102 protein-coding genes and 2 pseudogenes (1 of these 104 cut by a window edge) are annotated in these 112600 nt (G+C 72.1%); 61 read left to right on the top strand and 43 right to left on the bottom strand.

From position 1 onward, the window contains the following. Positions 1 to 65 carry the 5' end (the start) of an ABC transporter ATP-binding protein gene (locus ACIRPU_RS20295; protein ID WP_355706821.1) on the bottom strand. 706 nt of this gene lie to the left of the window's left edge, so 65 of the gene's 771 nt are visible here — the first part of the coding sequence; the start codon lies at positions 63 to 65; its stop codon lies beyond the left edge, outside the window. A gap of 165 nt (positions 66 to 230) precedes the next feature. Continuing rightward, on the bottom strand, positions 231 to 893 hold the full coding sequence (locus ACIRPU_RS20290) for a bifunctional DNA primase/polymerase (RefSeq protein WP_384108790.1): 663 nt from the start codon (positions 891 to 893) through the stop codon (positions 231 to 233). Between the two features lie 335 nt (positions 894 to 1228). On the opposite strand from ACIRPU_RS20290, the gene ACIRPU_RS20285 reads away from it, so the two are divergent. Both ACIRPU_RS20285 and ACIRPU_RS20280 read left to right on the top strand, forming a co-directional pair. Further along, positions 1229 to 2614 (top strand): transcriptional regulator, encoded by a 1386-nt coding sequence (locus tag ACIRPU_RS20285; protein WP_384108792.1) that lies wholly within the window; start codon positions 1229 to 1231, stop codon positions 2612 to 2614. 212 nt (positions 2615 to 2826) lie between these two features. Then, positions 2827 to 4770, top strand: a complete 1944-nt coding sequence (locus tag ACIRPU_RS20280; protein WP_403868991.1) for a hypothetical protein — start codon at positions 2827 to 2829, stop codon at positions 4768 to 4770. Between the two features lie 60 nt (positions 4771 to 4830). Here the strand turns inward: ACIRPU_RS20280 and ACIRPU_RS20275 are convergent, their stop codons facing one another. Further along, positions 4831 to 6159 carry an ABC transporter substrate-binding protein gene (locus ACIRPU_RS20275; RefSeq protein WP_403868988.1) on the bottom strand — a complete coding sequence of 443 codons (1329 nt, stop codon included), beginning with the start codon at positions 6157 to 6159 and terminating at the stop codon, positions 4831 to 4833. A 118-nt stretch (positions 6160 to 6277) separates the two neighbouring features. Between ACIRPU_RS20275 and ACIRPU_RS20270 the strand changes: the two genes are divergently transcribed. Together ACIRPU_RS20270 and purU are read left to right on the top strand one after the other, a co-directional pair. After that, complete coding sequence (locus ACIRPU_RS20270) at positions 6278 to 6778, top strand: hypothetical protein (protein WP_385554269.1); 501 nt, start codon at positions 6278 to 6280, stop codon at positions 6776 to 6778. A gap of 94 nt (positions 6779 to 6872) precedes the next feature. Next, positions 6873 to 7757 (top strand): formyltetrahydrofolate deformylase, encoded by an 885-nt coding sequence (gene purU, locus ACIRPU_RS20265; protein ID WP_054243965.1) that lies wholly within the window; start codon positions 6873 to 6875, stop codon positions 7755 to 7757. Between the two features lie 133 nt (positions 7758 to 7890). On the opposite strand, the gene ACIRPU_RS20260 is transcribed toward purU, so the two are convergent. Then, positions 7891 to 9453 carry an anti-sigma factor family protein gene (locus tag ACIRPU_RS20260; RefSeq protein WP_403868985.1) on the bottom strand — a complete coding sequence of 521 codons (1563 nt, stop codon included), beginning with the start codon at positions 9451 to 9453 and terminating at the stop codon, positions 7891 to 7893. Next, positions 9450 to 10052, bottom strand: coding sequence for an RNA polymerase sigma factor (locus ACIRPU_RS20255; protein WP_403868982.1), 603 nt, complete (start codon positions 10050 to 10052; stop codon positions 9450 to 9452). The genes ACIRPU_RS20260 and ACIRPU_RS20255 overlap by 4 nt, the downstream gene beginning before the upstream one ends. Before the next feature lie 319 nt (positions 10053 to 10371). Between ACIRPU_RS20255 and ACIRPU_RS20250 the strand changes: the two genes are divergently transcribed. After that, entirely contained in the window at positions 10372 to 10752 is a 381-nt protein-coding gene (locus ACIRPU_RS20250) for an STAS domain-containing protein (RefSeq protein ID WP_384108804.1), read from the top strand. Positions 10753 to 10925: 173 nt separating this feature from the next. Beyond that, a complete protein-coding gene (locus ACIRPU_RS20245) occupies positions 10926 to 11438 on the top strand; it encodes an EF-hand domain-containing protein (protein WP_403868978.1) in 513 nt (170 codons plus the stop codon). A 153-nt stretch (positions 11439 to 11591) separates the two neighbouring features. Here the strand turns inward: ACIRPU_RS20245 and ACIRPU_RS20240 are convergent, their stop codons facing one another. Continuing rightward, complete coding sequence (locus tag ACIRPU_RS20240; RefSeq protein WP_403868975.1) at positions 11592 to 13106, bottom strand: class I adenylate-forming enzyme family protein; 1515 nt, start codon at positions 13104 to 13106, stop codon at positions 11592 to 11594. Between the two features lie 278 nt (positions 13107 to 13384). Between ACIRPU_RS20240 and ACIRPU_RS20235 the strand changes: the two genes are divergently transcribed. From ACIRPU_RS20235 to ACIRPU_RS20220, 4 genes are all read left to right on the top strand, one after another. Beyond that, positions 13385 to 14578, top strand: a complete 1194-nt coding sequence (locus ACIRPU_RS20235; RefSeq protein WP_403868972.1) for an amidohydrolase family protein — start codon at positions 13385 to 13387, stop codon at positions 14576 to 14578. 34 nt (positions 14579 to 14612) lie between these two features. Beyond that, positions 14613 to 15746, top strand: a complete 1134-nt coding sequence (locus ACIRPU_RS20230) for an acyl-CoA dehydrogenase family protein (protein ID WP_403868969.1) — start codon at positions 14613 to 14615, stop codon at positions 15744 to 15746. A gap of 10 nt (positions 15747 to 15756) precedes the next feature. Then, positions 15757 to 16641: an acyl-CoA dehydrogenase family protein gene (locus ACIRPU_RS20225; RefSeq protein ID WP_403868966.1), complete on the top strand. Its 885-nt coding sequence runs from the start codon at positions 15757 to 15759 to the stop codon at positions 16639 to 16641. Between the two features lie 551 nt (positions 16642 to 17192). Further along, positions 17193 to 17687: an ATP-binding protein gene (locus ACIRPU_RS20220; protein ID WP_403869497.1), complete on the top strand. Its 495-nt coding sequence runs from the start codon at positions 17193 to 17195 to the stop codon at positions 17685 to 17687. Between the two features lie 512 nt (positions 17688 to 18199). Here ACIRPU_RS20220 and ACIRPU_RS20215 read toward each other — a convergent pair. Continuing rightward, complete coding sequence (locus ACIRPU_RS20215) at positions 18200 to 19126, bottom strand: cyclase family protein (RefSeq protein ID WP_403868963.1); 927 nt, start codon at positions 19124 to 19126, stop codon at positions 18200 to 18202. A 102-nt stretch (positions 19127 to 19228) separates the two neighbouring features. On the opposite strand from ACIRPU_RS20215, the gene ACIRPU_RS20210 reads away from it, so the two are divergent. The 3 genes from ACIRPU_RS20210 to ACIRPU_RS20200 all read left to right on the top strand — a co-directional run bounded on the left by ACIRPU_RS20210 (position 19229) and on the right by ACIRPU_RS20200 (position 22466). Beyond that, the gene (locus tag ACIRPU_RS20210) at positions 19229 to 20143 is read left to right on the top strand and encodes an SDR family NAD(P)-dependent oxidoreductase (protein WP_403868960.1); all 915 of its coding nucleotides are present in this window, start codon (positions 19229 to 19231) and stop codon (positions 20141 to 20143) included. Between the two features lie 102 nt (positions 20144 to 20245). Further along, positions 20246 to 21394, top strand: coding sequence for an acyl-CoA dehydrogenase family protein (locus ACIRPU_RS20205; RefSeq protein WP_403868957.1), 1149 nt, complete (start codon positions 20246 to 20248; stop codon positions 21392 to 21394). Positions 21395 to 21416: 22 nt separating this feature from the next. Continuing rightward, positions 21417 to 22466 carry a Zn-dependent alcohol dehydrogenase gene (locus tag ACIRPU_RS20200; protein ID WP_403868954.1) on the top strand — a complete coding sequence of 350 codons (1050 nt, stop codon included), beginning with the start codon at positions 21417 to 21419 and terminating at the stop codon, positions 22464 to 22466. 1422 nt (positions 22467 to 23888) lie between these two features. Here the strand turns inward: ACIRPU_RS20200 and ACIRPU_RS20195 are convergent. Further along, positions 23889 to 24938 (bottom strand): GlxA family transcriptional regulator, encoded by a 1050-nt coding sequence (locus ACIRPU_RS20195; protein ID WP_403868951.1) that lies wholly within the window; start codon positions 24936 to 24938, stop codon positions 23889 to 23891. 71 nt (positions 24939 to 25009) lie between these two features. Between ACIRPU_RS20195 and ACIRPU_RS20190 the strand changes: the two genes are divergently transcribed. Together ACIRPU_RS20190 and ACIRPU_RS20185 are read left to right on the top strand one after the other, a co-directional pair. Beyond that, a complete protein-coding gene (locus tag ACIRPU_RS20190; protein ID WP_403868948.1) occupies positions 25010 to 26374 on the top strand; it encodes an MFS transporter in 1365 nt (454 codons plus the stop codon). 207 nt (positions 26375 to 26581) lie between these two features. Further along, positions 26582 to 28132: a multicopper oxidase family protein gene (locus ACIRPU_RS20185; protein WP_403868945.1), complete on the top strand. Its 1551-nt coding sequence runs from the start codon at positions 26582 to 26584 to the stop codon at positions 28130 to 28132. Between the two features lie 47 nt (positions 28133 to 28179). On the opposite strand, the gene ACIRPU_RS20180 is transcribed toward ACIRPU_RS20185, so the two are convergent. The 6 genes from ACIRPU_RS20180 to ACIRPU_RS20155 all read right to left on the bottom strand — a co-directional run bounded on the left by ACIRPU_RS20180 (position 28180) and on the right by ACIRPU_RS20155 (position 37015). Further along, positions 28180 to 28803 carry a flavin reductase family protein gene (locus ACIRPU_RS20180; protein WP_403869494.1) on the bottom strand — a complete coding sequence of 208 codons (624 nt, stop codon included), beginning with the start codon at positions 28801 to 28803 and terminating at the stop codon, positions 28180 to 28182. A gap of 61 nt (positions 28804 to 28864) precedes the next feature. After that, the gene (locus tag ACIRPU_RS20175; RefSeq protein ID WP_403868942.1) at positions 28865 to 29653 is read right to left on the bottom strand and encodes an enoyl-CoA hydratase/isomerase family protein; all 789 of its coding nucleotides are present in this window, start codon (positions 29651 to 29653) and stop codon (positions 28865 to 28867) included. Next, positions 29650 to 31875 carry an acetate--CoA ligase family protein gene (locus ACIRPU_RS20170; protein WP_403868939.1) on the bottom strand — a complete coding sequence of 742 codons (2226 nt, stop codon included), beginning with the start codon at positions 31873 to 31875 and terminating at the stop codon, positions 29650 to 29652. Before ACIRPU_RS20170 ends, ACIRPU_RS20175 begins: the two co-directional genes overlap by 4 nt. Positions 31876 to 32011: 136 nt before the next feature. Next, a complete protein-coding gene (locus ACIRPU_RS20165; protein ID WP_355706868.1) occupies positions 32012 to 33487 on the bottom strand; it encodes an FAD-dependent oxidoreductase in 1476 nt (491 codons plus the stop codon). A gap of 294 nt (positions 33488 to 33781) precedes the next feature. Continuing rightward, a complete protein-coding gene (locus tag ACIRPU_RS20160) occupies positions 33782 to 34972 on the bottom strand; it encodes a flavin-containing monooxygenase (RefSeq protein WP_403868936.1) in 1191 nt (396 codons plus the stop codon). A 381-nt stretch (positions 34973 to 35353) separates the two neighbouring features. Then, a complete protein-coding gene (locus ACIRPU_RS20155) occupies positions 35354 to 37015 on the bottom strand; it encodes a subtype B tannase (RefSeq protein ID WP_403868933.1) in 1662 nt (553 codons plus the stop codon). Positions 37016 to 37337: 322 nt separating this feature from the next. Here ACIRPU_RS20155 and ACIRPU_RS20150 point away from each other — a divergent pair, with 322 nt between their 5' ends. Together ACIRPU_RS20150 and ACIRPU_RS20145 are read left to right on the top strand one after the other, a co-directional pair. Further along, on the top strand, positions 37338 to 37733 hold the full coding sequence (locus ACIRPU_RS20150; RefSeq protein WP_403869492.1) for a Zn-ribbon domain-containing OB-fold protein: 396 nt from the start codon (positions 37338 to 37340) through the stop codon (positions 37731 to 37733). 25 nt (positions 37734 to 37758) lie between these two features. After that, positions 37759 to 38367: a GNAT family N-acetyltransferase gene (locus tag ACIRPU_RS20145; protein WP_403868930.1), complete on the top strand. Its 609-nt coding sequence runs from the start codon at positions 37759 to 37761 to the stop codon at positions 38365 to 38367. A gap of 79 nt (positions 38368 to 38446) precedes the next feature. On the opposite strand, the gene ACIRPU_RS20140 is transcribed toward ACIRPU_RS20145, so the two are convergent. The 3 genes from ACIRPU_RS20140 to ACIRPU_RS20130 form a co-directional block, all read right to left on the bottom strand. Next, positions 38447 to 39112: a pyridoxal 5'-phosphate synthase gene (locus tag ACIRPU_RS20140; protein WP_403868927.1), complete on the bottom strand. Its 666-nt coding sequence runs from the start codon at positions 39110 to 39112 to the stop codon at positions 38447 to 38449. A 17-nt stretch (positions 39113 to 39129) separates the two neighbouring features. Then, entirely contained in the window at positions 39130 to 40146 is a 1017-nt protein-coding gene (locus ACIRPU_RS20135) for an expansin EXLX1 family cellulose-binding protein (RefSeq protein WP_403868924.1), read from the bottom strand. Positions 40147 to 40278: 132 nt separating this feature from the next. After that, positions 40279 to 41478: a thiolase C-terminal domain-containing protein gene (locus ACIRPU_RS20130; RefSeq protein ID WP_403868921.1), complete on the bottom strand. Its 1200-nt coding sequence runs from the start codon at positions 41476 to 41478 to the stop codon at positions 40279 to 40281. A gap of 113 nt (positions 41479 to 41591) precedes the next feature. Between ACIRPU_RS20130 and ACIRPU_RS20125 the strand changes: the two genes are divergently transcribed. Beyond that, positions 41592 to 42845: an acyl-CoA dehydrogenase family protein gene (locus tag ACIRPU_RS20125; protein WP_403869489.1), complete on the top strand. Its 1254-nt coding sequence runs from the start codon at positions 41592 to 41594 to the stop codon at positions 42843 to 42845. Continuing rightward, positions 42842 to 43315 carry a nitroreductase family deazaflavin-dependent oxidoreductase gene (locus ACIRPU_RS20120; protein ID WP_403868918.1) on the top strand — a complete coding sequence of 158 codons (474 nt, stop codon included), beginning with the start codon at positions 42842 to 42844 and terminating at the stop codon, positions 43313 to 43315. The genes ACIRPU_RS20125 and ACIRPU_RS20120 overlap by 4 nt, the downstream gene beginning before the upstream one ends. Before the next feature lie 157 nt (positions 43316 to 43472). Here the strand turns inward: ACIRPU_RS20120 and ACIRPU_RS20115 are convergent, their stop codons facing one another. After that, positions 43473 to 44102 carry a LysE family translocator gene (locus ACIRPU_RS20115; RefSeq protein WP_403868915.1) on the bottom strand — a complete coding sequence of 210 codons (630 nt, stop codon included), beginning with the start codon at positions 44100 to 44102 and terminating at the stop codon, positions 43473 to 43475. 82 nt (positions 44103 to 44184) lie between these two features. Between ACIRPU_RS20115 and ACIRPU_RS20110 the strand changes: the two genes are divergently transcribed. Next, positions 44185 to 44637, top strand: coding sequence for an Lrp/AsnC family transcriptional regulator (locus ACIRPU_RS20110; RefSeq protein WP_403868912.1), 453 nt, complete (start codon positions 44185 to 44187; stop codon positions 44635 to 44637). 87 nt (positions 44638 to 44724) lie between these two features. On the opposite strand, the gene ACIRPU_RS20105 is transcribed toward ACIRPU_RS20110, so the two are convergent. Then, positions 44725 to 45360 carry a TetR family transcriptional regulator gene (locus ACIRPU_RS20105; protein ID WP_384109010.1) on the bottom strand — a complete coding sequence of 212 codons (636 nt, stop codon included), beginning with the start codon at positions 45358 to 45360 and terminating at the stop codon, positions 44725 to 44727. A 134-nt stretch (positions 45361 to 45494) separates the two neighbouring features. On the opposite strand from ACIRPU_RS20105, the gene ACIRPU_RS20100 reads away from it, so the two are divergent. The 3 genes from ACIRPU_RS20100 to ACIRPU_RS20090 all read left to right on the top strand — a co-directional run bounded on the left by ACIRPU_RS20100 (position 45495) and on the right by ACIRPU_RS20090 (position 49560). Beyond that, positions 45495 to 46217 carry a VOC family protein gene (locus ACIRPU_RS20100; RefSeq protein WP_355706788.1) on the top strand — a complete coding sequence of 241 codons (723 nt, stop codon included), beginning with the start codon at positions 45495 to 45497 and terminating at the stop codon, positions 46215 to 46217. A gap of 188 nt (positions 46218 to 46405) precedes the next feature. Then, positions 46406 to 48790 (top strand): PQQ-binding-like beta-propeller repeat protein, encoded by a 2385-nt coding sequence (locus ACIRPU_RS20095; RefSeq protein WP_403868909.1) that lies wholly within the window; start codon positions 46406 to 46408, stop codon positions 48788 to 48790. A gap of 638 nt (positions 48791 to 49428) precedes the next feature. Next, the gene (locus ACIRPU_RS20090; protein WP_403868906.1) at positions 49429 to 49560 is read left to right on the top strand and encodes a hypothetical protein; all 132 of its coding nucleotides are present in this window, start codon (positions 49429 to 49431) and stop codon (positions 49558 to 49560) included. 18 nt (positions 49561 to 49578) lie between these two features. Here ACIRPU_RS20090 and ACIRPU_RS20085 read toward each other — a convergent pair whose 3' ends face one another. Then, positions 49579 to 50136, bottom strand: coding sequence for a hypothetical protein (locus tag ACIRPU_RS20085; RefSeq protein ID WP_403869511.1), 558 nt, complete (start codon positions 50134 to 50136; stop codon positions 49579 to 49581). On the opposite strand from ACIRPU_RS20085, the pseudogene ACIRPU_RS20080 reads away from it, so the two are divergent. From ACIRPU_RS20080 to ACIRPU_RS20055, 6 genes and pseudogenes are all read left to right on the top strand, one after another. Further along, positions 50129 to 50290 (top strand): annotated as a pseudogene (locus tag ACIRPU_RS20080) (ATP-binding protein); the annotation flags it as partial. The gene ACIRPU_RS20085 and the pseudogene ACIRPU_RS20080 overlap by 8 nt on opposite strands. A 152-nt stretch (positions 50291 to 50442) precedes the next feature. After that, positions 50443 to 50703, top strand: a complete 261-nt coding sequence (gene tgmA, locus ACIRPU_RS20075; protein ID WP_403868903.1) for a putative ATP-grasp-modified RiPP — start codon at positions 50443 to 50445, stop codon at positions 50701 to 50703. 4 nt (positions 50704 to 50707) lie between these two features. Then, positions 50708 to 51670: an ATP-grasp ribosomal peptide maturase gene (gene tgmB / locus ACIRPU_RS20070; RefSeq protein WP_403868900.1), complete on the top strand. Its 963-nt coding sequence runs from the start codon at positions 50708 to 50710 to the stop codon at positions 51668 to 51670. Next, the gene (gene tgmC / locus ACIRPU_RS20065) at positions 51663 to 52826 is read left to right on the top strand and encodes an ATP-grasp peptide maturase system methyltransferase (RefSeq protein WP_403868897.1); all 1164 of its coding nucleotides are present in this window, start codon (positions 51663 to 51665) and stop codon (positions 52824 to 52826) included. The genes tgmB and tgmC overlap by 8 nt, the downstream gene beginning before the upstream one ends. Positions 52827 to 53210: 384 nt before the next feature. Next, on the top strand, positions 53211 to 54170 hold the full coding sequence (locus ACIRPU_RS20060) for a hypothetical protein (RefSeq protein WP_403868894.1): 960 nt from the start codon (positions 53211 to 53213) through the stop codon (positions 54168 to 54170). A gap of 94 nt (positions 54171 to 54264) precedes the next feature. Further along, complete coding sequence (locus ACIRPU_RS20055; protein WP_403868891.1) at positions 54265 to 54906, top strand: DUF433 domain-containing protein; 642 nt, start codon at positions 54265 to 54267, stop codon at positions 54904 to 54906. Positions 54907 to 54931: 25 nt separating this feature from the next. Here ACIRPU_RS20055 and ACIRPU_RS20050 read toward each other — a convergent pair whose 3' ends face one another. The 3 genes from ACIRPU_RS20050 to ACIRPU_RS20040 are packed head-to-tail and all read right to left on the bottom strand — an operon-like array spanning position 54932 to position 57315. Beyond that, positions 54932 to 55705, bottom strand: a complete 774-nt coding sequence (locus tag ACIRPU_RS20050; protein WP_403868888.1) for an enoyl-CoA hydratase/isomerase family protein — start codon at positions 55703 to 55705, stop codon at positions 54932 to 54934. Next, a complete protein-coding gene (locus ACIRPU_RS20045) occupies positions 55702 to 56118 on the bottom strand; it encodes a Zn-ribbon domain-containing OB-fold protein (RefSeq protein ID WP_403868885.1) in 417 nt (138 codons plus the stop codon). Before ACIRPU_RS20045 ends, ACIRPU_RS20050 begins: the two co-directional genes overlap by 4 nt. Before the next feature lie 39 nt (positions 56119 to 56157). Next, the gene (locus ACIRPU_RS20040; RefSeq protein ID WP_355708760.1) at positions 56158 to 57315 is read right to left on the bottom strand and encodes a lipid-transfer protein; all 1158 of its coding nucleotides are present in this window, start codon (positions 57313 to 57315) and stop codon (positions 56158 to 56160) included. Between the two features lie 108 nt (positions 57316 to 57423). Here ACIRPU_RS20040 and ACIRPU_RS20035 point away from each other — a divergent pair, with 108 nt between their 5' ends. Continuing rightward, positions 57424 to 59013 carry a FadD3 family acyl-CoA ligase gene (locus ACIRPU_RS20035; RefSeq protein WP_403868882.1) on the top strand — a complete coding sequence of 530 codons (1590 nt, stop codon included), beginning with the start codon at positions 57424 to 57426 and terminating at the stop codon, positions 59011 to 59013. 86 nt (positions 59014 to 59099) lie between these two features. Here the strand turns inward: ACIRPU_RS20035 and ACIRPU_RS20030 are convergent, their stop codons facing one another. Further along, positions 59100 to 59285, bottom strand: a complete 186-nt coding sequence (locus ACIRPU_RS20030) for a sigma-like protein (protein ID WP_403868879.1) — start codon at positions 59283 to 59285, stop codon at positions 59100 to 59102. A gap of 205 nt (positions 59286 to 59490) precedes the next feature. Beyond that, positions 59491 to 62472 carry an AfsR/SARP family transcriptional regulator gene (locus ACIRPU_RS20025; protein WP_403868877.1) on the bottom strand — a complete coding sequence of 994 codons (2982 nt, stop codon included), beginning with the start codon at positions 62470 to 62472 and terminating at the stop codon, positions 59491 to 59493. A 205-nt stretch (positions 62473 to 62677) separates the two neighbouring features. On the opposite strand from ACIRPU_RS20025, the gene ACIRPU_RS20020 reads away from it, so the two are divergent. The 3 genes from ACIRPU_RS20020 to ACIRPU_RS20010 all read left to right on the top strand — a co-directional run bounded on the left by ACIRPU_RS20020 (position 62678) and on the right by ACIRPU_RS20010 (position 65620). Then, entirely contained in the window at positions 62678 to 63940 is a 1263-nt protein-coding gene (locus ACIRPU_RS20020; protein ID WP_403869486.1) for an amidohydrolase family protein, read from the top strand. Next, positions 63937 to 64860, top strand: a complete 924-nt coding sequence (locus ACIRPU_RS20015; protein ID WP_403868874.1) for an LLM class F420-dependent oxidoreductase — start codon at positions 63937 to 63939, stop codon at positions 64858 to 64860. The genes ACIRPU_RS20020 and ACIRPU_RS20015 overlap by 4 nt, the downstream gene beginning before the upstream one ends. 76 nt (positions 64861 to 64936) lie before the next feature. After that, a complete protein-coding gene (locus ACIRPU_RS20010; RefSeq protein WP_403868871.1) occupies positions 64937 to 65620 on the top strand; it encodes a LuxR C-terminal-related transcriptional regulator in 684 nt (227 codons plus the stop codon). Positions 65621 to 65639: 19 nt separating this feature from the next. Here the strand turns inward: ACIRPU_RS20010 and ACIRPU_RS20005 are convergent, their stop codons facing one another. Further along, positions 65640 to 66434: a hypothetical protein gene (locus ACIRPU_RS20005; protein WP_403868868.1), complete on the bottom strand. Its 795-nt coding sequence runs from the start codon at positions 66432 to 66434 to the stop codon at positions 65640 to 65642. 66 nt (positions 66435 to 66500) lie between these two features. Then, positions 66501 to 67235, bottom strand: coding sequence for a hypothetical protein (locus tag ACIRPU_RS20000; RefSeq protein ID WP_403868865.1), 735 nt, complete (start codon positions 67233 to 67235; stop codon positions 66501 to 66503). A gap of 213 nt (positions 67236 to 67448) precedes the next feature. Here ACIRPU_RS20000 and ACIRPU_RS19995 point away from each other — a divergent pair, with 213 nt between their 5' ends. The 5 genes from ACIRPU_RS19995 to ACIRPU_RS19975 all read left to right on the top strand — a co-directional run bounded on the left by ACIRPU_RS19995 (position 67449) and on the right by ACIRPU_RS19975 (position 73602). Then, positions 67449 to 68219, top strand: coding sequence for an SDR family NAD(P)-dependent oxidoreductase (locus ACIRPU_RS19995; RefSeq protein WP_403869484.1), 771 nt, complete (start codon positions 67449 to 67451; stop codon positions 68217 to 68219). A 165-nt stretch (positions 68220 to 68384) separates the two neighbouring features. Next, positions 68385 to 69503, top strand: coding sequence for an LLM class flavin-dependent oxidoreductase (locus ACIRPU_RS19990; RefSeq protein ID WP_355708744.1), 1119 nt, complete (start codon positions 68385 to 68387; stop codon positions 69501 to 69503). Positions 69504 to 69651: 148 nt separating this feature from the next. Further along, positions 69652 to 71382 carry an amidohydrolase family protein gene (locus ACIRPU_RS19985; protein ID WP_403868862.1) on the top strand — a complete coding sequence of 577 codons (1731 nt, stop codon included), beginning with the start codon at positions 69652 to 69654 and terminating at the stop codon, positions 71380 to 71382. 26 nt (positions 71383 to 71408) lie between these two features. Beyond that, the gene (locus ACIRPU_RS19980; RefSeq protein ID WP_403869481.1) at positions 71409 to 72866 is read left to right on the top strand and encodes an aldehyde dehydrogenase family protein; all 1458 of its coding nucleotides are present in this window, start codon (positions 71409 to 71411) and stop codon (positions 72864 to 72866) included. Between the two features lie 184 nt (positions 72867 to 73050). Then, the gene (locus ACIRPU_RS19975) at positions 73051 to 73602 is read left to right on the top strand and encodes a DUF3455 domain-containing protein (protein ID WP_403868859.1); all 552 of its coding nucleotides are present in this window, start codon (positions 73051 to 73053) and stop codon (positions 73600 to 73602) included. Between the two features lie 60 nt (positions 73603 to 73662). Here ACIRPU_RS19975 and ACIRPU_RS19970 read toward each other — a convergent pair whose 3' ends face one another. Then, positions 73663 to 74058 carry a nitroreductase/quinone reductase family protein gene (locus tag ACIRPU_RS19970; protein ID WP_355708738.1) on the bottom strand — a complete coding sequence of 132 codons (396 nt, stop codon included), beginning with the start codon at positions 74056 to 74058 and terminating at the stop codon, positions 73663 to 73665. An 84-nt stretch (positions 74059 to 74142) separates the two neighbouring features. On the opposite strand from ACIRPU_RS19970, the gene ACIRPU_RS19965 reads away from it, so the two are divergent. From ACIRPU_RS19965 to ACIRPU_RS19955, 3 genes are all read left to right on the top strand, one after another. Further along, a complete protein-coding gene (locus ACIRPU_RS19965; protein ID WP_403868856.1) occupies positions 74143 to 74985 on the top strand; it encodes an endonuclease/exonuclease/phosphatase family protein in 843 nt (280 codons plus the stop codon). 260 nt (positions 74986 to 75245) lie between these two features. Then, a complete protein-coding gene (locus ACIRPU_RS19960; RefSeq protein ID WP_403868853.1) occupies positions 75246 to 75686 on the top strand; it encodes a hypothetical protein in 441 nt (146 codons plus the stop codon). Positions 75687 to 75926: 240 nt separating this feature from the next. Then, complete coding sequence (locus ACIRPU_RS19955) at positions 75927 to 76703, top strand: hypothetical protein (protein WP_403868850.1); 777 nt, start codon at positions 75927 to 75929, stop codon at positions 76701 to 76703. A 116-nt stretch (positions 76704 to 76819) separates the two neighbouring features. On the opposite strand, the gene ACIRPU_RS19950 is transcribed toward ACIRPU_RS19955, so the two are convergent. Beyond that, on the bottom strand, positions 76820 to 77281 hold the full coding sequence (locus ACIRPU_RS19950; protein ID WP_403868847.1) for a nuclear transport factor 2 family protein: 462 nt from the start codon (positions 77279 to 77281) through the stop codon (positions 76820 to 76822). A gap of 275 nt (positions 77282 to 77556) precedes the next feature. Here ACIRPU_RS19950 and ACIRPU_RS19945 point away from each other — a divergent pair, with 275 nt between their 5' ends. Then, positions 77557 to 78162, top strand: coding sequence for an ALF repeat-containing protein (locus ACIRPU_RS19945; protein ID WP_403868844.1), 606 nt, complete (start codon positions 77557 to 77559; stop codon positions 78160 to 78162). Positions 78163 to 78227: 65 nt separating this feature from the next. Here the strand turns inward: ACIRPU_RS19945 and ACIRPU_RS19940 are convergent, their stop codons facing one another. Continuing rightward, complete coding sequence (locus ACIRPU_RS19940) at positions 78228 to 78416, bottom strand: DUF397 domain-containing protein (RefSeq protein WP_403868841.1); 189 nt, start codon at positions 78414 to 78416, stop codon at positions 78228 to 78230. A 10-nt stretch (positions 78417 to 78426) separates the two neighbouring features. Further along, complete coding sequence (locus tag ACIRPU_RS19935; RefSeq protein WP_403868838.1) at positions 78427 to 79281, bottom strand: Scr1 family TA system antitoxin-like transcriptional regulator; 855 nt, start codon at positions 79279 to 79281, stop codon at positions 78427 to 78429. Positions 79282 to 79473: 192 nt separating this feature from the next. Between ACIRPU_RS19935 and ACIRPU_RS19930 the strand changes: the two genes are divergently transcribed. From ACIRPU_RS19930 to ACIRPU_RS19920, 3 genes are all read left to right on the top strand, one after another. Further along, on the top strand, positions 79474 to 79914 hold the full coding sequence (locus tag ACIRPU_RS19930) for an ATP-binding protein (RefSeq protein ID WP_403868835.1): 441 nt from the start codon (positions 79474 to 79476) through the stop codon (positions 79912 to 79914). A 74-nt stretch (positions 79915 to 79988) separates the two neighbouring features. After that, complete coding sequence (locus ACIRPU_RS19925) at positions 79989 to 80264, top strand: hypothetical protein (RefSeq protein ID WP_384108932.1); 276 nt, start codon at positions 79989 to 79991, stop codon at positions 80262 to 80264. Then, positions 80261 to 80542 (top strand): hypothetical protein, encoded by a 282-nt coding sequence (locus ACIRPU_RS19920; protein WP_403868832.1) that lies wholly within the window; start codon positions 80261 to 80263, stop codon positions 80540 to 80542. Before ACIRPU_RS19925 ends, ACIRPU_RS19920 begins: the two co-directional genes overlap by 4 nt. Before the next feature lie 16 nt (positions 80543 to 80558). Here ACIRPU_RS19920 and ACIRPU_RS19915 read toward each other — a convergent pair. Next, positions 80559 to 80789 (bottom strand): annotated as a pseudogene (locus tag ACIRPU_RS19915) (phosphoesterase); the annotation flags it as partial. A 222-nt stretch (positions 80790 to 81011) separates the two neighbouring features. On the opposite strand from ACIRPU_RS19915, the gene ACIRPU_RS19910 reads away from it, so the two are divergent. From ACIRPU_RS19910 to ACIRPU_RS19895, 4 genes are all read left to right on the top strand, one after another. Continuing rightward, a complete protein-coding gene (locus tag ACIRPU_RS19910; RefSeq protein ID WP_403868829.1) occupies positions 81012 to 81299 on the top strand; it encodes a hypothetical protein in 288 nt (95 codons plus the stop codon). Positions 81300 to 81323: 24 nt separating this feature from the next. Next, positions 81324 to 82190 carry an LLM class F420-dependent oxidoreductase gene (locus ACIRPU_RS19905; protein WP_403868826.1) on the top strand — a complete coding sequence of 289 codons (867 nt, stop codon included), beginning with the start codon at positions 81324 to 81326 and terminating at the stop codon, positions 82188 to 82190. A gap of 67 nt (positions 82191 to 82257) precedes the next feature. After that, positions 82258 to 84852, top strand: a complete 2595-nt coding sequence (locus ACIRPU_RS19900; protein ID WP_403868823.1) for a bifunctional FO biosynthesis protein CofGH — start codon at positions 82258 to 82260, stop codon at positions 84850 to 84852. 107 nt (positions 84853 to 84959) lie between these two features. Next, complete coding sequence (locus tag ACIRPU_RS19895) at positions 84960 to 85547, top strand: hypothetical protein (RefSeq protein WP_403868820.1); 588 nt, start codon at positions 84960 to 84962, stop codon at positions 85545 to 85547. A gap of 60 nt (positions 85548 to 85607) precedes the next feature. Here the strand turns inward: ACIRPU_RS19895 and ACIRPU_RS19890 are convergent, their stop codons facing one another. Continuing rightward, entirely contained in the window at positions 85608 to 86135 is a 528-nt protein-coding gene (locus ACIRPU_RS19890) for a DUF2165 domain-containing protein (protein ID WP_403868817.1), read from the bottom strand. A 127-nt stretch (positions 86136 to 86262) separates the two neighbouring features. On the opposite strand from ACIRPU_RS19890, the gene ACIRPU_RS19885 reads away from it, so the two are divergent. Next, a complete protein-coding gene (locus ACIRPU_RS19885; RefSeq protein WP_403868814.1) occupies positions 86263 to 87381 on the top strand; it encodes an ADP-ribosylglycohydrolase family protein in 1119 nt (372 codons plus the stop codon). Positions 87382 to 87428: 47 nt separating this feature from the next. Here the strand turns inward: ACIRPU_RS19885 and ACIRPU_RS19880 are convergent, their stop codons facing one another. Together ACIRPU_RS19880 and ACIRPU_RS19875 are read right to left on the bottom strand one after the other, a co-directional pair. Beyond that, positions 87429 to 88997 carry a sodium:solute symporter family protein gene (locus ACIRPU_RS19880; RefSeq protein ID WP_403868811.1) on the bottom strand — a complete coding sequence of 523 codons (1569 nt, stop codon included), beginning with the start codon at positions 88995 to 88997 and terminating at the stop codon, positions 87429 to 87431. Between the two features lie 137 nt (positions 88998 to 89134). After that, positions 89135 to 89920: an SDR family oxidoreductase gene (locus ACIRPU_RS19875; protein ID WP_403868808.1), complete on the bottom strand. Its 786-nt coding sequence runs from the start codon at positions 89918 to 89920 to the stop codon at positions 89135 to 89137. Positions 89921 to 90012: 92 nt separating this feature from the next. Between ACIRPU_RS19875 and ACIRPU_RS19870 the strand changes: the two genes are divergently transcribed. Continuing rightward, positions 90013 to 90852 (top strand): hypothetical protein, encoded by an 840-nt coding sequence (locus ACIRPU_RS19870; protein WP_403868805.1) that lies wholly within the window; start codon positions 90013 to 90015, stop codon positions 90850 to 90852. On the opposite strand, the gene ACIRPU_RS19865 is transcribed toward ACIRPU_RS19870, so the two are convergent. Both ACIRPU_RS19865 and ACIRPU_RS19860 read right to left on the bottom strand, forming a co-directional pair. Continuing rightward, on the bottom strand, positions 90853 to 92826 hold the full coding sequence (locus tag ACIRPU_RS19865) for an MFS transporter (RefSeq protein ID WP_403868803.1): 1974 nt from the start codon (positions 92824 to 92826) through the stop codon (positions 90853 to 90855). A gap of 169 nt (positions 92827 to 92995) precedes the next feature. Next, positions 92996 to 95437 carry a D-alanyl-D-alanine carboxypeptidase gene (locus tag ACIRPU_RS19860; protein ID WP_403868800.1) on the bottom strand — a complete coding sequence of 814 codons (2442 nt, stop codon included), beginning with the start codon at positions 95435 to 95437 and terminating at the stop codon, positions 92996 to 92998. Between the two features lie 364 nt (positions 95438 to 95801). Here ACIRPU_RS19860 and ACIRPU_RS19855 point away from each other — a divergent pair, with 364 nt between their 5' ends. From ACIRPU_RS19855 to ACIRPU_RS19845, 3 genes are all read left to right on the top strand, one after another. Continuing rightward, positions 95802 to 96557, top strand: a complete 756-nt coding sequence (locus ACIRPU_RS19855) for a GPP34 family phosphoprotein (RefSeq protein WP_351763262.1) — start codon at positions 95802 to 95804, stop codon at positions 96555 to 96557. 298 nt (positions 96558 to 96855) lie between these two features. Then, entirely contained in the window at positions 96856 to 97725 is an 870-nt protein-coding gene (locus tag ACIRPU_RS19850; RefSeq protein WP_171397859.1) for a helix-turn-helix transcriptional regulator, read from the top strand. A 211-nt stretch (positions 97726 to 97936) separates the two neighbouring features. Beyond that, positions 97937 to 98128, top strand: a complete 192-nt coding sequence (locus ACIRPU_RS19845; RefSeq protein ID WP_020131958.1) for a DUF397 domain-containing protein — start codon at positions 97937 to 97939, stop codon at positions 98126 to 98128. 170 nt (positions 98129 to 98298) lie between these two features. Here ACIRPU_RS19845 and ACIRPU_RS19840 read toward each other — a convergent pair whose 3' ends face one another. From ACIRPU_RS19840 to ACIRPU_RS19830, 3 genes are all read right to left on the bottom strand, one after another. Continuing rightward, positions 98299 to 99171: a MerR family transcriptional regulator gene (locus ACIRPU_RS19840; protein WP_403868795.1), complete on the bottom strand. Its 873-nt coding sequence runs from the start codon at positions 99169 to 99171 to the stop codon at positions 98299 to 98301. Positions 99172 to 99341: 170 nt separating this feature from the next. After that, a complete protein-coding gene (locus ACIRPU_RS19835) occupies positions 99342 to 99845 on the bottom strand; it encodes a glutathione peroxidase (protein WP_355708707.1) in 504 nt (167 codons plus the stop codon). Positions 99846 to 99955: 110 nt separating this feature from the next. Next, positions 99956 to 100927 carry an ArsR family transcriptional regulator gene (locus ACIRPU_RS19830; RefSeq protein ID WP_384108969.1) on the bottom strand — a complete coding sequence of 324 codons (972 nt, stop codon included), beginning with the start codon at positions 100925 to 100927 and terminating at the stop codon, positions 99956 to 99958. Between the two features lie 146 nt (positions 100928 to 101073). Between ACIRPU_RS19830 and ACIRPU_RS19825 the strand changes: the two genes are divergently transcribed. Beyond that, positions 101074 to 102264 carry an MFS transporter gene (locus ACIRPU_RS19825; RefSeq protein ID WP_403868791.1) on the top strand — a complete coding sequence of 397 codons (1191 nt, stop codon included), beginning with the start codon at positions 101074 to 101076 and terminating at the stop codon, positions 102262 to 102264. A 62-nt stretch (positions 102265 to 102326) separates the two neighbouring features. Here ACIRPU_RS19825 and ACIRPU_RS19820 read toward each other — a convergent pair whose 3' ends face one another. Next, positions 102327 to 102761: a MarR family winged helix-turn-helix transcriptional regulator gene (locus ACIRPU_RS19820; protein ID WP_403869478.1), complete on the bottom strand. Its 435-nt coding sequence runs from the start codon at positions 102759 to 102761 to the stop codon at positions 102327 to 102329. Positions 102762 to 103113: 352 nt separating this feature from the next. On the opposite strand from ACIRPU_RS19820, the gene ACIRPU_RS19815 reads away from it, so the two are divergent. From ACIRPU_RS19815 to ACIRPU_RS19805, 3 genes are all read left to right on the top strand, one after another. Continuing rightward, positions 103114 to 103629, top strand: coding sequence for a hypothetical protein (locus tag ACIRPU_RS19815; protein ID WP_403868788.1), 516 nt, complete (start codon positions 103114 to 103116; stop codon positions 103627 to 103629). A gap of 149 nt (positions 103630 to 103778) precedes the next feature. Further along, positions 103779 to 104291 carry a BlaI/MecI/CopY family transcriptional regulator gene (locus ACIRPU_RS19810; protein ID WP_403868785.1) on the top strand — a complete coding sequence of 171 codons (513 nt, stop codon included), beginning with the start codon at positions 103779 to 103781 and terminating at the stop codon, positions 104289 to 104291. A 266-nt stretch (positions 104292 to 104557) separates the two neighbouring features. Then, a complete protein-coding gene (locus ACIRPU_RS19805) occupies positions 104558 to 105610 on the top strand; it encodes an acyltransferase family protein (protein ID WP_403869475.1) in 1053 nt (350 codons plus the stop codon). Positions 105611 to 105616: 6 nt separating this feature from the next. On the opposite strand, the gene ACIRPU_RS19800 is transcribed toward ACIRPU_RS19805, so the two are convergent. Together ACIRPU_RS19800 and ACIRPU_RS19795 are read right to left on the bottom strand one after the other, a co-directional pair. After that, positions 105617 to 108001 carry an FtsX-like permease family protein gene (locus ACIRPU_RS19800; protein ID WP_403868782.1) on the bottom strand — a complete coding sequence of 795 codons (2385 nt, stop codon included), beginning with the start codon at positions 107999 to 108001 and terminating at the stop codon, positions 105617 to 105619. Next, positions 107998 to 108684, bottom strand: a complete 687-nt coding sequence (locus ACIRPU_RS19795; protein ID WP_403869472.1) for an ABC transporter ATP-binding protein — start codon at positions 108682 to 108684, stop codon at positions 107998 to 108000. The genes ACIRPU_RS19800 and ACIRPU_RS19795 overlap by 4 nt, the downstream gene beginning before the upstream one ends. Before the next feature lie 239 nt (positions 108685 to 108923). Here ACIRPU_RS19795 and ACIRPU_RS19790 point away from each other — a divergent pair, with 239 nt between their 5' ends. From ACIRPU_RS19790 to ACIRPU_RS19780, 3 genes are all read left to right on the top strand, one after another. Then, positions 108924 to 110357, top strand: a complete 1434-nt coding sequence (locus tag ACIRPU_RS19790; RefSeq protein ID WP_403868779.1) for a sensor histidine kinase — start codon at positions 108924 to 108926, stop codon at positions 110355 to 110357. After that, positions 110354 to 111067 carry a response regulator gene (locus ACIRPU_RS19785; protein WP_403868776.1) on the top strand — a complete coding sequence of 238 codons (714 nt, stop codon included), beginning with the start codon at positions 110354 to 110356 and terminating at the stop codon, positions 111065 to 111067. The genes ACIRPU_RS19790 and ACIRPU_RS19785 overlap by 4 nt, the downstream gene beginning before the upstream one ends. A 149-nt stretch (positions 111068 to 111216) precedes the next feature. Then, positions 111217 to 112416, top strand: coding sequence for an NAD(P)/FAD-dependent oxidoreductase (locus ACIRPU_RS19780; RefSeq protein WP_403868774.1), 1200 nt, complete (start codon positions 111217 to 111219; stop codon positions 112414 to 112416). Positions 112417 to 112600 lie beyond the last annotated feature (184 nt).

Genomic DNA, 112600 nt, shown 5'->3' with positions numbered 1-112600 from the left:
ATCCCGGCGACGGCGACCTGCTGCCCGAACCGCTTCCAGAGGTTGCGCACGCGTACGGACGTCATGCACGAACCCTACGGTGGAACGCCCCACGTGGGGGCGCGGGACGGTGCTCGACATGCGGCTGCGCCGCGTGGGCGCGAATGACCACGACGAACCCGTGTCCGCCGCCCAAGACCGACCACGCGGACCACGAGGCCGACGCGGATCAAGCGGATCGAAGGGCGCCGTCAGCGGTCGCGCCCGCAGGCGTAGGCGAGCGGTGAGATCAACTCCTCCGCGTCCGGCAGCCACCGGTTCGCGGCGGTGGGCCGGCACGCCCACTGCACGGCCCCCCGGGACCCGAACCGCGTGGGCGGGGCGGCGACGTACATGCCCTCGCCGAGCGTCACGAGATCGAGGGCGCCCAGCGACCAGCCCAACTTGCGCACCAGGTCCGGCACCTTCGCCGACGCCCCCGGCAACACGAAGAACTGCATCCGCAGGTCCGGCGTCAATGTGACGGGACCGAGCGTCAACTCCATCCGTTCCATCCGCGCCAGCGCGAGAAACCCGGCCGTCTCCGGAACGGAGATCGCGTCGAACGTGCGCCCGGTGGGCAGCAGGATCGAGGCGGTCGGCTGCTTCTGCCACATCCGTCGCGCGACCGTCGCGCTGCCGGTGGCCTGGGTGGCCCAGTCAGGGCGCGCGGGGTGCGCGCCCGGCGCCGCACACGCGCCGTCGCCGCAGGAGCAGCGCTGCACTCCGTCGACGGGTTCCAGCCAGGTGCCGGGGAACACGTCCCAATGACGTTCCTCGGCGTAACGAACGGCGGTCTCGAGCAGCGATTCCCCGCGCTGCTTCGGGATTTGAGTGGCTTCGGCGCCCGCGATGGTCTCTTCCACGATGAACACAACTCTAGTCGTCACCAGGGGTTACGCCCGCCACATTGCGCGGGGGAGGAGCATCGATTCCGCGTCCGGGGCGCATGGGTGCACGGGCGGGGGCGCGCGGGAGGAACGGGCGCGGGAGCGGGTAACCAGGTAGAGGGGGCGGGGCTTCCGTCGGTAACCCGGCAATTCTCTGTATTCCTCGGCAAGTCTTGGCAATCCTCACATGCCTCGCATTTTCACTGTGGCTGTGGGGCATTGATCTTCTCGGCCGGAACTTTTCGGTGGAAGACACGTCAACTCGGTGTGTGGGCGGGCACCCGCCGTCCCGGTCACCGCAGCCACAGGGGGTAGTGCCCATGGCCGCAAGGCCGCTAGTCGCGCGGCAGCCGAACGAACGGTTGCAGGCGCTCATCCAGGAGGCGGGGTGCTCGAACGCCGGGCTCGCCCGCCGCGTCAACATGTGCGGCGCCGAGCACGGTCTCGACCTGCGCTACGACAAGACGTCCGTGGCCCGTTGGCTGCGCGGACAGCAGCCGCGCGGCCGCGCCCCGGCGATCATCGCGGAGGCGCTGGGCCGCAAGCTCGGCCGTACGGTCACGATCGACGAGATCGGCATGGCCAACGGCAAGAACCTCGCCTCGGGCGTGGGTCTCCAGTTCTCGCCGACGGTACTGGGGGCCATCGAGCAGGTCTGCGAACTGTGGCGCAGTGACGTGGGCCGACGCGACTTCCTCTCCGGTTCGTCCGTGGCCGCCTCCGCGCTGGTCGAGCCGAGCCGGGACTGGCTGATCTCCTCACCCGACGCGCAGGTCGCGCGGTCGGCCGGGCCCCGGGTGGGCCTCTCCGACGTCGCGGCCGTCAAGGCGATGACCCAGGCGCTGGTCGACCTGGACCACCAGTACGGCAGCGGGCATGTGCGCCCGGTCGTCGTGCACTACCTCAACAGCGTCGTCTCGGGCCTGCTGGCGGGCTCCTACCGGGAGGCGGTGGGCCGGGAACTCTTCGCGTCCGTGGCCCGGTTGACGGAGCTCGCGGGCTACATGGCCGTCGACACCGGCCAACCCGGCCTCGCCCAGCGCTACTACATCCAGGCGCTGCGGCTCGCCCAGGCGGCGGGCGACAGAGGGTACGGCGGGTACATCCTCGCCGCCTCCATGAGCCACCTCGCCGCGCAGCTCGGGAACCCGCGGGAGATCGCGCAGTTGGCGCGCGCGGCGCAGGAGGGAGCGCGAGGGCGGGTGACACCGCGCGCGGAGGCGATGTTCCTCGCGGCGGAGGCGCGCGGCCACGCGCTGCTCGGGGACGCGCGCGGGGCGCAGGCGGCGTCCGGGCGGGCGGTGTCGGCACTGGAGGCGGCCGATCCGTCCGCCGGGGACGACCCCGCGTGGATCGCGCACTTCGACGAGGCCTATCTGGCCGACGAGTTGGCGCACTGCCACCGCGACCTGGGCCAGGCCGAGGCGGCGGCGCGCCGTGCCGAGGAGTCGCTGGCCGGGCATCCGGAGAACCGGGCGCGCCGGCGGGCGATCGGCTACGTCCTGCTGGCCACCGCGCAGGTGCAGCAGCGCGAGATCGAACAGGCCTGCCACACGGGTCTCAAGGCGGTCGAGCTCCTCGAGACGCTCCGCTCCAACCGGGGCGCGGAGTACCTGGAGGACTTCCAGCAGCGACTGGAACCGTTCCGGGACGAGTCGGTGGTAAGGGAGTTCGGGGCGCGGCTGGAGCTACAGACCGCGGCGTGAACGGACGGGGCGCCGGCGCGTGAACACGCGGGAAACGGCATGGTCGCGCCGATGAAGGGCGGATACAGCGCACGGCGCTCCGGATCCGTCACCGATGTCACCGCCGAACCCGGTGGGAGGGAGATCACGTTCTGAGCTGCGTGGCACGGGGTTCCGGGGACCCGGTAGCGTGAGCCGATGATTCCGAAGGTCCCCCATTCGTAGGAGTCCCGGTGACGCAGAGTGGACAGGGCGAGGAGCCCTCGGCGCAACCCGCGCGCGAAGGCATCGTGCTGCCCTCCGACGGTGGGGAACCCCTGCTGCCGGGAATGACGGCGAGCGCACCGCGGCCGGCGCCCCGCCAGGGCCCGCCGCCCGGCCCGCCGTCGGGCCACCACTCCGGCCAGTACGGCGCTGAGCAGTACGGGCAGCAGCAGTACGGACAGGACGAGTACGGGCAGCAGCAGTACGGGCAACCGGACTACGGCCGGCACGGCCAGCAGGCGCAGCACGGCCGGCACGGGCAGCAGGCGCCCCAGGGGCAGCCCGAGTACGGGCAGCAGGCGCCGGCCGGCGGGCAGACCTGGGGGGATCCCTGGGGTCCCGGCGGGCAGGCGGCCGCCCCGCAGCAGTCCGCCCAGGGCTGGCCGCTCCCGGCGGACCAGACGGACGGACCGGGCCGGACGGACCAGGCCCACCAGCAGCACCAGTCACAGCACCAGCAGCAGCCACAGCACCCGCACCAGCCGCAGGCCCAGTGGAACAGCGGACAGCCGGCCCCGTGGAACGGCGGCGCCCCTGCGGGCGCCGGCCCGCTCCCGCCCGAGAGCGCACCGGCGCCGGGCGCCCCCCTGCCGCCGGCCGCCCCCGCCCCGATCGACGACGGCGCGACGCAGTACATACCGCCGGTCCCGGCCGACCCCGCCGCCGACGGCCGCGGCCCGTACCTGCCGCCGTACGCCGCGCCCGGCGCCGCCGACGAGGGCGCCACCCAGTACCTGCCGCCGGTCCCCGCCACCCCGGTCGACGAGGGCGCGACGCAGTACCTGCCCCCGGTCCCCGCCACCCCGGTCGACGAGGGCGCGACGCAGTACATACCGCCGGTGGCACCGGGCGCGCTGCCGCCCGAGGTTCCGGCCGAGTCGACCCAGTACCTGGGCCGTACCCCGCAGAACGCCCCGGGACCGATGCCGGCCCCCGGGACGCAGCCCGGCGCGTACTCCGACTCCGAGCCCACGCAGTACATACCGCCCGTCGCCGCACAGGACGGCGGGGACCGGCAGCCGCCCGCCGAGTTCGAGAACCTCTTCCGCATCGGACCGGGCGGCGACAGCCCGGCCGGGGCCACACAGCAGCTCCCGCGCTTCTCCGAGCCGGACCTCCCCGGACGCGGCCACGGCGGCCCGCGCGGCCCCGGGCACGGTGGCGCACCGGGCTACGGCACCGGACCCGCCGCCCGCTCCCCGCAGCCCGCCTACACCCCACCCGGTGACCCGGCGGCGGGCGGGCGGCGCGGGGCGCGTGACGGCGGCGGCCGGGGAGGCCGTACCGGCTCGCGGCTGCCGTTGTTCGCGGCGATCGGCGTGGCTCTCGCGGTCGTCGGCGTCGGCGCGGGCGCGCTGCTCGCGGGCGGGGGCGGTGACCAGGGTGACGACAACAAGACCGTCGCCGCGTCGGCCCCCGCGACCGAGGGGTCCGCGTCGGCGTCCACCGGCGCGGCCGAGCAGCAGGCCGTCGAACTCGACAAGCTGCTCGCGGACAGCGGCAGCAGCCGCGCCAGTGTGATCAGCGCGGTGGCCGACGTGAAGGCGTGCGGCAATCTCGCCCAGGCCGCCACGGACCTGCGGGACGCGGCGAAGCAGCGCACCGACCTGGTCACCAGGCTGTCCGCGCTGAAGGTCGACCAGCTGCCGGACCACGCCTCGCTGACCACCGCCCTCACCAAGGCGTGGCAGGCGTCCGCGTCCGCCGACGACCACTACGCGGCCTGGGCCGACCAGGTCGCCGCCGGCAAGAACAAGAGCTGCAAGAAGGGCTCGGCCCGCACCACCTCGGAGACCCAGGCCGGCAACCGCGCCAGCGGCACCGCCAGCGCCCAGAAGACGCAGGCCGCGAAGTTGTGGAACAAGATCGCGCGGACCTACGGCCTGACCGAGCGCCAGCCCACCCAGTTGTAGACGCGCGCCGGCCGACACCGTCGCCGAGACGGGTCGGCCGGGCTGGGCGGGTTGGGCGGGTCAGTCGACGTCGGCCTTCTCCAGGGTCTTCGTCACGTCCACGAAGCCCTTCTTGGCGGCCACCAGCCGGCCCTTCCGCACGGCCTGAAGGGTGACCTCGGCGTTGACCAGGCGGGGGAAGCCGATGGAGGCGAGCTGGTCGGTGAACTCCCAGCGGAGCGTCGGCGTGAGTCCGCCCGTGGTGACCTTCAGACCGTCGTCCAGGGCGCCCCGTACGGAGTCGGCGGTCACCTCGCCGCCGTCCAGCGACTCCACGGCCTGCCGGAACACGGTGTAGGCGATCCAGGTGGTCTGCACGCCGGTGTCGGTGGGGTCGATCCGGGTGTCGGAGAACGCCTCCTCGCTGATCACCTTCTTCATCGGCGCCCAGGCGGGGTCGCTCGACACCGGGTACCAGCCGGTGACGTAAGCCCCCTCGAAGGGTCCGGAGGCGGCGCCGGCGGCGTTGATCACCGTCTGGTCGACGCTGCCGAGGACGGTGCCGGTGCGGATGCCGGGGTGGTCCTCGCGGGTGCGCCGGAAGGAGTCCATGAAGGTGGCGGTGCGGTCTCCGAGCGCGGTGACCACGCACCCCTTCTCGTCCGCGGCCGAGTCGCCGGTCGCGTTGTCCAGGGCGGCCTCGGCCTGCGTCGCGTACTCGGTTGCGTCCTCGGGCGCCCGCTGGTCCTCGGCCTTGTCGTGCCCGCCCGCGGTCAGCCCGGCGTTGAGCATCGGGGGCAGCGCGTCACCGGCGATGGTGTCGGGGCGGACGAGCGAGACGGGACCGCAGGTCGTGCCGAGTTCCTTGCCGAGACCGGCCAGCAGCGAGGGCTGGCCGCCGTTGACGGGGTAGGACAGCGGGCTGGTGAACTCGGCGTTCGTGACGCCGTAGCCGCCTATGTAGGGGATGCCGGCGCCTTCCAGGTGCGGGAAGAAGGCGTCGGAGTGCTGGCTGTAGGAGCCGACCACGGCGACCGCGTGCTCCTTGACGGCGCGCCGGGCGCACGCCGCGGCGGACACCGTGTCGTTGTGGTCGTTGCAGGTCAGGACCTTGAGCTTGCGGCCGTTGAGGCCGCCGTTCGCATTGATCCAGCGGGCGTAGGCGAGGGCGAAGGCGGGCATGCCCGGCTTGTTGGTGGCGGACGTCTCCTCGGGCGCCCACGTCATGACGACGATCGGGTCGTCCCCGGAGCCCCCCGAGACACCGGGGACGACCCCGCAGCCGACGGCGAGTGACGCACAGGCGGCCAGGGCACCCGCCGAGAGGGCGGTCGCTCTGACGGACCTGGTGAAGCGGAAGGACCTGGGGAGGAAGGTGCTTCGCGTTGACGTGCGTCGCTTGCCGGTCATGGACACGCACGATTCCGTCACATCACTAACCTGGGAGTGACCCATGGTCAACGGGCGGTGACGGCCAGGTGAATTACAGGGGCACCTGCGGTACGCGGGAGCGGGAAACGTACGATCTATGACCGTGCAAGGTTCGGAGAACTCTTCCCGTCGCGGCCGTCGCTCCCCCACCATGGGCGGCATGCCACTCAACGACATGCCGTGGTGGCGCTGGCGCAGCAATGTGCGCTCCGCGCTGCACATGCTCTCCGACCCGGTGTTCCAGCAGAACGTCTGGCTGGCCGGCGTCGAGGGGTACGGGGACGTCACCGACGCCGTGTACCGCCTCGTCGAGGACACCTGGCTCGACAACTGGTCCGCCGAGAAGTACGTCGGCACGATCTTCCGCGACTCGCAGGAGGCGGCCCTCGTCGACACCGCCGTGCTGCGGGTGCTGCGGATCATGCACCAGGTAGGGCCGGACGCCCAGGTCTCCGCGTACGTCGACCACCAGGCGTGGCCGGAGGCGGTACGGGCGGCGCGGGACGCGCACGTGCGGATGGCGGCCAGCGACGGCGACGACGCCGACGCGCCGCCGCGCACCCTCGAGGTGCTGCGCATCATGACGCGGGCCGCGTAGGCGGCGAGGCGGGCCGGGGCGGCGGGGCGGGCGCCGTGTTCCGTCCTGCGGGACGATTGCCCACGGCGTCGGCCGGTGTGCGACCCTGTCGGGCATGAACGCGCAGCCCACCCGAGCCGCGGCGACCGCCGCCGACCAGTACGTCCTCACCCTTTCCTGCCCCGACAAGCAGGGCATCGTGCACGCCGTGTCGAGCTATCTCTTCATGACCGGCTGCAACATCGAGGACAGTCAGCAGTTCGGCGACCACGACACGGGTCTGTTCTTCCTGCGCGTCCACTTCTCGGCCGAGCCTCCGGTGACCGTGGACAAGCTCCGGGCGAGCTTCGCGGCGATCGGCGACTCCTTCCACATGGACTGGCAGATCAACCGGGCCGACGAGAAGATGCGCGTCGTCCTGATGGTCAGCAAGTTCGGGCACTGCCTGAACGACCTGCTGTTCCGCGCCAGTATCGGCGCGCTGCCGGTGGAGATCGCGGCCGTGGTGTCCAACCACACCGACTTCGCCGAGCTGGTGGGCTCGTACAACATCCCCTTCCGCCATATCCCCGTGACGAGGGAGAACAAGGCGCAGGCCGAGGCGGAGCTGCTCGAGCTGGTGCGGGAGCAGGACGTCGAACTGGTCGTCCTCGCCCGTTACATGCAGGTCCTCTCCGACGACCTGTGCAAGCAGCTCAGCGGCCGGATCATCAACATCCACCACTCCTTCCTGCCGAGCTTCAAGGGCGCCAAGCCGTACCACCAGGCGCACGCGCGGGGCGTCAAGCTGATCGGCGCGACGGCGCACTACGTGACGGCCGACCTCGACGAGGGGCCGATCATCGAGCAGGAGGTCGAGCGCGTGGGGCACGGCGTCACGCCGGACCAGCTCGTCGCCGTCGGACGGGACGTGGAGTGCCAGGCGCTGGCACGGGCCGTGAAGTGGCACGCGGAGCGGCGGATCCTGCTCAACGGGCGACGTACGGTCGTCTTCGCCTAGTCGTCGCGTCGCACGGTCCCCCGGACGCCTCTCTGCCCCCGCACCCGGCTTCTGCCCCCGCACCCGGGCGCATCTGGCTTCAGCCCTGCACCGGGCGCACCCGGGTTCGTCCGGCTGCCCCGGGTTCGTCCGGCTACATGCGGCTCAGCGACGCCGCCGCGAACAGTACGTCCCTGATCGCCTCGCGGTCGCCCAGCTGGCCCGCCGCGGCCTCCTCGGGAGAGACGTGGCCGGCGGCCAGGCGGCAGAACTCCACGTCGTCCAGGGCGACGTGGGCCACCTCGTGGTCGGCGGAGCCCACCGCGCCCGGTGAGTCCAGCGGGATCAGCCACTGGCCGCCGCCCGAGCCCTCGATCTCCAGGCGCAGGCTGCGGCCTGGGCGGCCCGCGGTCACCAGATGGCGGGTGTGCGAGGGAGCGGCGAGCCCCGCGCGGCGGCGGGCCGCGAGCGGCTCGGGCAGCATCCGCGCGGCGAGGTCGATCATGCCGTGCAGGTGGCGTGGGGCGGGCGGCGCGTAGGGGTAGTCGACCGCTTCCGCGATGTCCTCGGCGTGCACCCAGCACTCGAACGCCCGGTCCAGCATCGCGTCGCGCAGGGGCAGTTCGAAGCCGCCGTACGACACCGGCATGGTGCCGGGGCCCCCGCCGGTGAAGGACACCGTCCGCACCAGGGCGTGGGTCTGGTCGCGCCAGGGGCCGCGCACGGAACGGGTGGGCGGGAAGTGCGAGCCCGCCCAGAACGACTCGGTGCGCCGGGCCGGTGTGTCCACCGGTCCGCGCGGCCCGGGCGGCTCGTTCCGTCCGTTCCGCCCGTCGGCCTCCTCCGCCTTGCCCGCCTTGTCCGTCTCGTCGGTCCTGCCCGGCCTGCCGCCCGTGGCGAACGGGGTCAGCGGGTCGTCCAGCCCCAGGGCGACGGCCACCAGCCCGTCCACGGCGAGCAGGTGGGCGATGACTCCGGCGACGGTGGTCCGGCGGCTCGTGGCCCCCTCGCCGCGGAACCAGCGCAGCCGCACCGGCGCGTGCCACTCGGCGTCCCCGAAGTCCTGGAGCAAGGCGTCGAGCCGCGCGGTCTCGGCGTCGTACGACGCCGCCCAGACGGGCACCGGAATGCGGGGCGGGCGCCGGTCCAGGCAGCCGTCGAGGACGCGGGTGCGAAGGCCCGGGTCGAGGTCGAGGCTCTCCGGGCGCTGGAGCAGGCCGACCGCCTCGCGCAGCCGCCGTGCCTCGTCCGCGCAGGCTCCGCAGTCGCCGAGGTGCTCCTCGACGGCCTCCGTCTCCTCGGCCGAGCAGGCCGCCAGCGCCCAGGCGCCCAACAGGGACTTGAGCACCGGGTGCTCAAGGGTGAGCGACCCCGGGCCTGCGGGCTCCGCGGGCGGCAGTGGCAGCCCGCTGTCCTCCACGGAGGCGCGGGGGAGTGGGATGCGCGGCGGGCGGCCGGGTTCGCGGGCCGGAGGCGTGCCGTTCCAGCCACCGGAACCACCGTCACCGGAACCACCGTCACCGGAACCGCTCGTTCCGCTGCCGCTGCTGTCGTCGCCGGACGCCGTTGCCCTGCCCTCCTTCGGATACCTCTCCGGATCCCGGTCCCGGTCCTGCTCCTGGTCCCGGTCCTTCTCCTCGTCCTTCTCCTGGTTCCTCTTCATGTCCTCTTCGTCTTCGCCGTCCTCGGGTGGCGGGAACACGTTCTCGCCACTCACGCCGCACCCCCGTAACCGGGCGGTGCCCCGGGGGCCGCGGAGTCGTAGGCGGTGGAGAGGAGCTGGAGGCCGAGGCGGAGCCGGCGGCGGGCCTCGTCCTCGGTGACGCCGAGGTCGGCCGCGGTCTGGCGGTAGTCGCGCCGCTGGAAGTAGGCCAGTTCCAGAGCGGCGCGCAGCGGGGCGGGCATCGCCTGGACGATGTAGTCGGCGCGGGCGGCGACGGAGGCGTGCCGCACCCTGCGTTCCAGCTCCTCGGACGCCTCGGCGGATCCGGAGCCGGATCCGGGGCCGGCCTCGGCCAGCGCTGCGGTCTCGGTGGCGCGCAGGCGTTGCACGGCGAGGCGGTGGGTCAACGCGGCGACCCAGGTGCGCAGCGGGCCCTGCTTCGGGTCGTAGGCGTCGGGGTGTTCCCAGACATGCGTGAAGACCTCGCGGGTGATGCCGTCGGCCGCCCGTTCGTCTTCGAGCACGCGATGGGCGAGACCGTGCACGAGCGAAGCGAACCGGTCATAGAGCTCGCCGAGGGCGGCCGCCTCACCGCGCGCGAGCCGTTGCTGCATCTTGCGGTCCCAGCGGGGCGGTGCGTCCTTCTTCGCCATGCGACCCCCTCACCCGTGCGCGTGCCTCTGACCGTGCGTGTGTCCAGCGTGCGTCCACTGTCACCTCGAATGTAGTCGGCACGTCGGACAACGCACGCCCCTTTGTTTCAATGTGCGCCCCCTGTCCGCGAGAGGGTGGTATGGGCGGCGCCTACCCGACAGACAAGGATCGAATCGGACGGGATGTGACTGAAACAAGCCTCTTTCTCTCCGTTTCTGTTTTTGCTTCGGCGTTTCGGGGCACGGCCGCTGGGCAGCCGCGCTGCATGGAAGCGAAGGGACAGCTTCCGTTTTCCGCGAGCTACAGCGAGCGAAGGGCGTGGTGGTGGCCTTCAAAGTGACCGGCTGGGAGCAGGGCGGATGGGCCGTGCTCCATGTGTCGGGCGAGCTGGACCTGGTGACGTCGCCGGTGCTGCGGCAGAAGGTGCACGACGAGGTGGCCGAGGGGCGCCACAGTCTCGTCCTGGACCTCTCCGAGGTGTACTTCTGCGACTCCAGCGGCGTCGGCGTCCTCATCGCCTCGCGCCGCCTCATCCGCTCCTGCCGGGGACGCCTGCGCCTGATACTCCCCGCGCGGGGAGCGGCGGAGGGCTCCCACGTCAACCGGGTGCTGGGCGCGCTGGGCGTCCGCCGCCTCTTCGATGTCTACGGGGACCTCGCGGACGCCGTGGACGACGGGACGGAACCGCTCTCGGCGTAGGCCCGCGCGAGCCGACGGGGGCCCGCTCCGCTACACACTCGTCCCGGAATTCCCCCGGTATTGGCACAGGCGTCGCTTTCCCGCTGCCCGGAAGTCGCCGGCGTCGTACGCTCCCTGCCGGAACCACTCTCAGCAGCATCTCCACGCGATCACGTAAGGCGGCCCGAGAAGACATGGTCAGCAGTGAGTACGAACACAGGATCGCCGCCCGGTTCGCCACCTTCGACCAGGACGGCAACGGCTACATCGACCGTGCGGACTTCGGCGCGGCGGCCAAGGCGCTGCTCGCCGAGTTCGGCACCGCGGCCCGGTCCGACAAGGGGCAGGCGCTGTACGCGGGCGCCGAGGCGTTCTGGCAGGGCATGGCCGGCATCGCCGACCGGGACGGCGACCAGCGCATCACCCGGGACGAGTTCGTGAACGGCGCGGTCAAGCGCCTGCGCGACAACCCGGAGCGGTTCGCCGAGATCGCGCGCCCCTTCCTGCACGCGGCCCTGGACATCGCCGATGCCGACGGCGACGGCCGGGCCACGGTCGCGGACACCGTACGGGTGCTCCGGGCGCTCGGAGCACCCGAAGAGGTCGCGCAGGGGGCCGCCGCCGTCCTCGACGCCGACGCGGACGGCAAGGTCGGCGAGGCCGAGATCGTCCCCGCCTTCGCCCGCTACTTCACGGTCGCCGAGTAGCACCCGCCCGACCGGTACGCAGCCGAGCGGCTGTCACCCGACGGGTACGCAGCCGAGCGGTACTCACGCGAGCAGTACTCGCCCGAGCGGCAGTCACGCGCACAGTACTCACCCGAGCAGGGGTCGCTCGAGGAGCGGTCGCACGAGCGGTGGTCACCGGGAGAAGCGTTCGCGCAGTTTGTACTTCAGCACCTTCCGCAGTGTCTCGTTGCGCGGCAGGGCGTCCACCACCTCCAGCCGCTCCGGCAGCTTGTGGACCGACAGTCCGCCCGCGCGCAGATACGAGGTCATCGTCTCGAGCGTCAACGGTTCCCCGGCCCCCGGCGCCGGTTCCACCACCGCGCACACCAGCTCCCCGCGCTCCGCGTCGGGCAGGCCGACCACCGCCACGTCCCCGACGGCCGGGTGGGCGGCGAGCAGGTCCTCGATCTCCTTGGCCGACACGTTCTCCCCCTTGCGGATGATCACGTCCTTCAGCCGCCCGGTGAGGACCAGATGCCCGCTGCCGGTCACGTGCCCCAGGTCGCCGGTGCGCAGGAACCCCTCCGCGTCGAAGGCCTCGGCCGTCTGGGCGGGATCCAGGTACCCCTGGCACACGGCCTCCCCGCGCAGCCGCACCTCGCCCTCCACCACGCGTATCCGCATGCCCTCCGGTGGCCGGCCCTCCGTCGTCGCGAGGTTCTCCGCGGTGTCGTCCGGCGCCCCCATGGTGATCATCGGCACCTCGGTCATCCCGTACCCGTGGGTCAGCTGCACCCCCATCTCGCGCACGACGGCGTGGTACACCTCGGGCGGCTTGGGCGCTCCGCCGCCCGCGAGCAGCCGCAGCGAGGGGATCAGGGGCGCGTCGGGCCGCTTGCGCTGCTCGGCGAGGAACATCGAGTAGAACGCCGTCGAGCCGCCCGCGACCGTCACCCCGTGCCGTCGGTACCCCTCCAGCGCGTCCGGCAGCGCGAAGTGCTCGAACATCACCGCGGGGAAGCCGTAGAGCAGCAGCATGACGGTGTAGTCGGGGCCGGCGATGTGGGCGTACGGGAACGCCATCGAGCCGACGTCGTCCGCGGTGAGGCGCAGCGCGTGGGCGAGGCAGGAGCCGCCCGCGATCAGTGAACGGTCGGTGTGCAGCACGCCCTTGGGATCGGACGTGGTGCCCGAGGTCCAGTAGATCCAGCGCACCGAGGTGCCCTCGGCGGGCGGCGGCGGAAGCACGGCCGGGTCCCCGTCCGGCAGCTCGTCGTACGCCTCGAAGACGCCCTTGGCGCCCAGCCGTCGTGCCATCTCGGCATGGTCGAAGCCGCGCCAGACGCCCGGCACCGCGAAGTACTCCGCCTTCGACTCGCGCAGCGCGAAGCCGACCTCCCGGTCGCGGTAGAAGGGGATCACGGGCGACTGCACGGCCCCCAGGCGGGCCAGCGCGAACGACAGGACGGCCGTCTCCAGGCGGGTCGGCAGCTGCCAGGCGACGACGGTGCCGGGGCGTACGCCCATGTCGTGCAGCCCGGCCGCGACCCGCTCGGCGCGCTCGCGCAGCTCACCGAAGGTGAGGGCGCGCTCATCCTGGAGGAGGACCCGGCGGCCGGGGGTGAGGTCGGCGCGGCGGGCGAGCAGGTCCCAGAGGGTGCGGGACGCGCTCAGCTCGTGGGCGGTGGCGGTGGCGGTGTCATTCACGTCGGCCCCCTGGCTGAACTGACGGACTGTCAGATTTTGGGCAGAGCGTAGGGCTGGTCGCCTTGTCGGTCCAGGGGGCGGGGGCTAGCCTGCTGGGGAGAGTAAATCTGACGGGCCATCAGATAGCCGTGGGGCGGCAGGCCGGACAGCAGGCCGGACAGCGAGCCGCACGGTCGGCCGGACGGCGGGGTCGGACGGCCCGTCGGGACGGCCCGTCGGACCAGCGCACCGGACACGTCCATCGGACAACTGGCGTTCCGCCAGGCGGAGGGGAAGCCATGACCGAACTGCCGCGCATCGTCAGCGTCGACGACCATGTGATCGAGCCCGCGCACCTCTTCGCGACCTGGCTGCCGCGGAAGTACCGGGACCGGGGCCCGCAGCCCCTCACCGCCGGGATCGGCGAGCTCGCCTACGTCGCCGGGAAGTACCAGATCACGATGGACCCGGACGGCCAGCCCACCGACTGGTGGATCTACGAGGACCTGAAGTTCCCGTACAAGCGCAACATCGCCGCCGTCGGCTTCGACCGGGACGAGATGACGCTGGAGGGCATCACCCGGGAGCAGATGCGGCGCGGCTGCTGGGACCCGAAGGCCCGGCTGGCGGACATGGACCTCAACCATGTCGAGGCCTCCCTCTGCTTCCCCTCCTTCCCCCGCTTCTGCGGACAGACCTTCGCCGAGGCGCACGACAAGGAGGTCGCGCTGGCCTGTGTGCGCGCCTACAACGACTGGATGGTCGAGGAGTGGTGCGGGGACAGCGGCGGGCGGCTCATCCCGCTCTGCCTGATCCCGCTGTGGGACATCGACCTGGCGGTCGCCGAGATCCGGCGCAACGCGGCCCGCGGGGTGCGCGCGGTGACCTTCTCCGAGATCCCCAGCCATCTGGGGCTGCCGTCGATCCACTCGGGCTACTGGGACCCGTTCTTCGCGGTCTGCGAGGAGACCGGGACGGTCGTCAACATGCACATCGGTTCGTCCTCACAGATGCCGGCCGCCTCGCCGGACGCGCCCCCGGCCGTCCAGGCGTCCCTTTCGTTCAACAACGCGATGGCCTCGATGATGGACTTCCTGTTCAGCGGGGTGCTGGTGAAGTTCCCGCGCCTCAAACTCGCCTACTCCGAGGGTCAGATGGGCTGGATCCCGTACGCCCTGGAGCGCGCCGACGACGTCTGGGAGGAGCACCGCGCGTGGGGCGGGGTCAGGGACCTCGTCCCCGAGCCGCCGTCGACGTACTACTACCGGCAGATCTTCTGCTGCTTCTTCCGCGACAAGCACGGGGTCGCGTCCCTGGACGTGGTGGGGCGCGACAACGCGACCTTCGAGACCGACTACCCGCACGTCGACTCGACCTTCCCGCACACCAAGGAGGTCGCCCTCGACCACGTGAAGGGCCTCGACGACGAGACGGTCCACAAGCTCATGCGGGGCAACGCGATCCGCATGCTGGACCTGGACCTCGACAAGTAGCCGGGGCCGGGACCAGGGCAGGGGGATCAGGACCATGGACCTCGCGGACAGCCCCGAGGACGCGGAGTTCCGGGCCCGGCTGCGCGAGTGGCTCGGCAAGGTGCTGCCCACGCTCCCGCCGAAACCGTCCCCGGACGACTGGCCCGGCCGCCGCGCCCACGACCTCGGCTGGCAGCGGACGCTGTACGACGCCGGGTACGCCGACGTGCACTGGCAGGCCTCGCCGGGCACCCGGCTGATCTTCCTGGAGGAGACGGAGAAGGCGGGCGCGCCGTACGTGGGGGCCGGCTTCGTCGGGCTGCTGCACGCCGGGCCGACGATCGCCGCCGAGGGAACGGCCGCACAGCGGGCCCGCTGGCTGCCGCCCATCCTGCGCGGCGAGGAGGTGTGGTGCCAGGGCTTCAGCGAGCCCGACGCCGGGTCGGACCTCGCGGCGCTGCGCACGCGCGCGTGGCGCGACGGCGACGACTACGTGGTGAGCGGGTCCAAGATCTGGACCTCGCACGCGGAGGTCGCCGACTGGTGCGAACTGCTGGTCCGCACGGATCCGGGGGCGCCGAAGCACAAGGGCATCACCTGGCTGGCCATGCCCATGGACGCCCCGGGCATCACCGTACGGCCGCTGCGCACCCTCGCCGGATCCGCCGAGTTCGCCGAGGTGTTCCTCGACGAGGTGCGGGTGCCGGTCGGCCATCGGGTGGGGGAGGAGAACGACGGCTGGCGGGTGACGATGGTGACGCTGTCGTTCGAGCGCGGCACCGCCTTCGTGGGCGAGGTCGTCGCCTGTCGGCGCGTGCTGGGCGAACTCGCCGTGGAGGCACGGAGGAACGGCCGCTGGGACGATCCCGCCCTGCGGCGGCGGCTGGGCGCCCTCAACGCCGAGTTCCGGGCGCTCTGGCGGCTGACGCAGTGGAACGTGAGCGAGGCGGAGGCCCAGGGCGGGCTGCCGGGCGTCGGGGGTTCGGTTTTCAAACTGAGGTACTCGCAGGCCCGCCAGGAGCTGTACGACGCGGCCGCCGACCTCCTGGGCGACGAGAGCCTCGACCTCGACCGCCCCTGGGTCCACGACCGGCTGTCCTCCCTCTCGTACACCATCGCGGCCGGGACCTCGCAGATCCAGCGGAACATCGTGGCCGAACGGATCCTGGGCCTGCCGAAGGGACGGTGAACTCGACGTCATGCGATTTCGACTGACGGAGGACCAGCGGGCGCTGCGTGACGGGATGCGGGGGCTGGTGGCGCGCCGCTTCGACCGGGCGGCGCTGCGGGCCGCCGTGGACCGGCCGGGGCGGCTGGACCGGGCACTGTGGCGGGAGCTGGGGGCGGCCGGGTTCTTCGCGCTGCGGCTGCCCGAGGCGGACGGCGGGGTCGGACTCGGGCTGCCCGAGACCGTGTTGGCGTTCGAGGAGGCCGGCCGGGCCCTGCTGCCGGGGCCGCTGGTGGCCACCCACCTCGCGGCGGGCCGCGTGCCCGGCGCGGCCGACGGGGAGACGGTCGTGACGGCCGTGGACGGCGGCGGGCTGGTGGAGTGGCTGACGGAGGCGGACGTCGTGTGCGGGGAGACCGGCGGGGCTGTGCCGCTGCGGTCGGTGGACCCGCTGACACCGCTGCACCGCGTTCCGGGCGTCTCGGCGGCCGTCGATCCCGTCGCCGTTCTCCTCACGGCGGCCGAGCAGCTCGGCACGGCCACGCGCGCGTGCGAGCTGGCCGTGCAACACGCCCGGGCGCGCGAACAGTTCGGGCAGCCGATCGGAGCCTTCCAGGCGATCAAGCATCTGTGCGCGGAACTGCTGGTGCGGGTCGAGGTGGCCCGCGCGGCGGTCTACGCGGCCGCCGTCACCGCCGACCCGGCCGACATCGCGGCCGCCCGGCTGCTCGCCGACGAGGCCGCCGTACGCGGCGCGCGCGACTGCCTCCAGGTGCACGGCGGCATGGGCTTCACCTGGGAGGCGGACGTACATCTGCTGCTCAAGCGGGCCTGGCTGCGCACCCGGCGTGCGGGTGGCGGCACGGAGAGTGAGGAGCTGCTCGCGGCCGACCTGCTGTCCGGCGCGGGCCGTTAGCGGCGCCCGCCTGCGCTGAAGGCGGGGGCGGCGCGTGGACGGCCGTACGGGTGTCGCGGATTGTGGCATACCGGAATCACAGAGCGTTGATACCGGGTTGTGTCCGATGCGTGACCCGTCACGGCCCGGAGTCGGCAGGCCTCTCCGGTACCTTCTGTGGGATGCGAGTGGTTCCGAGCATGAGCCATGCCGGCGGTGCCCCTGGGGCGGTGCCGGATCCGGCGGTGCGCGCCGCCGCTCGCAGGGCGGACGGCCTTCTGGCGCCCGCCTGTTCGACTCCCCGCAACGAGCGTCGCACAGTATGCCGCACGGGTACTCCTTCGCGCTGGAATATGCCCGAAGCGCTTGTTGAGGTGACTGTATGTCAACCAAGCTGTCTCGTAAGGGATTCACGTTCCGTCACCCTGCCTCTGGCTGTTGTTCTGGCCATGCAGAAAATGGCTACGATCGTGGCCCCCGTCGTCATGGTGCACACGCGGCTCGCGTGGCTTGCGTGGCGCACGGCCATGTGTCCGCCGGTTCGGATGGTGTGAGCGGTGCAGGTGCTTCAAGTGCAGCTGGAGATCCGGCCCGACCCCGCTGAGGTGGGGCGCGCCCGCAGGTGGGCCCGTTCGCGCCTCGCCGGGTCCGGGATAGGGGACGAGGAGCCGCTCGCCGAGACGCTGATCCTGCTCGTCTCCGAACTGGTCACCAACGCCGTGGTGCACACCGGCTGTCCGGCCGTGCTGCGGCTCTCCCTGCCGGGCGGGACGGCCGAGCCGTCCACCGTCCGTCTGGAGGTGGCCGACACCAGCGACCGTGCGCCCGTGCCCCGCTGCGCCGGCGACGAGGCGACCGGCGGTCGTGGTCTGGCCCTGGTCGACGGCCTCGCGGACCGCTGGGGCTGGAGCGTCGAGGGCGCCGGCAAACGCATCTGGTGCGAACTGGACCGCTGTGGGGAGCCCGGTCGGGCCGAGGCGGACCACGGGGGCGTGGAGGAGTGCCGGGGCGCGGTCCCGGCGGAGTCCGAGGCGGCTTACGGAGGGCTCGCGTACGAGGTCGTCTGAGCGGCGGGCGGACGGCGGGCGGACGACCGGCGCGCGGCGATGTGACCGGCGATGTGTGACCGGCGTGGCCGGTGGTGCGGGCGGCGGGCGAGGGCGCACGCGTGCGGAGCGCCCCGCGGACCGCGGTGCACGGGCGCAGAAAGCGCTGTCGCGGACGGTCCCGGTCGGCATCGGTGCGCCCGGCTGTGCTTCCGTGCGCGCCCACCGCAAAGGGGATGTAAGTAACAAATCGCCGGTCAGGTGTTGACGCGACGTGTCCGTTTGATCACGCTTGTGGTCAGCGATTCGCCGAGAGGGGACGACGAGGGCTTCGGTGACGGAGGCTCTCGCCGAGTGCGGGTCGCGATTCGGCGCCGACTCCCTCAGGGCCGAGGGGAGTCGGTGGGGGTCCCTCCCGCTCGGGCGATGCCGGGAGTGGGGGAGGGTGCGCCGGAGTCGGATGGCGGTGCGCGGTGCCGTGCTCGGGGCGGGCAGCCGCGCGCCGCCAGCCGACGTGAGGGGTGCGTCTGTTGCTAGAGCACCGCCACGGGGGCCACCGGAGTGCCCGTCCCGCCGACGAAGGGCTCGGGCATCGCCGACAGCAGGAACGCGTAGCGGCCAGTTTGTCCACAGGCTGTGGACAACTCTTCGAGATTCCAGTTCTGGCCCTGGAGCATCCCCATCTCCACCAGGTCGAGCGCGTGCACCGGCAGCCACAGATCGTCGATCTCGGGCGGGAAGATCTCGAACGTGAGGGTGTCGTTGGCGACCGCCGCCACGTCGCGCGCGTGGAACCACTCCGGCGTGCGGACCGAGAGGCCGGGTGACGGATAGCCGTACCCCTGCTTGTCGCCCGCCAGATAGAGCCGCACCTGCCCGGTGCGGACGAGCGCGATGTCGCCGGCGCGCACCCGGGTGCCGGCCAGCTCCTCGGCCGCCGTCAGGTCCTCCGGGGTGACCGCGTGCCCGCCGTCCAGCCGGTCGACGCCCCGCGCGCGTGCCACGTCGAGAAGCACCCCGCGCGAGACGACGTGCCGCGCTTTGTCGATGCCGCTGAACTCGGCGCCGCCGTGCGGGGTGACGGTGGTGGCCGGGCGGCCGTTGTAGAGCTTCCCCGAGTGCGAGACATGGGTCAGTGCGTCCCAGTGCGTGCCGGCCTGGAGGCCCATGGTCACGGCGTCGTCGCTGCACGCCACCGTGCCGGGACCGAAGATCTCCTGGTTGATCTGCACCATGGCGTGCAGGGGGTTGACCCGCCCCGGGATCAGCCCGGTCTGCACGCCGTCCTCCCGCAGGGGCAGCGCGAGCGGGACGCGGCGGCCGGTGCGGATCTCGGCGGCGGCCGCGCGGACGACGTCGTCGGTGATGAGGTTCAGGGTGCCGATCTCGTCGTCGGCCCCCCAGCGCCCCCAGTTGTTGACGCGCTTCGCGATGTCGTGGAACTCGACCGGCAGTGTCATTCCGTGCCTCCCCGGGGCTTGTCCCCGACCGACGGACGGGTCAATGTAGACCTCGAATCTCAAATCTAACGGTCCGTCAGAAACTGTGGGAGGGGGCCGGACGTGGGGAACTTCCTGACCGGCAAGGTCGTCGCCGTCACGGGGGCGGGACGAGGCATCGGACGGGCGGTGGCGCTCGCGGCCGCGGCCGAGGGCGCGCGGGTCGTCGTCAACGACTACGGGGTCTCGGTGGACGGCGCCTCACCCACCAGCGAGGTCGCCGAGTCCGTCGTCAAGGAGATCGAGGCGGCGGGCGGGGAGGCGGTCGCCGTCGGCGACGACATCTCGACGATGGCCGGCGGGCAGCGGGTCGTCGACACCGCCCTGGCGTCGTACGGACGGCTCGACGGGGTCGTGTGCGTCGCCGGGATCCTGCGGGAGCGGATGCTGTTCAACATGTCCGAGGCGGAGTGGGACCCGGTCGTCGCCACCCATCTCAAGGGCACGTTCACCGTGTTCCGGGCCGCGTCGGCCGTGATGCGCGGACAGCGCTCCGGCACGCTGATCGGCTTCACCAGCGGCAACCACCAGGGCTCCGTCTCGCAGGCCAACTACAGCGCCGCCAAGGGCGGGATCATCTCGCTCGTACGGAGCGCCGCGCTGGGTCTGCACAAGTACGGGGTGACCGCCAACGCGGTGGCCCCCGTGGCCCGTACGCGGATGTCCGCGGGCGTGCCCATGGAGTTGACGGAGATCGGCGAACCGGAGGACGTGGCCGCGTTCGTGGTGTACCTGCTGTCGGACCGCGCGCGGGACGCGGGGGTCACCGGGCAGGTGTACACCGTCGCGGGGCCGAAGATCGCGGTGTGGGCGCAGCCCAGTGAACTGCGTTCGGCTTACGCGGAGGGGGGTTCCTGGACGCCTGAGCGGATCGCGGAGGTGTTGCCGGGGACGGTGGGGGTGGATCCGATGCCGATGCTCGTTCGGCTGGAGGAGATGGCTCGGGCCGCGCGGGAGGGGAGCCGGCCCAACGCCTGAGCGTGCTTCCTGTGGTCTTCGGGTGCGGGTCGTCCGTGGCTGGTCGCGCGGTTCCCCGCGCCCCTGAGGTACCTGCGGTCACCCCTTCTCGAGGAGGTCAGCGTGGATTTCGGTTTCACCCCGGCGGACGACTCCTTCCGCGTCGAAGCACGTGACTGGTTGGCCGCACACGCTCCGCGAGCCGCCGACCGGCGGGCCTGGGAGCGGGCGCTCGGGGCGGCCGGGTGGATCGGGATCGGTTGGGGGGAGGGCGGGTACGGCAACCGGACCGCGACCCTCACGCAACAGGTCGCCTGGGCCGAGGAGTACGCCCGGTCGGGTGCCCCGGCCCGCTCCGGGCACATCGGGGAGAACCTGCTCGCGCCGACCCTCCTCGCGCACGGCACGGCGGAGCAGAAGGCGCGCTTCCTGCCGCCGATCGCCGCCGGCGCCGAGCTGTGGTGCCAGGGGTACAGCGAGCCGGACGCGGGATCCGACCTGGCCGGAGTCCGTACGAAAGCCGAACTCGCCCCCGACGGACGGTCGTACCGCGTCACCGGGCAGAAGATCTGGACCTCGCTCGCCCAGGAGGCCGACTGGTGTTTCGTGCTCGCCCGCACCGATCCGAAGTCCCGGCGGCACCACGGACTGAGCTTTCTCCTCGTCCCCATGGACCAGCCGGGGCGGATCGAGGTGCGGCCCATCCGGCAGCTGACCGGCACGAGCGACTTCAACGAGGTCTTCTTCGACGGGGCGCACGCGCGCGTGGAGCACGTCGTCGGCGCGGCGGGCGACGGCTGGCGGGTGGCGATGAGCCTCCTCGGCTTCGAACGCGGGGTGTCGACCCTCGCCCAGCAGATCGGCTTCGCCCAGGAGCTGGAGCGGGTCGTGCGTACGGCGGTGCGGACGGGGGCGGCCGACGACCCCGTCGTACGCGAGCGGCTGGTGCGGCTGTGGGCCGAGCTGCGCACCATGCGGTGGAACGCGTTGCGGACGCTGGGAGGCTCCGGCGGACCGGGCGCGCCCAGCGTGGCGAAGCTGCTGTGGGCGGGCTGGCATCAGCGGCTGGGGGAGGTGGCGGTGCAGGTGCGGGGGGCGGCGGCGAGTGCCGGCCCCGCGGACTGGACGCCGTCCGCGCCGTACGAAATCGACGACGCGCAGCACCTGTTCCTGTTCTCCCGGGCCGACACGATCTACGGCGGGTCGGACCAGATCCAGCGCACGATCATCGCCGAGCGGGTGCTCGGCCTGCCCAGGCAGCCCAAGGGATAGCGGACCGGACGGAGGGGACGCGATGCGAGGCGTGGTGTTCGACGGGAAGCGGGCCGAGGTCGTCGACGATCTGGCGGTCCGCGATCCCGGACCGGGTGAGGTGCTCGTCGCGATCTCGGCGGCCGGGCTGTGCCACAGCGACCTCTCGGTCGTCGACGGGACGATTCCCTTCCCGGCGCCCGTGGTCCTCGGCCACGAGGGCGCGGGGGTCGTCGAGGCGGTCGGCGCGGGGGTCGGTCATGTCGTACCGGGGGACCATGTCGCGCTGTCCACGCTCGCCAACTGCGGCACCTGCGCGCAGTGCGACCGGGGCAGGCCGACGATGTGCCGGCAGGCCATCGGGCGCCCGCGGAAGCCGTTCACGCGCGCGGGAGGCGCGGTGTACCAGTTCGCGTCCAACTCCGCCTTCGCCGAGCGCACGGTGGTGAAGGCCGTACAGGCGGTCCGGATCCCGAAGGACATCCCGCTGACGTCCGCCGCGCTGATCGGGTGCGGGGTGCTGACCGGTGTCGGGGCCGTGCTCAACCGGGCGCGGGTGGGGTACGGGGAGAGCGTCGTCGTCATCGGGACGGGCGGGATCGGGCTGAACGTGGTGCAGGGCGCGCGGATCGCGGGCGCGTCGCTGATCGTGGCGGTGGACGCGAACCCGGCGAAGGAGGCGGTGGCCCGCCGGTTCGGCGCGACCGACTTCCTGACCTCGACGGACGCGGTGCGGGACGTGCTGTCCACGGGCGCGGACCACGTCTTCGAGTGCGTCGGCCGGGTCGAGCTGATCCGGCAGGCGATCGACCTGCTGGACCGGCACGGCCAGGCGGTGCTCCTCGGGGTGCCGCCGGCCACCGCCGAGGCGTCCTTCCTGGTCTCGTCGATGTACCTGGACAAGTCGATCCTGGGCTGCCGGTACGGCTCCTCGCGCCCGCAGCGGGACATCGCGCTGTACGCCGAGCTGTACCGGGCCGGCCGTCTGCTCCTCGACGAACTGGTGACGGACACCTACCCGGTGGAGGACTTCGCGAAGGCGGCCGCGGACGCGGAGGCGGGGAGGGTGGCGCGGGCGGTGCTCACGTTCTGACCGGAAATCCCGTGGGCTGACCGAGAACGCGGCGGGCCGGCCGGAGCGCCGTCCGGCGGTCCGGAGAGCCGGTGGTGGGATTCGAGGAGCAGCCGTCGGCCGGTCCGGGGAGCAGCTGTTGGCCGGTCCGGGGAGCCGTTGGTGGGTTCGGGGAGCCCGTCCATCGGCCCGGAAAACCCGTGGGGCGGTGTCGGTGCCACCCCCTACGGTCCTTGCATGACCTACCGCGACGTCGCCTCCCGACAGGTCCTGATCTGGTGCTGCACCGCGGTCGGCGCCCGGATGCCGGTCGCCATGGCCCCGCTGGCGCTGGTGTTCCTGGTGCGCGAGCGCCCCGGCGGCTACACGCTGGGCGCGATCCTCGCGGCGGCCTACGTCGTCGGTGAGATCGTGGGCGCCCCCGTCCTCGGGATGCGGCTGCGCCCCGGGCGCGCCCGCGTCCACCTGGCCGTCGGGCTGGCGGCCGGGGCCGCGGGATTCGCCGGGCTCGGGGCGTTCCCGGCCGCGCATCCGGCGGTTCTCGGCGGGTTCGCGGTCCTGGCCGGGGCCGCGCCGGCCGCCGCCACCGGTGGGCTGCGCACGCTGCTCACCGCGCTGGTTCCGGAGCGTGCCGCGGCACAGGCGCTGTCCGTCGAGTCGATGCTGACGGCCGGGGTGTGGGCCGTCTCCCCGGCTGCGGTCGCCGGTCTGGCGCTCGGCGTCGCGCCGCGCGTCCCGCTGCTCCTCGCGGCCGTCCTGATGGCCTCGTCGGTCGCGGGCCTGTGGTTCCTCCCGGCGGCCTGGGGCGCGGCGGGCGCCGGTGACGCGAGGGATCCGGGTGACCCGGGCGACCCGCGGGGCGAGGACCGCGCGGGCGCGTCGCCGCTGCGGGTCCTGACCGGCGCCTGGCCGGTGTACGTGACCGGTGCGGCCAGCCTCACCCTGCTCGGGCTCGCCGAACTCGTCCTGCCCGCCCTGCTCGAACAGCGGGGCGTCGGCGTCGGCTGGTCCGGTCCGCTGCTCACCGGGATGGCGGTGGGCGGGGGGCTCGGCGCGTTCGCCTACGGTCTGCGGGCGTGGCCGGGACGGCTGCGCACCCGCAGCGTGGTGCTGATGGCGGGGACGTCGGTCTGTGTGACGCTCGCCGCGCTGACCCCGGACGCGGTGGGGATCGCGGCGGCGCTGGCCGTGGGAGGCGTCCTCCAGTCCGCTGCGATGCTCACCCGCAACCTGTCCCTGCGCGAGGCCCTGCCGCCGCACGCCCTGGCCGCGGGGTACTCCGTCATGTACGCGGCGGCGGGAGCGGGTTACGCGGCCACGGGCTCCCTCGCCGGCGCCCTGCTGAAGGTGGTCGCCCCGTCGACGGCGATCCTGGCCGGCGTCGGGGTGACCCTGCTCCTCACGGCGGTCGGCTGGTGGGGCGAGGCGCGCGTCGCCGGGCGGTCACCGCAGGGCGGCGTCGAGGACGTCGTGACCCCCGCTCTCGCCGCTCCCGGTGCGGATGGTGCGGACGGTGCGGAAGGTGCGGCGATACGCGGTCGGCGTGACCCCGAGGGCCGCCTGTAGGTGCTGGCGCATCGACTGGGCGGTGCCGAAACCGGCGTCCCGGGCGATCTGGTCGACGGAGCGGTCGCTGGACTCCAGCAGGTGCCGGGCCCGCTCGACCCGCTGCTGGGTGAGCCACTGGCCGGGGCTGATGCCCACCTCCTCGCGGAAGCGGCGGGTGAACGTCCGTACCGACATGGCCTCCTGCTCGGCCATGTCGCGCAGGGGGATCGGCTCGTGGAGGCGGCCGAGCGCCCATGCGCGGGCGGCGGTCGTGGTCGCCTGCTGCGGGTCGGGCACGGGGCGCTCGATGTACTGGGCCTGGCCGCCGTCGCGATGCGGCGGGACGACCGTACGGCGTGCCACCTCGTTGGCGACCGCGGCGCCGTGGTCACGGCGCAGGAGATGGAGGCAGAGGTCGATCCCGGCCGCCACACCGGCGGAGGTGAGGACGTCGCCGTCGTCGATGAAGAGGACGTCGGCGTCGACCCGGATCCTCGGGAAGAGCCGCTGGAAGTGCTCGGCGTGCATCCAGTGCGTGGTGGCCGGGCGGCCGTCCAGGTAGCCCGCGGCGGCGAGGACGTATCCGCCGGTGCAGATCGAGACGAGGCGGGTGCCGGGTCGCAGGCGGGCGAGGGCGGCGGCCAGTTCGGGGGTGAGCACGCCCTGCTCGTAGACGGGGCCCAGCTCGTAGGAGGTGGGGATGACGAGGGTGTCGGCGGTGGCCAGCGCCTCGGGACCGTTGCCGATCAGGACGGCGTAGTCGGCGTCCGTCTCGACGGGGCCCGGCGGCCGGACGGAGCAGGTGACGACGTCGTACAGGCGGCGGCCCGCCGCGTCGCGCGCCTTGCCGAAGATGCGTTGCGGGATGCCCAGTTCGAAGGGCATCAGCCCGTCGAGGGCGAGGACGACGACGCGGTGGCGGGAGGATGCGTACGGTTCGGCCATGGCCCGATCCTAGCGAATGCTGTCCCTCGGGCCACTCGTCCGGGAGGGTCCGATATCGGAAGCTCTGTGACGTGACCCAGACAACCGATACACCGGCGTCCGCCGAGGAACAGAGGCCCGCGTCCGATCGCGTCCCCGGCCGCGTTCGCGGGCGCGTTCTCGGCCGTCGCCGCGGCCGTGTCCATCGCGCCTGGTTCGTCGCCGCCGTCACCTTCGTCACGATCATCGGCGCGGCGGCCTTCCGTTCCCTCCCCGGCCTGCTCATCGACCCGCTGCACCAGGAGTTCGGCTGGTCGCGCGGCACGATCGGCGCGGCGGTCTCGATCAACCTGGCGCTGTACGGCCTCACCGCCCCGTTCGCGGCGGCGCTGATGGACCGCTTCGGCATCCGCCGGGTGGTGGCGGTGGCCCTGACCGTGATCTCGGTCGGCTCGCTCCTGACGGTCTGGATGACGGCGGCCTGGCAGCTGCTGCTGTACTGGGGCCTGCTGGTGGGCCTCGGCTCGGGCTCGATGGCGCTCGCCTTCGCCGCGACGGTCACCAACCGCTGGTTCACCACGCGCCGGGGTCTGGTCAGCGGCATCCTGACCGCGGCCTCAGCCTCCGGCCAGCTGATCTTCCTGCCGCTGCTGTCCTGGCTGGTCACGCGGCACGACTGGCGCCCCGCGGCGGTGACGGTCGCGCTGGCCGCGCTGGCCGTCGTCCCCTTCGTGTGGCTGCTGCTGCGGGACCATCCGGCGGACGTGGGCCAGAAGCCGTACGGCGCGACGGAGTTCGTCCCGAAGCCGGACCCGGTGCGGGGCGCCGCGCGCCGCACGCTGCGGGTCCTCTTCTCGGCGGTCCGCACGGGCCCGTTCTGGCTGCTGGCCGGCACCTTCGCGATCTGCGGCGCCTCCACGAACGGCCTGGTCCAGACGCACTTCGTGCCCGCCGCCCACGACCACGGCATGCCGATCACGGCGGCGGCCTCGCTGCTCGCGGTCATCGGCGTCTTCGACGTGGTCGGCACGATCGCCTCCGGCTGGTTCACCGACCGCTTCGAGCCGCGTCGGCTGCTGGCGGTGTACTACGCGCTGCGGGGCGTCTCGCTGCTGTTCCTGCCGATGCTGCTGGCGCCTTCCGTGCACCCGCCGATGATCTTCTTCATCGTCTTCTACGGCCTCGACTGGGTCGCCACCGTCCCGCCCACCCTGGCGCTGTGCCGTGAGCAGTACGGCGAGGACAGCGCCATCGTCTTCGGCTGGGTCCTGGCCTCCCACCAGGTCGGCGCGGCCCTGGTGGCCTTCCTGGGCGGCATGGCGCGGGACGCGTTCGGCACGTACGACATGGTCTGGTACGCGTCGGGGGCGCTGTGCGCCGCGGCGGCGCTGATGGCGCTGGTGATCCGGCGGCGACCGGCGGTCCCCGCACCGATCCCCGCACCGGCGACCGCCTGAGCCGACGACTGCCGGAGCCGGTGCCCGTGCGGGCCGGTGTCCGAGCCGGTGGCTGTGTGAGCCGGTGTCCGTCCGATCCGGTGCCTGTCCGGGTCGGTGAGGCGGAGGTGATTTCGGGGCTCCTTTACGTACCATATGGGCACATTCCGACACGGATGGCTGCGTTGTGCGGCCTCCGTGTCGTCGCTCTGCCCATGGAGGCGATACGTGACTTCTCTGGCTCGTCGTGGCGTGCTCAAGTGCCTGCCGGTCGCCGCCGGGGCGGTCGTGACCGGCCTGGCGGCGAGTCCGCGCGCGGTGGCGCGACAGCAGACCGACCCCTCGTTCCCGCAGCCGGAGACCCGCAGGACGGCACCGGACACGGGGCGGCTGGAGACCCGGCTGACCGTCGAGTTCACCGAGCAGGTGATCCCCGGCGTCGGCACGGTGACCACGCGCGCCTACGAAGGGACGATCCCCGGGCCGACGCTGCGGGTGCGTCCGGGGGACTCTCTCGAGATCACGCAGGTCAACGCGCTGCCGCCGAACGCCGACGCGACGCATGCCGACGCGACGCATCAGGACATGAACATCCCGCACGACTTCAACACCTTCAACCTGCACACCCACGGCATGCATGTGGATCCCACGGGCGAGGCGGACAACATCTACCGCGTCTTCGCGCCCTCCGACACACCGGGGAACACCACCACCTACCGCACGAGTGTCGACGTCCCGGCGGACCATCCGGTCGGCACGTTCTGGTACCACCCCCACCACCACGGCTCCACGGCGACCCAGCTGCTGAACGGCATGGGGGGCGTCATCGTCGTCGAGGGGGACGTCGACGAGGTGCCCGAGATCGCCGCCGCCAAGGACGTCGTCGTCTGCATCAACGAACTCAAGCTGTCCGGCGGACGGGTCCCGGACCTGACCTCGCACGGCGTCTACGAGGGCGTCACCTCGACCTTCCTGGTCAACGGCGTGAAGAATCCCGTGCTGACCATCGCCCCGGGTGAGGTCCAGCGCTGGCGGGTCGTCAACGCCGGTGCGATCACCGCTCACTTCCTGAGCCTGCGCGGGCACGAGCTGCACCAGATCGCCTGCGACGGCATCACCTTCATGGAGCCCGTCGCCACCACCGGACTGACGCTGCCGATGGGCGGGCGCGCCGACCTGCTGATCCGCGGGGGCGAGCCCGGCACGTACAAGCTGTCCGGCGGGGGCCCCTCGCAGACCCTGCTGACGCTCGTCGTCACCGGCGAGCCCCGCTCGATGTCGCTGCCGACCAGCCTGCCCGGCAGGCCCCCCGAGCTGCCCGAGCCCACCCGCACCCGGGCCCTTACCTTCCGCAGCTACGAGAACGTCTTCTCAGGCGCCTTCCCGAACGCCTACCGCATTCTCGGCGACGGCGAGACCCCGCCCGCCGACCCGCTGGCCGGCCGCCACGATCTCGCCTGGGGCCGTCTCTCGTCCGACTTCGTCAACCAGCGCGTCCGGCTGGGCGAGGTCGAGGAGTGGACGGTCGTCAACGACTCGCACGCCCACAGCCATCACCCCTTCCACCTGCACACCAACCACTTCCTGCTCACGGCCGTCGACAACCGCCGCCTGGCCACGCCGGTCTGGCACGACACCGTCAGCATCCCGCCGAACGGCTCGATCACCTTCCGGCTGCGCGCCGAGGACTTCACCGGCCGTTCCATGCTGCACTGCCACCAGCTCCAGCTCCAGCACGGCGACGAAGGCATGATGCAGATCGTCGACTACGTGCGCTGAGCGCGCGTGCCGGTCGGGCGGGGCGTGCCGGTCGGGCGGGCCGACGTTCAGAGGAAGCGGCCCCGGTGGAACAGCAGGGGCGGTTCGTCCGCGCACTCGCCCGCCCCCAGGGCGTTCACCCGGCCCACGACGACGAGGTGGTCGCCGCCCGTGTGGACGGCGTGGACCGTGCAGTCGATCCAGGCGAGCGTGCCGGTGAGGCGGGGCGCCCCCGACACCGGGGTCGCGTCGTGGGCGACACCCGCGAACTTGTCGGTGCCGCTCGCCGCGAAGGCGCGGCACAGACCGGCCTGGCCGGCGCTCAGCACGTTGACGCAGAAGACGCCCGCGCGGGCGATGCGCGGCCAGGTCGTGGACGTACGGCCGACCATGAAGGCGACCAGGGGCGGATCGAGGGAGAGGGAGGAGAAGGACTGGCAGGCGAAGCCGGCGGGGCCCGCGCCCGCACCCTCGCCCTCGCCCCTGTCTCCGTCCCCGCCCTCGACGGCCGGTGCGGTCACGACCGTCACGCCCGACGCGAAGCTCCCCAGCACCCGCCGGAACTCGCCCTGGTCCACCGGTGCGCGTTCGTCCTCGCGGACACAGCGCAGTTCCGGGCGAGGCAGTGCCTCGACCGGGTGGTCCGCCCTGAGGTAACGGACGGCCGCGGCCGCCATGCCCACATGTCCCATCATGTGTTCCATTGAAACTGACGGCATGTCAGATAGGAAGGGTCGCGGCGGCCGGGACCCGTCACCGGCCCCGGAACCTCGGCTCGCGGCGTTCCACGAAGCTCGTCACGCCCTCCCGCGCGTCCGCCGTCGTCATGTTGATCTCCTGCGCGGCGGCCTCGGCGGCGAAGGCGGCGGCCCGGTCGGCGTCCAGGGAACCGTTGACCAGTTGCTTGGTGAGCGCCAGGGCGCGGGTGGGACCGGCGGCCAGGCGGGCCGCCCACTCACGGGCCGTCTTGTCCAGCTCGCCGTCCGGGACCACCCGGTTGACCAGCCCGAGACGTTCGGCGTCCGGCGCGGTGAGCGCGTCGCCGAAGAACATCAGCTCCTTGGCCCGCCGGGGTCCGATCAGACGGGGGAGGAGATAGGCGCCGCCGCCGTCCGGGACCAGGCCCCGGCGGACGAACACCTCGATGAACCTCGCCGATTCCGCGGCCAGCACCAGGTCGCAGGCGAACGCGAGGTGCGCGCCCAGGCCGGCCGCCGTGCCGTTCACCGCGGCGATCACCGGCTTCTCGCAGTCGAGGACGGCGCAGATCAGGCGCTGGGCGCCGAGCCGGAGGGTCCGGCTCACATCGCCGGCCACACGCTCGCCGCCCGGGGCGCCACCCCGCAGATCCGCCCCCGAGCAGAAGCCGCGGCCGGTGCCGGTGAGGACCACCGCCCGGACGTCCGGATCGGCCGACGCCTGCGCGAGGAGGTCGATCAGGTGGTCCCGCATGTCGGGGGTGAGGGCGTTGAGGGTCTCGGGGCGGTCGAGGGCGAGGTGGGTGACCTGTCGGTCGGTCGTCTGCGACGAGGTGATGCTCACCGGCACACCGCCAGTGCGTCCAGCGCCACCGCGCCCTGCCCCCAGGGCAGGACCACCAGGGGGTTGATGTCGAGCTCGGCGAGGTCGTCGCCCAGCTCCAGGGCCATCCGCTGCACGCGCAGGATCACCTCGACGAGCGCGTCCAGATCGGCCGGAGGTCGGCCCCGTACGCCGTCCAGCAGCGCTCTCCCGCGCAGTTCGGCCAGCATGTCGCGGGCCTGGTCCTCGCCGAACGGCGGCACGCGCACGGCGGCGTCGTGCAGGACCTCCACCAGGACCCCGCCGAGGCCCACCGTCACCGTCGGGCCGAACAGGTCGTCGTGGGTCACGCCGACCACCATCTCCACCCCCCGCTCGACCATCTGGCACACCAGGACGCCGTCCAGCGAGACCCCTTCGTAGCGGGCGATGTCGGTCAACTCGCGGTAGGCGTCCCGGACCTGGCTGGCCGAGGTGAGACCGACCTTCACCAGACCCAGCTCGGTCTTGTGGGCGATCTGCGCACCGGACGCCTTCATCACCACCGGGTAGCCGACCAGCCCGGCCGCCCGCACCGAAGCCGCGGCGCTGGTCACCAGTTGCTCGCGCGGGACCCGGATGCCGTACGCCCGCAGCAGTTGCTTCGCGCCGTGCTCGCTCAGCTGCTGCCCCGGCCGCATCAGCAGCTGCGCCTTGCGGAAGGACGGCGACTGGACGCGCGGCGCCTGGTCGAAGGGGGAGTGGTAGTCGCTCACGAAGCGGTGGTGCTCGAGGTGGGCGCGGACGGCCGAGATGCAGTTGGCGAGGGTGCGGAAGGTCGCCACCCGGGACGAGCCCAGCAGGACTTCGCGGTAGGCCGCTTCGGTGCCCACCGGCGAGCCCCAGACCACGCACACCAGCTTGTCCGTCCGTTCCGCCGCGTCGACCAGGTCCTGGACCAGGCGGTCGCTGAGCGGGGGGAACGGGCCGGTGATCGGGCAGATCAGGACGCCGACGGCCGGGTCGTCGAGGATCGAGTCGATGATCTTCCGGCCGCGGTGGTCGCCCACCGGATGGCCGCCGTTGTCGACCGGGTTGGCCACGTTCAGGTACCCGGGGATCCACTGGTGCAGCTCGGCCTGTCTGTCCGCCGACAGGGTCGGCAGGGTGAGGCCCGCCGCCGTCGCCAGGTCGGCCGCGTGGGCGCCGGTGCCGCCCGAGATCGAGTAGACGACGACCCCGTCGGCCTGCGGCGGCCGGGCGCGGGCCAACAGGGCTGCGGTGTCCTGGAGTTCGTCGAGACCGTCCACCCGGATCACGCCGTACTGGCGCATCGCCGCGTCGACGACCTCGTCCGCGCCGGTCAGCTTGCCGGTGTGGGAGGCGGCGGTGCGGGCGCCGGTCTCGGTACGGCCGACCTTGACCGCGACGACCGGCACCCCGCGCCGGGCGGCCCGGTCGGCGGCGAGGAGGAAGGACCGGCCGTCCTTCAGCCCCTCCACGTAGCAGGCGATCGCGCCGACCTCGGGGCGCTCGGCGAAGTAGGAGAGGAAGTCGGCGGTCTCCAGGTCGGCCTCGTTGCCGGTCGGCGCCCAGTGGGAGAGGCGGATGCCGAGTTCCTGGAGGGCGAAGACCGGGCGGCCCTGGTGGCCGGACTGGGTGATCAGCGCGATCGACGGGCCGGGGAGATCGTCGCGGAACCGCTCGAAGGCGTTGAGGTTGGTGTTGGGGCCGAGGAGGCGGATGCCCGAGCGGGCCACCGCCGCCGCGAGGCGGGCCTGCGCGGCCGCGCCCTCCTCGCCCGTCTCCGCGAAGCCGGAGGCGAAGACGACGGCGAACTTCACCTTCGTCTCGGCGAGTTGCTCGATGACGGGCAGCGGGTCGGCGACCAGCAGCACGGCCAGATCGACCTGTTCGGGCAGGTCGACCACGGACGGCGAGCAGGGCAGGCCGAAGACGCTCCCGCGGGTGGGGTGCACGGGATGCAGCCGTGCCCCCACCCGCTCGGCCCAGCCCACCAGTTGCCGGGTGACACCGGTGTTCGGGCGTCCTTCGGCGTCCGAGGCGCCGATGACCGCGACCGACTCCGGCCGGAAGAACCGGTCCAGATCGGGGACGTCCGCATACAGCGGACGGCCGCTGACGTCGAGGTCGTCCGCCTCGGCCGGCCGGCCGTGGACGGCGGGCCCCGGATGCTCGCCGCACGCGATGACCCGGGCCCGGCGGGAGTCGGTGGTGAGGGTGCCGTGGGTTGATCCAAGCATCGGTCCGCCCGCTCCTGTGTGACTGCCATGAGTGACCGTCAAGTAACTGACACTCTGTCAGGTTACATACCTGACGGAGTGTCAGGAATGGTCGTGCACACAGAAAGGAGCGGGCGGCGGCGGACGCGGGCGGCGACTACAGCACCGCCAGCACCTCCTTAGCCACCCGTTCGCCCGACCGCACGGCTCCGTCCATGAAGCCCATCCAGTGGACGGAGGTCTCCGTCCCGGCCCAGTGGATCCCGCCGACCGGCGCGCGCAGGGCCGGGCCGTACTGCGTCAGGACGCCCGGTGCGGCGATCGAGACGGGGCCGCCGCGGGTGTAGGCCTCGTTGTTCCAGCGTTGCAGGACGAACGAGGAAGGGGAGGCGGCTTTCTCGCCGAAGTACGTCACGTAGTCCTTGAGCACGGCCGCCCTGACCTCCGCCTCGCTCGCCGCGTCCAGCTTCCGGGCCTCGTCGGCCTCGATGAAGCCCATCAGCGCGCCGTACGAGGCGTCGGGCGGCGAGTTGTCGAAGGTGGAGCTGATCACCCCGGTGTCGCTGACGACCTGGCCGTTGAGGCCGTCGGCCCGCCAGAAGGGGGTGTCGTAGATCGCGATGGCCTTGCCGACCGAAGCCATCGGCAGCCGCTGGGTGAGCTGGTCGCGGGCGGCGGGCAGCAGTGGGTCGTACTGGATGCGGGCGGCGAGCGGCGGGGGCACGGCGACGACGACCCGCTTGGCGGTGACGGTGACGCCGTCGGCGGTGACGACGTACTTGCCGCCGGACCGGACGATCGTGCGCACCGGGGCGTTCAGCACCACCCGGTCGCCGAGGGTGGCGGCGAGCTTGACCGGCACCAGTTGCGAGCCGCCGACGAAGCGCAGTTCCTGGGCGCCGTTCGCGGTCTCGGTGAGGCGTTCCAGGGTGCCGGGGGTCGATTCGTTGCCGGCGGCCGCGATGTAGAAGAGGACGAAGAGGAGCGAGAGTTCGCGCGGCTCGGCCGAGAAGATCGAGGTGCAGGCCACGTCGAGGAGGAACTTCGCCGACGGGACGACCGCGTTGGCGTTCAGCCAGCTCTCGAAGGTCTGCTTGTCCCACTCGGCGGCCTTGGCGGCGGTCCAGGGCGCGTCGACCGGCACCTGCTTGGCCATGTCGTCCAGCGAGGCCTGCACGATCGCGGCGTTGGCGAGGCCCGCGACGTCGACGGGCGGGACCGAGCCGAGGAGGCCGTCGGTGGCGTACGGGGTCTTCTTGCCGTCCTTGTAGAGGAGGTTCTTGCCGGTGTTGTAGGTGGCGAAGGTGGCCACGCCCAGGGAGTCGGCGAGCGCCTTGACGCGGTCCTGGGTGGGGCCGATGAACTCGCCGCCGCCCTCGGTGACTCCCCCGTTGGCCAGCGGCAGGTTGACCACCCTGCCGCCCACCCGGTCACGGGCCTCCAGGACGGCGACCGTCCGGCCGGCGGCCACGAGGTCGCGGGCCGCGGTGAGGCCGGCGAGGCCGGCGCCGACGATCGCGACGTCCACGTCCCGGGTGGCGGCCGCGGCGGCCGTACCGGCGGCGGTCGCGGTCAGGGCGGTGGCGCCGGCGGCCACGGCGGCGGTGCGGCCGAGCAGGGAACGGCGGGACATGCCGCCGTCGTCGGAACGGCGGGAGTGCTGTCTTTCACTTGCCACGTGCGTCCTCCGTCGAGCTTCGAGAGCGAGCGGGGGTGGAACCAGAAAGATGAACAGGGCTCACATTCTGGCTCCGTGAGAGGGCACGGGACAACGTTCTCGTCACATCTGACACAGGTGTAACGGGCAGCGAGGTGTGGTGAGTTGGCCGCCGCAGCCGACGGGGTGAGGGGGCGGCGGCCGGAGCCGGCTGCCGGGGTTGGCCGGGGCCGGCTGCCGAAGCCGGCCGGGGCGGGCTGCCGGGGCCGGCTACCGGAGGTGGCGGCGTACGGCCTTCGCGATCTTCTCCGCGTCGATCGCCAGCTCGCGAAGCGTGCCGCTGATGGGGGTGGTGAAGCCGGTGAAGTACAGGCCGGGGGTGTCCTTCGGGGCGTGGGCGCCATGGCCGACGGGTCTGCCGCGGTCGTCGAGCACGCCGAGGTGACCGACCAGCTCCTCCAGGCCGCGGACGTACCCGGTGGCGGCGACGACCACGTCCGGGGTGATCCGGGCGCCGTCGGCGAGGACGATCCCGCCGCCCTCCTCGAAGCCCGTCACGGCGGCCACGACCTCCACGCTGCCCTTGCGCACGGCGTCGATCAGGCCGACGTCCTGCACCGGGATGGCGCCTTCCCTGACGCGGGAGTAGAGGCCGCTGTCGGGTCGGGGCAGCCCGTGCGCCGCGAGGTCCGGCACGCTGAGCTTCGCCATCGGCCGCGCGAGCCGGTCCACGAGGCGGACCGGCAGCCGCCGGACGAGCACGGCCGTGTACTGCGCGGCCCAGCCGGCCGTCGAGCGGCGCACGATGTGCGGGGCGGTGCGCACGGACAGCCGCACCCGGGCCGCACCGCTCTCCACCAGGTCGACGGCGATCTCGGCGCCGGTGTTGCCGACGCCGACGACGAGGACGTCCCGGCCGGCGTACTCCTTGCCGCTGCGGTAGGCGGCGGCGTGCGTCAGTTCGCCCGTGAACGCCTCACGGCCGGGCCAGTCCGGCAGGTGCGGGGTGTGGTTGTAGCCGGTGGAGACGACCACCGCCGAGCCGACGAGCTCGCGTCCGCCGGTGGCGTGCAGCAGCCAGCCGGTGCCGTCGGGGGTGCGCTCGACGCGGGAGACCTCGACGCCCGTGACGATCTCCAGCTCATGGACCTCGGCGTACTTCTCCAGGTACCGCACCATGTCGTCGCGTGCCACCCACCGGCCGAACCGGCGCGGCATCGCCAGCCCGGGCAGCGCCGAAAGGCGCCGGGTGGTGTGCAGATGCAGCCGGTCGTAATGGCGCCGCCAGGACGCGCCCACCCCGTCGGACTTCTCCACGACGACGGCCCGTATGCCCTGGGCACGCAGCGCGTACGCGGTGGCGAGGCCGCCGGGACCGCCGCCGATGACGTAGACGGGCCGGTCGGCCGGGTTCGCGGTGGTGATCGCCTGGGGGGTCGGACGCGGTGCGGAGTCTTCCATGAGCGCGAGCGTAATCACGCGTGCGGTTGATGGGTCTCGGTCAAGACCGGAATTGGTTGCGGATCGATCACGTGTGGGGGAAGTGCGGGTAGGACCGGTGACGTAGGCCACTCGGTTGTGCGCGACAAGGTTGAGGTGGTGGCGAATCCGGGTGGGGCCGGGCGGTGCCGAACCGGTGGGGCCGACGCTGCGGGACCGGTGGGGAAAAGGTGCGACGCCTGGCCCAGGTGCGCTCGGGCCAGGCGTCGCGTGCGACGGCGTCGGTGACTTATGACGGGAAACGGACGCCGGCGCGGGCGGGGGCGTTCGTGACTTATGACGGGAAACGCACGCCCTCCGCGTTCAGGATGCCCACCGGACGGACCGGGAGGCGCGGAACCACTACTTCTCGACCTTGGCGCCGGCCTTCGCCTTGTGCCCCGTCACCTTGGCGATCCAGGCGATGAAATCACCCGGGTCGGTGTTGGCGCCGTGGCCCTCGTCCCAGTAGTAGAGGTGGTCGACGTCGTCGCCGAGACCGTTCGCCGCGGCGGCGATGTTGGCGGAGACCGTCAGCGAGGTGTCGGAGTCCTTCGTGCCCAGGCGGATCCACCAGTGCTTGCTGCGGCCCTCGTTGGGCTTGTCGGCCAGGAAGTACATCGGGTTCATCAGCCGCAGCATCTCGGGGACGTCGCTGTCGAGTCGCTTGGCGGTGAGCCCGGTGGTGTCATTCTTCAGGCTGTACGCCGTGAAGTGACGTGAGATGACCGTGCCCTTTCCGAACTCATTGTTCTCGCCCGCCGACAGGTCGAAGGCGTCGAAGGCCGGGGTGTTCTTCTTGCGGGCGCCGACGTGGGTGAGGAAGTCCGCCCAGGAGAAGGTGGCCTTGCCGTTCTTCCAGGTGATGAAGGTGTTGGCGGCGAGATACGTCGCGCGGGCGGAGTCGGAGAGGGCCGTGAGGTAGGCGGTGGCCGACGGCTCCAGGTACTGCTCGACCAGGTACTCGTCGTAGTTGCGGGCGTTCAGCGTGCCGAAGCCGTTCAGGCCCCGCAGCTTCAGTCCGGCCTGGTACTCGGCGAACTGCGACCGGAGCGTCTTCGACACCGTCTGGTCGACCTGCTCGCCGGTGCTGAGCGCGTTGGCGCCCCAGTTCCACTCGTAGGAGCCGTCGGCGTGCTCCAGGTCGGTGATCGGGCACCAGGCGCCGGTCGCGAAGATCGCGTCGGAGGCGTCGGCCGCGCCGAGCTCCTTGAGGTACTCGGCGTAGAGCGGGCTGTCGCCGGACGCGCCGAGCAGCGAGGAGAGCGCGCCGCCCGCGCTGGTGCCGGCGGACACGATCCGGTCGGTGTCACCGGGGATGACGCCCTTGTTGGCCCGCACGTACCGCACGGCGGCCTTGAGGTCGACGATCGCGGCGGGAGCCACGCCGTAGTACTCGCCGGCGGAGTTCTTGAGCGTACGGCCGCGGGCGCCGGGCTCGACGACGACGTATCCGGCGGCCAGCGCCAGGAGCTGGTTGACGGCCAGCGCACCGCCGGTGGCGTTGGTGTTGCCGTTGGCCCCGGGGGCCGTGGCGGAGGCGGAAGCCGAGGCGGAGGCCGAGGTCGAGGGTGCTCCGCCGGGTGCGCCGCCGCCCATCCCGCCGCCCATGCCGCCGGCGCCGATCCCGGTGGCGTCCGCCACGGAGGACGGCATGTAGCCGCCGACGGAGTTCGCGAACAGGATCGGCGCGTCGCTCGCGTCGACCGCCGTGCCGTCGATCTCGACCGGCACGCTGACGTTCAGCGACTGGTAGGCGGCGTCCACCGGCTTGGCGACGTAGGTGATCGCCTTCCAGAAGTGGTACGTCACGGAGTGCTCGTCGCCGGCGGTGTCCGTGACGGTCGTCGTGAGCTTGGTGTAGGCGTCCGGGTCGAAGGACAGGGAGCCGGTGTCCGAGGACGAGGATGTCGAGGTGCCGTTGGACGCCTGCGCGCTCAGGGCGATGCCGCCCACTGCCGCGACACCCGCGGTGGCGCCGAGCCCCAAGACGACCGACCTGCGCTTGACTGCCCTGTGCTTCACGATGCTGCCTCTCGATGAACCGGGTGGTGACTGCGTGCTCTCCGGGCTTGCGGTGGTGAACGTAATTCGGAGCCAACAAAATCGTCAACAATCTGCGGGACATTCACGGGCGACGCACAGTTTCATGGCGGACGCACAGGGATCTCTCATGGCGGCCCGAGGAAGGGCGTGCGGGGTGTCACGGGGAACGCCACGAGGAGGGCGGTGAGGAGTGTCACGAGGAGTGCGGAGTGCCGGGGGAAGTGCCGTGGGCGGGGCGGAGTGCCGGGGGTGTGCGGTCTTCCCGGATCCGACGGTCTGACGTACCGTCAGAACCATGGAGATGGGCAACCGTTTCGACGTCCCCGAGGTCGACGCCTTCACCCGCGCGTACTGGGACGCGGCCGCCGGGGGTCGGCTGCTGATCCGGCGCTGCGGGGCCTGCGCACGGGCCCACCACTACCCCCGCGAGTTCTGCCCGCACTGCTGGAGCGAGGACGTGACCTGGGAGGACGCGAGCGGCCGGGCCACCCTCTACACCTGGTCCGTCGTCCACCGCAACGACCTGCCGCCCTTCGGCGGGCGGACCCCGTACGTCGCGGCGGTGGTCGACCTGGCGGAGGGGCCGCGGATGTCCACGGAGATCGTGGGGGAGGGTGCGGGGCCGGAGCTGCGGGCGGGGCTGGAGCTGACGGTCGCGTTCCGGGACGGGGTGCCGGTGTTCCGGCCCGCGCCGTGAAAGACCGGCGGTGTTCAATGGCCGGATGACCGACATACGCGCGCCGCACCCGGCCCCCGCCGCCACCGGTCTCCACGGCCACGGCCTGACCCTGCGGCCCTGGGACCCGGAGTCCGCCACCGACGTGGAGGCCTGGCTGCGCGGGCACTTGGACCCGGAGTTCGTGCGCTGGAACACCCCGCTGCGGACGATCGTCGACACGGCCGGCGCCCGGGCCTCCCTGGAGGCCAAGAGCGCGGACGTGGCCGCCGGACGCGCCGTGACGTTCTGTGTCACGGACGCGGCGGACGGCACGATCCTCGGGCAGATCGCCGTCAACATGATCGACCACGTGCTGAGCTTCGCCAGAGTCGGCTACTGGGTCCTGCCGGAGGCGCGCGGCCGGCACGTCGCCACCCGTTCCCTGCTGCTCGCGGCCCGGTGGACGTTCACCGAGACAGGCCTGCACCGGCTGGAGCTGGGCCACGCGCTCGGTCACGACGCCTCCTGCCGGATCGCCGAACGCTGCGGCTTCCGGTGCGAGGGGACCCTGCGCGGCGCGATGTGGGAATCAGGCCGCCGGGACGCCTTCCGCGACGTCCACCTGCACGGCCGACTGGCCACGGACCCGGAGCCGGAGGGGCTGCGGCGGTGACGTCATTCGGAGGCGGTCTCCGGTGTCCGGGCGTGACCATGTGGGCGGCGCGCGGCCCGGGCCGACTGGCCTCACGGCCTCACGGCCACAGTTGTTCTTTGGTCCATGACCGGTCTGTTCGGCGGTAGCGGAGGCGGGCGTGGCGGCGGGTGCTGTCTCCCTGGAAGAACTCGACCTCGTCCGGGCGCAGTCGGTAGAGGGTCCAGGTCGGGGACTTGGCCGTCGGGTTCTCCTGGGCGTGTTGCCAGGCGGCCCGCGATGCCTTCGCCAGGTCTTCCGGTGAGGTCAGGACCTCGCTCTGGCGGCCGGTCAGCGCGGCGGCCAGGGCGCCCGTCGAGCGGGCGTGCAGGTCGGCCTGGGCCTCCTCGGAGGGGGCGGAGGTGACCGGGCCGCGTACTCGGACCTGGCGGCCGAGCACCGGCCAGTAGAAGGTGAGGGCCGCGTAGGGGCGGGCGGCGAGCTGGCGGCCCTTGCGGCTGGTGGCGTGGGTCGCGAAGGCCCAGCCGTCCGCGTCGGCGCCGTGCAGCATCACGATGCGGGCGTCGGGCAGACCCTCCTCGTCCGAGGTCGACAGCGTCATCGTGTGCGGCTCCCGCTCACCCGCCGTCACCGCCTCGGCGAACCAGTTCGTGAAGAGAGGCAGCGGCTCGGCGGGCGCGGACTCCGGGGTGAACGGCGGCAGCGCGGTCACCTCCGGGTCCCACACCCGCAGCGACCTCAGCAGCTCATGAAGATCCTTGGCCATGCAGCGAGAGTATGCGGTCAGTGCCGGGCGAACTGGACCCGCGTCGACTGCACCACGTTCGCCCGGACGGCGAGTCCCTCGACCGTCAGCTGCTCGCCGTAGATGTCGGTGAGCCGGATCGCGGCGCCGCAGCCGGTGCCCTGCTCGGAGAGGAAGTAGTTGTAGTCGGTGCGCGCCAGCCGGGTCCAGCCGGCGCCGGTGCGGACCTCCAGTCGGGCCAGCGGGTTGCGGTGGCCGATCGCCTGGATGCCGCACCAGTACTGGGTGGAACCGGTCTTGTAGCGGATCGAGATCGTGTCGGACGTGGCGGGGCTCAGCAGGCTCCAGGTGATCGGGATCCGGCCCGCCGAGAGGTCGGCCAGCTTGGCGAAGGCCTGTCGGCTGAGGTCGAGTTGGCCGGCCTCGCAGGGCGCCGGGCACTCGTTGGTGATCCGGACCGTGATCGACGCTCCGCTTCCGGCCCGGACGAGGACGTACGCGCCGCACGCCTTGGACGTCTCGTAGTCGGCGGTGTTCATCGCCGCCGTCATGACGTCGGAGGTCGGTCCGTAGGAACAGGCGCCGTTGCCGTCGCCGATGTCGTAGGAGGTGGCGACGCCCCGGTAGGCGGTCCCGGGCGCGATCCGCCCCGCCAGCGGCGCCGCGCCGGACGCGGTCCGGGCGGCGGGCGCGGCCGAGGACCCGCTCGACGAGCCGGACGCGCCGGACTTGCCGGACTTTCCGGTCGGGGTGGCCCCGGCTGTGGCCTTCGTGCCGGCCGTCGCGCTCGGGGACGCCGTCGACGGTGTCGGCTTCGGCGTCGGTGACACGGCGGTCCGGGTCGCCTTCGGCGAACCGCTCGCCTGGGCGCCGGCCGCGGGCTCGACCGCACGCGCCCCGCCGTCGGATCCGCCGTCGGGACGGAAGGCCACGACCAGGGAGACGACGAGGGCGACGGCCGCCACGGCGACCAGCGTGACGACGGGGACGCGGCCCGTGCGCCGCTCGGCGCGGGATCGCTCGGGGCGGGATCGGCGGTGCGAGGGGGATGCCACGGATGAATCCTTACGCGGTTCGGCGGAGCACGTCCTGGAAAGCGTTCGACTCGTCAGTCGCCGCCGGTCCGGGAAAGGTTGCCGCCGGTCCCCGAAAGGTTCCGGTCCACCGCGGGAAGTCGGACCGGCGCCTCAGTCCCGGCCCAGCACCACCGTTCCCGAGGAGCAGAACCAGCCCCCGGTCCCGGAGGCGACCCCGAGCCGGGGCAACTCCCCGTCCGGCCGCCGTACCTGTCGCTCGCCGCCCTCGCCGCGCAGTTGCCGTACCGCCTCCACCAGCAGGAACAGCCCCCGCATGCCCGGATGCTGGGCCGAGAGGCCGCCCCCGTCGGTGTTCACCGGCAGAGCGCCGGACAGGGTCAGCCGCCCCTTCTCCACGAACGCGCCGCCCTCGCCCTTCGCGCAGAAGCCGAGGTCTTCGAGGGTCACCAGCGTCATGTAGGTGAACGCGTCGTAGATCTCGGCGAAGTCCATCTCGCTCGGACGCAGCCCCGCCCGCTCGAACGCCAGCCGGCCGCTCACCGCCGCCGGGGAGACCGTGAAGTCGTCCCACTCGGACATCGAGGCGTGCGAGACGTGCTCCCCCGTCCCGAGGATCCACACCGGGGCCGTGCGGCAGTCGCGTACGTACTCCTCGGCCGCCAGGAGCACCGCCGCGCCGCCGTCGGAGCGCAGACAGCAGTGCAGTTTCGTGAAGGGGTCCGCGATCATCGGGCCGGACAGGACGTCGTCCACCGTCACCGGCTCGCGGAACATCGCGTCGGGGTTCAGGGCAGCGTTCGCCCTGGCCTGGACCGCCACCTCCGCCAACTGCTCGATCGTCGTGCCGTACTGGAGCATGTGGCGGCGGGCGGCCATCGCGTACTTGGCGATCAGGGTGTGGCCGTAGGGGACCTCGAACTGGAGCGGACCGCGGCCGCCGAAGGCGAAGGTGCCGGTGCGGCGGCCCGCCTTCACGTCCGCGCGGGCCGTCGAGCCGTACGCCAGCAGGACCGCGTTCGCGTGACCGGCGGCGATGGCGTCGGCCGCGTGCGCCGCCATGACCTCCCAGGTCGAACCGCCGACGGAGGTGGAGTCGACCCAGGTGGGTCGCAGGCCGAGATAGTCCGCCACCTCGACGGGGGCCAGCGTGCCGAGCCCGGCGGACGCGAAGCCGTCCACCCGGGGCCGGTCGAGCCCCGAGTCCGCCAGCGCCCGCCGGGCCGCCTGGGCGTGCAGGGCGTAGGGGGTGACGTCGTCCACTCGCCCGCAGTCGGAGAGGGCGACGCCGACCACGGCCACTTTCCGGGTCCCGGATGCGGACGTGGATGCGGATGCGGATGCGGGTGACATAAATCTGACGGTACATCAGATATCGGCAGTCATGACAGGTGCCGTCTCTCTGGGCATTCCCGTCCCCCCGCCCTAATATGACGCACCGTCAGATCAGGATGAGAGGGGTGGCCATGGACCCCGGCTTCACCGCCGAACAGGACGGGATCCGCCGCACGTTGCGCGAACTGCTCCACAAACGCTGCGGCCCCGAAGAACTGCGCGCCGCTCTGGACACCCCCCGCGGCCACGATCCCGCGCTCTGGACCGCCCTCGCCGAGCAGCTCGGGCTGCCCGGCCTCGCACTCCCCGAGACGTACGGCGGTGTCGGCTGCCCGGTGACCGACCTCGCCCTCGCCGCCGAGGAGACCGGCCGGGCGCTCGCCCCCACCCCGCTCCTCGCGACCTCGGTCCTCGCCGCGCCGCTGATCCTCGCCCTCGGCACCGACGCCCAGCGCGCCGACCTGCTGCCCCCGATCTCCGACGGCACCCTGACCGCCGCCCTCGCCGTGCCCGCACCCGCCCTGGCCACCGCCCTCGCCCTCACCGGCCCCCGGGGCGGCGACTGGTCCGGCGGCGGGCGCGCGGGCGGGATCCAGGCCCGGCGGGTCCAGGGCGTCTGGCGGCTGTACGGGGAGGCCGCGCAGGTGCTCGACGGGCACAGCGCCGGGGCGCTGGTGGCCGCCGCGCACACCGGCGGGTTCGTACGGTCGCGCACCCTGCTGTTCGTCGTGGCGGGGGACGCCGTCGGGCTCGTCCGCACCCGGCAGACGGCCCTGGACGCGACCCGCCCGCAGGCCAGGGTCCAACTTCGCGACGTACGAGCCGACTTGCTCGGGAGCGAGGAAAAGGAGGCGGCGGCGGCCGTACCGCAGGCCCTCACCCACGCCGGTGACTTCGCGGCCGCCTTCCTCGCCTGCGAGGCCGTCGGGGCGGCCGACCGCGCACTGGAGCGGACCGTCGAGTACCTCGGCCGACGGGAACAGTTCGGGCGGGCGATCGGCTCCTTCCAGGCGGTCCAGCACCGACTGGCCGATGTGTACGTACAGGTCCAGGCGGCCCGGTCCGCCGCGTACTACGCCGCCTGGGCGACGGGCGGCCAGGGCGGCCAGGGCGGCCAGGGCGGCCCAGCCGACCGCGGGGGTATCGACAGGCACCGTGAGCGGGTCGGTGGGCTTGCGCTCGCCCAGGCGCTGGAGGCCCTGCGCCGCGCGGCCGCCGAGGGCATTCAGGTGCACGGTGGCATCGGCTTCACCTGGGAGCACGAGGCGCATCTGTTCTTCAAGCGGGCGGCCGGCGACGAGCTGCTGTTCGGGCCCGTGCACCGGCTGCGCGCGCACGCGGCCGAGGAGGCCCGGCTCTTCGAGCGGACGGAGGTGTCGGTGTGATCGGCGTCCGGGTGGTGCAGAAGATCTCCTCGACGCGGACCTTCGCGAAGGTGGCGCCGCATGTCATCCCCGCCCTCGACCGGGCCGTCCACCGTCTCACCAGGGGAAAGGTGCTGCTCAGCGCCCAGATGCTGCCCGGGGTGATCCTGACGTCCACCGGGGCGAGAAGCGGGCTGCCGCGTCGCGCGCCGCTTGCCTGCATGCCCGAGGAGGGCGGCGGGAGCTGGATCCTGATCGGCTCCAACTTCGGCCGCACCGGGCACCCCGCCTGGACCGGCAACCTGCTCGCCCACCCGGACGCCGAGATCAACTGGAAGGGCACGGACATCCCGGTGACGGCCGTGCTGCTGACGGGGGAGGAGCGGGCGGCCGTCTGGAAGGCGCTGCTGACGTTCTGGCCGCCGTACGCGACGTACCAGGCACGGGTGGAGCGGGAGATCAGGCTGTTCCGGCTCACCCCCAGGAGCTAGGAACCAGGGGCGCCCGGGTCCGGCTCGCCCCCGGGAGCCAGAGGCCGGGTAGGCGGGTAGCCGGGTGGCCTCTGGCTTCCGGGTGGCCGGGTGGCCGGGTGGCCTCTGGCTTCCGGTGGGGGCCTCTGGCTTCCGGTGGCCGGGTGGCCGGGTGGAGTCAGAAGGCGTGCTGTATCAGCAGGAACGTGCCGATCCCCAGCATCGCCGCGCCGGACGTGCGGGTCACCGCGCGGGCCGCCGCCGGGCGGGCGCCCAGCAGCCTGCGGGCCAGGACGCCCACCGTGAGGTAGACGGCGGCGCAGCACGCCATGTGCAGGAGCCCGAGGGCGGTCGTCTGGACGGCCACCGGCAGGTGCCCGTCCCCCGTTCGCCCGCCCCCCGTGGTGAGGAACTGCGGCAGGACCGAGAGGTAGAGCAGCAGGCCCTTGGGGTTCAGGCCGCTGATCGTGGCCCCGCGCAGGAACACCCGCGCGCCGCCCGCCGTGATCTCCTCCCCCGCGCCCGGTGTCCCCGGCCGCCGCAGCACGGCCCACCCGAGCCACACCAGGTACGCCGCGCCCGCCACCGTCAGCGCGGTGAGCAGCGTCGGCGACCTGGCGACCAGCACGGCGAGGCCCGCCGCGGCCAGCACCGTGTGCAGGGCGTACCCGCTCACCAGACCGCCCACCGCCGCGCCCACCGACCGGCCGCGCAGCCCGGCGGAGATCACGTAGGCCCAGTCGGCGCCCGGCACGCACACCAGCAGCAGGTCGACGACGAGGAAGGAAATCAGCGTTCCGGAGTCCATATCGGGAACATTAGGCGCGATAGGGCCGAAAGTGTTTCCGAAGTTTTCGCAGATCAGCGTGATCCGAGGGAAGATCTTCCTCATGGATGACGTGGACCGGAAGATTCTTGCCGAGCTTCAGCAGGACGGGCGGCTGACCGTGACCGAGCTGGCCGCGCGGGTGCGGCTGAGCGTCTCGCCCTGTCACCGGCGGCTGCGGGAGCTGGAGCGGTCCGGGGCGATCAGCGGCTACCGGGCGGTGGTGAAGCCGTCCGCCGTCGGGCTGACCTTCGAGGCGCTGGTCTTCGTCTCGATGCGGCAGGAGGACCGGGACACGGTCGCCGAGTTCGAGCGGGCGGTGGGCGAGGTGGAACACGTCCTGGACGCGCAGCGGCTGTTCGGGGAGCCCGACTATCTGCTGCGGGTGGCCACCGCCGACCTCGCGGCCTTCCAGCGGCTGTACGACGAGCGACTCGCCACCCTGCCGGGGGTGCAGCGGCTGACGTCGACGTTGGTGATGAAGCACGTGGTGAAGGACCGGGCGCTGCCCGGCTGAGGCCGACAGCGCGGCAGGCGGCAGCTCACCCGGGTGAGCTGCCGCCTGACAGACAGGACTTGACCGTAAAGACAGATGGGGGCCGGGCTACTTCGTCGGCTTCTTGCCGGTGATGCCCAGGTGCACCAGCAGGGCCAGGTTCGGCTTGAGTTCAGCCTGCTTGACGCCCCAGGTCTGGAAGCCCTTCTGGTGCGAGGCGACCGCCGCGAGCATCGCGACGAGCGCGCCGGCGACCGCGGCCGGGTTCACGTCCTTGTCGACCTTGCCCTTGGACTGCAACTCGGCGACCGCGTCCGACAGGGAGTTGTTCACCGAGTTGAGGATCTTCATGCGGAGTTTGTAGAAGCGCTTGTCCCCCTCCGCCGCGCCGAGGTCGACGACCCGGAGGATCGCGTCGTTCCTCCGCCAGAACTCCAGGAAACCGTCCACGAGTTCCTGCGCCGTCTGCCAGCCCGCCTTGCCGACCCACGACCGTCCCGCGACGAGGCCGGTCAACTCGGCCCCCTCGGTGGCCATTTGCTCGGCGATCTCCAGGACGGCGCCTTCGACGTCCGGGAAGTACTGGTAGAAGGTCGCGGGCGAAGTGCCCGCCTTCCGGGCGACGTCGATGACCTTGACGTCGCGGTACGGAGAAGAGCTGAGCATCTCGCTGAGGCAGTCGAGCAGCTTCTGCCGCGTCGCCTGCCCGCGCCGACCGGCCACGCGGCCGTCGACGGTACGCACTTGTCCTGTCATGCCGTCAGCTTACCGAGGGGTGATCGGAGCGCTATTCGGCCGACTGCAAATGGGGTGCGCGGGTGTGCGGAGGCGGGTGTGCCTGGTCTGCGGCTTGCGTGAACCGCCGTTAGTTTGGCTGCATGGCCGAAAACAGGGCATCGGTGTACGCAGAGGGCGTCCCCTGCTGGGTGGACGCGCAGCTCCCCGACGTGGACGCGGGCAAGCGGTTCTACGGTGAGCTCTTCGGGTGGGGTTTCGAGGAGGCGTACGGCTCCTCCGTGTGGGCCCGGCTGGAGGGGGAGCCGGTGGCCGCGCTCGCCCACAAGACGGACGGCCGGATGCCCACCGTCTGGACGGTGTACTTCGCGACCCCGGACGCGCGGAAGACCGTCCGCCGCATCCGCAACGCCGGCGGGCAGGTCATCATGGGGCCGCTGCCGGTCGGCGGGGCGGGCACCGCCGTGCTCGCCGCCGACCCCGAGGGCGCGGTCTTCGGCCTGTGGCAGCCGGACGGCCATCCCGGCTTCGGCGTACGGCACCGGCCGGGCGCGTTCGCCTGGGCGCAGCTCTACGCCCGGGACACCGAGGCCGCCAACACGTTCTACGGTCATCTCTTCCACGAGGCGCTGTTCGGTCCGGGCGCCGAACCCGACTTCGGGCGGGCGCCGGTCGGCGATGTCTTCCCGGAGATGATGCCGCCGCATTTCCTCGTCCACTTCGGTGTGCGGGACTGCGAGGCCGCTCTCGGCGCGGTGACCCGGCTCGGCGGGCGGGTGCAGGCGGGCCCGTTCACCGCTTCGTACGGAATCGTGGCGGTCGTCACGGACAATCAAGGGGCGTCGTTCGCGCTTCTCCAGCGCTGACAGGTGCCATGTGCGTGCTGTATACGCGTATATGAGATGAGACACCCCGATTGCCCCCGGGTTCGCAACCGGCCGTCCGGCCAGGAAGAATCAGGGTGCGTGCCGCCATGGCGGTGCGGTGGTGAGACGCTGCACGGGGCCGTGTACACAAGTGGGTGACGCGGTTCGTACGGGGAGGTGGCAGGCAAGTGGTGGATCAGCTGACGCAGCACGATCCGCGGCGGATCGGGCCGTTCGAGGTGCTGGGACGGCTGGGCGCCGGCGGCATGGGGCTGGTCTATCTGGCCCGTTCGGCCTCGGGCCGGCGGGTGGCGATCAAGACGGTCCGGACCGAGCTCGCCGAGGACCAGCTCTTCCGGGTGCGTTTCACGCGCGAGGTGGAGGCGGCCCGGGCGGTCTCCGGTTTCTACACGGCCGCCGTCGTCGACGCCGATCCCCGCGCCGCCGTGCCCTGGCTGGCCACCGCGTACGTTCCCGCGCCCTCCCTCGAGGAAATAGTGAACGACTGCGGGCCGATGCCCGCCCAGGCGGTGCGCTGGCTGGCGGCGGGCGTCGCCGAGGCGCTCCAGTCGATCCACGGCGCGGGGCTGGTCCACCGTGACCTCAAGCCGTCCAACGTGCTCGTCGTCGAGGACGGGCCCCGGGTGATCGACTTCGGCATCGCGTCCGGTGTCTCGAACACGCGTTTGACGATGACGAACGTGGCCGTCGGCACGCCCGCCTACATGTCCCCCGAGCAGGCGAAGGACTCGCGCAGCGTGACCGGCGCGAGCGACGTCTTCTCGCTCGGCTCGATGCTCGTGTTCGCCGCCACCGGTCACCCGCCCTTCCACGGCGCCAACCCGGTCGAGACGGTCTTCATGCTGCTGCGCGAGGGACCGGACCTGGAGGGCCTGCCCGACGAGCTGCGTCCGCTCATCGAGTCCTGTATGCAGATGGAGGCCACGGCCCGGCCCAACCCGGCCGACCTCCAGGCCCAGCTCGCCCCCCACCTGTTCGGCTCCGGCTCCGACGACAGCGGTACGGCGTCGGCGTGGCTGCCCGAGAAGGCGGTCACCCTCATCGAGACGCGCCGGGGCGGCCGTCCGGCGAAACCGGCGCCCCCGAGCCCCCGCAGCGGAGGCGGTGGCGGCGGTGTGGGCATGGCCCGGCCCGTCGTACCGGCCGTACCGCCCCCGCCGTCCCACGCCCCCGTGGTCCTCTCCCGCCCGGCGCAGTCGGCCGTGGCCGTCGGCGCCCCCGACATCGGTCCCGTCCGGCTGGCGGGCGCCGCCGTGCCGATCGGGCCGGGTCCGCGCGTCGCCGACGTCCGTGCCACGGCCGCCGTGAAGGCGCCGGTGGCCGAGCCCGGCCTGGTCGCCAGCTGGTCCCGCCCGCGCCCCGGAGTCAACGGCGCCGACACGACCGTACCGGCCCCCCAGAGCGCGCCCTCGGAGACCCCGGCGGGCTGGCGGCCCTGGCGTTTCCGCATGTCGAACGATGTGTGGGGCACGCCGTCCGTCGCCGGGGACCTCGTCTACGTCACCTCCTTCGAGGTGCACGCCCTGGATGTGGCCACCGGCCGCCGGCGCTTCAAGACGCGGGACGTGGCCTGGTCGATGGCGGTCGCGGACGGCAGGGTGCACGCCTCCGACGGCCCCACCCTGTTCGCCCTGGACGCCCGCGAGGGCGGCGACCTGTGGCGGCTGTCGACGGACGCCTGGGTGTACTCGCTCAAGGCGGACCGGGGCACGGTCGTCACCGGCACGCGCGGCGGCGGCGTCCAGGCCTGGGAGGCCTCGGCCGGGCAGAAGCTGTGGGAGATCACCGGCTGCCAGACCGACTTCGAGTCCCCGGAGGCCGGCCCGGTCCTGCACGAGGGCACGGTCTACGTCTGGCAGGACGCCCGGCTGAAGGCCCTGGACGCCCGCACGGGCGAGGAACGCTGGTCGTACCCCATCGGCGACACGGCCTCCTGCGGCGGTGTCCCGGTCCGCGTCACCCCGGCCCCCGACGGCTATGTCTACCTCTCCGCAGGCACCCGCGTCCTCGCCGTCGACGTCGCGAGCGGCATGGTGCGCTGGCACTTCGAGGCCCCGGCGGTGTTCCTGTCCCCGCCGACCTTCGTGCCCGGCCCGGCGGTGACCGGCGGCGGCGTCTACCTCGCCGACTACCTCGGCACCGTGTACGCCATCGACGCCACCGACGGCCGCGACCGCTGGCGTATCGCCACCGAGGCCCGCGCGTCCGTCGACCCGGTGCTGGTGGCCGCCGGCCATGTCCACGTCGGCAGCGGCAAGGGGCTCTACACCCTGGACGCGGTCACCGGCACGCCCAAGTGGCGCTTCCAGGCGGGCGGCGACATCGTGGGCGCCCCGGCGGTGGCGGAGGGCCGTATCCATTTCGGCTCGACGGACCACCTGCTGTACACCCTGAAGGCCGACGACGGCCGACTGCGCTGGAAGCTGGCGACCGGCGGCGAGATCACCGGCTCCCCGGTGGTCCGCGACGGCGTCGTGTACGCGTCCAGCAAGGACCGCTGCGTGTACGCGCTGGACGCGGAGAAGGGCACGGGCACGGCGAGAACGGCCTGAGCCGACCGACCCGCGCGATGCCCGGACGACCGCGCGATGCCCGGACGGTCGCTCGGTGCCCGGACGGCTGTCGTACCCGGTGGGACGGCTGTCGTGCCGGGACGGCCGTCGTGCCGGGCGTACGGAAGGGATCCGGACGGCGGCCGCCGTCGCCGACGCTACGCCGGGGACCGCCCCATCGCCACGCAGTGACATGGTCGTGACAGGTGTTGCCTAGGCTGTCCGTATGGATCGACGGGGGCAGAAACTCAAGTTCACAGCGGTGGCCGTGGTCGTCGTCCTGGCGCTGACGGGCTTCTCGACGAGCAAGGGCCACAGCCGCGCCGGCCGTCACAGCGACGGCGGGGGCGGCGGATGCAGCAGCTCCAGCCAGAACCACGACAGCTCGTCGTCGAGCAGCGGCGGCAGTTCGGGCAGCACCTACCACGACTACGACGACGATGACGACTACACGGACGACACCTACGGCGACGGCGGCTCGTCCAGCACGTCCACGACGCGGCAGGACGCCACGGTGAGGCTGATCGACTGCGCGACGCCGAGCGAGCCCTACGCGACGGTCGAGGTCACCAACCCCAACGCGACCGGCGGCTACTTCACCGATCACGGTCGACTTCCTCGACGCCGGTTCCGACCGGGTGGAGGAGCGGACCACCGACGAGTACGTCGCCGGGAACGACTCGACGACCGTGCAGGTGGACCTGTCCGGTCCGGGCGTCGCGGCGAAGGTCGACCACTGCGACCCGGAACCCTACGCACCGGCGGGGTGACGGTCGTAGTGCAAAGTGCTAAGCCGCGACCTTCTGTCGTGCCAGATTTCCCGCGCGTTCGTTCAGATCACGTGCTTTCGAGTTGCCGAGAAAGGGCCGGATGCGTTTCCGCATGATGGCGAAATGTTCGTCGGCTCGGGCGGAGGAAAGCCGCTCGTAGTCGTCGAGGAAGGCTCCCCAGGTCACGCAGGCGGCTTCGAGATGACCGATTTCCAACTGGCGTTGGGCGAGCAGGCCGTTCGCGTGGGCATTGCCTTGACGTTCAACCGAGGGGCGGGCCCGGTTCGACGCTTGAAGGGCTTCGATCGAGCCGGTGACGTCGTGGAGGGCGTACAGGACGCTGGCCACGTGGAATTCGTAGGCGGCACGGTCGTAACCGCCGACGGCGTCACGGCGGTTGTCGGCCTTCGAGAGAGCGGCCTCGGTCTCGTGGAGGCGGGCGAAGGCCAGCGCCTTGTCCCCTACCAGCGCGGCCCCGTGCGCCTGTTGGCCCCGAAGAAAGGCCTGGAGGCGAGGGCCGGCCGAAGGCGCCGCTTCGGCGGCGGAGTCGGCGAGTTCGAGGGCGGGTCTGCCCACTCTCGGCCAAGCGGGTGCGGAGGACGAGTCGGGCCGAGGCCTGCTTCTCGTCGATGCGGTCGCCGACCGCTGGGGCTACGACCTGCGTCGCTCGGGCCGACGCCCATGGGGCAAGGAAGTCTGGGCCGAACTCCGTGTCAGGGGCGACGAATGAACACCCGTGGTCGCCAGGCACCGCACCTCCCGGGTCTGTCGGTCCCCGGCATTCCGCTCTTAGGACCTGATCCCTGCCCACCTCTCAGCGGCCTTGGAGGCTGCACTCCCACTCCCTCCGCTCACCCTTCCAGCCCGTTGCGAGGAGACCTGATGACGACCGTCGTCGAACAGCCCACGACCGGGCGCCCCTGGGGCGCCGACCGTCTTGCGCCCTACCCGGTCACTGTCCAGCGTCCGCATGCCACGGTCACCGTCGACCCCGACACACAGCTCGGCGTGTTCCGCGATCGCGCGGGTCAGGTGGTCGAGATGGGCGCGCACGGCACCAGCAAGGGCACTGAGACGTCGACCGTCACGAACTCGGACTCCAAGAACGACCAGGGGCACGACCAGGACTCCGAGCAGGACTGACGACGTGACCGAGGAGATGCCGGTTCTCGTGGTCACGGAGGCGGACGACCTGACTGCTGACTTGGTGATTGCCGAACTCAACCGGCGGAATGTACCCGTGGTCAGGTTCGATCCCGCGGACATCGGCGCCGATCTGACGGTCTCGGCTCGGTTCGGCACCTGCCCGCCCTCCATGGCCGGGCAGGTGCGCACGTCGTCGAGGACCGCCGACCTGACCCGTGTCCGAGCGGTGTACTGGCGGCGCCCCGAATGGCCCGCCTTCTCCCATCTGGCTCCGGACGACGCCCGATTCGCGGCTGCCCAGGTCCGCTTCGGGCTCGGCGGCATCCTCTACGCGATGGACTGTCCGCTCTGGGTCAACCATCCCCTGCTCATCGCTGCCGCCGACTACAAGCCCGCTCAACTCGCCCTTGCCCAGCGACTCGGCCTGGCCGTGCCCCCGACCCTCGTCACCAATGACCCGGACGAGGCGAGCGAGTTCGTCACCGGTCAGCGTGACGTGATCTTCAAGACCTTGCGCTGGACCCCGTACGCGCGCGAAGGCGTGCCGGTCACCGGCTGGGCCGATCCGGTGTCCGCCGACGAGATCGACGAGAGCGTTCGCGTCACCCCACACCTGTTCCAGGCTCGTGTGGACAAAGTCGCCGACCTCCGCGTGCTGATCGTCGGCCGTCACACGTTCGCCGTGCGCATCGACTCCGGCCTGCTGGACTGGCGCAAGGACTACGAAGCTCTCACCTACACCGTCGAGCACCTCCCCGACCGGGTGAGCAAGGCGCTGCACCGCTACCTGGACCACCTCGGTCTGGTCTCGGGGAGCTTCGATCTCGCGGTGGACCGGGCCGGGGACCACTGGTGGCTGGAGCTGAACCCGAACGGCCAGTGGGGGTGGCTGGAGAGGGAGACCGGCCTCCCGATGTCCGCCGCCTTCGCCGACCTGCTCAGCAAGGAGACGACCCATGAATGACTCGACGCCCGAGCGCCACCGCCTCGCCGAACTGCTGGCACGGAACGGCGCCCTCACCTCCCCTTGGCTGCGCAGGGCCGTCGAGGCCGTACCACGCGAGGTCTTCCTCGACCCTGGTGTGTTCCTCGACGAAGGCGGCAGGTGGCGGCCGGTCACGGCGGCCGGCACCGACCCTGCCGAGTGGCTGGAGACCGCGTACACCTGCGACACCCTCACCACACAGCTCGACGGCCGCCTGACCGCCGACCAGGTCAGCGGCCCCGTCGAAGGGATCCCCACCTCTTCCTCCACCACCCCTGCCACGGTGGTCGGCATGATCGAGAGCCTGGACCTGGAGACGGGCCATCGAGTGCTGGAGATCGGTACGGGTACCGGTTACTCCTCCGCTCTGATGTGTCACTACCTCGGCGAGGACAACGTGACCACGGTCGAGGTGGACCCGGAGGTGGCGGGCCGGGCGGACGCCGCGCTCGAATCGGTCGGCTTCTCGACGTGGACCGTCACCGGCGACGGCCTTCTCGGGCATCCCCGGCGCGCGCCGTACGACCGCGTGATCTCCACATGTGCCGTACGCCGCATCCCGCACACCTGGGTCCGGCAGACGAGGCCCGGTGGCGTGATCCTGAGCACCGTGGGCTCCTGGCCGTACGGGACGGGCCTGGCCAAGGTCACGGTCGACGACGACGGCACCGCCGAGGGCAGGATCATCGGCAGGTCATCGTTCATGCAGGCGCGGGCACAGGCCGTCGTTCCGGTGGCCGGCGACCTTTCCGCCCGGACGGCCTACGCGGACAGCGAGAGGGAGACGAAGGCACCTCCCACGATGCTGGAGGAGTGGATGCCCGCCTTCCTCGCCCAGCTCGCCGCGCCTGGGGCGCAGTTCGTCCGCGCCGCGCGGAGTGACGGGACCAAGCTCCTGTACGTATTCGATCCGGAGCGAGAGTCCTTCGCCCAGTTCATCGCCGAGAGTGACACCTGGACGGTCCGGCAGGGCGGCCCCGTGGCGTTGTGGGACGCCATTGAGGAGTCCCTCGTTGCGTGGCGGCACGCGAGCAGCCCCGACATCGACACCGTGCGACTCCGGATCACACCCGTCTCCCACGTGTACTGGATCGACGGCAATCCGTCCTTGCGCTGGGAGCACAGCCTCGTCTGAACGGCGATGCGGTGCGAGACCTCGGGCGCGGCCCGCCGCTCGGGCTGCGCACCCTTCGGCTCCCTCCACAGGCGGGTCGAAGGCCGGGCGACGCCGTTCCCGAGGCGGCCGGGCCTCGGTCGCCGTCCGCGTTCCGGGCTCACCGGGCCCTTGTTCGCGAGGGTCCGGTGGGCCGCTGACCTCCTGAAAGAACCGGGGGAAAGAACTTCCCGCCCACCCACCCTCCCCGGCCGCGAAGTTCGCGTCACCCGTACGGGTGACCGGCTTGCAGCAGCGGGATACGGGCGGTTACGTTCGCCGCGACCACCACAGACGAATACGGCCCCCGGCCGGGACTGGCATCCCGAACGAGGGCCTGACCGATCAGGAAGCAACACCTTCCCAATGGCTGAATCGCAGTCTAACGCGCCCCTGCGCGCCGACGCCGGAGCTCCGACGTCCGGAGTGATCCATGTCCGCAACCGGCTCACGGCCGACTTCACGGTGATCTCCAACGCCCTCGCCCAGCGACGCGGCAGCGCGGTCGCGATCGGCGTCGCGGCGTACATCGCCTCCCTGCCAGACGGCTCCCCCGTGACGATCACCGCCCTGTGCGAGCACTTCAGCGAGGGCGAGATCCTGATCTCGCGAGCGCTGAGGGAGCTGGAGGCGGCCGGGTACCTGGAGCGCCGCCGCGAGCGAACGCCCACCGGACATTTCCGTACCCGGACGTACTTCTACGACGTACCCGACGGCGCGCCGCATCCGGACGGGCCTCCCGAGCCGCCGAAGCCCCGTCGTCCCCGCGAGCAGCCCGCCGTCGTACGCGGACCGCTGCGGCCGCCGGTCCAGCCCGAGGTGGAGATCCCGGCCCCGCTCACCGATGTCGCCGACGTTGCCGGTGTCGCCGACGTTGCCGATGGTGCCGGTGTCGGCGACGTTGCCGATGGTGCCGGTGTCGGCGACGTTGCCGATGGTGCCGACGCCGACCCCCGAGCCGTCGCCGTACTCACCGCCCTGCGCCGGGTCGACCCCCGCCTCATCCTGTCCGCGCGGGAAGTCGCCCGCCTCGCCCCGGCAGTCACCCGGTGGCTTGCGGCAGGTCTCCTGCCCACGCACATCACGGACCACCTCACCGCAAGGCTCCCGGACCGGTTGCTGGTCCGCCCGGCCGGCATCCTCGCCTACCGGCTCAAAGAGACGCCCCTTCCCCTGCCCGCACCGGCCGGAAGCACGGAAAACCCCGGACGCCCCGAGGTCGTGCGCATGCGGAACTGCGACGGCTGCGACCGGGGAATGCGTACGGCGGAACACGTCCGCTGCCGGGACTGCCGGACCCGGGACCAACTCAGCGCGGCCGGCTGAGCCGATGACCCCGATGACCGGGCGTGCGGTCCACCCACAGGTGGGAGGCTTGGTGTGGCACGATGCGAAACCCGGTGGCACGAGGAGGTGGGGCATGGTCGACAGGTTCAAGGACGGGCTCCTGACGTCCACGGAAACGGCCTCCTACCTGCAGATTCCGCAGTCGACGCTCACCTCGTGGCTGAAGGGCAGGGCCGCGGGAGCGCCACTGGTTCACCAAGTGGAGCCGCTGCGCAAGGGACAGCCCTCGGTGCCGTTCATCGCGGTGGCCGAGGCACACGTGCTCCGCTCCCTGCGTTCCCTCGGGCTCCGCATGAGTGAGATCAAGGAAGCGGCCGCCGCCGTACGGGACGCCTTCGACACCCCTTACGGCCTCGTGTCGAAACGCATCGCGACGGACGGTGTGGACATCTTCGTCGAACACGGTCTCGGAGATCTCCGCAGAGCCCGGGACGGCCAGGCCCCCATCCAGGAAGTGGTCTCCAGCTATCTCCGGTACCTGAACTGGGACGCCGGTGACGACTTTCCCTCCAGCTTGAGACTGAGGCAGTACCCGGACTCCGTCCCCGTTGTGATCGACCCCAGGTTCGGCCAGGGACTTCCCGTGGTGGCGGCCAATCGCGTCTCGGTCAAGGCGATCACCGACCTGTGGGAGGCCGGGGAGAGCGTCGAGGACATCGCATACGACTACGCCATGACGCCAGAGCAGGTGGACGCTCTCTGCCGCCGTACCTGACCTCGGGCCGGACTCCGGGGTGGGCTCAGCGGGTCCGGGGCTGCTGCGGCGAGCGGCCCGTGAAGAGTCTCGCCTGTTCCTCGCTCGGCAGGTTCCCCAGCGAGATGAGGTGCGGCGCCTGTGCGAAACCCGTCGTGCGGGCCGTCTCCTTCGCCGCCCACAGGGCCCGTACCGTGCCCTGGATCCCGGCGGCGGGGTATCCGGCGATGACGGTCGCGCAGGTCGTCGCGGCTTCCAACGCGGCCCCGGTGTGGGTGAGTTCGGAGACCAGGCCTACGTCGAAGGCGCGCCGGGCGGAGATCCGTTCCGCCGTCCCCATGAGCATCATCCGCGCGACCTCCCCGTACGGCATCCGCTGCGCGAGGAGCACCGACTCGTACGCGCTGACCATCCCGTACGTGGTGTGCGGGTCGAAGAACACGGCGTCGGCGCCGGCGACGATGAACTCGCACTCCCCGAGCAGGTAGAAGGCGCCCCCGCAGGCCATGCCCTCCACGGCGGCGACTACCGGCTTCCACAGGTCGTTCGCCTTGGGGCCGACGGTGAGCAGCGGATCGTCCTGCATGTAGGGGGAGGGGGGCTGCGGTACGACGGCGTCCCGGTCCAGGCCGGTGGAGAAGGCCCGCTGTCCGGCCCCGGTGAGGACGACGGCCCGGGCCGAGTCGTCGAACCGCAACGCCCGCCAGACGTGCTGGAGTTCACGGACGGTCTCGAGGTCGAGGGCGTTCAGCCGGGCCGGCCGGTCGAGGGTGACGACGGCGACCCCGGTGTCCTTGTCGATGTCCAGCCGCACACTCACGGCCGCTCCAGAACCCACTGCGGGAGCCCGGCGCCGTCGAAGACGACCTGCACGCGGGCGCCGATCCGGATGCGGTCGGGGGAGAGGGAGTTCAGCGGGGCCCCCGCTTCGCTCACCAGGTTCCCCACCAGCCGGATCCGGGGCGTCTCGGCCAGCTCGACGAGGATCACGTTGTAGGGGGCCTGTGCGGCGTAGTCGGGCAGCAGGGGCGGATGCGGGACGACGTAGGACCAGATGCGGCCGCGTCCCGAGGTGCGCCGCCACTCGCTGGCGAAGGACTGGCAGAGCGGGCAGCAGGGGCGGGGCGGGAAGCGGGGTTCGCCGCAGTCGGCGCAGGCCTGGACGCGGAGTTCGCCCTGGGCGGCGTACCGCCAGAAGGGGGCGCCGTCGGCGTCGGTGACGGGGGTGAGCATCGCGGGATCAACTCCTCGGTGCGTTCTCCTCGGTGGGTTTCAGTTCCTGAGCAGCAGGGCTGAGGTCGGGACGCCCTCGCCCGCGGTGACGAGGCAGGTCGCGGCGCCCGGCACCTGGGCGGTGCTGGTCCCGCGCAGCTGCTTGACGCCTTCGTTGATGAGGTTGAAGCCGTGGACGTAGGCCTCGCTGAGCCCGCCCCCGCCGGTGTTGAGGGGCAGCCGTCCGCCGGTCTCCAGGGCGCCGCCCTCGGTGAACGCCCCGCCCTCTCCCCGGCCGCAGAACCCGTACCCCTCCAGGGAGAGCGGCACGAGGGGCGTGAAGGCGTCGTAGATCTGTGCGACGTCGACGTCGGGCGGGGTGAAGTCGGCGTGTTTCCACAGGTGCCGGGCGGCCGCCCAGGCGGGGCCGGTCAGCGGGTCGTCGTTCCAGTAGTTGACCATGCCGTGGTGCTGGGCGGGCAGGCCCTGGGCGGCGGAGTGGACGTACACGGGTCGCCGGCGGCAGTCCCGGGCCCGTTCGGCGCTCACCACCACGCACGCCAACGCCCCGTCCGTCTCGAGGCAGTTGTCGTACAGGCACAGGGGCTCGCTGATCCACCGGGCCGACATGTACATCTCGCGGGTGAGGGGCCGTTCGTACATCACGGCGGCCGGGTTCTGGTTGGCGCGGTTGCGGCAGGCGAGGGCGACGTTGAAGAGGTGGTCGCGGGTGGCGCCGTACTCGTGCAGATAGCGGCGGGCGAGCATGGCTATCTCGTCGGCGGGCCGCAGCAGCCCGAAGGGCCGGGTCCACTGGGCGGGGGTGGGGAGCTGGACGGCCGTGTTGGTCCACGGACGGGGCCCGGAGCCCCTCTTCCGTGACCGCCAGGCGACGCCGACCGTGGCCTGCCCGGCGGCGATGGCGGCGGCGAGGTGGGCGACGGTGGCGCAGGAACCGCCGCCGCCGAACCCGATCTTGCTGAAGAAGCTCAGGTCGCCGAACCCGACGGCCTTCGCGAGCTCGACCTCGTCCGTCTCCTCCATGGTGTAGGAGGCGAGCGCGTCGACCTCGCCGGGGGCGATCCCGGCGTCGTCGAGGGCGGCCAGGACGGCCCGGCAGGCGAGGGTCCGCTCGTCCTCGGGGAGGTGCTTGGCGAAGGACGTCTGCCCGATCCCGACGATGGCCGTGGCGTCCTTGATTCCGGTCACTGCGGGCATGCCGCACCCACCTCCACACGGCGACAGTGCTGCTGACAGTCCGTCAGGTTACCGCTAATCTGACGGTCAGTCAGCTACTGGGCTCGTGGGCTAGTGGGGAGACCGCTCATGCGTGGTGACATGGAGTGCATGGAGTGGGGGACGATCCCCGGCCTGGTCCGCTGGTCGGCCGAGCGGTACGCGACGACCGAGGCGGTGGTGGAGGGCCGTACCCGGATCTCGTACGCCGAACTCGGCGCCCGCGTCGAACGCGCGGCGGCGGCCTGTCTGGCGAACGGGGTGCGGGCGGGCGACCGCGTCGCCATCTGGGCCCCGAACTCCCTGGACTGGATGGTGGCGGCGCTCGGCGCGGTGGGGGCGGGAGCGGTGCTCGTGCCGCTGAACACCCGCTTCAAGGGCACGGAGGCGGCGGACGTACTGCGCCGCAGCGGGACCCGTCTGCTCTTCGTGACGGGCACCTTCCTGGGGACGTCGTACGTGGCGTCGCTGCGGCGGGCGACGGCGGAGGGCGCCGGGACCGGCCCGCTGCCGGGGCTTCCCGCGCTGGAGCAGGTGGTGGTGCTCGCGGACGACGCCCCGGCGGACTTCCGGCCCTGGAAGGACTTCCTGGCGAGCGGGGAGGACGTCGGCACGGCGGAGGTCCGGGCGCGGGCGGACCGGGTGGCGGGGGAGTGGCCCTCGGACATCGTCTTCACCTCGGGCACGACGGGCCGCCCCAAGGGCGCGGTGATCACCCACGCGCAGACGCTGCGGGCGTACGAGATCTGGACCGACCTGGCGGGACTGCGGCAGGGCGACCGCTACCTGATCGTGAACCCCTTCTTCCACACCTTCGGCTACAAGGCGGGCGTGATCGCCTGTCTGATGCGGGGCGCGACGATGATCCCCCAGCCGGTGTTCAACGTGGACACGGTCCTCGCGAACGTGGCGTCGGAACGGGTGTCGGTCCTCCCCGGACCGCCCACCCTGCACCAGTCGCTCCTGGACCACGCGTCCCGCGACAAGCACGACCTGTCGGCGCTGCGGCTGGTGGTGACGGGCGCGGCCGTGGTGCCGCTGCGGCTCGTCGAACGCCTGCGGGGCGAACTGGGCGTGGAGACCGTCCTGACGGCGTACGGCCTCTCGGAGGCGAGCGGAGTCGTCACCATGTGCCGTCGCGGGGACGACCCCACGGTCATCGCCTCGACGTCGGGCCGCGCGATCCCCGGCACCGAGGTGCGGGTGGACGCGGCGCCGGGCGAACCCGGGGAGGTCCTGGTCCGGGGCTTCAACGTGATGCGCGGCTACTACGAGGACGAGACGGCGACGGCGGAGGCCCTCACGGAGGACGGCTGGCTGCGCACCGGCGACGTGGGCGTCCTGGACCCCGCCGGCAACCTCCGGATCACCGACCGCCTCAAGGACATGTTCATCGTCGGCGGCTTCAACGCCTACCCGGCGGAGATAGAGCAGCGCCTCGGCCTGCACCCGGACGTGGCCGACGTGGCCGTGATCGGCGTCCCGGATCCCCGCCTGGGCGAGGTGGGCAAGGCGTACGTGGTCCGGCGGCCGGGAGCGGTCTGCACGGCCGACGACCTGATCGCCTGGGCCCGCCGGGAGATGGCCAACTACAAGGTCCCGAGAACGGTGGAGTTCGTGACCACCCTCCCCCGCAACGCGAGCGGCAAGGTACTGAAGGGGGAGCTGCGGGCCCGGTGACCGTGCCCCCGGACACACCTCGGCCGCGGCGGCTCCCCTCCGCGCCGCCGCGGCCGATCCCCGTCGTAACGGTTCCTGCGTGGCGCCTACTTGCCGCCCAGGTCCAGGGCGGGCGGGGCGGGCGAGTGGTTCTCCAGCGTGGTGATCTCTTCGTCGGTCGACGGCACGGTCGTCGTGGTCTTCTGCGTCACCGCGTCCTTGAGCGCCGGCGGCACGGGCGAGTGGTTCTCCAACGTGGTGATGTCCGGCGACTGCTTCTCGGTGCTGCTCATGTTCACGCTTCCCCTGTGAATGGTGTTCAAGTGAGTGGGACGCCTCTGACCGGCGATTCCCCCGAGTATCGCCGGACAGAGGCGGATGCCGGAGCCCACCCCCCAGTGGGCTCGTACGGGCCGTCTGTCCCCCGATGCGACGGGCCGTTGAGGTAGACCATGCCAGCCGCTCATAAACGTTCGATGAACGCCGACGCCGGGACGCTCACGGCGAGTCCAGGGGTGCCAGCAGCCGGCGCACCTCGGCGGTCTCGGGCGCTCCCGACCGTTCCATGAGGGACAGAGCCTCGTGCCAACAGGCTCGTGCCCGGTCGGACTGGCCCAACGCGCGCAGGCTCTTGCCCAGTGTGTTGAGGACGCTGCCTCGGATCAGGTCACCGCCGATGACCCCGATGGCGAGGGACTGTTCCGCGTGCTGAGCGGCCTGTGCCGGGCGGTGGGCGGCCAGGTGCAGCTGGGCGATGCGGAGATGGGTCGTGCCCTCCCACAACCGTTGCCGGTTGGCGGCGAAGATCAGCAGGGCGTCCGTGAGCTGTGCCAGACCCTCCGCCAGCCGCCCGGCGCGGGTGAGCGCCACGCCCAGGGAATACCGGCCGTTCGCGAGGCGCAGACTGAGACCGAGCTGCTGGAACATGTCGACGCCCTGCTGCGCCAGCAGAACCGCGCTGTCGGCACGGTCCATGCGCTGATGCAGCTGAGCGAGGTTGCAGAGCGCGCTCGCCTCACCCGGGCGGTTGCCGTCGGCGCGATAGCCGTCCCGGGCCGTCGTCAGAAGCCGCTCGGCCTCCTCGTACCGCCCTTGGTTGAGGGCGATGATCCCCCGGTCCGTAGCCGCCCAGCTGATCGGCGTCGCGTCGTCCGCCGCCGTGGCGAGTTCGATCGCGCGCCGCGCCTCCTCGTCCGCCTCGGAGTAACGTCCGGCGGCCAGATGGACGTTGGACAGCGCCGTCCGGGCGCGACTCTCCGCGCGGACGTCGGCGGCGTCCTGCGCGGCGTCCCGCAGGGCCGTGGCCGCCCACTCGTACTGCTTCGCGTTCGCGCCCGACTCCGCCAGGTCCTTGGCGGCCCAGAGGAGGTCGACGGCACGACGCAGCCCGCTGCCCGTGTGCTGCTGCTGTGCGCACGCCAGCAGGCACTGCGCCTCCGCGAAGAGCCAGTCGAGGGCCTGTGTCCGTTCGCCGAAGGAGAGCCCCCGGTACGAGGTGGGCTCCAGGTGGACGACCGTGCGGTCGCCGGGTCGTTCGATCGCGTAGACGCCCGCCGCCGTCGCCAGGTAGAAGTCCAGCAGTCGTGACAGCGCGGCCCCGCGTTCGCCGGGGGGTGATTCGTCCCGTTCGGCGCACGCACGCGCGTAGAGGCGGACCAGGTCGTGGAACCGGTAGCGGCCGGGGGCCGCCGATTCCAGCAGGGAGGTGTCCACGAGGGACTCCAGGAGGTCCTCGGTGTCCTCCACCGGCAGGTCCAGGACCGCCGCGGCCGCCGCCAGGGAGGTGTCCGGGCCGTCGGCCAGGCCCAGCAGCCGGAACGCGCGGGCCTGGGCGGGCTCCAGGGCGCCGTAGCCGAGTTCGAAGGTCGCCTTCACCGCCAGGTCGCCCGCCTGGAGCTCGTCCAGCCGGCGCCGTTCGTCCGCCAGCTTGGCGGCGAGCACGGAGACCGTCCAGGTGCGGCGGGCGGCCAGCCGGGAGGCCGCGATCCGGATCGCCAGCGGCAGGAAGCCGCACGCGGCCACCACGTCCAGCGCGGCCTTGCGCTCCGCCGCCACCCGCTCCTCGCCGACGATCCGGGTGAAGAGGGCGAGGGCCTCCTCGGGGGACATCACGTCCAGGTCGACGAGATGCGCTCCCGCCAGGTCCACCATCCGCACCCGTGAGGTGACCAGCGCCGCGCAGCCTTCCGTGCCCGGCAGCAGGGGGCGTATCTGGGCCGCGTCCTTCGCGTTGTCCAGCAGTACCAGCACGCGGCGGCCGTCCAGCACGGAGCGGTACAGCGCCGCCCGCTCCTCCAGGGAGTCGGGGATCGCCGAGTCCGCCGTGCCCAGGGCGCGCAGGAACGACCCGAGGACGGTCTCCGGTTCGGCGGACCGTGGACCCGCGCCCTGGAGGTCGACGTACAACTGCCCGTCGGGGAAGGCCGGACGGGCCTGGTGGGCCACGTGCACGGCGAGGGTCGTCTTGCCCACGCCCCCGATGCCCGCGAGCGCGGACACCGCCATCACCCGGCCGCCCGCGCCCGTGCCGTCACCGGCCCGTGCCAGCACCTCGCTCAGTTCCCGCACGAACGAGGAGCGGCCGGTGAAGTCGGGGACGGTGGCGGGCAGTTGTGCGGGCCGTACCCGCGTGACCGGCGGTTCCGCCGCCGGCGCCGAGGGCTCCGCCAGTTCCGGGTCGGCCTGGAGGATGCGCTGCTGCAACCGCCGCAGTCCGGCCCGCGGATCCACCCCCAGTTCCTCCGCCAGCAGCCGCCGGGTGTCCGCGTACACCGCGAGCGCCTCCGCCTGCCGGCCGCTGCGGTACAGCGCCAGCATCAGCAGTTCGCGCAGCCGTTCGCGCAGCGGGTACGCCGCGGTGAGCGCGGTGAGTTCGGAGACCGCCTCCGCGTGGCAGCCCTGCTCCAGGTCCATGTCCAGCCGGGATTCGAGCAGTCCCAGACGCCATTCCTCCAGCCGGACGCGCTGCGCCTCCGCGTACGGTCCGGGGACGCCGGCCAGGGCCTCCCCGTCCCACAGGCCGAGCGTCCGGTTCAGCACCTCGCGGGCGTGGGACAGGTCACCTGCGGTCCGTGCCTTCTCCGCCTGTGCCGCCCACTCCTGCGCCACCGCGAGATCCAGCGCGCCCGCGGCCGGCACGCGCACCGCGTAGCCGCCCGACTCGCTCACCAGGACGCCCGGGTCGAGCACCTTGCGCAGCCGGGACGCGTAGGTCCGTACCGCCGCCAGGGCCTGCGACGGAGGCTCCTCGCCCCACAGCGCGTCGATCAGCTCGGCGGCCGTCGCCGTGCGGCCCTCGCGCAGCAACAGGGCGGCCAGCAGGGCGCGTTGCTGTGGTGAACCGGTGGCCAGCCGCTCGTCGCCGCGACGTGCGCGTACCGGGCCGAGCACGTCGAAGCGCAGCGTCGCCGGCTCCTCGGGGGAACCGGGACGTCTCTGCTCCGGCACACGCGGGTCGCGGTGTCCTACCCGGTCGTCCATCAGGGCTCCCTTTAGGCATCCGTGTTACTAGGTCAGTTTGCCCTGTCCATGCCGGAAGCGTCAGCTTGCCCGGCAGGTGCACGGGAGTCCACACACCCCTCACATCCGGTGTGCACACATCCCCACAGAGTCGATCAACTCCGGCCAGTGCCCACTAGCTGACGATCCGTCAGATCGGCGCTACCGTGCCCCCATGGAGAACGCAATGGAGAACGTGTCGCAGCACGCCTCGCGGACCGCGAAGGCCTCGGAGAACCTCCCGCTGATCATCTCCGTCGACGACCACACCGTGGAGCCGAGCACCGTCTGGCAGGACCGCCTCCCGAAGAAGTACCTCGACATCGGGCCCCGCGTCGTCCGGGCCCCGCTGAAGGAGATGACCTTCCTCGGCGGCCGCTTCAAGCCCGTCATGGGCGAACCCGGCGACGACGGCCCGATCGGCGACTGGTGGATCTACGAGGACCTGCACCGCCCCCTCACCCGCCTGGACACCGCCGTCGGCTTCAGCCGGGACGAGATCAAGCTGGAGGTCATCACCTACGAGCAGATGCGCCCGGGGTCCTACGACGTCCCGTCCCGCCTCGCCGACATGGACGTCAACCACGTCCAGTCCGCCGTCTGCTTCCCCACCTTCCCCCGCTTCTGCGGCCAGACCTTCACCGAGGCCGCCGACCACGAACTGGGTCTGCTGTGCGTGCGCGCCTACAACGACTGGACGGTGGAGGAGTGGTGCGGCCCGCAGGCGCGCGGCCGGCTGGTCCCGCTCACCCTCATCCCGCTCTGGGACGCCGAACTGGCGGCGGCGGAGGTGCGCAGGAACGCGGCCCGCGGGGTCCGGGCGGTCGCCTTCTCCGAGATACCCCCGCACCTGGGCCTGCCCTCCGTCCACACCGACTACTGGGACCCCTTCCTCGCCGCCTGCGACGAGACCGGCACGGTCGTTGCCATGCACATCGGCTCCTCCAGCCGGATGCCGTCCACCTCGGCCGACGCCCCGCCCGCCGTCGGTTCCACCATCACCTTCGCCAACTGCTGCTTCTCGATGGTCGACTGGCTGATGAGCGGCAAGTTCGAGCGCTTCCCGAACCTGAAGGTGATGTACGCGGAGGGCCAGATCGGCTGGATCCCCTACATCCTGGAGCGCGCCGACGTGGTGTGGGAGGAGAACCGGGGCTGGGGCGGGGTCGCGGACAAGGTCCACCGTCCGCCGTCGGAGCTGTTCGCCGACCACGTCTTCGGCTGCTTCTTCGACGACGCCTTCGGCCTCAGGAACCTGGACTCCATCGGCGTCGGGAACGTCCTCTACGAGACCGACTACCCGCACTCGGACTCCACCTGGCCGAAGTCGCGCGAGGTCGGCGAGGCGCAGATGGGCCACCTGGCGCCGGACGTGGTGGAGCGGATCGTACGGGGCAACGCGATCGAGCTGCTGGGGCTGACCCCGGACGGCCTCTGGAGCCCGCGGTGAGCCTCGACTACGGCATCCAGCTCCCGGTCCAGTCCCAGTCCAGGCTCTACGCCGAACCCTGGGAGGCGGACGCGGGCCCCGCCGACCTCGTCGAGGTCGCCCGCGCCGCCGACCGCGCCGGATTCGCCTACGTCGCCGCCTGCGACCACGTGGCGATCCCGCACCGGCTGGCAGAGGCCATGAGCACGGTCTGGTACGACCCCGTGGCCACCCTCGCCCACCTCGCCGCCGTGACCGAACACGTCCGGCTGCTGGCGCACGTCGCCGTCGTCGGGCTGCGCCACCCGCTGCTCACCGCCAAGCAGTACGCGACCCTGGACCACCTCAGCGGCGGCCGGCTGATCCTCGGCGTCGGAGCCGGTCACGTACGGGAGGAGTTCGAGGCGCTGGGAGTGGACTTCGAGCGGCGGGGAGCGGTCCTCGACGAGACGATCGACGCGCTGCGCGCCGCGCTCGGGCCGGACGAATACCCCTCCCACCACGGCAAGTCGTACGACTTCGAGGGGCTCGGGCAACGGCCCCGGCCGACCCAGGCGCGGGTGCCGCTCTGGGTCGGCGGATCCTCCCCGGCCGCCGTCCGCCGGGCCGCCCTCAAGGGCGACGGCTGGCTGCCCCAGGGCGATCCGAGGGGCCGGCTGCCCGCGCAGATCGAGACCCTGCGGCGGCTGCGCGGCGACGGACCTCCGCTCACGATCGGCGCCATCACGGAGCCGCTGTACGTCGGCGCCCCCGGCTGGGAGGTGGGCCGCCGCACCCTCACCGGGCCGCCGGAGGCCCTCGCCGAGTCGCTGCGGGCCTACGGGGCGATGGGCGTGGACCAGATCCAGGTGCGCTTCCGCTGCCGGAGCCGCACCGAACTCACCGACCAGATCGGCCTGTTCGGAGCCGAGGTGGGACCCCTGCTCGACAGCGCTCCTTGAAGTTTGAACATGTCCACGCCGAGCCGCGTATGTACGGACGTACGGACGTGATGGTTCCGGCGGAAGGACCCCGTAAGTGCGCTCCTCCCAGCGACTCTCCGTCGCTCTCGCCCGCGCCGAGGACGACCGGCCGGACGACGACTGGCCGGACGGCGGCTGGCCCGCCCCCGACGACCCGTACGTGGGCCGGGTGACGCGGGTCGCCCCGCCCTACGACACCCTGCGCGAGGGCGGGCCGGACGTCGTCGTGCTGCGCTGCGCGGAGCCGGCGACGTCCTTCCCGGAACTGCTCGGGGCGCTGGACGGCCGCGACGTCCCGGTGATCGTCGTCAGCCCGCGCACGGACACCGGGACGGTCGTCGAGGTCTTCCGGGGCGGGGCGGGCTATCTGGTCGAGGGCGACTACTGCACCCACATGCTGTCCTCGGCGGTGATGGCGGCCACCGTCGGCCACACCTACCTCTCCCCGACCGCGTGCGCCGCCCTGCGGGAGGGCGCCCGGCGGATGCCGGCAGGACCCCGTGAACACGACGCGATCGAGCGGCTGCGCGCACTGCTCTCACCGCGCGAGCGGCAGGTCATGGAACTGCTGTCGACCGGCCTCGGCGCACAGGAGATCGGGCTGCGATTACGGCTGAGCGAGAAGACCGTCCGCAACAACCTCAGCAACATCTACGCCAAGCTCGACGCCCGGGGCGGCACGGACGCGGTCCTGCGATGGCTCGGCGCCACCCCGGCCACGCCCGTGCTTCGCACCTGAGAAGGCGTCGGGGCGTCCGTCAGGACGCGGGGACCTCGGCGAGCGGGACCTCGACGTCGGTGACGTTGGCGCCGCCCTCGTCGAATCCCGGTTCGGCCCGCAGGCTGTTCCCCGAATTCAGGATTCCGTTGGCCTCGGGCGTCCCGCATTTCACGTTGCGCAGCCACAGTCGGCCGTCGGGCGTGCCATTCTTCAGGATCTGCGGATAGAAGACGTGCACGCTCGTGGCGCCCTCACTCGGCGCGAAGAACACCTGCCGGCCGTCCTGCGCCTCCTTGTAGGTGGCCCGCAGGAATCCGCTCACGTCGGTGCGCTTGGCGGACCACATGAAGAATCCGATGCTGTCCGGCTGGACGGTGTCGGAGCGGCTGAACGCCAGCCCCGTCGTCTTGTCGTCACGGGTGATGTTGAATTCCGTGCTGTTGAACTTGATGCCGATCTCGAAGAACGAGCTGCCCAGCTTCGTGTCGGCGGCGGCGGTGAATCCGTCCTCCAGCTGAATGGTCCGGGTGACGGACGTGCTCACGGCGAAGGTGTTCGTCGCCGCCGTCGTCGATCCGCAGTTCTCGGTCACCGGCGAGACACGCTGGTTGGGGCCGAGGCTGTTCGCCTTGAACTGGACGTCGACGAACTCGCAGTTCTCCAGCTTGTCCGAGTCGGCGGAACAGTCGGCGGTCACCTCGGAAGGAGTGGCGGCGCCCGCCTGGTTCATCAGCGGGACGATCACCGCCAGGGCCGCCACGGGGGCCAGGACGAGGGTGACGCGCTTCTTCTTGCTGCGGTGGCTTCTCGCGCGGGGGGTGCGGGTGGTCATGGGTTCTCCTGAGTAGACATACCTGGTGAGCTGGGACTTTCTGGTGCCGCTACCGGATCGGCCGGGTCAGCAGTCCTCCAGGACCGCCTTGGAGGTGCCGTCCACGACCCCGGGCGCGCCTGCCGCGCCCGGCAGGATCACGGGGCCCTCGACGACGTCCGGCGCCACGAAGTTCTGCTCGGGGGAGGGGTTCACGGCGAAGCTGCCGGGGTCGGCGTCGACACGGACCCGCCATTCGCCGGTCATGCGCTGGAGTTTCGGCGTGAACTCCATGTGGAGCACCTTGCCGACCGGCACCTCCCGCTGTTCCGTGGCGCCGGCGGTGGCCGACTTCACGGTCATGTCCAGGGTGCCCTTGTGTTTGAGCCAGGATCCGCTGAGGAATCCGAAGAGCCCTCCGCCGCCGCCCTGCTGGGTCGCCTTGTAGATGCCCTCGCCCTGGGCCGCCGTGGCCATCCAGGTGACGGAGACCTTCGCCGGGTCGGTGGCGTTCGGCTCGCAGTTCGGGAAATCGATGGACGCCTTCTCGGTGGGGCCGTCGAAGGTCTCGAAATTCGTCTCGACGTAGTCGCAGTTGTCGGCCATGAATCCGTCCGCGAAGGCGCCGCCGAAGTCGTTCACCGACCGCTGCTTTCCGCTGACGACCGCCGACCTCTCGCACATCGTCATGATCTGGTCCGGCGTCTTCGCGTCCGCCGCGTCGGCCGTGGGGAGCAGGGCGACGATGCCCCCGCCGGTCGCCAGTGCCGCGCCGATCGCCACGTACCGGACTTTCCTGTTCCGTAGTCTCCGCTTGGCCATGCCGAACTCCGTTTCTTGGTAGGGGCTTTACCTGGCTGTGAAGGAGTATTGGGGTCGCGTGCAGCCACTGGACAGAGTCAAATGTCCCTACTTCCCGGTCACTTGATGTGTGCTTGTGCAATCAACGGGCGCATGTCTGACGCTTCGTCAGATCCGGCGTTACGATGCGAAGTTCCAGCGATGCGAGGCGATTTCGACGCGATGGAGGACGGCATGGGCAAGCTCGACGGACGGGTGGTCCTCGTCACCGGCTCGGCGCGCGGCCAGGGCGAGCAGGAGGCGCGGCTGTTCCGGGAGGAGGGCGCCGAGGTGGTCGTCGCCGACGTGCTCGACGAGCAGGGGAAGGCGCTGGCCGAGGAGATCGGCGCGCTGTACGTCCACCTCGACGTGGGGGTGGAGGAGGAGTGGGCCGCGGCGGTGCGGGAGGCCAAACGGGCGTACGGCCATCTCGACGGCCTCGTCAACAACGCCGGCATCCTGCGCTTCAACGCCCTCGTCGACACCCCCCTCGACGAGTTCATGCAGGTCGTACGGGTCAACCAGGTCGGCTGCTTCCTGGGCATCCGGACCGCCGCGCCGGAGCTGTCCGACGGCGCCACCATCGTCAACACCGCCTCCTACACCGGGCTCACCGGCATGGCGGCCGTCGGCGCCTACGCGGCGACCAAGCACGCCGTACTCGGCCTCACCCGGGTCGCCGCCCTGGAGCTCGCGCCCCGCCGTATCCGGGTCAACGCGGTGTGTCCCGGAGCCGTCGACACCGCGATGTCCAACCCGTCCCGGCTGGAACCGGACTCCGACCCCGAGGAGACGACCCGCGCCCTGGACTCCCTCTACCGCAAGCTCGTGCCCCTGGGCCGGATCGGCCGCGCGGACGAGGTGGCCCGGCTCGCCCTCTTCCTCACCTCGGAGGACTCGTCGTACATCACCGGGCAGCCGTTCGTGATCGACGGGGGATGGCTGGCGGGCGTTTCCGTCATCTGACCGTTCGTCAGCTCTTGACCATCCCGGTGCCCGGTGCCACAGTCGGCGGCATCCGCTGCATCTGACGAACCGTCAGGTAACCGCGATCAGATACCGCGATCAGAACCGCGACCAGATACCGCGATCCAGAAAACCGCGATCCAGAAACCGGGACGGTGAACCTCCGTGGAATTCGGGCTCTTTGTACAGGGATACGTGGGCAAGCGCGCCGAGACCGATCCGCTCGCCGAGCACAAGGCGCTGATGGAGGAGACCGAGTACGTCATCCAGGCGGACAAGTCCGGCTTCAAGTACGCCTGGGCGTCCGAGCACCACTTCCTGGAGGAGTACTCCCACCTCTCCGCCAACGACGTCTTCCTCGGCTACCTCGCCCACGCGACCGACCGCATCCACCTCGGCTCGGGCATCTTCAACCCGCTCGCCCAGGTCAACCACCCGGTGAAGGTCGCCGAGAAGGTCGCCATGCTCGACCACCTCAGCGAGAACCGCTTCGAGTTCGGCAGCGGACGCGGCGCCGGCTCGCACGAGATCCTCGGCTTCCTCCCCGGCATCACCGACATGAACTACACGAAGGAGATCTGGGAGGAGACCATCGCCGAGTTCCCGAAGATGTGGCTCCAGGACGAGTACGTCGGCTTCCAGGGCAAGCACTGGCAGCTGCCGCCGCGCAAGATCCTGCCGAAGCCGTACGGGAAGTCGCACCCGGCGATGTGGTACGCGGCCGGCTCGCCGCCCTCGTACGCGATGGCCGCCCGCAAGGGGCTCGGGGTGCTCGGCTTCAGCATCCAGAAGGTGTCCGACATGGAGTGGGTGCTGGAGCAGTACAAGACGGCGGTGGTGAACGCCGAGCCGATCGGCGACTTCGTCAACGACAACGTCATGGTGACGACGACGGCGATCTGCGCGCCGACGCACGACGAGGCGATCCGGATCGCCGTCAACGGCGGGCTGCACTATCTGCCGTCGCTGGTGTTCCGGTACCACGACACCTTCCCCCGGCCCGAGGGCTTCCCGGTCTGGCCGGAGACCCTGCCCGAGTACAACGCCGAGTTCGTCGAACTCCTCGTCGAGGAGGAGCTGCTGATCTGCGGCGATCCGGACGAGGTGCTGCGCCAGTGCAAGCGGTGGGAGCAGGCGGGAGCGGATCAGCTGTCCTTCGGGCTGCCGGTGGGGGTGCCGAAGGAGGACACCCTCCAGACGATCCGGCTGATCGGGGAGCACGTGATCCCGAAGATCGACACGGATCCCGTGCATCGCACGACGCGGTTCCGCCAGGGCGCGTGACGCTGCCGCGGACCTGCGCTGCGGGGCCGCGGGTCGTCCGGCGGCCGCGGCTCCGTCGTGGCTGGTCGCGCCCACGCGGCGGAGCCGCATATCGATACAGTCCCGCGCCCCAGGTAGGCGTGCCTCACGCATCCCGAGGAGTCACCCCATGCTCGATCACGTCATCAAGGGCGCGACCGTCGTCGACGGGACGGGCGCGCCCGGGTTCGTCGCCGACGTCGGGATCCGGGACGGGCGGATCGCCGTCATCGGATCGGTCACCGAGGAGGCGCGGAGCAGCGAGGACGCGCACGGGCTCGTCCTCGTCCCCGGGTTCGTCGATCCGCATACGCACTACGACGCCCAGCTGTTCTGGGATCCGTACGCCACCCCGTCCCTGAACCACGGGGTGACGACCGTCGCGGCCGGGAACTGCGGGTTCACGCTGGCCCCGCTGAATCCGGAGCGCCCGGACGACGCCGACTACACGCGCCGCATGATGTCCAAGGTCGAGGGCATGTCCCTGATCGCCCTGGAGGAAGGTGCGCCCTGGAGCTGGCACAGCTTCGGCGAGTACCTGGACGCCCTCGAAGGCCGTATCGCCGTCAACGCGGGCTTCATGGTGGGGCACTGCGCGCTGCGCCGGTACGTGATGGGGCCGGACGCGATCGGCGGGCAACCGACCGACGAGCAACTGGACGTCATGCTCCGCCTGTTCCACGAGTCCATGGAGGCCGGCGCCTGGGGGTTCTCCACCACCCAGTCTTCCACCCACTCCGACGGCGACGGACAGCCGGTCGCCTCCCGGCACGCGAAACCGGCGGAGCTGCTGGCGCTCTCGCGTGCCGTCGGCGAGCACGAGGGCACGCAGATCGAGGCGATCGTCGCGGGCTGCCTCGACCAGTTCGGCGACGCGGAGATCGACCTGTTCGTGGAGATGAGCGCGGCCGCGGGACGTCCCCTGAACTGGAACGTCCTGACCATCGACGCCTCCGTCCCCGAACGCGTCCCCCGGCAGCTGTTCGCGAGCGAGCGGGCGCGCAAGGCGGGCGGCCGGGTCGTGGCCCTCACCATGCCGATCCTCACCCCGATGAACATGTCGCTGGGCACCTTCTGCGCACTGAACCTGATACCCGGGTGGGGTCCGATCCTGGGACTGCCGGTCCCGGAGCGGATCGCGAAGCTGCGGGACGCGGACGTGCGGGCCGAGATGCTGCGCCGCGCCGGGTCCAAGGAGGCGGGCGTCTTCCGGCGGCTCGCGAACTTCGGGCGGTACGTCATCGGCGACACGTACGGTGAGGCGAACGAGGGGCTGACGGGACGGGTGGTCGGCGACATCGCCCGGGAGCGCGGCCAGGACCCCTTCCAGTGCCTGGTCGAGATCTGCGCCGCCGACGAACTGCGCACGGTCCTGTGGCCCATGCCGACGGACAACGACCCCGCCTCCTGGGCCCTGCGGGCGGACACCTGGAGCCACGAGGACGTCCTGCTCGGCGGCTCCGACGCGGGCGCGCACCTGGACCGGATGTGCGGGGCGCCGTACACCACGCGCTTCCTCGGCGACTGTCTGCGCGGCCGGAAGCTGGCGGGCCTGGAGCAGGCGGTGAAGATGCTGACGGACGACCCGGCGCGGCTGTTCGGCCTGCGGGAGAGGGGCCGGATCCAGGAGGGCTGGCACGCGGACCTGGTCCTCTTCGACCCGGAGCGGATCGACGCGGGCAAGGCCACCCTCGTGCACGACCTGCCGGGCGACAGTCCGCGGCTGGACTCGAAGGCGATCGGCGTACGGGCGGTCTGGGTCAACGGGGTGGCGGCCATCCGGGACGACGTCGTGACGGGCGCCGTCCCGGGCCGGGTGCTGCGCTCGGGCCGGGACACCAGGACGGTGAGCACCAGGTGACCGACGGGATCGCCGGTGCCGACGGGATGGCCGGGGCCGACGGGCAGAGGCTGTTCGTGGGCGGCGTCTGGGTGGAGCCCGACGGTGGGCACTACGAGGTCGTCGACCCGGCGACCGAGGGAACCGTCGGCTGGGCTCCGGAGGCCTCCAGGGACCAGGCGCGCGCGGCCTGCGCGGCGGCCCGCGAGGCCTTCGGGCCGTGGTCGCGCACCCCGCCGGAGGAACGGGCGGCGATCCTCGCCCGAGCGGCCGACATCATGCGCGCCCGGCTGCTGCCGTACGCCGAGCTGGCCCAGGCGGAGACCGGCGCCACGACCGGGACCGCGCGCGGGATGCAGGTCGGGGTGGGTGTGGCCCGCTTCCGCCGCTACGCGCGCGTGGAGCCCGCCGAGTGGCCGATCGCGCCGCAGGTCAACGAGGCCGGACCGATGGGCAGGGCGGGCGTGATGGGCGCGGTCGCCGTACGGCAGCCGGTCGGGGTCGTCACGTGCGTCACGTCCTACAACAATCCCTGGGCGAACCCGGCCGGAAAGGTCGCCCCCGCCCTCGCCATGGGCAACACGGTGGTCGTGAAACCGGCCCCGCAGGATCCTCTGTCCGTCTACCGGATGGCCGAGGCGCTGGAGGCGGCGGGCGTGCCGCGCGGGGTGGTGAACGTCGTCTCCGGGCGCGGCGTCGAGATCGGCGAGACGGCGGTGTCGTCGCCGGACGTCGACATGGTGAGCTTCACCGGCTCGACGGCGGTCGGGCAGCGCATCGCCGAGGTGTGCGGCCGGGACATGCGACGCCAGCTGATGGAGCTGGGCGGGAAGGGCGCGGCGGTCGTCCTCGACGACGCGGACCTCGCCTCGGCGGTGGCCGGCATCGGCACCACCTTCTCTTTCTACAGCGGCCAGATCTGCACCGCCCCGACGCGGGTGCTGGCGCAGCGCGCGGTGTACGACCGGCTGGTGGAGCAACTGGCGGCCTACGCGGCCCGGTTGAAGGTGGGAGACCCCCGGGAGCCGGACACGGTCGTCGGCCCGGTGATCTCGGCCGCGCACCGGGACCGGGTGGAGTCGTACGTCGAACTCGGCCGGAAGGAAGGGGCGGTGGTCGTCGCGGGCGGCGAACGCCCGCCGCTGGACCGGGGCTTCTTCGTCGCCCCCACCCTTCTCGCCGACTGCACGAACGACATGCGGGTGGCGCGGGAGGAGATCTTCGGCCCGGTGGTCACGGTCGTCCCCTTCGACGAGGAGGAAGAGGGGATCGCCCTGGCCAACGACAGCGACTACGGCCTGATCGACTACGTGTGGAGCGGGGACGTGGCGAGGGCCTTCCGGGTCGCGCGACGCCTGCGGGCCGGCGGCGTCGGCGTCAACACCGTGGGCCGCAACATGGAGGCCCCGTTCGGCGGCTTCAAGCGGAGCGGCGTCGGCCGGGACGTCGGCTCGTACGCGCTGCACGCCTACAGCGAGGTGCAGGCGATCGTCTGGCCGGGGTGAGGTGCCCTTCGAGTCACGGGGACTGGCCTCGGGGTGCAGACCGTGCGGTGCGGAAGGCCTCAAATCGGCCGACCGGCCCGGGATTCCCCGCACGGACCCGTAGCGTCCCGGCGCAGAGAAAGACAAGGACAGCCTCTTTCTCTACCCCGTGAACTATATTCAAAAACCTTCCCGGAGAACACACTTGAAGCTCGTCAAGCGTCTCGTCCTCACCAGCACGGCCGTCGCCACCGTGGCCGTCGGCACCTTCCTGGGCACGGCGGCCGGCCACGCCGCCGGCTCCGGGCCCGCCCTCACCGCCGTCAAGGCCCCCGCCGCGCTCGCCGTCCCCGACGGCAACAGGCTGACCGGCGTCTTCCCCGCCCGGGGCGTCCAGACCTACACCTGCACCGACGGCGTCTGGAAGCTCCTGGAGCCGGCCGCCACCCTGACGGACAAGAGAGACCGCGCCCACCGCACCGTCGCCCTGCACTCTCGCGGCCCTGTCTGGGTGTCCACGGTCGACGGCAGCGCGGTGAACGCCGCCGCCCTCGTCACCTCCCCCAAGACCGGCACGATCCCGGAGCTGCTCCTGAAGTCCACCGCCACCCGGGGCGCGGGCGTCTTCGCGGACGTCTCCTACATCCAGCGCCTCGACACCACCGGCGGCGTCGCCCCGACCACCGCCTGCACCGGCACCGAGCAGGTCAGCGTCCCGTACACGGCGACCTACGCCTTCTACAAGCCCGCCAAGTGACGCCGGTCGTGAGGTAGTCGTGCGGCAGGCCGAGCGGTAGACCCGGCGGTGGGCGGCCTCTCAGTCGGTCAGGTCCACCCGTAGCGTCAGAAGCCCCGTCCCGAGGGCCCGTACGGCCGCGCTGTTGGCCCTGGGCAGGGTGCGCAGACGGGCGACCGGGTCGTCGTCGGGCAGCAGGTGGGCGGTGCCGTCGTGCCACCGCCCACCGATCCGCACCCGCACCCGCGGATCGGCCCGGATGTTGCGGACGTACTGCGACCGCTCGCCGAACTCCGAGACCAGCCAGAAGGCGTCGCCGACCCGGCGGCCGCCCACCGGGGTGCGCCGGGGCAGCCCGGAGACCCGGCCGGTCGTCTCCAGCAGCGTGTGGAACGGCAGGCGGCGCATGAGCGGGTTGGCGACGTACCGCTGGAGGGCGGTGGTCGCGCGGAACCGGAGATCGCTGGAACGGGCCATGATCCGTGGGACTCCTTCGCACACAGGTTTGTTGCTTCAATGGTCCCCCGACGCCGTCGACATGACGAGAGCGGGTGGCTGCACATGCGAGTGGTGACCTGGAACCTGTGGTGGCGGTTCGGCCCCTGGCGGGAACGCCAGAAGGCCGTCCTGGCCGTACTGCGCGAGCTGGACCCCGACGTGGTCGGCCTCCAGGAAGTGTGGGCGGCCGGCGGCGAGAACCTCGCCGAGTGGCTGGCCGACGAACTCGGCCTGCACTGCGCCTGGGCCCCGTCACCGGCCCCCGAACGCTGGCGGAAGCGGATCAAGGACCCCGACGCCGGCTCGGTCGACATCGGCAACGCGGTGCTGAGCCGCTGGCCGGTGGTGGAACGGGAGACGCTGCTGCTGCCCGCGCCCCCCGACCTGGCCGACGGCCGCGCGGCCCTCTACGCGCGCGTGGCCGCCCCCGCCTTCGACATCCCCTTCTTCACCACCCACCTCACCTCGGCCCCGCACGCCTCGGCCGTGCGCCGCGCCCAGGTGACCGCCCTCGCGGAACTCGTCGCCCGGCACCGCGGCGGCACCCCCTTCCCGCCCGTCGTCACCGGCGACTTCAACGCCTGGCCCGACTCCGACGAGGTGCGTCTCCTCGGCGGGACGAGGACCGCTTCGGCCGTCCCCGGCCTGGTCCTGTACGACGCCTGGGACTACGCCGACCCGACCGCCCCCGCCGCCACCTGGACCCCCGAGAACCCCTACGCGGCCCGCCTGTTGGAACCCGCCGTCCGCATCGACTACATCCACGTGGGCCCACCCGGCCCGATCGGCGAGGGCCACGTCCGGCACGTCCGCCGGGCGGGCCACGGCCCCGTGGACGGCGTCTGGCCCTCGGACCACGCGGCGGTGGTCGCGGACCTGGCGGAGGAGGAGACGGCGATCGTCTGACTGACCACACGCTCGGACGACACACGACCGCCCCCAGGAATCGTCTCGCCCCGATCATGTCCCGACGGTCACGAGCCGCGCTCAAGGCCGCCCTTCTCGAAGGCGCGCCGCCATGAGACACCGGCCACGTCCGCGGCGACGGTGCCCCGCGACCGCGGCGGGGAACCGCCACTGTCAGACCCAGGTGGCAGCATCACCGAAGTGAACGCCCTGAGGCGTCCTCAACTCACTTCCGTAGCAAACGAAGAGGAGCATTCTCCTTGCGACTGCATCGTGTAGCGCCCGGCATCGCGGCGGGCATCCTCGCCCCGGCCCTCCTGCTCGCCAACCCGTCCTTCGCCGCCACGGCGGCACCGACCGCGGTGACGGTGGCCGTGGTGTCCTCGTCCGCGGACGAGCCGGACGCCGACGACCTGAGGGTGGCCATGGTCCGGATCCTCGCCGACCCGGACAGCGGCCGGCGTGTGACACGAGAAGCCAACGCCCTCCGGGACGCCAACGACCCCGAGGCGATGCGCGCCTGGCTGGAGACCGGCTACCGGATCGCCCAGGCCGAGGACGACCGCGTCGCCATCGCCCGCATCCTCGCCGACCCGTCCATCAGCCCGGCCCTGCGCGCGGCAGCCAACGCCGCCCTCGACGACAACACACCCGAAGCACTGCGCCACTTCCTGGAAGTCGGCAGGTACCAGGTCGCCTGACCGGCACGGCGCCGCACCACAGCGCGTCGCCCGGGTGGCACCCCCTGCCGCACGCCCGGTCGCCGGAACGCCGAGAATCCGGGCGGGGCCACCTGCACCTCTGAGTGCCGGCGGCCCCGCCCGGCGGCCTCGCCCGGCGGGCCCTGTGCCGGCTCGGTGCCCTCCGCAGAGCTCTGTGGCCTCGTCGCCCGGTGCGGCACGGCCCACTGACACCTCCGACAGCAGAAAGCACATTCTTCGATGACCACACAACCCCCACGCACCGAGCGCAGCGGTCCGCAGACCGCTTCCGTCGTGACCGACCCGCCGTTCAAGCCTCAGCTCGTCAAAGCGGTGTTCAGGGACGTGACCTCGTTGCACGTCTCCCGGCCGGCCGCCTGGGCCGCCGCGTCGGTGACGCGGACCGTGCTGACGGAGATCATCGACGGCGCGAGAAGCGCGGCGGCCGAGGAGGCCAGGAAGAAGCTGATTCCCAAGGACCTCATCTCGGCGATCGACCGGAACATCGAGGTGGAGGTGGGATCGGCGTGGTACCTGCACAGCCCGACCTTCCACGGCCTGATGGGCGAGGTACGCAACGCCGATGGTGCGCTCGTGTCTCTTCGTGAGCGCCGCGGGACGCGTACACCGAGTGGTGTGGCCGGCGCCCACCGGTTCGAGGCCGGGGTGAGAAGGCTGCTGGGGAGCCGGGGGGTGAGGGCGGTCCCGGCGATGGTCCGCGACCTGGACGGAATCGCGAGCGTGTTCCTGACGGCCCTGGCCCGGGACGCGGCCAAGGTCGTCCGCGAGCGCGGGGTCAAGCGGTTCGGGACGGTCAGCCTGGTGGTGCCGGGCGAGCCGACCCCGTCCCCGCTGCTCAAGGACCCCCTCCTCGCCCTGTCCACCCGCCGCGGGGACGGGCGGACCGTTGGCGGAGACGACGTCCTGGCCGCCGTCACGATGCAGCTGTTCGGCGATCTCGGACAACGCGCCATCACCGAGGCAGCCGAGATGACACGGAACACGTCGGCCAACTGATCGGGCCCGCCCCTACGCTCTGCCCACTGCGCACGGTTCCCACGTGTGCGCGGCTCCCGGAATCAGCGGCCCGCTCTCCTGAACTTCATTCTGAAACGATCAGTAAGAAACGGCGTCTAAGCCGTTTCCGCTGTCGCGTTCGTCGCGAACGCCCGGGCGACGGCGAGGCTGTCCTCGTACACGTGGTGCCGGGTGACCAGGCCGTCCTCGATCGTGAGGTGCAGGGCGAACCGGGCGCGATAGGCCCGCCCGGTGGCGCGGGCGGTCTGGCGGATCTCGCCGAGCACGACGGCGTCGTCCCCGTCGACGAGGATGCGCTCGATCTCGGTGGCCGCCTGCCCGGGCACGTGGTGCTCGGCGAGCTCGCGGAAGTGGGCGGCGGCGTCGGCCCGGGTGGCCCGGTGACGGATCCACGGCGTGGCGCTCCGCGCCCGACCGTGCTCGTCCTGCGGCCAGTCCAACTTCCAGTCGCCCCGCTCGGCGTACAACTCCGCGATGCGCTCGGGGTCCCCTTCGCCGATCCGGCGCAGCAGTTCCTCCACCGCGGCGCGGGTGCTGGTGTGCGTGGCTGACGACAAGAGGGACCCCTCCTCCACTGCGAACCGCGTCCCGGTGACGAGGTCAGGCCGCCATTCTCGACGGCGTCGAGGGCCCGGGGCGATTACCTCCGAGGTAACCGCCGATGCTGGGACGGGAGTTGCCTGGGACCTGGGAGGGTGCGGGTGCGGGAGCACGCAGGGGTGCGTGTACGGCAACGACGGCAGCCGAAGCCTGCCGACATCCGGCAGTGAATCCGTGGCGCGCAACGGCGAAGATCTTTGCACCGACTGTCGGACCACGGAGGAACACACCCATGAGACAGCACCGCGCGGCCTTACTCGTCATGGCCACCGCCCTGACCCCGGCCCTCCTCTTCACCACCCCGGCGTTCGCCACCGGCACGACGGCGACAACGGTCTCGGCGGCGACCACGGCGGCATCGGTGGTGACGCCCGATACGCCGGTGGACGACATGTCCGAGGAGGACCTCCGTGTCGCGATCGCGCGCATCCTGGCGGACGAGGACAGCGGCAGGAGGGTCCTCCGGGAGGCCGGCGAGGCCCTCGACGGCACGGTGGAGGACATGCGCGCCTTCCTGAAGACCGGCTACCGCCTGGCGCAGGCCGAGGACGACCGCGTCGCCATCGGGCGCATCCTGGCGGACAAGAACTCCGGCAGGGGGGTCGTCAGGGAGGCCAACAAGGCCCTCGACGCCGGTACCCCGGAGGCCCTGCGCGCCTTCCTCGAGACCGGCTACCGCCTGGCCCAGGCCGAGGACGACCGCGTCGCCGTCGCCCGCATCCTGGCCGACCCGACCATCAGCGCCGCCCTCCGCGCGGCCGCCGAGGCGGCCATCGACGGCACGCCGGAGGAGCTGCGGTACTTCCTGGAGGTCGGCCGGTACGAGGTGGACGGCTAGACCGGGGCCGAGACTCCCCGGGCGCCGGCGCGGCCACAGCGGCGCCGGCGCCCTCGCCTACGAGGTCACGGCGCGCTGACCGACCCCGTCAGGGAGCCGAGCAGGGCGGCGAAGGCGGCGGGGGTGGTGGTGAGGACCGTCTGGGCGGGGTCGGCGGACTCGGTGAGGTGGATGGTGCCGGGGTCGGCGGATATATGGACGCAGGCCTCCCCTTCTTGGCAGTAGGACGACCTCTGCCAGGTGGGAGTGGTCATGTCGGCTCCTTCACAAATTCTGGGCGATGACACGGATCAGGTCGCGCGACTTCTCGGGGCTAAGGGCGGCAGCTTCCACGACGTCCAGGAGGCGCCGGTACTTCTCGAGGTGGGCCTCAGCGTCCAAAAGCAATGGGCCGTGGAACTGGTCGAGCTGCACGGTGTCCAACTCCGGTACGGGGCCACACAGATAGTTGATGGACTGACCCGACCCCGGGAACGCTCCGACCTCGAAGGGGAGTACTCGCAGGGTGATGGAGTCCCGCTCGCTCATGTCGACGAGGTGCCGGAGCTGAGCACGGGCCACCAGCGGACCACCGACTTGCATGCGCAAGGCCGCCTCGTGGATGACGGTGCGGTACGGATTCGGGCTCGTCCGAAACACGACGTCCTGCCGCTTGATGCGGTGCGAGACGCGGTGCTCGACTTCCGGAGGGGTGGGCGCCGGGATTGCGTGGCTGAAAATTTCCCGGGCATGCTCGGTTGTCTGGAGCATGCCCGGAATGTGCGCGGTGAAGGCAGTGCGGATCGCCGTGGCGTGGTGCTCCAGCTCGGCGAGGGTGAGCAGCCCGGAGGGCAGCACCTCGCGGTACGTTTCCCACCACTGACCGCGCGTCTTCTCCGCGGCCATGTCGGCCAGGGCGTCCACGTACGGCTGGTTCGTGCACGAGTAGATGTTGGCCATCGCCCGGACGCGTTCCGGGCTCACTCCGAACCGCGCCGACTCGACGTTGCTCAGTTGACCCGAGCTCGTGCCAAGCAACTGCGCTGCCTCCGTCGAGGTCAGCCCCGCCCGTTCGCGGAGTTTGCGCAGTTCTGTCGCCAGCCGGACACGTCGGGCCGTGGGTGCAGGCCTTGGCGTCACGAGACCTCCTCGTCCAGGGAGCTTGTCACCCACACGAGGGAGAAAGTGCTGAGTTTCTTCGGAATCACGCAAAGCAGCTTTGCGAGACCCCTATCTTCTTGTCCAGGCGCCCCGCCCGGAAGCGCACCGTGGGACGCCACGGCATCGACACCAGGCACCCGTTCAACTCCCCTCAGTGACCGGAGACTTCCGATGGCCACCGTATCCCCGTCCTGGAACTACACCCTGCACCTTCCCCGTGATCCACGCGCACCGGGTATCGCAAGGGGCGCCCTCAGGCTGATCCTGGCAGCTCACGAGGTACCCGACCTCACCCCCACCGCGGAACTCCTCGCCGCCGAGCTGCTGGCGAACTCGCACCTGCACACCGAGGGCGCGTACGCCCTGCGCCTCATGTCGACGCGGCCCGGCGGGGTCCGCGTGGCTGTCTGGGACACGGACCCGCGCGTCCCTCCCGGCTTCAAGGGAGACCCCCTCGGCGCCGCCCCACCGGCGGACGCCGAGAACGGCCGAGGCCTGCACCTTGTAAGGGCATGCGCGGACGACGTGGGCGTGTCGGTCCTCCGGTACCTGGGGGCATCGAGGGGCGGCAAGCTGCTGTGGGCGGATTGCGGGGGCGAGACGAAGTGGTGAGTACGCGATGCCCGGCCCGGCAGGGCAGCGCCATACTGGGAAGTGGAGCCATGCCCGTTGACCAGGAGCAGACCATGAGCGCACAGCCCGAGCACGGCTGGGGAGCGATGCCCCTCCCGGGGATCCGGACCGTGGACGACCTGCGCAGCGCCCTCAGCCGTTACGGCTTCCCGGGGGACAGGGAACGCTTCGAGGAGGAACTGGAGGCGGCCATAGGAGCCTCCCCGACCAACGACTTCGAGGGCGCGGCGGCGGTTGTGCGGGCCTACCGGCACCGCGTCCTGATCAGGAACTCGCCCGAGGTCATGGCAGCCCTTGAGGACGCGCGCACGGGAGAGGGCAGGGCGTGAGCGAAGTCCCGCTGGAAGAGGCCGAGCCCGCGAGGAAGGCGTTCGGCGACCTGACGGAGGGGGAGCGGGACACCGTCCGGGAGGCGCTCGCCGTGATTGCCCGCGACCCGGCGGCGGGTCGCGAGATCCCCGGTTGGCGGCCACCGTCCACGGAGTACACCTACACCACACCCCTCGCCCGTGACTCGGCAGAAGCGATCACGGTCGTGTACACGCACACACCTGGCCTGGGCGTGACGGTCGTCTTCTACTTCCGTGATCCACAGGTTGTGGACTGAACCCCCTCAGCCCCCGTTACGCCCGCCCCAAGAACACCGGGTTCGTGAACGCCGCCGGTGCCCCGGGCAGTGGGGGCGTCGTCGCCTCGTGGCGGACCTCCGCGCGTACGTACGCCGCGTACGACGGCGTCGTCCGCCAGCCGACGACGCCTGTCCCTGACTCCGGCAGCGGGCCGCTCGTGAACAGCAGCCCCTCGTCCGTCACGAAGCGGACCGTGCAGCGTGGGGCGCCGGTCGCGGAGGGGCGTTCGTAGGTGCAGGCGGCGCGGAATTCCCGGACGCCGGAGGGCACTTCGACGGGCAGATGGACGAAGTCCGGCGACCCGGTGGGCAGGGGGCCCCGGAGGGTGCGGGTCTCCTGGGCCCCCTCCTCCCGGCCAGCCGCGGCTGCGAAACGCACGCTTGCCAAGGTGGGCGCGGCGGCGGTGCCCGTGACGAACACTGTCCCGGGTGTCCGTGAACTCCCCTGGTGTTCGCGCTGGTCCTGCACGTGGTGGTGATCGCGTGGCCGGAGCGCCGGGACCGGTTCGTGGAGTTCTGCCGCGACCTCCCACCTCATCCGGCCGAGGCCGCTCTCGAGCCGGGCAGCGCGAACAGCTCGACCGGCCATGGCCTTTCCGCACTCCGCTGCAGCCGGGCCGGTGGCCGCTGGACACCCCTGGCGTGTTCTGACACCGATGCCGACCAGTCGGTATGGACAGCGGGTCGTTCCGCAGGTACAGATGAGAACGTCACCCGCGACGACGCCGTCGAATGAGCCGTACGCAGCGAAAGGCCCCCCATGCGCATCGCCGTCACGATCTTCCTCACCGACGAGACGATCACCCCCACCCGCCTCGCCCGTGAGCTGGAGCAGCGCGGGTTCGCGGGGCTCTATCTGCCCGAGCACACGCACATCCCGGTCGAGCGGACCAGCCCGTACCCGGCGGGCGGCGAGCTGCCCCGCGAGTACGGCCGCACCCTCGACCCCTTCGTCGCCCTCGGCCAGGCCGCGGCGGTGACGCGGACGCTGGGCCTCGGCACCGGCATCACGCTCGTCGCCCAGCACGACCCGATCGACCTCGCCAAGCAGATCGCGACGGTGGACCATCTCTCCGGCGGCCGGCTCACCCTCGGCCTCGGCTACGGCTGGAACGTGGAGGAGGCCGCCGACCACGGCGTCGAGTGGCGTACCCGCCGTGAGCTGGTCCGGGACCGGATGCGGCTGATGCAGGCCCTGTGGGCGGAGGAGCCGACGGCGTACGACGGCGAGTACGGCAGCGTCCGCGCCAGCACGGCGTACCCCAAGCCCGTGCAGAAGCCGCGCGGGCCGGTCGTCGGCCCCCGCACCCTCGTCGGCGGCGCCGCCGGGCCGAAGCTGTTCTCGCACATCAGCGAGTACGCCGACGGCTGGCTTCCGATCGGCGGCCGCGGCCTCTCCGAGGCGCTGCCCGTGCTGCGCTCGGCGTGGGCGGACGCGGGCCGCGAGCCGGACGCCCTCCAGGTCGTGCCGTACGCCGTCCAGCCGTCCCCCGGCAAGCTCGCCTACTACGCCGAGCTGGGCATCGAGGAGGTCGTGGTGCAGCTGCCGCCGGTGGGCGAGGCGGAGGCGCTGGGCCTGCTGGACGGGTACAGCGCGTACCTGACCGGCGCCACTGACACCGTGTAACGACCCCGCGGGAGGGACGAATAGGGCGTCCCGTCAGCTCTGATCAGCGCGAACGTATGCTCAAAGGATGACGACCTCCGGAACCGGCTCCGGCCCGACCCCCGGCCCCACCGAGAACTCCATGCGTCGCGCTCTCAAACGGGCTCGTGACGGCGTCGCCCTGGACGTCGGCGAGACGGCCGTGCTGCTCCAGGCGCGCGGTGAGGCGCTGGAGGACCTCGCCGCCTCCGCCGCCCGGGTGCGGGACGCCGGCCTGGAGGCGGCCGGCCGGCCCGGCGTCATCACGTACTCGAAGAGCGTCTTCATCCCGCTCACCCGGCTGTGCCGTGACAAGTGCCACTACTGCACCTTCGTCACCGTCCCCGGCAAGCTGCGCCGGGCCGGACACGGGATGTTCATGTCTCCCGACGAGGTGCTCGACATCGCCCGGCGCGGTGCCGCCCTCGGCTGCAAGGAAGCCCTCATCACCCTCGGGGACAAGCCGGAGGAGCGGTGGCCCGAGGCCAGGGAATGGCTCGACGCGCACGGCTACGACGACACCATCGCCTACGTCCGCGCCATCTCCATCCGCATCCTGGAGGAGACGGGGCTGCTGCCGCACCTCAACCCCGGCGTGCTGAGCTGGACCGACTTCCAGCGGCTGAAGCCCGTCGCGCCCAGCATGGGCATGATGCTGGAGACCACCGCCACCCGGCTGTGGTCCGAGCCCGGCGGTCCGCACCACGGCTCCCCCGACAAGGAGCCCGCCGTCCGGCTCCGGGTCCTGGAGGACGCCGGCCGCTCCTCCGTCCCCTTCACCTCCGGGCTCCTGATCGGCATCGGCGAGACCTACGAGGAGCGCGCCGAGTCGCTGTTCGCGCTGCGCAAGATCTCCCGCGCCTACCACGGCGTCCAGGAGCTGATCATCCAGAACTTCCGCGCCAAGCCGGACACCGCGATGCGCGGCATGCCGGACGCGGAACTCGACGAGCTGGTCGCGACCGTGGCCGTGGCCCGCCACATCATGGGCCCGGCCGCCAACCTCCAGGCCCCGCCCAACCTCGTCGACAGCGAGTACGAGCGGCTGATCGGGGCCGGGATCGACGACTGGGGCGGGGTCTCCCCGCTCACCATCGACCACGTCAACCCCGAGCGCCCCTGGCCGCAGATCGAGGAACTCGCCGAGAAGTCGGCGGCGGCCGGGTTCGAGCTGCGGGAACGTCTGTGCGTCTACCCGGAGTTCGTCCGGCGCGGCGAGCCGTGGCTCGACCCGCGGCTGCTGCCGCACGTCCGCGCGCTGGCCGACCCGGAGACGGGACTCGCCGTGTCGGACGCGGTCGTCGAGGGCCGCCCCTGGCAGGAGCCGGAGGAGGTGTTCGTGCCGTCCGGCCGCACCGACCTGCACCGCACCATCGACACCGACGGCCGGACCTCCGACCGGCGCGACGACTTCGACGAGGTGTACGGCGACTGGGGCGCCCTGCGCGAGGCGGCCGCCCCCGGCATGGCGCCCCAGCGCATCGACACGGACGTACGCCAGGCCCTCGCGACGGCCGCCGACGACCCGACGAAGCTCACCGACGACGAGGCCCTCGCTCTGCTCCACGCGGACGGCCCGGCCCTGGACGCCCTGACCCGCATCGCGGACGACGTGCGCCGCGCGACCGTCGGCGACGACGTCACGTACATCGTCACGCGGAACATCAACTTCACCAACGTCTGCTACACCGGCTGCCGTTTCTGCGCCTTCGCGCAGCGCCGCACCGACGCCGACGCGTACACGCTCTCCCTCGACCAGGTCGCCGACCGCGCCCAACAGGCCTGGGAACTGGGCGCGGTGGAGGTCTGCATGCAGGGCGGCATCCACCCCGACCTGCCCGGCACGGCCTACTTCGACATCGCGAAGGCGGTGAAGGAGCGGGTCCCCGGCATGCATGTGCACGCCTTCTCGCCGATGGAGGTCGTCAACGGCGCGACCCGCACCGGCCTGTCGATCCGCGAGTGGCTGACGGCGGCGAAGGAGGCCGGGCTCGACTCCATCCCCGGCACGGCGGCCGAGATCCTCGACGACGAGGTCCGCTGGGTGCTGACCAAGGGCAAGCTGCCGACGGCGACCTGGATCGAGGTCGTCACGACGGCGCACGAGGTCGGGATCCGGTCGTCCTCGACGATGATGTACGGCCATGTCGACCAGCCCAGGCACTGGCTGGGCCATCTGCGGACCCTGGCCGGGATCCAGCAGCGGACCGGCGGATTCACGGAGTTCGTCACCCTCCCGTTCATCCACACGAACGCGCCGGTGTACCTGGCGGGCATCTCCCGCCCCGGTCCGACCATGCGGGACAACCGGGCGGTGACGGCGATGGCCCGGCTGCTCCTGCACCCGCACATCCCCAACATCCAGACCAGCTGGGTGAAGCTGGGCTCGGAGGGGGCCGCGGAGATGCTCCGCTCGGGAGCGAACGACCTGGGCGGCACGCTGATGGAGGAGACGATCTCGCGGATGGCGGGCTCGTCGTACGGCTCCTACAAGTCGGTCAAGGACCTGATCGCGGTCGCGGACGCGGCGGGCCGCCCGGCGAGGCCGCGCACGACGCTGTACGGCGAGGTGCCGCAGGAGCGGCAGCGGGCGGCTTCGGCGTCGGACGGGCATCTGCCGGACCTGCTGCCGGTGCTGGACTGAGGGGACGATCAGGGACCGCTCAGGGACCACTCAGGGACCGGGGAGCGGGCCCCTCGCAGTACGATGATCGGGCCCCGACCGGAGGGGTCCCGTAGCTGAGGAGATGCGTGCCCGTGCCTGCCCGACGGCTTCCCTCCTGGGTTTGGGTCACCGGCCTGACGACCGGCGCGATCGCCGCGGTCGTCTTCCTGACGACGCAGGCCGAGCAGGGCCCGCACCCGACCGCGTCGGCGGCGAACCGCCCGAGCGCCTCGGCGTCGGCCGGCGCGCGGCCCTCGGCCTCGCCGAAACCGTCGGCCACCCCCAAGGCGGCCGAGGTGCCCGGCAGTTCGGGCACCGGCCGGCGGATCGTCTACTCGCTGGGGCAGCACCGGGTCTGGCTGGTCGACGCGGACGACACGGCCCGCCGCACCTTCACGGTCTGGCCCGGCACGGTGAACCCGGCCGTCGGCAGCTTCACCGTGTCGCTCCGCAAGGACGCCACCACGGGCTCCGACGGCGTGGCGATCGAGCACATCGTCTACTTCTCCGCCACCTCGGGCGTCAACATCGCCTTCTCCAACGCCGTCGACGGCTCCTCCCCGCCCCCGGCCGCCGCCGGTACGCAGACCGGCGGCATCCGGATGGCCAAGGCGGACGGGACGGCGCTGTGGGCGTTCGGCGAGACGGGGACGAAGGTCAGAGTCGTCGACTAGGCCCGGAAGCCCGGCGGCCCGAACGTCGCCCCGTCGCGCCGTCACGTCACGTCCCCGACGTCACGCCCGGAAGTCCTCCCGCGCCTGACCGAGCGGCAGATGGTCGACGATCAGCACGACCCCGGCGAACAGGAACGCCCGGGTCGCCGCGTCCAGTCCGTTCCAGGTGTCCGACTGCCACATCGCGAACCACTCCCCGCCGATCGCGATGAACCCGGCGCCGAACAGCAGCATCGTCATGACCAGCCCGTACGTGGACAGCGCCCGACCGCGTATGTGGTCCCGCCGCGCCCAGAACCAGGTCCCGGCGGCCAGCACCACGCCCGCGACGGTCTCCCACGCGATGATCACGACATAGGCGGCGTCCTGAAGCCCCTTGCTCGTCACCGCCCGCCACATCACGTCGTCGTCCTTGAACGTCGTGTCCATCGCCAGCACATGACGTACGAACTGCTGGTTGGTGCCGAAGTCGGTGATGTTCCCGAAGGCGACGAGAAGCATGTAGAGCGCGACCGTCCCGGTGAGGAGGGTGGCGGTGAGCGGCAGCACGCGTGACGCGTGTGGGATACGTGTGGTGGGGGTGGTCATGCCGGTGTCCTTACCCCACCAGGTCTTCATCACCCCTCCACCGGACAGCCCGTGCACAGGGTCAGAACGGCGCGCTGTTCGATTACAGTGACGGACGTCGTATGTACGCACGGTGCGGGAGGGCTGGGTGGGTGCGACTGCCGGGCCCGTCTGGGGCCGTGCCGAACAGCAGGACTTCCGCAGCCGGGTGCGTGGCACGTTGCTGGGCGCGGCCGTCGGTGACGCCCTCGGGGCGCCCGTCGACGGGCTCGGGATCGAGGAGATCCGGCAGGCCCACGGGCCCGAGGGGGTCGTGGACCTGGCCCCCGCCCACGGGCGGCGCGGCGCGGTCACGCATCTCACCCAGCTGACCCTGTTCACCGTGGACGGACTGATCCGCGCCCAGGTACGGCGCGACACCGGCGCCTGGCATCCGCCGACCGATCTGCACCGGGCGTATCTGAGATGGGCGGCCACCCAGCGCGACTGGGGGCCCGACCTGCGCCGCAAGGACGACGGCTGGCTGGCCCGCGAGGAGTGGCTGTACGCCCGGCGCGATCCGACCCGGACGCTGCTGCTCGGGCTCGGCGACGAGGTCATGGGCACCCTGGACTCGCCCAAGAGCCCCGGCGCGGCCGGGCCCGAGGTGGTTCCCCGTTCGGTGCCCTTCGGGCTGCTCGTCGGCTGGGAGCCGCAACTCGTCGCCCAGCTCGCCGTCGAGTGCGCCGCCCAGACCCACGGCCACCCCACGGCGTACCTCGCGGCGGCCGCGTACGCCGTCACCGTGCACGCGCTGGCCTGCGGGGAGAGTCTCGACGGCGCGGTGCAGCGGGCGCTCGCCCTGCTGGCCGCGTGGCCGGGGCACGAGGCGGTGTCGGAGGCGTTGCAGCACGCGTTGGGCGCCGTACGGCAGGGGCTGCCGGGTCCCGCGCGGGTGGAGGAGCTCGCGGGGGCGGGGTCCGCGGAGGCCGTGCTGTCGGGCGCCGTCTACTGCGCCCTCGTCGCGGAGGACGTCCGGCACGGGCTGCGGCTCGCGGTGAACCACGGCGCGCCCTCGGGGCCGACCGCCGCGCTCGCCGGCGGTCTGCTCGGCGCCCTGCACGGCGAGACGGCCCTCCCGCCGGCCTGGCTGGCCGAGCTGGAGGGCCGCCCCACGATCCTGGAACTGGCCGACGACTTCGCCATGGAGATGACCCAGGGGCCGGCCCTGCACGGTCCCGCCGGGGCGTCACCCGGCTGGATGGCCAGGTATCCCAGGGGGAGTTAGTCCGACACGGTGGTCAGTCCGGCACGGTGGTCAGTCCGACACGGTGTTCAGTCCGACACCGTCGTGGGGACCTCGTCCTTGGGTCGCGGCACCTGCGCGGCGGCCGAGGCGCCGCCGTCCCCGTCCGTGTTGATCTGTTCGATGATCGCGAGGCGTTCCGGGGTGTCCTCGGGCTTGATGAAGCCGATGAGGATGTAGAGGACCAGCGACACGAACAGCGGGATCGACACCTGGTACTGGAGCGGCACTCCGCCGTCCACGTTCCAGTTGATCGGGTAGTTGACCAGCCAGAAGGCCAGCAGACCCATCGACCAGCTGGTCAGCGCGGCCGTCGGGCCGGAGCGGCGGAACGGGCGCAGCAGACCCAGCATCATCGGGATCGCCATCGGGCCCATCAGCCCGGCCACCCACTTGATGACGACCGTGATGATGTCCTTGAAGGCGGGGGAGTTGACCTGCGTGGCCGCCGCCATGGACAGACCGAGGAAGACGACCGTCGCGATGCGGGCCGCGATCAGGCCCGTCCGCTGGTTCCACTCCCGCGCGCGGGCCCAGATGACCGGCGCGCAGTCCCGGGTGAAGACGGCGGCGATGGCGTTGGCGTCGGACGAGCACATGGCCATCGTGTGGGAGAAGAAGCCGACGATGACGAGCCCCAACAGGCCGTGCGGCAGCAGCTGTTCGGTCATCAGGGCGTAGGAGTCGGAGCCGTCCGGCTTGTTCGACGTCACCAGCAGCGGCGACATCCACATGGGGAAGAACAGCACCAGCGGCCAGACCAGCCACAGCACCGCCGACAGCCGCGCGGAGCGCTCGGCCTCCTTCGGGCCGGCCGTGGCCATGTACCGCTGGGCCTGGTTGAGCATGCCGCCGTTGTACTCGAAGAGCTTGATGAACAGGAACGCGAGCAGGAACACCGTGCCGTACTGGGCGACCAGCGGCTTGTCGTGGCCCTGGAGGGCAGGCTGGTCCCAGGCGTCCAGGAACCCGATGCCCTTGTCGTTCAGCTTCAGCACGACGGCGATGAACATCGCGATGCCGGCCATCAACTGGATGACGAACTGGCCGAGTTCGGTCAGCGCGTCCGCCCACAGACCGCCGATCGTGCAGTAGACGGCGGTGATCGCGCCGGTGATGAGGATGCCCTGGTTGAGGGAGATCCCGGTGAAGACCGACAACAGGGTCGCGATGGCGGCCCACTTCGCGCCGACGTCCACGATCTTCAGCAGCATCCCCGACCAGGCCAGCGCCTGCTGGGTCTTGAGGTCGTAGCGGTTCTTCAGATACTCCAGCGGGGAAGCCACGTGGAGCCGCGACCGCAGCCGGTTGATGCGCGGCGCGAACAGCTTCGAGCCGATGGCGATACCGAGCGCGATGGGGAAGGACCAGGTGACGAAGGAGGTCACGCCGTAGGTGTAGGCGATGCCCGCGTACCCGGTGAACATCACCGCGCTGTAGCCCGACATGTGGTGCGAGATGCCGGACAGCCACCAGGGCATCTTGCCGCCGGCGGTGAAGAAGTCGCTCACGTTGTCGACGCGCTTGTGCGACCAGACGCCGATCGCGACCATCACGCCGAAATAGCCGATGAGCACGGTCCAGTCGAGACCGTTCATGTGCGCCCTCCCTGAGTTCAGCCCGGCGTTCGGCCCGGCGCTCATCGTGGGCGCTGCCGCGTGAACACGACAAGTAACCGTAAGGTCAAAGGGAGGTAAAGTATTCGGTATGGTGGTTCGCATTCACCTATATGAACTCAACGCATCAGCTCCCCGGCGTTGACCAGCAACGACTGTCCCGTGATCGCCCGCGCCCGGTCCGACGCCAGGAACACCGCCGCGTCCGCCACATCCCCGTCCGTCGCCAGCTCGGGCAACGCCATCCGCTCGGCGAGCCGCCCCAGCACCTCCTCCTCCGCCACCCCCTCCGTCTGCGCGGTGAACTGGACGTAGGCCTGCACCGGCGGCCCCCACATCCACCCCGGCAGCACGGTGTTGACCCGGATCCGATGCGGCCCCCACTCCCGCGCGAGCGAGTACATGGCGCTGGTCAGCGCCCCCTTCGAGGCCGCGTACGCCGCCTGCCGCACCTGCGAGGGAGCCGCCACGGCGGACTGCGTCCCGATGAACACCACCGACCCGCCCCGCGCCCGCAGCCCGGCCAGACACGCCCGCGTCATCCGCAGCGAGCCCAGCAGATTCACGTCGATCACCGACTGCCAGGTCGTGAAGTCGGCGTCCTCGACCCCGCCGAAGTAGGAGTCCCAGGCCGCCACGTTCACCACGGCGTCGATCCCCCCGAACCGCTCCCGCGCCAGCTCGGCCAACGCCTCGCACTGCCCCTCGTCGGTGATGTCGGTGACCCGGTACGCCGTACGCGCCCCCTCGGGGTCGATCCCGGCCGCGCTCTTCGCGAGACTCGCATCGGTCCGCGCCCCCAGCACGGCGTTCCCGCCGTCCCGGACGACCGCGGCGGCGACCTGGTGACCGAGCCCGGCGCCGACTCCCGAGACGACGACGGTCTTGCCGGTGAGCAGTGACATGAATCCTCCCTGACCCCTGACCCTGGCGCATTAACTGACGGAGCGTCAGAGTATGGGCGACCGCAGGAGGACGGAAGGGAAGGGAAGTTCCCATGTCCGAGGAGACCCGCAGCGAGACCTACGCCGAACTGGCCGCCGTCGGCCCCTACGGGGTGCGCCCCGGCCACGCCCTGATCACCATGGTCGAACCGCACCCCGGCCACGAGCACGCCTACAACCGCTGGTACGAGGACGACCACTACTACGCCGGCGCGATGGCGATGCCCTGGATGTACGCGGGCCGCAGGTGGGTGGCGACCCGCGACCTCCAGCTGCTGCGCCGACCGGAGAAGTCGGCGATCGCCCAGCCGGTCACCGCCGGCTGCTACCTCTCCACCTACTGGATCACCGACGGCCGCTACGACGACCACATGAAGTGGACGGTCGCCATCAACAAGCGCCTCAACCGCGACGCCCGCGTCCACCAGGACCGCACCCACGTCTTCACGGCGTTCCAGGACCACGAGGCGACCGTGTACCGGGACGGCGCCGCGGGCCCCCGCGACTTCCACGCCCTGGACCACCCGTACGCGGGCCTGGTGCTCGAGGTGATCGACACCGACTCGGCGCGGCAGCGCGCCGAACTCCTCCAGTGGTTGCGCGCCCGCCACCTCCCCAAGCGGGTGGCCGGCTCCCCGACGGCCATGGTCACCGTCTTCCGCCCCACCCCCCTCCCCGGCGACCGCATGACCTACGTCAAGCAGGTCGAGGGCGTCGACACCCGCCTGACCCTGCTCTGGTTCCTGGAATCGGACCCGAGGGACTGCTGGGAACCGCACTTCACGGGCCTGGCCGAGGCGGTGGCGGAGTCGGGGCTGGGCAGGGTGGAGCTGGTGGCGCCGTTCGTCCCTACGATCCCGGGAACGGACCGGTACGTGGGCCAGCTCCGTTGATCACGGCTGCTCCTTCAGCTCGTCCGGGCACGGGGTGCCCCGGGGCAGCTGGTAGGGCGCGGCCAGCCGGTAGGTCCCCGCCTTCGGCGCGAGCAGCATCGTCCACTTGTCGCCCTCCGCGTCCTCCGCCGTCTCGAACAGGCACCCGTCGACGTTCTCGTACGTCTTCGGCTCCCCCTCGGCCCGGTCCTTGGACGCGTCCGTCTCCTGCGGCGGCTTCAGGCTCTTGCCCTCCGCGTCGACGACGCTCAGCCACGGCGAGTACGGGATCCGGATCAGGATCCGCCCCGCCTTCTTCACGTCGATCGTCATCTCGTCCTGCTTGGCCCGCTGCACCACCGCGTTCGGCTCGGCGAGCGAGGCGGGGTCGGTGACCTTGAACAGCTGCCAGTTGGCGTCGCCCCAGATCTGCACCAGATACGGCAGCCCCCGCTGCACCAGCTCCCGCTCCCGTTCGCCGCCGTCCCCGTCCAGCGCCTCCTTCGGGACGACGACGAAGTGCACGGCCCACCGCTGGAGCCACTCGTGGTAGTTCGCCGAGTTGAGGGTGTCGTCGTAGAAGAGGGGGTTGCGCTCCATGTCGGCCTGGCGGTTCCAGCCCCGGGCCAGATTGACGTACGGCGCGAGCGCGGACGCCTCGCGGTGCGAGCGGGCCGGTACGACCTCCACCCGCCCCTTCTCCGCGCCGATCTCCTGGAGTTCGTTGACGAGCGGCGCCAGCTCACGTGCCCAGGAGGCCGCCGGGGTCGTCCGGACGACGTCGTCGACCGACTTGAAGCCGATCCAGCCGACGAACCCGAGGAACGCCAGGACGATCACGTACCACTTGCGGCTGCGCGGCACGGCGAACGGCAGCGCCGCCATCAGCACCACGCCCGTGAACATCATCGCGAGACGGGTGATGTTGGACCCGATCTGCGAGCTGATCAGCCACACGAGCAGCACGCCGAGCCCGTACACCGCCGACGTGATCCGTACGGTCTTCCAGTCGCGCGGGACGGCCACGAAGACGGCGATCGCGGACAGCAGCGGCAGGGACGCCGACCCGAAGGACATCGGCTGGGTGCCGGAGAACGGGAACAGCCAGGCGGACAGGGCGACCACGGCCGTCGGGGCGAGCCCCAGCGCCCACGCGCCCGGCCGCCGCTTCTGGAGGAACAGCGCGGCGGCGACGAGCCCCACGAAGAGCCCCGCCACCGGCGAGCCCATGGTGGCGAGCGCGGCGAGCGGGGCGGCGCACAGCGCCTTCGCCCACCGTTTGTAGCGCCAGCGGTACGGCCAGCAGAACACGACGGCGACCGCGCCCAGCGCGAACGTGTTGCCCAGCCCGAAGGTCACCCGCCCGGAAGCCGCGTTGCACAGCAGGGCGAAGACCCCGGCCAGCGCCGGCCACAAGGGGTTCTTCACCGGGCGGCAGCGCAACAGGATCAGGGTGAGCAGGCCCGCCGAGAGCGTCCCGGCGATCATCATCGTCGTCCGGACGCCGAGCAGGGACATCAGATACGGCGACACCATGCTGTACGACACCGGGTGCATGCCGCCGTACCAGGCGAGGTTGTACGCGGAGTCGGGGTGCCGGCCGACGAACTCGGCCCAGGCGTCCTGCGCCGCGAGGTCGCCGCCACTGTTCGCGAACGTGAAGAACCAGACGAGGTGCAGGGCGCCGGAGAGTCCCGTCATGGCCAGCACGGGGTGGCGGCGCAGCCAGCCGCCCAGGCGGTCGAGCGCGGATCTCACCCGGGACGGCCCACGGGCGGGGCCCGCGCCGTCCGCGCGGTCGCCCTCGGGGCCGTCCGTCGCCTTGCGGTCCGGAACGCGGTCCCGCTCGAGCTCTACCACCGCGTCACGACCCTCGTGGCCGTCGTGGTCGTCACGGTCGTGGTCGCCCGACTGTGGGGCGGGCACCCTTGGTCGCGGGCCGGCGTCCGGGTCCGGACCGGTGTCGTCGGCGCGTGTCGGCTCCGCAGTGGCCACCTGAAGGCACTCCCCGTGTCCCGTCTTCTGCTCTCGGCCGCATGCCGTTCGCGTCCGCTTCACGGCTGCGTCCTTGCGACCGGCGACCTGTCCCGTTTCGTGACGCTAGCACGCACCCCGCCGGGCGGCTGCCCGACGGGGTGACGGAGGCGTACGAGCGGGTGGCAGGTCAGCCGATGCGCGTCAGCTTGTCCGCAAAGCCCGGCTCGACCAGGTCCGCCTGAAGGGCGACCGGCACCTTCACGGCACTGCTGGAGCCGTCACCGACGGTGAGCGTGCCCACCTGGGTGCCGGCCTTCGCCGTGTGCGGCACGTCATCGGCGGTGAAGGACAGCTTCACCGTCATGCCCGCCCAGCCGAGGGCGGGGACGTCCTTGGTGATGACGACGGGCGTGTGGCCGCCCAGCTTGTCGTCCACATACCCGACGACGTCGCCCTTCTTCAGGATCTTCGCCGAGGCGAGCGCGTCCTGGGCGGCGAGCAGCGCCGTCTGGCTGACCGCGTTGACCGTCTCGAGGATCTTCGGCTTGTGCTGGCCGAGGACCGCGCCGACGAGGGTCACGGTCTGCCCGTCGACCGTCTTGCGGGAGGCGAAGAGCAGGTTGCCGCCGGCCGCGGTGGTGCTGCCGGTCTTGATGCCGATCGCGCCGATCTTGTACGGCAGCTCGTTGTAGTTGTTCCAGTACTTGCCGGAGGGGTCGGTCCAGCTGGCCGCGCTGGAGATGGAGACCAGGGCCGGGACGTTCACGAACGCGCGGCCGAGCTTCACCTGGTCCTCGGCCGTGGAGACGGTGGTCTCCTTCAGGCCCGACGGGTCGGTGTACGTCGTGTTCGTCATCCCCAGGTCCTTGGCGGTGGCGTTCATCTTCTTCACGAACGCCGCCTCCGAACCCGCGTCCCAGCGCGCGAGCAGCCGCGCGATGTTGTTGGCGGAGGGGATCAGGACGGCCGACAAGGCCTGCTTCTCGGTGAGCTTGTCGCCGGCCTTGACGGTGTTGAGCGTCGACTCGTCGCCGGAGACGTCGTAGCCGCCCTCCTTCTCCGCCGTCGCGTCGACCTCGATCTCCGGGCCCTCCTCCCCGGCCTTCATCGGGTGGTCCTTGAGGATGATGTACGCCGTCATGGTCTTGGCGACCGAGCCGATGGCCACGGGCGTCTGCTTGCCGAAGCTGCCCATCGTGCCGACGCCGTCGGCGTCCATCCAGCCCTGCCCCTCACTCGGCCAGGGCAGCTGTGTCTTGCCGCCCTCGAAGGTGTACGAGTCCTTCGCGGTGAGGGTCAACGCGGCCGCCGGGAGCGGTCGTACAGCCTGCGCGATCGCAAATGCGACCAGCAGCAGGATGACCAGGGGCGTCCAGATCTTGAGTCGCCGTCCGAGCGTGCGCAGCGGGGTCGGCGGGGGCGGCGGGGTGTTCGTCAGCTCCGCCAGCAGGTCCAGCGGCGGCCTCGGCGGCAGCGGCTGCTGGGTGGTGCGCTCGGGGCCGACCTGCGGGACGAGGGCGGTGACGTCGGCCGGCTTCGGCGGGCGGGGCTCGTCGAGCGGCTTGAGCGCGACGAACTTGCTGGTCCGCTCGGCGGGGGCCTCGGGCCGGGCCTTCTCGTCGGCCTTCGGGCCGGCCTCGTCCTCGTCCGGCTCGGGCTTGGGCTTGGGCCTGGTGGCGCCACCCAGCTTCAGCATGGTGGTCGGCTGGTCGACGGCGGGCTTGGGCCGGGGGGCCTTGAAGACGGCGGTGGGCTGGTCGACGGGGGAATCGTCGGGCTTGTCGGCGTCCGCGGTGTCGGTAGCAGCGTCGGCGTCGGCGTCGGAGTCGGCGTCGGCATCGGTTTTGGCCGAGGCGTCTGCTGCGGAGTCCTCGGCCTGACCGGGCTTGTCGTCCGGGGCGGCTTTCCCGCCGGCGCCCGACGCCCACTTCGGCGCGGGCTTGGACGCGGACCTGGCGGCGGTCTCGGCTTCGGGCTGGGCCTCGGCTTCGGGCGTCGGCTTCGCGTCGGGCGTCGGCTTCGCGTCGGAGGGCTCGTCGGCTTCGTCGGCCTCCGCGGTGTCGCTCGCGGAACGTTCCTCCGCCTCCGCACCGGTGTCCTCGTCCGACGTGTCCCCGGCCGAGGAGTTGCCGTCCGCCGCCGAGTCCGTCGCGGGCTCTTCCGCGGAGCCCTTGTCGTCCGCCGAGGCCACCCACTGGGCCACAGCCTCCCGCAGGCGCTCGTCACTGCCCCCGGAAGCGCCCCCGGCGGCCTCGGAGGCGCTCGGGGCCGCCACGGCGCCCTCGGGGCCGTCCTGGGCGCCTTCGGAGCCGCTCTCGGCGTCCTCGGTGTCCTCGGCGGACCCGGTCTTCGTGGCCGCACCGCCGTTTTCGGCCCCCGCGGGCTCCTCGGCGTCGACGTCGGAGTCCGCCTCGGGCCGCCCGGTCTTCCCGGCGTCCTCGGCCTCCGTGGCGTCCTCGACCTCCTCGGCGGGCGCGCCCGCCGTGGCCTCGCCGTCGTCCTCGGCTCCCGTGGGCTCCTCGGGCTGTTCGGACTCCGCGGTCTTCAGGTCCCGGACCGAGAACACTCGCGTCGCCGTGTCCACGCCGCCCCGGGCCGCCGACGGCTCGGCCTCCCGTGCCACGGCCACCCGCGGATCGCGGACTTCGCGGGAATCGCGAGGCTCACGTGCCTCGGGAACCGTGCTCGCGCTCCCCGACGTCGGTTCTGCCGACGACTCGCGCTGCTTCGACCTGTCGGGGGACTCGCCCGCCACCGATGCCTCCTCCTGTGCCGCACGCCCACCGCGCGCTCGTGCCGAACCGTGAACCGCCCGCCCGAAACACGCCTCACAGCGTGTCCGAACCATGTACCAGTGTCCTGTGTAGAGCGCTTGGCTCCTGCGGTAGACGAGAACGACATACCTACTGGTTCCACTACAAACAGGTCACGCACCCTCGACAGACCATTGTGAGAGGGGTCACCCTGTCATTCATCCACGCGGGGAGGCATGGATGGGCAGGAGCCGCAGAACAATTCCGGAAGAGCTTTTGTTGCTGGCGCTGGACCCGACCACGGGTACCACCGCACAGCCGCAGTCGCTCGACCTCGGTCTGGCCGGAGCACAGCTAGTGGAGCTGGCGCTGGCCGGACGGATAGCCCCTGACGGGGATCGTATCGCCGTGGTGTCCCCACGGCCGACTGGAGACCCAACGCTGGACTGCGCGTTGGAGTTGCTGCGAAGGCGTGGCGCTCCTGTACGGGCTGTCCACTGGATCGGCGGGCCGCGTCTCGGGCTACGCCAGATTTACCTCTCGCATCTGGAGCGGTGCGGCATGGTTCATGCCGTGGCGGGACAGATGTGCGGAGTGCTGCCGACGACTCGCTACCAGGCGACGGACACCGACATCAGCCGGGAGATCAAGGCCCGGCTGGACTCCGCGATCCGCACCGGCGTACCGCCGGACCCGCGGACCGCGGCGCTCGCCGCACTGGCGCACGCGGTCGGCCTCGGCAAGCACCTGTACCCGGGCAACGAGGGACGTTCGTCCCGCTCCCGGCTGCGGGATCTGATCAGGCACGACCCGATGGGCGGCCTCGTGGCGCACGCCGTGATGGACGTCCAGAACGGCGCGGTGGCACAGCCGCGTCGCAACCAGGCGCCACCCGGCCGGCAGGCCGGACCCGGCGCCAGGCCCGCTCCGGAACCCGCCCGTGGTGTTCCGGCGCAGCCGCACCGCGGTCCCATGGCGCGTGTCGTGGCTCACTGAGCCGCAGTCCCACGACATCGCGCCGGCAGGACCGGGGCACCGCAAGACGTAAGACCCGCAGGGCCGGTTGGACCCGTCGGACCCAGGACCCGTCCGGGAGCCGCAGCGGCCGCGCGGGGTGGTGGGACGCATCGTTCCGCCGCCCCGCGCGGACGCATGTCGGGGACCGACCCGAACTGGCGTGTACCCGCCGCATATCCACCGTTTTCCAGCGGTAGAAAGCACCTTGGTGGCAGTCTGCTCAACAGCAGATACGCAAAGTGTCACTTGCAGACACGCAGCCGGAGGTGCACGTCCCGTGGCGTCCAATGTCAATCCCACTGTCAGGCGACGCCGGCTGGGCCAGGAGCTGCGTCGGCTCCGTGAGCTCAAGGGCATGACGGCCGAAGAAGTGGCCGAGCGCCTGCTGGTGTCCCAGTCGAAGATCAGCCGGCTGGAGAACGGCCGACGCAGCATCAGCCAGCGTGACGTCCGTGATCTGTGCGGGGTGTACGAGGTCGAGGACCAGCGGATGGTCGACTCGCTGATGGAGATGGCCAAGGACTCCCGCCAGCAGGGCTGGTGGCATGCCTTCGGCGATGTTCCGTACAGCGTCTACATCGGTCTGGAGACGGACGCGGCGAGCCTGCGCGTGTACGACCCGCAGGTCGTGCCCGGGCTGCTCCAGACCCGTCAGTACGCGGAGGCGCTGATCTCGGGCGCGCTGCCGGAGGCCCCGCCGGCGGACATCGAGAAGCGGATCCAGGTGCGCCTGCGCCGACAGGAACGTATTTCCACAGCCGACAACCCGTTGCGTCTGTGGGCGGTCCTGGACGAGGCGGCGCTGCGTCGCGAGGTCGGCAACCGGCAGGTGATGATCGAGCAGCTGGACTACCTGCTGGAGATGTCCCAGCTGCCGCACGTGACCGTGCAGTTGATCCCGTTCACCATGGGCGCGCATCCGGGGGTGAGCGGCCAGTACGCGATTCTCGAGTTCCCGGACGCCGCCGACTCCAGCGTGGTCTACATCGAGGGAGTCACCAGCGACCTGTACCTGGAGAAGCCGCAGGACGTCCAGAAGTACAGCGTGATGTACGAGCATCTGCGGGCCCAGGCCCTGAACGCGGACCAGACCCGGGAGTTCATCGCGAAGGTCGCGAAGGACTATGCCAGGGAGGTCGCTTCATGAGGGGCGGCAAGGTACACCGTCGGCCGGGCCGGAGGGAAGTCCCTATGGAATATGCCATCCGGACGGGTGAATAGTCGCTCCGTATCACGATGTTGGCGAGTAGCGTCGATCACGCCATCAAGCAACAACGGTGGCGCAAACCATGCCGTGCAGACGGAGATCTGCGCACGGCGTGGTGACAGCAACTCAGCAACTGACTACCGGAGCGAACATGGCAATTCAGCAGGGCGCCGCGAACGAGTGGGTCAAGTCCTCCTATTCCCAGGGCAACGGCGCGTGCGTCGAGATCAAGTCCCCTCTCCGTGCGGCCATGGCCGTCCGTGACTCCAAGGTCACCGAGGGCCCGACCCTGGCCTTCCCCGCCGACGCGTGGAACACCTTCGTGGCATCGGTCAAGGCGTAAGGGGACGATCCCCTGAGACAGCCCCACCAGCAGGACCAGCAGGACCAGCCCCACCAGCTTCACCCGTACGACCGGCTTCACGCGTACGACCCAAGAGCCCCCTCGACCAGATCGCCGTCCTTGCCGAGGGGGCTCGGCACATCCCCGACGCGGGGCCGCGACCGGGCCCGCTAGGCCCGCTTCACCGGAAACGCCACGTCACACACCGGGTCCTCGGCTCCCGCCGTGTCCCAGTCGGCGAAGTAGATCTCCCGGCAGGGCCCGTCGTAGTCCCAGCCCTCCCGCTTCATCCACGCCTCCACCGCCTCGTACGGGGCGAGGATCTGCGGGTGTGCCACCTGCGCCTTGGTGATCCTCGTGTACGCGAGCCGCCGGGCGGGCTCGACCCGCGCCTGGAACTGCCGGCCCCGACCCCGTGCGGCGGCCGCCCAGCGCCGGGCCGCAGCCTCGTCGGCGACCGGCACGCAGGACTCGACCGGCCCGTCGCTCTCCATGGACACCGCGGAGTGGTAGACGACGTACGGCGCCCCGACGACGCCCCCGCACTCCCCGGCCGCCTCCTCCAGCCGCCCCAGCGAGGCGGGGATCCACGTGGGCAGCTCGTCCGCGAGCGTGTGCCGTGTCTCGGTGACGATCACCTGCTCGGGCACGTCCACCAACCGGACCTCGAACTTCTCGTACATCTCTGAGCTCCTCCCCGACAGCCGTGCACGGAGGTAGGCGGCGAGGGTGCGCTGGGCGGCGAACCGGGTCTCGACATCGCCCCAGTAGGCGGCGAGCAGCTCCCCGGACGCGGGCCCGTCAGTGGTCTCCACCACCTCGGCGATCCGCGCGAGCGGCATGTCGAGCTGGCGCAGCATGGCCACCAGCCGGGCCCGTTCCACCTGGCCGGCCCGGTAGTAGCGGTAACCGCTGACCTCGTCGATGTACGCCGGGGCGAGCAGCCCGAGCCGGTCGTACAGCCGTAGCGCCTTGGCCGAGAGCCGGGCCCGCGCGGCGAACGCGCCGATCGTGAGCAGGGCGCCGTCGTCGCCGATGTCCACCCCGCACCCCCGTCGTCCTCCGTCGCCGGGCGGCCTTCGCGCCCGGCGACGAGGAGGCTCCGCCCTGCCCCAGGGGCAAGGTCAAGCCGGCCGATCCGACCCGACCGGCCCGATCCGACCGGCCAGACCGACCGGTTCGGCCAGACCCGACCGGTTCGACCGGCTCCCGACTAGCCCAGCTGGCTCTCGATGGCCGCGACGACCTCGGCGGCCTCGGGCTCGGTCTGCGGGGAGAAGCGGGCGACGACGGACCCGTCCCGCCCGATCAGGAACTTCTCGAAGTTCCAGCGGATGTCGCCGTCGTGGCCCTCACCGTCCGCGAACCCGACGAGCCGCTCGTACAGCGGGTGCCGCTCCGCGCCGTTGACCTCGACCTTCTCGGTCAGCGGGAAGGACACGCCATAGGTGGCCGAGCAGAACTCGGCGATCTCCTCGGCGGTGCCGGGCTCCTGTCCGAGGAACTGGTTGCAGGGCACGCCGAGCACGGTGAAGCCCTGGGCGGCGTACCGCTCCTGGAGCTTCTCCAGGCCCGTGTACTGCGGGGTCAGGCCGCACTTGGAGGCCACGTTCACCACGAGCACGGCCTTGCCCGCGTACTGGGAGAGCTCCGCGGAACCGCCCTTGAGGGCATCGATCGAGACGTCGAGGGGAGAGGCACCGGCATCAGTAGTCATGCTCCGGATGCTAGCCCCGGGCGGTGAACCCACCCCTTCCGGGGCCGTCCCCCGCTTCCGGTTCCGGCCCGTCGCCGTGCTGCCCCGCCCCGCTCGGCCCCGCGGGACGCCTACCCGGCGGCGGCCCTGGCCAGGACCTCGCCCGCCGCGGTCCGCGAGTACAGCACCGACCGCCCCGCGCGCCGTCGCTCCACCAGTCCCGCGTCCAGCAGTACCCGCAGATGGCGGCCGACCGAGCCGAGGCCCTGCCCGGTCAGGGCGACCAGCTGGGTGGTGCTCAGGGGGCCGGCGAGGAGGATCAGCACCGCGGCCCGCCCCGGCCCCAGCAGGGCGCCCAGCGCGGCGGGTACGGCACGGGCCCGGTCCCGGTGGTCCTCGGCGAGCGCCCCCGTACAGGGATAGACGACGGCGTACCGTTCCCGCTCGTCCCACGACACCCACCCGGTCTTCGGGGTGACCGGCACGAACACCAGTTCGGCACCGGAGATCTCGCGGGGCGGATACTCGTGCAGGTTGACCTGAAACCGACTCTCGCCGAGCCACCGCGTCCCCGGCCGCAGCGAGTCCAGTACGGCGGCCCAGCCGCCCCGGCTCACCTGCGCGGTCCGCGCGACGACATCGGCCTCCAGGACGCGCCGTCGCCGTTCCCAGTGCGGCCGTACGCCCGCCTCCCAGACGTACTCCAGCAGCCCGGCCGCCCGCTCCGGCAGGTCGTCGCGGTCCAGGGCGGCGGGGAGCGGGCCGGCCAGGGACATCCGCAGATGGGCGCGGGCCTGGGCCGGGTCGGCCGCCCGTATGCGGGCCACACCCTCCTCGAAGCTCTCGCCGTCCCTCGGCGTCGGCGTGAGGAAGTCGGCGACCCAGCTCCGTCCGAGCCCGGCCCGCACCAGCAGCGCGGTCACCGGGTCGGCCGCCAGGACGGCGCGGTAGCCGGGGAGACGGTCGCGCAGCCAGTCGTGCTCGCCGGGATGCGTACCCACGCCCGCGTGCAGCAGCTTCAGGCTCGCGAAGGTCTCGGCGAGCGGCGAGAGCACGAACCGGCTGCGCGCCAGGGTGTCCGCGTTCACCTGCCACCAGCCCATACCCCTGCGCCCCTCACCCTCACCCGTGCCCGAGCCCGTGCCCGGACCTGTGTCGGTACCCCTGCCCGTGCGGTGCCCGGACCCGACGTTTCGCGGTCGGGCGAAACAATAACCATCCCGCTACGGCCCGTCGCAGACTCCGCCCCATGACCGGCCACACATACCGACAGCTCTTCCGCACCCCCGAGTTCACGCCCCTCTTCCTTGCCGCCGCCGCTCAGACCGCCGCCGGGACGGTGAGCGGGCTCGCCCTCGGCACGCTCGTCTACCGGGCCACCGACTCCCCGCTGCTGTCGGCGGTGAGCATGTTCGGCCCGTCGCTCGCGCAGGTCTTGGGCGCGACCTTCTTCCTCTCGGGCGCCGACCGGCTGCCCCCGAGGTCGGCGCTGACCGGCCTCTCCCTCGCCTTCGCCGTCGCGACGGCCGTCATGGCGCTGCCCGGGCTGCCGGTGTGGGGGCTCTTCGCGGTCGTGCTCCTCCAGGGGCTGGTCGCCTCGCTCGGCGGGGGCGTCCGCTGGGGCCTGCTGAACGAGATCCTCGCCAAGGACGGCTATCTGCCGGGGCGTTCGCTCTTCAACATGCTGAGCGGGCTGATGCAGATCATCGGATTCGCCGGTGGCGGCGCCCTCGTGACCGCGTTCTCCCCGCGTGCTGTCCTGCTGCTCGCCGCCCTGCTCCACGCGACGGCCGCCGTGGTCACCCGCCTCGGCCTGACCGTCCGCCCCCCGCGGGCCTCCGGCCGTCCCTCGGTCGCGGCGACTCGGCGCACCAACGCGGTCCTGTGGTCCTCCCGCCCCCGCCGCCTCACCTATCTGGGCCTGTGGCTCCCCAACGGCCTGGTCGTCGGCTGCGAGGCGCTCTTCGTGTCCTACGACCCCGAGGCGGCGGGCACGTTGTTCGCGTGCGGGGCGCTGGGCATGCTGGTCGGGGACGTGACCGTGGGGCGGCTCGTCCCGCCGGCCCTGCGTCCCCGTCTGGCCACTCCGCTCCTCCTGCTCCTGGCCACTCCCTACGCCTTCTTCGCCCTGCGCCCGGCCCTCCCGCTCGCCGCGGCCTGCGCCGCCCTCGCCTCCGTCGGCTTCGGCGCGAGCCTGATCCAGCAGGAGCGGCTGATGGCCCTCACCCCGCCCGAACTGAGCGGCCACGCACTGGGGTTGCACTCGGCCGGAATGCTCACGATGCAGGGTGTGAGCGCGGCGCTGGCCGGGGCGGTCGCCCAACTCACCTCACCGGCGACGGCGATGACCGCCATGGCGCTCACGTCGGTCGCGGTGACCTTGACATTGAGGATCGCCGCACGAGCTCACAAGGAGCGCGAAGCGACTTCCGTCGAGTGAGCGGGTGAGCGGGAGATGGCAGGGTCACGCGACGGCAGGGGTCAGGCGGCGGGGTCGGTGGGTCAGGCTGCGGGGTCGGTGAAGACCTCGGGCACCTTGTTGTCGAGGACGACGCGGGCGAGCAGCGCGGCGAGCCGGTCGCGTTCGTTCGTGTTCAGCCCCGAGGGCAGGTTCTCGAGGCGGCGGCACGTCTCGTCGTAGAACCCCTGCGCGAGCCGGTCGCCCTGCTCGGTGAGTCCGACGCGGACGGCCCGCCCGTCCCGCGGATCCGGCTCGCGCCGGACCAGTCCGCGCTGGACGGTCCGGTCCACCAGCCCCGTCAGGCTCGACTTGGCGAGCCCGAGCATCTCGCCGAGTTCGCTCATGCCGTACGGCTGCGGCATCAGCACGCACAGCAGTTGGCCCTGCTGCGGAGTGATGCCGTGGGCGCGGCTCGATTCGGCGTACACGGCGTTCACGAGGAACGCCGACCGCACCAACGCGGCCACGACCGCCATCTGCCCACCTGCGGTTTTCCCCATGAGGGGCAAGACTAGGGCCTCTCTTTCGGATCTTGCCGTCGGTCGTGGGGTCTGGCACGCCCATCTGCGGCGTTGTCGTCGGTCGCCAACTCCCCCACGCTCGACTGCGCTCGCGCGGGGGGACCCCCATCGCGTTGACTCCCTCCTCCGCCTTGCAGCTGCACGCACCAGACCCCACTCGGGTCGCGAACAAGGCACCGCCGCTCCAAGCCGACCTGATCCGAAAGAAAGGCCCTAGCGGCGGGCGCGGGGGCGGTTCGACCCTCTGCCGGACGAGATGTCCGGGCGGCCCGGGTGGTCGTACTCGCCTGTGCCCTAGGTTGATCGGATGGGTTTTTTCGACAAGTTGACCGGAACCAGGCACCCCGAGGGCGGTCTCGTGCCGCGCTCCGCCGAGGAGGTCCGGGCCGCGCTGTTCGCGATCAACGGCCCGGAGGTTCCGTACCGGATACGCGACGCGCTGCCCGAGGAGCGCGCCGATCTGGTGGCGGAGTGGCGGGTCCGGGAGCCCTCCTGGCACACGTACTTCGTCCGGGTGCGGATGCAACAGACGCTGAAGACGCGGATGCGTCTGCTGCCGGGCACCCACGAGGTGCGCAGCGTCGACGAGTGGCGTGAGGTCACCTGGGTCGGTGACCCGCCCCGGCTCGCCGTGGCGCGGGAGTTCGGCCGCGGACAGGTGACCACGGTCTCCCGCCGGTGGGTGGTCGAGCGCGACCCCGACGGCCGCCGGCGCCTCCAGGAGACGTACCGCTTCGACCCGGCGGAGATGAAGGAACCGCTGCGGGAGGCGGTGCTGGCGGCGGGCTGGATCTGGCGCGGGGTGGCGTTCGGCAGGCTGTGAGCCCGAAGCCGGGGGAGGGGCGAGGGGCGTCAGGCGTGCTGGGCGTGGGCGACGGCGGCGTTGTCGACCAGTGAGTGCGGCGGCTGCGGCGAGCGGCGTCTATACGATGTCGGACCGGGAAACGGACGGCGGCGGAGAGGAGACGGGGCGTGACGGATCACCGGCAGCGTCCCCGGCGGCGGGGCCAGGGCGAGCTGGAGGCGTTGGTCCTGTCGGCGCTGCGGGAGGCGGACGGTCCGGCCACCGCCGGGTGGGTGCAGGAACGCCTGGGCGGCGGTCTCGCCTATACGACGGTGATCACGATCCTCACCCGTCTGCTGGCCAAGGGCGCGGTCACCCGCGAGCGCGGCGGGCGCTCGTTCGCATGGCTGCCCGCGTCCGACGAGGCGGGTCTCGCCGCCCACCGCATGCGCAGGGTGCTGGACGCCGAGCGGGACCGCGAGGCCGTGCTGGCCAGTTTCGTCGCCGGCCTCGGCCCCGACGACGAACGGCTGCTGCGCGAACTCCTCGGACAGCCCCACGACGAAGACGAAGACGAAGACGAAGACGAAGGTGCAGGCGCAGGCGCAGGCGAGGGCGCAAGCGCAGGCGCAGGCGAAGAGGCTGAGACAACGGCGGACACGACGGCGGACCCAGACCCGGACCCGCGACGCCGCCTCTGACCTTCGGCCGCGTCGGGATGTTTAGCCGGCCGGAAGACGGTAAGCAGGGCCCCGGTAAAGGTGTCGGAGCTTCCCCCCCCCAGCGGGTCCCGGGGCAGGGGGCACGGTCGTGTGAGAGGTGTTCTGGTCTGTCCGGGTTGCGCCAGGAGGGCATCGGGCAGGCCACACTGCCCTCGAACGACACCGAGCCGACACAGGCCGAGCCACCACAGGCTCAGCCACCGCAGGGCGAGCCACCGCAGGCTCAGCCGGCGCAGGCCGCCCCGATGCCCGCCGCCCCGGCGCAGGCCGCGTCCGCGACGACGCGAGACGCCTTCTTCGACAACGCCAAGTACCTGGCGATACTGCTGGTCGCCGTGGGCCACGCCTGGGAGCCCCTGCGCGAGGGCAGCCGCACCGTCACCGCGCTCTACACCCTCGTGTACGCCTTCCACATGCCGGCGTTCATCGTCATCTCCGGCCACTTCTCCCGCGGCTTCGACGGCAGCCCGCGCCGCGTCAAGCGCCTGATCACCGGCGTGGCCGTGCCGTACGTGGTCTTCGAGGTGGCGTACACCCTCGTCACGAGGTGGACCGACGACGCCCCGGAACGCGACATCAGCCTGCTGGACCCCCTCTACCTGACCTGGTTCCTGGCCGCCCTGTTCATCTGGCGGCTGACCGCGCCGGTCTGGCGCCTCGTCCGGTGGCCGCTGCCGCTCGCGCTGGTCGTCGCGATGCTCGCGACCCTCTCGTCCGCCATCGGCACGGACCTCGCCCTCCAACGAGTCCTCCAGTTCCTGCCCTACTTCGTCCTGGGCCTGCTGCTGAAGCCCGAGCACTTCCGGCTGGTGCGCCGCCGCGCGGTACGCGTCCTGGCGGTGCCGGTCTTCGCCGCCGCCCTGGCCGTGGCGTACTGGGCGGCCCCGCGAGGCGTCCACGCCTGGTTCTTCCACGACGACAGCGCCGTGCAACTGGGGGCGCCCGCCTGGTACGGCCCCGTGATGACCCTCGCCACCTTCGGCTGCTCCCTCGTCCTGGTGGCCTGTTTCCTGGCCTGGGTGCCGGGACGCCCCACCTGGTTCACCGCTCTGGGCGCGGCCACGCTCTACGGCTATCTCCTGCACGGCTTCGTCAAGCAGGTCGCCGGACCCGCCCACTGGTACGACCACCCCTGGATCCACCAGCCGCTCGGCGCCCTCGCCGTCACCCTCGTCGCCGCCCTGACCGTCACCCTGCTGTGCACCTCCCCCGTCCGACGGGTCTTCCGGTGCGTGGTGGAGCCGAGGGCGGAGTGGGCGTTCAGGCGGAACGGCGAGGGCGCGCGCACGGCGGCGTAGGCACGGTCACTCGGTGCGCAGGGCGGTGGCGGTGGTCGTCCTGGCGGCCCAGCCGGCCGGCAGCAGGGCGCCCGCCACCGCGATGACCAGCCCGCCCAGGGCGAGCAGGGCCAGCTCGGGCGCGTCGTAGACGCCGATGTGCGAGGGGGGCAGGGTCATGCCGACGGCGTCACCCATGAGCGGCGTGACGTAGTGGTGCAGGGCCACGCCGACCGGGACCGCCAGCGCGCCGGCCGGCAGCCCGATTCCGGCGACCGAGGTGACGACCATGGTCAGGGTCTGGCGGGGGGCCATGCCCAGGGCCTTGAGGACGCCGAGGTCGTGGACGCGCTCGCGGGTGTCGAGGACGACGGTGTTGAGCACCCCCAGACCGGCGACCACGACGAGCATGAGGGTGAGGGTCCCGATCAGCGCGTCCATGGCGGCGATCACGCTGGAGTCGTCGGCGGTGTTCGCCTGGGCGACGGCACCGAGGGGGTCGAGCGTGTCGTTGAGCGAGGCCAGGTAGCGCGCCGGATCCGTGCCCGGTTTCGTCTCCACGTCGTACCGGCCCGGTGTCGCGTCCAGCCCGAGCGCGGTGAGGGTCGAGGCCGGGGTCAGGAGTTCCATGCCGTCGCCCTCGGTGAAGAACGCCTCGCCGACGATCCGTACCGGGACGCTCCGCCCCTGCTCCGTCAGGGTCACCGTGTCGCCGACCCGGATCCCGGCGGCCTTCAGGAACCGGGTGGTGACCACGGCCTGGCCGGGCCCGTCCAGCCAGTCGCCCGAGACCATCGGGGGGCCGCCCCACGAGGCGTCGCCCTGGTAGGCCACCACGGTGGTGGCGCCGGTGACGCCGGACGCGGTCACCTCCGCCTGGGTCGTGCCGTAGAAGCGGCTGGTCCCCTGCTGCGCGCCGAGCGCGGCGGCGATCTCGGCCGGGTCGGCCTTCGGCTCCTCGGGACCGCCGCCCACGTGGACGGCCTGCGCACCGGGCGGCGCCTGCCCGCCGCCCGTCCCGACGACGACCGACCCGCCCGAGTTGAGCATGCGGCCCGACTGGACGGCCCCGAGCGTGAGGGCGAGCCCGACCCCGAAGGTGACGGCGGCGGCGCCGAAGACCACCGCGGCGGCCATCGTCGCCGACCGCGCCGGCCGGGCGAAGGGGCCCGCCAGCCCGAGGCTGACCGCGCGCGGCACCGCGAGCCGTCCCGTGAGCCGCCGCGCCAGGCGCCCCCGGCCGGTGCCGGGCGTGCGTCCGGTGGTGATAGCCGCCACGGTGCGCAGCCGTCCGGCGCGCAGCGCGGGCACCAGAGCGGCGCAGGCGACCAGGGCGAGGGCCGCGGCGGGCACGGCTGCGTCGATCCAGAGGGGGATCGACGCCGACGGACCGTCGAAGGCCTCGCCGACCTCCCCGAGCACGGGGACGGCCAGCAGATTGCCCACCACCAGCCCCAGGGCGCAGCCGACCGCCGCGGGGATCAACGCCTGCCCGACGTAGGCCCGTACGACCTGCGCCGGGGTGAAGCCGACGGACTTGAGGATGCCGATGCGCCGGGTCGCGGCTCCCACCGCGCCACTGACGACGATGCCGATGACCAGGACCGACAGGAGCAGCCCGAGCACACCGAAAGCGGCCAGGAACGGCACGAACGCCATCGCGTTGGCGGTCTCCTCCTGCTTGACCGTCAGATAGGACTGCGACCCGGTCAGCGCGCCCTTCGGCGCCGCCGCGGTGATCGCGGCCCGGTCGGCGGCCACCTGGGCGTCCGTCCCCGCGCGAGCGAAGCGGTAGAGCATCTCGTACGTGGGGGCGCCGCCCGGCGCGTCCAGCGACGCGGCCCGCGAGGGAGTCACCCAGGCGTCCGCGGTGCCGGTCACCGACCGGGCGACCCCGACCACGGTCAGCGTGGGGCTGCCCGGCGCGTCGGGGAACGTCAGCCGCGCGCCCGGTTCGACGGGCAGCATGCCCCTGGCCACCACGATCTGGCCGGGGCCGGTGAGCCAGGCGCCGGACACGAGATCGACCCGGTCGACCCCGCCGCCTGCGTCCTCCCGGCCCGCGACGGTCACCGGCGGCAGATCGACGCCTTCCGGCACGATCTCCGAGGACGAGGCGGTACGCGCGCGTACCGAGACGGTCCGGAAGGGCCCGGCCGCGGCGGTCACGCCCGACGCGTGGGAGGTCGCCGTGAGTTCCGCGGCCGTCACCTTCGCACCGTCGAACCGCGCGGTCAGATGGGCGCCGTGCTGCTGGGCGAAGGCGTGGTCGAAGGGGGCCTGGGACGCGACGAGCAGCCCGGCGGCGAGCACCGACGCGGTGACGGCCATCAGCGTCGTCATGATCATCACGGCGGTCTGCACCCGCCGTCGCCCGACCCCGGCGCGCACCACCCGGCCGAGGGCGCTCATCGGGCCACCGCCGCCGCGCCCCTGACGCTCCTGGTGTCCCGCACGACGCGACCGTCGACCAGCTCGACGGTCCGGGTCGCACACGACGCGGCGAGACTCAGATCGTGGGTCACCAGGACGATCGTCTGCCCCGACGCGTTGAGTTCGGCGAGCAGCTCCCGGACGTCCGCGCCGGAGGCGGTGTCCAGCGCGCCGGTGGGCTCGTCGGCCAGCAGCAGGGCCGGACGGTTCATCAGGGCCCGCGCGACCGCGACCCGCTGCCGCTCCCCGCCGGACAACCTGCCGGGGTAGGCGTCCGCGTGCCGCTCGATGCGCAGGTCCGCCAGCAGACCGGCGGCCCGTGCGCGGGCCTCGGCCCGGGGCATCCCCGCCAACTGGGCGGGCAGCAGCACGTTGTCGGTGACCGTCAGGTCGTCCAGCAGATTGAAGAACTGGAACACCATGCCGACCTTGGTGCGCCGGTACCGCGCCGACCCGGCCTCGCCCAGCTCGTCCACCCGCAGCCCGTCCACCGTGACGCTGCCCGCACTCGGCCGGTCGAGCCCCGCGATCAGGTTGAGCAGCGTGGACTTGCCGCTGCCGGACGGCCCGAGAACGGCGAGCGCTTCCCCGGCGGCCACGCTCAGCGTCACGTCGGCGAGGGCCGGCGGCCCCTCCCCGTACGTCCTGCTCACAGCCCGCATGTCGATGACGGGCGCGGTCGCTGTCACGGTGCCTCCAGGGTCGGCGTTCGACGGTTCGGTCCGAAGCTAGGGGCAGGCCCCGGCCCGGGTCGTCGCCTCTGACGGCGAGACCCGCTCCCGCCCCGGGATGACCCGCCGGACACGTCATCCCTGCGATGTACGCGACGGATGTAGTCCGACGCGCCGTCGTCCGCAGCGGGACGGATGTGGGAGGCCACGCGGGTTGCCACACTGTGCGCATGGGCGGGGCGGGCAGGGCTGTGCGGGCGGAGATCGTGGAGCGGTGGCGGGTGGAGATCGTGGAGCGGTGGCGGACGGGGGCCGCGGCCCTGCTGCGCCGGAGCCCGCTGCCCCGCCCGTCCCGGTGGATGTGGACGGCGGACGCGATCCTCGCCTTCGTCCTCGCCGCCTGCACGGTCCTCGCCGCCTACCGGCAGGGCGGCGGCACCGCGCCGGTCCCTCCGGGACTCGTGCCGGTGCCGCCGCGGATACCCGCGCCCGGCGTCCCGTATATCGGTCCGTTCCCGGACGGGGCAGTGGGCGTGACGCAGCTCGCCGGAGCCGTCCAGCCCTGGCAGCTGGTGCTGGCCGCCCTGACCGCGTTGCCCCTGGTGGTGCGCCGGAGGTACCCGCTGTCCGCGTTCTGGGCGGTGATCGTCGCGAGCCTGCTGTTCAACCAGCACCTGAGCGGCGGCGACCCCACCCCGTACACGTTCCTGTCCTGTGTGGTCGCCGCCTACAGCGCGGCCGTGTACAGCCCGTACCGGGCGCGGGCGCTGGCCGGTCTGGTGGCCGGCGCCGCTCTGCTCGCCGTACTGCGCGACGAGAACTTCCCGTCGTTCGCTCCCGGTCTCGTGCCGTTCCTCGCGCTGCTCGGGGTGGGACTGGGGGCCAACGCGGTCCACATCTGGAAGCAGCGGCTGACCGCTCTGGAGGAGGAGCACGAGGCCGCCATGCGGCTGGCCGTCGACCGCGAGCGTTCCCGGATCGCGCGCGAACTGCACGATGTCGTCACCCACAATGTGAGCGTGATGGTGATCCAGGCGGGCGCGGCCCGCAAGGTGATGGACACCGCGCCCGACCGGGCCCGCCGGGCGCTGCTGGCCGTCGAGGCGGGCGGACGCACGGCGATGGCCGAACTGCGCCACGTCATGGGCCTGCTCACCATGGCCACTGACGGGGAGGACGGGAACGGGGACCCGGAGGGGACCGCGGGCGCCTGCGACCCGGCCGCCGGGGCCGGTCTGGCGCCGCAGCCCGGCCTCGCCCAGGTGCCCGCCCTCACCGACCGGGTGCGCGAGAGCGGCGTGCCCGTCGAGCTGACCGTCACCGGCACCCCGGCCCCGCTCGCCGCCGGCGCCGACCTGGCCGCGTACCGCGTGGTCCAGGAGGCGCTGACCAACACGGTCAGGCATGCCGTCGGCAGCCGGGTGCGGGTCGCCATCGACCACGTCCCCGGCGCGGTGCGCATCGAGGTGTCCGACACCGGCGGCACGTCCGCCGCGCCGGACGGTGCCGGGGGCGGCCGCGGTCTGATCGGCCTCCGCGAACGCCTCGCCGTCTACGGCGCGACCCTGCACGCGAGCGAACGCCCCACCGGCGGCTTCGAGGTCCGCGCCGTCATCCCCGTAGAGCCCGTGGAGCCCGTGGCGCCCGTGGCGGAGCTCGCGTGACCGAGCGGCCGCCGCGCGTGGTGATCGCCGACGACCAGGCGCTGGTCCGCACCGGCTTCGGCATGATCCTGGCGGCGGACGGCATCGACGTCGTCGCCGAGGCCTGCGACGGCGACCAGGCCGTCGACGCGGTCCGCCGCACCCGCCCCGACCTGGTCCTCATGGACATCCGGATGCCCGGGACCGACGGCCTGGAAGCCACCCGGCGGATCCTCTCCGGCGCCGTACCGCCCGACCCGCCCCGCGTCATCATGCTGACCACCTTCGACCTCGACCGTTACGTGTACGCGGCCCTCGCGGCCGGGGCGAGCGGCTTCCTCCTCAAGGACGTCACCCCCGAACACCTGGTCGCCGCCGTCCGGCTCGCCCGTACCGGTGACGCGCTGCTCGCGCCGGCCATCACCCGGCGCCTGGTCGAACGCTTCGTCGCCCGCGAGACGGCGGCCTCCGTCGCCCTGCACCGCGACCTGGCGGTGCTCACCCCTCGCGAACTCGAGGTCCTCCGCTCGCTCGGCACCGGCCTGAGCAACGCCGAACTCGCCGCGCGCTTCCGTCTCAGCGAGGCCACCGTGAAGACCCACGTGGCCCGGATCCTCGCCAAGCTCCGGCTGCGGGACCGCGCCCAGGCCGTCGTCGTGGCCTACGAGACCGGGCTGATCACCCCGGGGACGGTCACCCCGGGGACGGGCGACCCGGCAGGGGACCTCTAGACCGTCCGGGCCGTCTCCGGGCCTCCCCGGACCCGTTCCGGTCATCTCCGGGCACACGTCGGTAAGCGGAGTGATCTGCCTCACATGCTGTCACAGAGATCGACGGCGCGGTGTCTTGAGGCCGAACCACCGAACATGGAGGAGACGTCATGGCTGAGAACACCGATGTCGTCGTGATCGGCGGCGGATACGCCGGCGTCATGGCCGCCAACCGCCTGACGCAGCGCGACGACGTGACCGTGACGCTGATCAACCCGCGCCCGACCTTCGTCGAGCGGATCCGCCTGCACCAACTGGTCGGCGGGTCCGACGACGCGGTCGTCGACTACGCGAAGATCCTGGCCGACCGCGTCCGGCTGACGGTCGACACCGTGACCCGGATCGACGCCGCCGGGCGTCACGTGGAGCTGGCATCGGGCGGCACGGTCGGCTACGACTACCTGATCTACGCGGTGGGCAGCGGCAGCGCCGACCAGAACGTCCCCGGAGCGGCCGAGTTCGCCTACCCGCTCGCCGACCTGGAGGAGGCCGAGCGGCTGCGGCCGGTCGTCGCCGCCGCGCCCGCCTCGGCCGCGGTGACGGTCGTCGGCGCGGGCCCGGCCGGCATCGAGACCGCCGCCGAACTGGCGGAGGCGGGCCGCACCGTCACCCTGGTCTGCGGCGGTGTGCTCGGCCCGTATCTGCACCCCCGGGGCCGACGCGCGGTCGCCAGGCGGCTGGCGGCGCTCGGGGTGACCGTGCTCGACGGCCCCGACACCCAGGTCACGGCGGTGACCCGCGACACCGTGCGGCTCGCCGACGGCCGCGAGCTGCCGAGTGAGGTGACCGTCTGGACCGCCGGGTTCGGCGTGCCGGACCTGGCCGCGCGCAGCGGGCTGAGCACCGACGCCCTGGGCCGCCTGCGCACCGACGAGACCCTGACCAGCGTGGACGACCCGCGCATCGTCGCGGCCGGGGACTCCGCGGCACCGTCGGACCTGCCGTTCCGGCTGGGCTGCCAGTCCGCGGTCCAGCTCGGCCCGCAGGCCACCGAGACCGTGCTCAGCCGGATCGCCGGCGAACGGCCCACACCCATCGACGTGGGGTTCGCCGGCCAGTGCCTGAGCCTCGGGCGGCGCTCCGGCGTCTTCCAGTTCGCCCGCAGGAACGACCTCGCGATCAGCCTCTACCTCGGCGGCCGCCTGGGCGGAAGGCTCAAGGAGTTCGTGTGCAGGAGCACCGTCTGGCAACTGGCGTACGAGGCGCGCAAGCCCGGAGTGCGCACCTGGTGGGTCAAGGACGCCAAGCGCCGGGAACTGCTCCGTGCGAAGCACGGCGAGACCCCCGACACCGCCGGCCGGGCGGCTTAGGAGCTCTCTTTCGGATCTTGCCGTCGGTCGTGGGGTCTGGCACGCCCATCTGCGGCGTTGTCGTCGGTCGCCAACTCCCCCACCGCGTTGACTCCCTCCTCCGCCTTGCAGCTGCACGCACCAGACCCCACTCGGGTCGCGAACAAGGCACCGCCGCTCCAAGCCGACCTGATCCGAAAGAAAG

The sequence above is a fragment of the Streptomyces sp. NPDC102259 genome, from assembly GCF_044766465.1.
Classification (GTDB): Bacteria; Actinomycetota; Actinomycetes; order Streptomycetales; family Streptomycetaceae; genus Streptomyces.
The sequence above is the reverse complement of the archived record's forward strand: the minus strand, read 5'-3'. Positions and strand labels throughout refer to the sequence as shown.

Excerpts from the sequence above, each read along its gene's own strand:
- ACIRPU_RS20180 (WP_403869494.1), bottom strand. The coding sequence starts at position 28,803 with ATGGGACATGTGGGCATGGCGGCCGCGGCCGTCCGTTACCTCAGGGCG.
- ACIRPU_RS19880 (WP_403868811.1), bottom strand. The coding sequence starts at position 88,997 with ATGAACGGTCTCGACTGGACCGTGCTCATCGGCTATTTCGGCGTGATG.
- ACIRPU_RS19790 (WP_403868779.1), top strand. The coding sequence starts at position 108,924 with ATGGGCGGGGCGGGCAGGGCTGTGCGGGCGGAGATCGTGGAGCGGTGG.
- ACIRPU_RS20275 (WP_403868988.1), bottom strand. The coding sequence starts at position 6,159 with ATGACCGGCAAGCGACGCACGTCAACGCGAAGCACCTTCCTCCCCAGG.
- ACIRPU_RS19815 (WP_403868788.1), top strand. The coding sequence starts at position 103,114 with ATGGGTTTTTTCGACAAGTTGACCGGAACCAGGCACCCCGAGGGCGGT.
- ACIRPU_RS20235 (WP_403868972.1), top strand. The coding sequence starts at position 13,385 with ATGACCGAACTGCCGCGCATCGTCAGCGTCGACGACCATGTGATCGAG.
- ACIRPU_RS19970 (WP_355708738.1), bottom strand. The coding sequence starts at position 74,058 with ATGGCCCGTTCCAGCGATCTCCGGTTCCGCGCGACCACCGCCCTCCAG.
- tgmC (WP_403868897.1), top strand. The coding sequence starts at position 51,663 with ATGAATGACTCGACGCCCGAGCGCCACCGCCTCGCCGAACTGCTGGCA.
- ACIRPU_RS20245 (WP_403868978.1), top strand. The coding sequence starts at position 10,926 with ATGGTCAGCAGTGAGTACGAACACAGGATCGCCGCCCGGTTCGCCACC.
- ACIRPU_RS19940 (WP_403868841.1), bottom strand. The coding sequence starts at position 78,416 with ATGACCACTCCCACCTGGCAGAGGTCGTCCTACTGCCAAGAAGGGGAG.
- ACIRPU_RS19955 (WP_403868850.1), top strand. The coding sequence starts at position 75,927 with ATGACCACACAACCCCCACGCACCGAGCGCAGCGGTCCGCAGACCGCT.
- ACIRPU_RS20285 (WP_384108792.1), top strand. The coding sequence starts at position 1,229 with ATGGCCGCAAGGCCGCTAGTCGCGCGGCAGCCGAACGAACGGTTGCAG.
- ACIRPU_RS20255 (WP_403868982.1), bottom strand. The coding sequence starts at position 10,052 with ATGGCGAAGAAGGACGCACCGCCCCGCTGGGACCGCAAGATGCAGCAA.
- ACIRPU_RS19845 (WP_020131958.1), top strand. The coding sequence starts at position 97,937 with ATGGCAATTCAGCAGGGCGCCGCGAACGAGTGGGTCAAGTCCTCCTAT.
- ACIRPU_RS20270 (WP_385554269.1), top strand. The coding sequence starts at position 6,278 with ATGACCGTGCAAGGTTCGGAGAACTCTTCCCGTCGCGGCCGTCGCTCC.
- ACIRPU_RS20110 (WP_403868912.1), top strand. The coding sequence starts at position 44,185 with ATGGATGACGTGGACCGGAAGATTCTTGCCGAGCTTCAGCAGGACGGG.
- ACIRPU_RS20165 (WP_355706868.1), bottom strand. The coding sequence starts at position 33,487 with ATGTCCCGCCGTTCCCTGCTCGGCCGCACCGCCGCCGTGGCCGCCGGC.
- ACIRPU_RS20130 (WP_403868921.1), bottom strand. The coding sequence starts at position 41,478 with ATGTCACCCGCATCCGCATCCGCATCCACGTCCGCATCCGGGACCCGG.
- ACIRPU_RS19900 (WP_403868823.1), top strand. The coding sequence starts at position 82,258 with ATGACGACCTCCGGAACCGGCTCCGGCCCGACCCCCGGCCCCACCGAG.
- ACIRPU_RS20055 (WP_403868891.1), top strand. The coding sequence starts at position 54,265 with ATGGTCGACAGGTTCAAGGACGGGCTCCTGACGTCCACGGAAACGGCC.
- ACIRPU_RS20030 (WP_403868879.1), bottom strand. The coding sequence starts at position 59,285 with ATGAGCAGCACCGAGAAGCAGTCGCCGGACATCACCACGTTGGAGAAC.
- ACIRPU_RS19985 (WP_403868862.1), top strand. The coding sequence starts at position 69,652 with ATGCTCGATCACGTCATCAAGGGCGCGACCGTCGTCGACGGGACGGGC.
- ACIRPU_RS20040 (WP_355708760.1), bottom strand. The coding sequence starts at position 57,315 with ATGCCCGCAGTGACCGGAATCAAGGACGCCACGGCCATCGTCGGGATC.
- ACIRPU_RS20200 (WP_403868954.1), top strand. The coding sequence starts at position 21,417 with ATGCGAGGCGTGGTGTTCGACGGGAAGCGGGCCGAGGTCGTCGACGAT.
- ACIRPU_RS19875 (WP_403868808.1), bottom strand. The coding sequence starts at position 89,920 with ATGTCACTGCTCACCGGCAAGACCGTCGTCGTCTCGGGAGTCGGCGCC.
- ACIRPU_RS19805 (WP_403869475.1), top strand. The coding sequence starts at position 104,558 with ATGCCCGCCGCCCCGGCGCAGGCCGCGTCCGCGACGACGCGAGACGCC.
- ACIRPU_RS19890 (WP_403868817.1), bottom strand. The coding sequence starts at position 86,135 with ATGACCACCCCCACCACACGTATCCCACACGCGTCACGCGTGCTGCCG.
- ACIRPU_RS19980 (WP_403869481.1), top strand. The coding sequence starts at position 71,409 with ATGGCCGGGGCCGACGGGCAGAGGCTGTTCGTGGGCGGCGTCTGGGTG.
- ACIRPU_RS20145 (WP_403868930.1), top strand. The coding sequence starts at position 37,759 with ATGACCGACATACGCGCGCCGCACCCGGCCCCCGCCGCCACCGGTCTC.
- ACIRPU_RS19995 (WP_403869484.1), top strand. The coding sequence starts at position 67,449 with ATGGGCAAGCTCGACGGACGGGTGGTCCTCGTCACCGGCTCGGCGCGC.
- ACIRPU_RS20100 (WP_355706788.1), top strand. The coding sequence starts at position 45,495 with ATGGCCGAAAACAGGGCATCGGTGTACGCAGAGGGCGTCCCCTGCTGG.
- ACIRPU_RS19855 (WP_351763262.1), top strand. The coding sequence starts at position 95,802 with ATGGGCAGGAGCCGCAGAACAATTCCGGAAGAGCTTTTGTTGCTGGCG.
- ACIRPU_RS19820 (WP_403869478.1), bottom strand. The coding sequence starts at position 102,761 with ATGGCGGTCGTGGCCGCGTTGGTGCGGTCGGCGTTCCTCGTGAACGCC.
- ACIRPU_RS19945 (WP_403868844.1), top strand. The coding sequence starts at position 77,557 with ATGAGACAGCACCGCGCGGCCTTACTCGTCATGGCCACCGCCCTGACC.
- ACIRPU_RS19795 (WP_403869472.1), bottom strand. The coding sequence starts at position 108,684 with ATGCGGGCTGTGAGCAGGACGTACGGGGAGGGGCCGCCGGCCCTCGCC.
- ACIRPU_RS20025 (WP_403868877.1), bottom strand. The coding sequence starts at position 62,472 with ATGGACGACCGGGTAGGACACCGCGACCCGCGTGTGCCGGAGCAGAGA.
- ACIRPU_RS19830 (WP_384108969.1), bottom strand. The coding sequence starts at position 100,927 with ATGGGCTGGTGGCAGGTGAACGCGGACACCCTGGCGCGCAGCCGGTTC.
- ACIRPU_RS20020 (WP_403869486.1), top strand. The coding sequence starts at position 62,678 with ATGGAGAACGTGTCGCAGCACGCCTCGCGGACCGCGAAGGCCTCGGAG.
- ACIRPU_RS19905 (WP_403868826.1), top strand. The coding sequence starts at position 81,324 with ATGCGCATCGCCGTCACGATCTTCCTCACCGACGAGACGATCACCCCC.
- ACIRPU_RS19965 (WP_403868856.1), top strand. The coding sequence starts at position 74,143 with ATGCGAGTGGTGACCTGGAACCTGTGGTGGCGGTTCGGCCCCTGGCGG.
- ACIRPU_RS20140 (WP_403868927.1), bottom strand. The coding sequence starts at position 39,112 with ATGGCCAAGGATCTTCATGAGCTGCTGAGGTCGCTGCGGGTGTGGGAC.
- ACIRPU_RS20000 (WP_403868865.1), bottom strand. The coding sequence starts at position 67,235 with ATGGCCAAGCGGAGACTACGGAACAGGAAAGTCCGGTACGTGGCGATC.
- purU (WP_054243965.1), top strand. The coding sequence starts at position 6,873 with ATGAACGCGCAGCCCACCCGAGCCGCGGCGACCGCCGCCGACCAGTAC.
- ACIRPU_RS19825 (WP_403868791.1), top strand. The coding sequence starts at position 101,074 with ATGACCGGCCACACATACCGACAGCTCTTCCGCACCCCCGAGTTCACG.
- ACIRPU_RS19870 (WP_403868805.1), top strand. The coding sequence starts at position 90,013 with ATGTCCGAGGAGACCCGCAGCGAGACCTACGCCGAACTGGCCGCCGTC.
- ACIRPU_RS19800 (WP_403868782.1), bottom strand. The coding sequence starts at position 108,001 with ATGAGCGCCCTCGGCCGGGTGGTGCGCGCCGGGGTCGGGCGACGGCGG.
- ACIRPU_RS20225 (WP_403868966.1), top strand. The coding sequence starts at position 15,757 with ATGCGATTTCGACTGACGGAGGACCAGCGGGCGCTGCGTGACGGGATG.
- ACIRPU_RS19925 (WP_384108932.1), top strand. The coding sequence starts at position 79,989 with ATGAGCGCACAGCCCGAGCACGGCTGGGGAGCGATGCCCCTCCCGGGG.
- ACIRPU_RS20195 (WP_403868951.1), bottom strand. The coding sequence starts at position 24,938 with ATGGCCGAACCGTACGCATCCTCCCGCCACCGCGTCGTCGTCCTCGCC.
- ACIRPU_RS19780 (WP_403868774.1), top strand. The coding sequence starts at position 111,217 with ATGGCTGAGAACACCGATGTCGTCGTGATCGGCGGCGGATACGCCGGC.
- ACIRPU_RS19835 (WP_355708707.1), bottom strand. The coding sequence starts at position 99,845 with ATGACTACTGATGCCGGTGCCTCTCCCCTCGACGTCTCGATCGATGCC.
- ACIRPU_RS20170 (WP_403868939.1), bottom strand. The coding sequence starts at position 31,875 with ATGCTTGGATCAACCCACGGCACCCTCACCACCGACTCCCGCCGGGCC.
- ACIRPU_RS20060 (WP_403868894.1), top strand. The coding sequence starts at position 53,211 with ATGGCTGAATCGCAGTCTAACGCGCCCCTGCGCGCCGACGCCGGAGCT.
- ACIRPU_RS20215 (WP_403868963.1), bottom strand. The coding sequence starts at position 19,126 with ATGACACTGCCGGTCGAGTTCCACGACATCGCGAAGCGCGTCAACAAC.
- ACIRPU_RS20125 (WP_403869489.1), top strand. The coding sequence starts at position 41,592 with ATGGACCCCGGCTTCACCGCCGAACAGGACGGGATCCGCCGCACGTTG.
- ACIRPU_RS20230 (WP_403868969.1), top strand. The coding sequence starts at position 14,613 with ATGGACCTCGCGGACAGCCCCGAGGACGCGGAGTTCCGGGCCCGGCTG.
- ACIRPU_RS20115 (WP_403868915.1), bottom strand. The coding sequence starts at position 44,102 with ATGGACTCCGGAACGCTGATTTCCTTCCTCGTCGTCGACCTGCTGCTG.
- ACIRPU_RS19930 (WP_403868835.1), top strand. The coding sequence starts at position 79,474 with ATGGCCACCGTATCCCCGTCCTGGAACTACACCCTGCACCTTCCCCGT.
- ACIRPU_RS20150 (WP_403869492.1), top strand. The coding sequence starts at position 37,338 with ATGGGCAACCGTTTCGACGTCCCCGAGGTCGACGCCTTCACCCGCGCG.
- ACIRPU_RS20035 (WP_403868882.1), top strand. The coding sequence starts at position 57,424 with ATGCGTGGTGACATGGAGTGCATGGAGTGGGGGACGATCCCCGGCCTG.
- tgmA (WP_403868903.1), top strand. The coding sequence starts at position 50,443 with ATGACGACCGTCGTCGAACAGCCCACGACCGGGCGCCCCTGGGGCGCC.
- ACIRPU_RS20045 (WP_403868885.1), bottom strand. The coding sequence starts at position 56,118 with ATGCTCACCCCCGTCACCGACGCCGACGGCGCCCCCTTCTGGCGGTAC.
- ACIRPU_RS20005 (WP_403868868.1), bottom strand. The coding sequence starts at position 66,434 with ATGACCACCCGCACCCCCCGCGCGAGAAGCCACCGCAGCAAGAAGAAG.
- ACIRPU_RS20160 (WP_403868936.1), bottom strand. The coding sequence starts at position 34,972 with ATGGAAGACTCCGCACCGCGTCCGACCCCCCAGGCGATCACCACCGCG.